This is a genomic window from Bifidobacterium psychraerophilum (genome assembly GCF_000741705.1).
Lineage (GTDB): Bacteria > Actinomycetota > Actinomycetes > Actinomycetales > Bifidobacteriaceae > Bombiscardovia > Bombiscardovia psychraerophila.
Map to the genome: position 1 here is coordinate 634177 of NZ_JGZI01000009.1, position 115343 is coordinate 749519.

Here is a 115343-nt window from a genome sequence, read left to right on the forward strand (position 1 = left end):
CAACGAAGGCCTGCTTGAGGAGACCCTCGCAGAGGATGATCTGAGCGAAGGCAACTGATCGCGGGATGCGGGTCTGAACACCCGCATATCCATTCCCGGCGTCACGTCGGTGGGCATGTCCCGCCGCGGGCGTCGTGGCTTTGTAAATATCAATGATCCGCGAACCGGCGCAGGAGCCGAGTAAGGTCCCCACCGCTTGGCGGATACGGCGCACTTGGTGCGCCGAAATCATATGGGGGTAAGAGGGGACATGCCAGAACGACGTCTCATTTCAGCAGAATCCGTAACTGAAGGTCATCCGGACAAGGTCTGTGACCAGATATCGGATGCCATCCTGGACGATATGCTCGCTCAGGATCCGCACTCCCATGTGGCCGTCGAGACTTCGGCCACAACCGGACAGTTCTTCGTCTTCGGTGAGGTCAGTTCACAGGGGTACACCGACATACAGCACAAGGTCCGTTCCGTGCTCCGCAATATCGGATACACCAGTTCGGACATCGGCTTGGATGCCGACTCATGCGGCGTGCTGGTGGCGCTGGGAGAGCAGAGCGCCGAGATTCGTCAGGGCGTCGACCGTCTTTCCAAGGAGGAGGAATCGGCCGCCACGCGCGAAGAGCGTTATGAATCCCAGGGTGCCGGCGATCAGGGCGTGATGTTCGGTTATGCCTGCGATGAGACCGACGTGCTGATGCCTCTGCCGATCTATCTGGCCCATCAGCTGGCGTACCGGCTGGCGCGGGTGCGCAAGGAAGGCATCGTCCCGCATCTTCGTCCGGACGGCAAGACCCAGGTGACCATCGAGTATGACGATGACAACCACCCACTGCGGGTGAACACGGTACTGGTCTCGACGCAGCATGACCCGGAAGTCGATCATGACTGGCTCAGCAATGAACTCCAGGAGCACGTGATCAAGCCGGTGCTCGACGAGGTATGCGGTGACGCCGTGGAGCATGAGGGATACCGTCTGCTGGTGAATCCGACGGGTTCGTTCATCCTCGGCGGTCCCGCGGCCGATGCGGGTTTGACCGGGCGTAAGATCATCGTCGATACCTATGGTGGTGCCGCGCATCATGGCGGCGGCGCCTTCTCGGGCAAGGATCCGAGCAAGGTCGACCGTTCGGCCGCCTACGCCGCACGGTGGGTTGCCAAGAACATCGTCGCCGCAGGATTGGCTCATCGTGTTGAGGTCCAGATCGCCTATGCCATCGGTGTCGCCGACCCCGTCAGCATCAACGTCGAGACATACGGCACCGAGAACGGTGTCAGCAACGAGCAGATCCAGAAAGCCGTCCGCACGGTATTCGACCTGCGTCCGGCAGCGATCATCGACGAGCTCGATCTCCTCAGGCCAATCTATTCGAAGACCGCGGCCTATGGTCACTTCGGCCGCACCGATCCCGATTTCACCTGGGAGCAGACTGATAAGGTTGAGGCATTGAAGGCTGCGGTCTGAGTCGCGATTCCTGACTGCGGCATCCGCTTTGCCGATGGCGAAGCGCACAGGATGCGTCGAATATCATGGCACCGTGCCCGTCAGGGCACGGTGAACGTGTTCCTGGGCACCGAAAACGGCGCTGAAGATACTGAAAGTAGATCATGATGAGCAGCTCGGATGCGCAGCAGCCGGCGCTTGACGGACTGGCGCCACCAAAGAGGCGCAAACGTACCTCGGCGACCCGGATTCCGGCGCAGCATGATCCGATCGCGCAGGTGGTGCTCGATGTGCAGGCCACCCATCTCGGCCGTACCTTCGATTACCTGATCCAGAGCAAGGACGACGAAGCCGTGCGGCCCGGCGTCCTGATCCGTGTCCGTTTCGCGGGACGTCTGATCAACGGCATCGTCTGGAACAGGGTCGCTTCCAGTGCCACGCCACGGTCATCCCTGCGATACATCGAGCGGGTGATGTCCCCGAACGCCCTCGTTTCCGAACAGATGCGCCAGGACATCACCGACATAGCCGATGCCTACGGCGGCACGCGGGCGAATATCCTTCGTCTTGCTGTACCCCCACGGGTCGCCCGCATCGACGACGAGCAGCGCCTCCTCATGATGCCGGGATCGCGAAGGGACACGACTGCGCTCAACGAGGTCACGCTCGCCTGGCATAGGCGGGAATCGGAACGTGTCGCCGCGTCCTATGAATCGGCAGGGGCGCTGAGCCAGGGGATTGCAGGCAATGCATTCTCCGCTTTCGTCCTCGACACACTTCCGGGGCCGCTCCAATGGGCGCACGATGCCGGCTGGCTGGTGTTGGAGGCTTTGCGCGCCGGGAAATCGGCCGTGCTGGTCCTGCCGGATGTCAGAACCCTGCATGAGATGGCGGAGGTCCTTGAATCCGCAGGCATGAGGGCCTTCGGGCCCGGTAAGGTCCATCAATCGGCATGGACCGGTGATTTCGTGTGTCTGGGCAGCTCGATGCCACCGGCCGAGCGGTACCGGTCGTATCTCGCCTTGGCCACTGGGCAGGTCCGCTGTGTGATCGGCACCCGGGCCGCGATGTACGCGCCGGTGGAAGGACCCGCGTTATTCGCCATCGTCGACGATGGTGTCTATCAGAACGCCGATGGGCATATGCCCTACGCCAATGCCCGGGGAGTGCAGCGGCTGCGCGCGATGAACCATCATGGCAGCTTCGTCGCGATCTCCTTCGCACGCAGTCCGGTGAGCCAGTGGGAAAGCGAGGTGTCCCGCAGCAACAGCTCCCCGGTCACCGGGCCGAGCCGCCCGATCAGGGGACTGCCCGCCGTGGTGAAAGACAGCACCCCGTGGATCAGGTGGCTGAATCGTGAGGAGCTGTCACGTCTGGCTGACCCCACCATCGGGGCGCGGGTGCCGCATACCGCCGTCAGTGTGCTCAACAAGGCACTGCAATTGGGGCCGGTGCTGCTTTCGGTGCCGCATGACGGGGTGACCCAGGTGCTCAGCTGTGCGAAATGCCACCGCAGGGCGCAGTGCCCGAGGTGCACCGGACCTTTGCAAGCCCGGTCCTCGGGGGCTCCACGATGCCTGTGGTGCGGGGCTTCGGCCGTCGACTGGCGGTGTTCCCATTGCTCGGCGGATCGCTTGCAGGTCATACGCGTGGGTGCCGCCGGTACCGCCGCCGAACTGCGGCAATTGTTCCGCCATGTTCCGCAGGTGATCTCCACACCGCATCAGCCCAGAGGCATCGTGGAGGAGATATCGGACAAGGCGCAGATCGTCATCGCCACCCCCGGTGCCGAACCGCATGTGCGCTCGGCCGTGGGCGACGGCCTACACGCCGGTTACCGCGCCGTCGCGATACTCGATGCGTGGACGGGACTGTACGCGCCTGGTATCGACGCCCGCATCGACACCTTGGATACATGGATGAGAACCGTGGCGCAATGCCTGCCGCGCAGCAAGGGAGGCCAGGCTTTGCTGATCGGCGAGGCCGACCCTGCCTGCGCCCAATCCCTGATGACATGGAATCCCGCCGTCCTGGCCGCCAAGGAGCTGCAGGACCGGTCGGAGACATGCATGCCTCCCATCGCCGCCTCGGCATGCCTGTGGGGTGGCAGGGAGGCCGTGATGCAGACCCTGCAGGAGATCGGCGTGCTCGGAGGTGATTACGCGCTCATCGAACATGACGGTGAGGCATTGCCCGCATTCCTTGGCCCCGTGCCGATACCCCAACCCAGAACCATCGGTGCGAGGCAACTCGAAGGCGCTGACGACCGGGTGCGTGTTCTGGTACGTGTCACCCCGGAGCATCGTGACGAGCTGGCGCGGCGTCTGCGGACGGCCATTGGCCGTCATATGGCCTCGCGGGACAGGCAGGAATTGCGATTCCAGATGGACCCGAAGAACCTGATCTGAGTCACGACTGCGTGACGGGGGCAGGACGCTTCACCTAGACTGTACGAATAGACTGTTCGCAGAGACGACGCAGGCGGATCATCGGGATGATCCGATGTGCAGACAATGGAAAGGGATGTTATGAAGGGCTGGCCCAATGAACCGGATATGGAGAACGATGTCATCATCGCCGAAGGCAATGCGGCATCGGCGGCGGGCAATCCGATCAGCGATGTGATCTTTGATTTCGGCAATGTGCTGGTGTACTGGGATCCGGCCGCCGTGATGATCAGCAGATATTCGGAGGAAAGCATCGAACGCTTTCTCGACAATGACATCTCGGGCTTCTATGACGCCAATGACCGTCTTGACGGAGGCGACAGTTGCGATGAGACCGTGGCGTGGCTGCGTGAGACCAGAGGCGACCACTGGGCGGACATGTTCCGCTTCTACTGCGACAACTTCGTCGATTCACAGACCGGCGTGGTGCCGGGCTCGCGCAAGTTGATCGAGGATCTCAAGGCCGTGGGCATCCATACATGGGGTCTGTCGAACTGGTCCGCGGAACTGTTCCCGATCGCCTGGGAACGCCATGAGATATTGCACTCCCTTGACGGCAAGGTCGTTTCGGGTCCCATCAAACTGCGCAAGCCCGGTGTGGAGATCTACCGCTACCTGCTCGATCGTTTCGGCATCGATCCGATCAAATCGGTGTTCATCGACGATAAGGCGATGAACATCGTCGGCGCCAATGAGGCGGGCATCCGAGGCATCCGCTTCACGGATCCGTACAAACTCAGGGCCCTGCTGATCGAATCGGGCATTGATATCCCGGCGGTGCAGTGAGCGCCGCCAGAGGAGCAGCATCCGTGGTGCCGGGCTTGCGATGATTCGCATCCCATGTGGAATAGTGTTTGGAGGGTTTGCAGACGATGAAGCTGTTATTCGCAGGAACACCGGATGTCGCGGTGCCGTCGCTACGTGCGCTGGCCGCCGATACCGAGCATTTCGAGGTCGTTGCCGTACTCACGCGTCCTGATGCGCCTCAGGGACGGGGTCGGCGTTTGATGCCCAGCCCGGTCAAGCAGGCGGCGATTGAACTGGGCATTCCGGTGATCGAGTCCGATCCGAAACAGCCCGGATTCGTCGATGAGCTTCGTGAGACGGGTGCGCAGATGGCGGCCGTTGTGGCCTACGGCAAGATTCTGAAGCAAGGTGTTCTGGATGCCTTGGAGCATGGTTGGTTCAACCTCCATTTCTCCCTGCTGCCTCAGTGGAGGGGGGCCGCGCCGGTGCAGCGCGCCATATGGTCCGGTGACACGCTGAGCGGTGCCACGGTGTTCCGCATCACCGCGGGCATGGACACCGGGCCGATCATCGCCCAATCCACGGTGGAGATCGGGATGCATGAGACGGCGGGGGAGTTGTTGGAACGTTTGGCGCAGGACGGTTCACAGCTGCTGCAGATGGCGTTGAGAACGGTTGTGGACGGCACGGCTCTGCCCATCGAGCAGCCACAAGGTGCCTATGAGCGTGCTGAGAAGATCACGGTTGCGGATGCCCATATCAGATTCGAGGCGCCCGCATTCGCCGTCGACCGTCAGATTCGTGCATGCACACCCGAGCCGGGGGCCTGGTGCGAGCTGGTCTCCTCACAGGATGCGGCGGGAATGACGCTGCACGTGCTGCAGGGGAGCATCGCCGATCAGAACGAGCCTCAGCTGCCCGAACAGTTGCCACCCGGTCATCTGGCGGTTTCCAAACAACATGTGTGGGTGGGGACGCTCACCGGGGCATACGAGTTGATCAGCGTGAAGCCACAGGGCAAGCGTGGCATGAAGGCGGCCGATTGGGCACGTGGGGCGCTTCTCGGCCCGGATGCGCGCTGCCGCTGACTCTCCCGCCGGGCAGGGTGGCACCCTGAATCGAAGACGGCAGGGCGGGAGAGGGCGCCCGGGAGCATCCCGGCAGCGTCACACGCCGGCCCTATCGAACAGGCGGTCGTGCTCGTCAATGATGGAGATCACCTGCATCAGGTCACGTTGCGTGATCGCATAGTGGGCGGCCTGCTGCACAGCGGGCTTGGCGCAGAAGGCTATGCCTATCCCCGCGGCTTCGATCATCGGGATATCGTTGGCGCCGTCGCCTATCGCCACGGTCCGCGACATCGCGACCCCGTCCTCCTCGGCCCATTGATGCAGGGATTCGAGCTTGGTGGACTTCGTCACCACGGTGCCGACGGTTTTGCCGGTCAAGGTGCCGTCGAGGATCTCCAGGCCATTGGCGAGACTGTGGTCGATGTGGGCCTCGGCCACCAGGCGGTTCACGAGTTCGCTGAAGCCTCCGGAAACGACCCCGACCTTCCATCCACGGCTGTGGGCGGTGTCGATCATGGCAAGGGCGCCTTTGGTGAAGTGAATCTTCGCGTAGACCTCATCCAACACGCTCGCGGGCATGCCTTCGAGCAGCCCGACGCGTTCGGCCAGAGCGGCTTTGAAATCCAGCTCACCGAGCATCGCACGCCGTGTGATCTGGGCTATGCACTCGCCTGATCCGGCGGCCTGGCCGAGCATATCAATGACTTCCTCGTCGATCAATGTGGAGTCGACATCCATTACCAGCAGTCTCTTGGACTCGTGCGAAGCTTGCAAATTTTCATCAGCCATGCCTTCGATTGTCTGAAATCGCTGGGACAATGGCCAACATGAATCCAGACGCACTAGTCCTGGCCGCGCCTGTCTGCACAACAGGTGAAACCGGCATCATCGGTGCAATGACCAATTGGCTGGTCGAATTAATGGAGCAGGCGGGCGGCATAGGGGTGGGCGCCGCCATAGCTCTCGAATCAATATTCCCTCCCATTCCCAGCGAGATCATCCTGCCGCTTGCCGGTTTTACGGCCGCACGCGGCAGACTCTCCCTGCTTGAGGCGATCATCTGGGCCACCATCGGTTCGATCGTCGGTGCCTGGGTGCTGTACGGCGTGTCACGCCTGATCGGTTTGGAGACGATCAACAGGATCGCAGACAAGATTCCAGGCACCAGTCGCCAGGACATCGAGAAGGCCGACCGCTGGTTCCAGCGTTACGGCACATGGTCCGTTCTCTTCGGGCGCATCATACCGATTGTCCGTTCACTGATATCGATTCCCGCAGGTTTGAACAAGATGGGCTTCCTACGGTTCACGGGGTGGACCCTGCTGGGATCCGCGGTGTGGAACAGCCTGCTGATCGGCCTTGGATATGTGCTGGGCGGGCAGTGGTGTTCGATTCTGGGCGTGCTGAGCATCTTCGAGAATATCGTCATGGTCGCTATCGCCCTTGGAATACTCCTGCTGATTGGGCGTTGGGTGCGTAATCTTGTTCAGGAGAAGCGAAATCCGAAACAGCCGGATGATGCGGCTGTCGATATGCGTGCTGAAGAGCACTCCGCCACGGAGTCCGTTATGGATGACGGCAGTGGTGTTGCGGCAACTCGTATTGATACGGTGCGGGAGGACGGCATCGCAGCGACGGAGCCGGCTGATCGGAATGAGCGGGCTGATCGAAGCGAGCGGTCGCAGGGACAAGACGATGGGAGCGGTAACGGTGGAAGAGACACGGGCGGTGCCTGAAAGCCAGCATGATGCCGGACAGCGCGAGGAGCTCCGGCATCTGCAACTGCTGCTTGATGGCAGTCGCGAGAAGAACCATGCGTTGGCGCAGGCACTGACCCGGGCCGGTCATGAGCTGGGCAAGGCGAAGGCGCAGCTCATGCAGCAGACACAGCCGCCGATGACCTTCGCCGTCTTCCTCAGCGTCGACGGCACCCACAGGGACGAGCACGGAGTGGAACACGCCAACGCCGAAGTGCTGTCCGGGAACCGTCGAATGATCGTCCCGGTTTCCTCCACGCTGAACGCCGACCATCTGAGGCGCGGCCAGACCGTGTTGCTCAACGAGAGTCTGGTTCTGGTGCGAAGCAGGGAGATGCCGGCAACGGGTTCGGTACGCACCGTCGAACGGCTGCTCGACGATGGCCGGCTCATCGTTTCGGATTCCTCCGGCAACTCCACAGTGGTGCTGTGCGCGCAGGATCTGGATGGCGCCTCGTTGAAGGCCGCGGACCGTGTCATCGTCGATGATTCCGGACGCGTCGCGGTGATGCCGCTCCCGGCCCAGGACGATACCGACCTGGTGCTTGAAGAGGCGCCCGACGTGACCTTTGCCGACATCGGTGGTCTTGATGAGCAGATAGGCCGGATCCGTGATGCGGTGCAGCTGCCCTTCCAGCACCGTGCCCTCTTCGAACGCTATAGTCTGCGGCCTCCGAAGGGGATATTGCTCTACGGCCCTCCGGGCAATGGCAAAACCATGATCGCCAAAGCCGTGGCCAACAGCCTCGCCGAAGGCAGCTCCCTGGGCTCCGGCGTATTCCTCTCGGTCAAAGGCCCCGAGCTGCTCAACAAGTTCGTGGGGGAGTCCGAACGGCTGATACGAGGCATCTTCAAACGGGCGCGCGAGAGGGCCTCCACCGGTGTGCCGGTGATCGTGTTCATCGACGAGATGGATTCGCTGCTGCGCACCAGGGGTTCAGGGGTGTCCTCCGATGTGGAGACGACGATCGTCCCTCAATTCCTGGCCGAGCTCGATGGGGTCGAATCTCTGGACAACGTGATGGTGATCGGTGCTTCGAACCGTGTGGACATGATCGATCCCGCGGTGCTCAGACCCGGTCGTCTCGATGTGAAGATCCGTGTGGATCGCCCCAATGCCCGGCAGGCCGCCGGTATCCTCCGGCACTATCTGACCGATGATCTCCCGCTCGGTGAGATGGAACGGGCCGATACCCTCGTCGAAGGGCTGGTCAGGAACATCTACGGTCGTGGCGAGGATCGCCGTGTATGCGATGTGTGCGACGACCAGGGGATATGGACGACGATCTTCTTCGGTGATCTGCTGTCCGGGGCCATGCTGAAGAACATTGTCGACCGTGCGAAGACGAAGGCTGTCAAGGCCTCGATTGTGCACGGAGCCGATATCGCCTTGGACGCGGCCTTGTTCAGGCAGGCCGTCGAGGACGAGTTCCTCGAAAGCTCCGACTCGGTGTGCGATGCCGATCCGAGCCAGTGGGCACGTATCACCGGCCTGGGAGAGGGCCGTGTGGTGAGGATCGTCCCCGCCGGCAGCCACGCTTCGCCGATGAATGGGGTGTCCGCGGAGGGCCGTGGCGATAGTAGCGTGGCAGGTGCGTCGTCATGAGTGTGCGCCGGGTGATGGGCACCGAAACCGAATACGCGGTTTCCGATGCCTCGGCATCCCGCTACGATCCCGTGGCCCTGTCCTTCGATGTGGTGCGAGGTGCCAGCCAGGAAGGCAGTGCGCATATCCGTTGGGATTACCGCCAGGAGGATCCGATCAACGATGCGCGGGGGAGCCGTCTAGACCGTGCCGCCGCACGCCCCGAGATGCTCACGGACGCCCCTCAGCTGCACATCACCAATGTGATGGCCCCGAACGGTGGGCGTATCTATGTGGATCATGCGCATCCCGAATATTCCTCTCCTGAAAGCACAGACCCCTTCCGCGCCGTCGCATACGACCTCGCCGGGGATGCGTTGATGCGCGCGGCCGCACGGAAGGCCTCCCGTCTGACGGGGAAAAAGATCGTATTGCACCGCAATAATGTGGATGGCAAAGGCGCCAGTTGGGGTACCCACGAAAGTTACAGAAACCTTCGTGCCGTGCCCTTCAGGACGGTCAGCGAGCTGATGACCATCCATTTCGTGAGCCGTCAGATCTACACGGGCTCAGGAAGGGTGGGCATCGGTGAGCGCAGCGAAGGTGCCGGATACCAGCTCAGCCAGCGGGCCGACTATATCCATACCGGCATCGGTCTGCAGACGACCTTCGACCGTCCCATCATCAACACCCGCGATGAATCCCATGATCGGGATGACTACCGCCGACTGCATGTCATCGTGGGGGATGCCAATCGCATGCAGGTGCCCCAGATACTGAAACTCGGCACGACGAGCATGCTCCTATGGCTTGCCGAGCAGTCCGAAGTGGCTAATTATGATCTGCGCTCCCTGCTGGATGAGCTTGAAGTTGCCGATCCGGTCTCCGCGCTGCACCAGGTATCCCACGATTGCTCCCTTCGTGAGACGCTGCCTATGAAGTCGGGTGCGAGACTGAGCGCTGTGCAGCTGCAACAGCGGCTGTATGAGGCCGTGGACCTGGTGGGTGCGAGGATCTATGGCACCGATGGGCAAGGTGCGGATGAGCAAGGTGTAGGCGGGCGCGGCACGGTCGCCTGGCCGGACGCTCCGACCCGCAGGATCATGGCGATGTGGAGATGCGCGCTCGCGGATGTCGCGCGCATCTCCACCAGCGACGAGGACGCACGCCTCGCATTGGTCGAGGAGGCTTCGAGGATCGAATGGCTCCGCAAGTGGCAGGTCCTGGAACAGCTCCGAAGGCGGTATCTGCGGGCTTCAGGGAGGAGTGGGAACGATGCCGGACCTTCCTCCTGGAGCGATCCGAGGTTACGTGCCTGCGATCTCTCGTGGGCTTCATTGCAGGAGGGGGCCTCGGTATACGATAAGCTGTCAGCCGGCAGTGCATGCCCCATAAGCGATGACTGCATCGCCAGGGCCTGCGATGAGGCCCCCGAGGACACCAGGGCCTGGTTGCGGGCGCAGTTGCTCTCCCGCTTCCCACAGGAGCTGGTGGCGATGTCCTGGAGCAGCATCACGGTTCGTGACGCCGATCCGGCGGAGGACCATGTGGATGGGGTGGGAGTCCTCTCGCACCAGGCTTCCGGGACTTCCACGGCTGTGCTGAGTGTGGGCATTCCGGATCCGCTGCGTTGTGGGAAGGCAGATGCCGAAGAGGCCCTGCGCGCCTCGCGGCATGCCGCCGATGTGCTGCGGTGCTGTGAATCGCGCTTACACGCGTAGAGCGCAAGCGCACATCACGTGTGATGAGTAGTATTTCAGAGGATGTTGAAGATGATAAGGAAAGAGAGGGAGTGAGTATGGAATTGCGTGAACTGACCACAAGGGTCGCGCAGGTGGCGATTCAAGCAGGTTCATACGCCTTGCAGGATCAGGTCAACCCTCATGATCTCAAGGCCCTGCACCCTCAACAGGAACGACAGTACACATCGGAGGTGGATGATCGCCTCCTGCGGTACTGCCGCGAGCGCATCGCGAAGATAGAGCCCTTCGACGGTTTCTGGGAGGATGAGGGCAGTGACCGCGAAATAGGCAAACGCTATTGGTGCGTCGGCCATATCGACGGTGTGATCAATTACGTCAGGAATATGGCTGAATGGTCGATTACCGTCTCCCTTTTCGAGATCGATGAGGAGGGCGAGGCGAATCCGATACTCGGCGTGGTCCATGCGCCCGCACTCGGAGCGACCTACCTGGCCGCGCAGGGCCAGGGTGCCATCCGCATCCGGCGCACCCCGAATGGCGAGAAGCGTGAGAAGGTCATGCCTTCCACCACCGCCTCACTTGAGGGCTCCGTGGTGAGCTTCGGCATGTCGTATTTCCCGAAGGAATCGAAGCGCGCCTTGCAGACGGCTGGCTCATTGGCCGGCAAACCCGCCGATATCAAGCGCATCGGTCCGACATCCTTGGATCTGTGCAAGGTCGCGGATGGCACCTACGATGCCTACTTCGAACCCACCCTGCATTCCTGGGACATACCGGCGGTATCGGCCGCGACGGTTGTGGTAACGGAGGCGCAAGGGCAGATCGAGCAGTGGAACGGCGATATCATCCATTGGGATCGCAACAATGACGTGGTCGCTTCGAACGGTCTGATAATCGATGATCTGAGACCATACTTGGTTTAGTTCGGGATTTGCCCCAGAATGGATGCATAGGGGTCGGTACCCGACCGTGCCGATGATATGCAACTCAGGCGACACTTCAATATAGGGGATGGTGCAATGCCACAGGAACAGGTGCGACGTAACGCACAGTCGCAGCAGCAGGACGAGACGCAGCAGCAGCGGAGCGACGACGCGCAGCAGCGGATGCAGACGCAGGACCTCGACGCGGTGCTTGACGACATCGAATCCACATTGGAAAGCAATGCCGAGGAGTATGTCAGCAGCTTCGTGCAGAAGGGCGGGCAGTGATGCCTCAATTGCGGGGCTCGCAGAGTTCCTCCAGGGCGGATGAATTCGTCGAGAACGTGCATGATCGCGGTTTCTCACGCATCTTCGGCATTGAAACCGAATACGGTGTGAGCGTCACGGAAAACGACAAGGCCATTGAAGCGGGTCAGGTGGCGATGATGATGTTCCAGCCTGTGGTGACCCGCTCACGTTCGACCAACACCTATCTGGGCAACGGTGCCAGACTGTATTTGGACGTGGGCTCGCATCCCGAATACGCCACGGCCGAATCGCGTACGCCGATGGGTGCCCTGGCACAGGATCTCGCAGGCGAACGCATCATGGGCAGACTCGCTGCTGACGCCCAACAGCGCCTGAGGGAACACTACGGTGACGGGACCAGGATCCATCTCTTCAAGAACAACACGGATTCCTCGGGCCATTCATTCGGATGCCATGAGAACTATCTGCTGAGGCGTTTTGTGTCCCTGCGCACGGTCGAACGCGAGTTGATCCCCTTTCTGGTGACCAGACAGCTGTTTTCCGGTGCAGGCATGATGGGCCCCGATGGCTTTGAGATGTCGCAACGTGCACGTTTCCTCGATGATGCCGTTTCCAGCGCCACCACCCGCTCGCGACCGATGGTCAACACCCGCGACGAGCCCCACGCCGATCCCGACCATTACCGTCGCCTGCATGTGATCGTCGGCGACTCGAACCGTTCCCAACTGGCCACATGGATGAAGCTGGCGACCACACATCTGGTGTTGTCGGTCATCGAGGAAAGCGTGTCCCTGGGGGAGCGCTCACCATTCGACTCCTGCATGCTGGCGGATCCCGGGCAGGCCATACGACAGGTGAGCGGGGACATCACGGGCAAGGCACCGATCATGCTTTCCGCCGACGTTCCGGTGCGTGAGCACAGCTGCGCCTTGGAGATCCAGCGCAGCTACCTGCATGCCGTGCAATCCTTTGTCGCGCGCCATACCTCCTCGATCGACGCCATTCTCCCCGACGCGGCCCAGGTCTTGGAACTGTGGGAAAACGCCCTGGACTCCATCGACAGAGGCAGATGGCGAGAGCTTTCCTCCTGGGTGGATTGGGCCGCCAAACTCAACCTCTTCGAGAGGATGCGCGCGCGCAATAATGGAGGCTCTCCGCAGCTGGAGGCACGCATCAGGCAGATCGATCTGGAATACCACGATATCGTCAACGGGGTGACCTATCCCTCGCTGATGAGTCATGGCGCCTTGCGCTCATTGCTGGGGGAGGATGCGATTCGCGAGGCCGTCAGCAATCCCCCCGCAGATACCCGGGCGGCTTTGCGCGGTGCCTTCGTGGACGCCGCATTGCGTAAGGATGTGCTCTGGGCATGCGACTGGACGCATGTCTCATTGGCGTCCGGTAACAGGCTTGAGGCCGAGCTTCTCGACCCATTCAACCCGGAGCCCACCGAAGAGTATCTCCGGGTGATGGCCGCGGTGTCGGAACCCAAACCCTCACAGAACTGGTGACTGCGCAGGACACTGCGCCATGGTCACGGACATAGCAAAGAACCCCGATTCACGCCTGTGTAACCGGGGTTCGATTCGCTCGAAGTGAGCAGAGCTGACTACTTGGTGACGGCCTTCTTCAGCAGTGAACCGGCAGTGATACGAACGCCGTAGCTTGCTGGAATCTTGATGGTCTCGCCGGTGCGTGGGTTGCGGCCGGTACGTGCGGCACGCTTCACGCGCTCTGCGGAGAACAGACCCGTGAGCTTGAGACCTTCGCCTGACTTCAGGGACTCAACAAAAACGTCCTGAAAAGCGTTGACGGCGGCTTCTGCTTGAGCCTTGGTCAGGTTTGACTTCTGAGCGATCTTCGAAACGAGATCAGACTTGTTGTATGCCATGAAGCATCCTTCTGTCGGGGGTCCCCTTCCTTGCCGGGAAACCCATCGGTCATGTCCGATACTAGCGCAGATTGCCTGAAACCGCTGTATTTATCAGGGTTTTCACGCCTTTTTTCGATATCTTGGGATTTTGTTCGCACAGTTTCACCATCGTGCTCATCGGAGCATGCCGAATCGTGGCCGTGCACGCTCAGACGAGGTTGTGGGCGTTGAGCCACTTCATCGCCAGGGCTCCGAGCGGGATCCTCAACCAATAGGTCGCCACCCTGAAGAGCAGCGTGGCTGAAAGCGCGACTGCGGTGGGGACTCCGAGGCTTGAGAAGCCGAAGGTCAGAGCCGCCTCCACAGCCCCCAGGCCGCCGGGTGTGGGCACGGCCGAGCCGAGGGTGTTGGCGAGCAGGAAGATGAATGTCGTCTCCAGCACATTCGTCGGGTATCCGAAGGCCTTGAGGGCGGCCCAAAAGCTGAGACCGAAGGCGAGACTCTGGAGCAGTGCGCCCAGAGCGCTGATGGCCAGTTGTTTCGGCTGCGTGAGCATGTCAAGCAGCTGACGTGCGTAGGAGGCGATAATCGGCAGCAGCTTGTCGATCAGCAGCTTACGAAGCGGTGCGATCGCCATCGCGACCGATGCGGCGATGGCGACCACACCGAGGACGATGGCCAGGGTGTTGGTCGGAATCATGCTGGAGAATGAGTTCCGGCCCGTGAAGATTCCGATGACGATCAGCAGGATGAAGGTGGTGAGGAACTGCACGGCGACCACGGCGCTCATGATCGCGGTGGCGATGGTGTTGCGATACCCGCTTTTGCGCAGGAACTGCAGATTGACGAATGCCGGGCCGACACCCGAAGGCATGGAGACGGCCGTGAAGCTTGCGGCCACCTGCGACATGAATATGCCGAGATAATTGCGTTTGTCGCTGTCCATGAAGGCGCCGAGGCTGATACCGCTGCCGATCCAGGCGAAGATGCCCGAGATGAAGCACAGCACCGCCATCCAGGGGTCGGCATGGGAGATCGCATAGATGATCTGCTGCAGGTTCAGCTGGGTGAGCACCACCACAACCGCCACGACGAGCAGCAGCAGCGCGACGAATGAGCGCAGGTTGAAGCGGGACAAGGTCACCGGTTCGATGGCGTCCGTCATCTCATCCGAAGCCAGTGAGCGCAGCTGGGTGCGCAGTTCCGCGAGCAGATGCTTATCCCATCCCGGCAAGGCCCTGGTCTGGGCGGGAACGGCGACTTTCTGCAGGAAGGGGATCAGTGCGATCAGGATATCGTCGCCCCACACCTCACGGGTGAGGGACATCGCGCGATCGATGCCCATGGTGCAGGCCAGCAATGTGAGCAGCTGGACCCGGTCAACCGATTCATTGGCGCTGGAACTGCCGAAATCACCGTTCTGCCACCCCGCGATGAACCAGTTGCGTTTGCCGTCCACCGCGATGGAGTCAGGGGTGATGCTGCGATTGGTGAAGCCACGGTCGATGGCCCTGTCCAGATAGCGGAGCAGATCCCTGGCCTCCTCATCGCTGAGTTTCGTCAGGTCGCGGGAGACCAAGGCGGCGTCGGATTCAAGCACGAGTATGGAGGATTCTCCGCTTTCCGCGACGCCATACGGTTTGACGGTGCTCAGTCCTATGTTGCGCAGCCCGAGCAGCATGGCGAAATGGTGTTGGGTGGTGTCCTTCACCGAGCGGTCCCGGCGCATGGCCACGCCCGAGAATTTCACCCATTGCCACAGTTGCATCAGATAGCCTGCGGTGTATTTCTGGGAGTCGAGCACCGAGACGGTGTAGGACTTGTTCTCCGAGCTGAGGACCTCATACAGGCGGGAGCCATCGACGAGGTCATCCTGGAGTGAGGGTGCCGTTCCGAATGGCGTGGCCGCACTCTGCATCTCCACGGCTTTGAGCGCTTTGACCGTGATGCCGATGGATTGCAAGGCCTGGACGATGGAGGAGCCCCACGCGCCCTTGTTCTGGGTGCCGGCGATGAAGCGGATGCCCAATCCCACGATCCGACCGATGAAGAAGGAGATCAGCACACCGCTGATCGCGTTGGCGGAAAGCGCCACGACGATGATGGCGGTGGCATAGAGGATATTCCATCCCCACTTCACGCTGGCCCTCATCCGCCGTGGACCGGCCGCGCTGAGAAAAGCACCGATGCCCGCATACAGATCGGGCAGTAAAGCCGCTCCGCTCAACACCACGGAGGGGCTCAGCGCGCTGATGATCGTGGCATTGCCGGAATGCACGATGAGGTTCGAGACGACCCATGTCGCCCCGTATCCGCAGAAAAGTGCGATCGAGGAAGTGATGGACTGAAGCCATTCACGGGTGATGAGCAGATGGAACAACACCGACAGTACGACCACAACGGTGGTGAACTGTTGCAGGAGCGCCGTAGGCACGTCATACAGCCAATCCAAGGCCTGGCTCGCCGTGTGCACATCGTATTCGATGCCCTGGGTGACGCCCCGGAGGTAGATGGCGATAAGGACGACGACGGCGATCGCCGCGATCGATCCGGCTATCCTCACCAGATCGCCCATATCGCGCACACGCTGCGGCGGGGTGTCGCTGATGTGCGATGGGCTTTCGGAAGCAAGCACATTCGTATGGTCCTGGTGCCGGATGCCCTCGTCCATAGTGTCGGACACCTCTGTTTCGCTCGGGATTCTCATCGTCGGGCGAAGTCTACCAGACCATTCGCAATGCCCGTATACGTTGCCGGGGTGAGCTCCCTCAACCGTTTCGCGGTTTCGGGATCATAGTTCAACGAGTCGATGAAGCGCTGCACATCGTCCTGACCGATGTGGTGGCCGCGCATCAGTTCCTTGACCTGCTCATACGGGTTATCCATGCCGGATTTCCCCAGCAGGGCCTCGGCGCGCATCGCCGTCTGAATGGGCTCTCCCAGAACCTCCCAGTTGCCGTCAAGCTCCTCTTCGATAAGCGTCTCATTGGGATGAATCGATTGCAGACCGCCGAGCAGATTGTTCAATGCGAGCACGCTGTATCCCAATGCCGAGCCGATGTTGCGCTGCGTGGTCGAATCGGTCAGATCGCGCTGCCATCGTGATTCCACCAGAGTGGCTGCGAGGGTGTCCAGCAGGGAGCAGGAGATTTCGAGGTTGGCCTCCGCGTTCTCGAAGCGAATCGGGTTCACCTTGTGGGGCATCGTGCTCGATCCTGTCGCGCCCTTCACCGCTTCCTGAGCGAAGACGCCTCGCGAGATGTACATCCAGACGTCCACGGCGAGGTTATGCAGGATGCGGTTCACATGGCCGATGGTGGAATAGAGTTCGGCCTGCCAATCATGCGATTCGATCTGTGTGGTGAGCGGGTTCCAGGTCAGTCCCATGCGCTTGCTGACGAATTCACGCGATACCGCGACCCAATCGACATCGGGATAGGCCGCGATATGTGCACCGAAGGTGCCTGTCGCACCGTTGATTTTGCCGAGATACTCCTGCCCCGTCACTTTCCTGAGCTGGCGGTTGAGACGGAACACGTATACGGCCAGTTCCTTGCCGAGCGTGGTCGGAGTGGCCGGCTGCCCATGCGTGAGGCTGAGCATCGCCAGATCGCGGTACTGCTCGGCCTTGGAGTCGAGCAGATCGACGATGGTCTGCACGCCCGGCGTCCAGACCTGCTCGACGGCGTTCTTGATGCACCGCGCATAGGAAAGATTGTTGATGTCCTCGCTGGTGCAGGCGAAGTGGACGAGCGGTTTCAGACGGGGGAGCTCGCTCTGCTCGCCGAGTTCCTCGGCCGCGCTGTCCAGGCGACGGTCGATGTAGTATTCGACGGCTTTGACGTCATGACGCGTTGTGGCTTCGATCTCGGCCAGTTCGGCGATGCCCTCCGCTCCGAAGTCCTCCGGGATGGCGCGCAGATAGTCGATCTCGGCCTGGGTGAAGGCCTTGACTCCATTGATGATCGGCGTGCGTGGGGCGGCTTCGTCACCGGTGCCGTTGAATCCGTTGGCGAGCAGTATCATCCACTCGACTTCAACCCTCATACGCTCCCTGTTCAGGGCGGCTTCGCTGAGGTATTCGACCAGGGGGGCGGTCTGAGAGTGGTATCGCCCATCAAGAGGGCTCAGTGCTATTGCTGGGCTGATATCAGTGATCTTCATGCCACAAAGACTACCCGTAGCCGTAAACGTGATGGCATGCACAGGAGGCTTTCATGTCGACATACGACCTTCGTAGTAGAGGCTTTCCTGCAGTCCGCCGCTGACGATCCGGGAGAAATGGGCGTCGTGCTCCTGCGCGTCGGCAGATCCGAGGTCCTGCGCGGATTGCCAGGCTGCACGTTGGTAGTTCATGCCGTGGGGGAGTTCCCTGGCGCTGCCGCTTCCTGAAACCGGTGCCGAGAGATAGCGCCCGGCACCGTTGGAGGCCGGTGCGCTGGTGACGGTGCCACGGATCGTCAGCCATGATCGGCGTGGGGGATTGGATGCCCCGTCGAGTGACGAGACCAGTTCGTCATCGATCTCCATGCTGGTGACCCAGGTGGAGGCGGGCACCGGGTGGTTGGCGATCGGTGAACCCGCCGTGATGATGTGGCTGATGCGGTAGGCCGTGCCGGATTGCGCCGCCAGGCTGGCCGCGATGATGCCGCCTTGCGAATGCCCCACCAGGGCGACCTGGTCGCCGGGCCTGATGCCTGCTTCGGACATCGCCTCGAGTACGAAGCGAGCGCTCGCCGCCCGCATGTGTACATCGCTGTCATCGCTCATCAATTCCACGTTCTGCGCCCAACCCAGGGGTGAATCGGCGTACGGCTGGGTGCCGGGTATCGTCACCACCCAGCTGTCGGCCCCTGCGTCGTCGTGGTAGCGCTGGACGGCGACCGTGGACTTCGCGAGGCCAAGTGCGTCGAGGTTGTGCAGGGCATCGTCGATGGAATGTGCCGCAGGAAGAGCCGGAGCCTGCGATTGGATCCTGCTGACATGCAGAGAGCTGCCCTGCACCAGCCTTCCGATGAATCCTGCCGGAGATGCCAGGCGACCGGCCGCCTGATTCGCTTCATCATCCCTTGGCGCTCCCTGCAGGATCGGGAATGCGGGCATGACCGCGATGCGTTGGGAGAGTCCGGCCACAAGGCCTTCATGCGCCCAAGCGGTGCTGCCCGAGGCGTATGCGATATTGAACCGTCCCTCTTTCGCCACTCCGTAAGCGGCCCCCATGGCCGCCAGGGAGAGCGCACCCGCCGCCGTGCCCACGGGCATCAGCGCCATTGAGCCGCGCACGGCACGGTTGATGAGCGCCATCGTCGAGGATTCGGCATCCGAATACAGCGCACGTGCCCGCCAGAGCAGACCGGCCAGAACGGAACAGCGGCTGGCCAGGGCTTTGGCCGACCGCTGCTGTGCGGTGCACATGTGAATCAGATGATGATGATCGAAACTGCTGTGGCCGTTGAGACTGTGGGTGCCCATGCTGAAATCCCGGCAGAAGGGCACACTCCTGCTCAGGGCTTCAATCTGGATCAGGGCCGCCGCATAGGTATCGGCGAGCGCGCCCAAGCGTAGGGCGGTCCGGTTCAGCGCACCGGCATGCCTCTCCATCGCGTCCAGATCGACGCGGCTGCGGTGCACATCGCCATACACCGACGCCATCACGCCCCACATCAGCGGGCTCCTTGGATCAGGCTCATCCTCAGCATCTCCCGGGATGACATCTCCAAGGCTCCCAGGAGGGCATCGATACCGGCCAGTTCGGCACGAAAGCATTCGGCGGCGGCGCCCTGCCAATCGAGCAGGCCCGCACGCACCAGCACCGACCGGCACTCCTGCACCGTGTCATCCGTATCCGCGGTGACTCTGGAAACGGTGCTCTGGCATTGTCTGACGACCGCATGGCATCTGCACCATGACGCATCCACACCCATATCCGGAAGCTGTGGAAGCGCACCGATGGCTGCCGGGGGAGCGAAGGCGAAGGCCGTCTGGGAGCTTGTACTGGTCATGCCGAATAGTTCAGCGCATACTGCTCATGGATGCCAGCCGGACGAGGTCTGTGGTCGAATGTCGGTACAGCACAGGCGATGCGAGCGTCACGGGGAGGGGCTTCACTCCAGGGAACGCCATCGAGGGGGTTTACCAGGGCTTGACGTTCTCGCTGGTGCTGGTATTGCTCGACGAGGAGGAGGCGCTCGGTGATGGGCTTTGGGTCTGCTGATTCTGCTTGAGCAGCTCCTGCACCTTTTCGCGTTCCTCATTGGAGAGGCCCGAGGTTTCCGAACTATTGCTTTTCTTGTCGCTTTCCGCCTGCGATCCGCTGCTGCCCTGCTGCGAGGATTCCTGCTGTTTAAGCGCCTTTTCGATCAGGGATGTGAGTTTTCTGGATGTGGCGGCGTTGCTTTCGATCGATGCTTTGGCCGAGGGCACCAGTAGGGCGTTGAATGCCAACGCATCGGCGAATTGGTTGTCGTTCTGTTGCTGCGAGGTCTTGAGCATGTCGAGATCGGCTGCGTCCTTGCCGGCGGCCTTGATGTTGCTTTCCAGGCTTTGCGTCGCCTGGTTGTAGGCGTTGACCGCCATGATGTTGCCTGCCGAGACTATGCCGACGGCAAGCACCACCGCGGCCACAACCATCAGCACGATGCGCAGCGCCAGAGGGGCTTTCGCCTGTTTGCGCGCATTCGGTGATGTGATGGTGCTGCGGCTCATAGCATCCTCCTTGAGTTCACGATCCATAGTGCCGCCTCCCACAGGAGCAGAACCGCCGTCACGATGGCGAAAGGCCAGACGATGGGGGCGCTCAGTGTCCGCTCCTTCGGTGTGATGGTCAGACGGTATTCTTTCGAGGCTTGGGAGGTGGCTCCGTTCGCCACGGTGGTTTTGGCATCGACGGCCATATACCTGCCGCTCATCTCGTCCGCTATGGCCTTGAGATTCTTCGGATCCATCTTGGAGATGCCGGGCTGCTTGGTCGTCGGATCGATGACCCATTGCTCGCTGGTGTTGGCACCGGTGGTGTCGGTGACCGGTATCTTCCCTCCGGCCGTGGAGCCGACACCGATTGTCGTCGCATCATCGACGTATTGACGCAGGGATGAGAAGGAGCGTCTGGTCGCGGTGCTGGTCTGCTCGCCATCGGAGATGTAGTACACGACGATGGCATCATCGGGATGTTGTTCCTGCGCCGCTTTCAGCTGGATCAGCAACTGGTCGAGTGGGGCATCCAGGTTGGATCCGGAAGAGGCGAATGTGGATTCGGTGCTGAGTGTCTGCGCCCAGTTGTCGATTGCGGTGCTGTCCGGGGTAAGGGGCACATCAAGCGTTCCGCTGGCGCCGAAGCGCAATCCGGCGAAGCTGGCATCGGGATAGAGGGCGGTGATGTCCTGGATGGCTTTGACGGCTGCGGCGCTGCGGGTGATGGTCGTATCCGAACCGTAGTGGGCATCCTTCACCGCCATTGAATCCGTCACGTCGACCGCTATGAAGACATCCGTCGCATTGACCGCTTTGCTGGTGGTCCTGGTGACGATACTCGGGGTGAGCACCATGATGGCCAGCAGCAGCGCTATCGAGGTCCTGCGCACGCAGGACCACACCGTGGCGTCGGATGATCCGCGTTGGCGCCTGTAGAGCACGATCCCCATGACCGCGGCCGCGACCAACGCCAGGCATACGATGCTCGATGCGATCCAGCCCAAGGCCGGGGAGAAGGTGAATGAATCCATCATCCCGCTCATCGTCTCAGCCTCCAAACCGTTATCAGATATCCGAGGAAGACCAGCGAGAGCCCAAGCACCCACCATCCCGGTGCGTCCAGCAGACTCGACTGCGAGGCCTGCTCTGAATTGCCGCCTCGACGGGTATCTATCTCCCTGACCAGCTCATCGATCGAAGCGCCGGAACGTTCGCTGAGGAAAACGCCGCCGTGCCCTTCGATCTGGGTCTGCATCTGCTTGGTGCTGGCGTCGTTGAGGCTGGCATCCGGTCCGGCGAAGATGCCGTCGACGCTGATCTGGGCGCTTTTGGTCAGTTCCAGCGCCTGTTGCAGTGAGTACTGGGGTGTTCCCGAAACGACGTTGTCGGTGGCGAGCACAATCGAGGAGCTTCTGCGCGTTGCCGTGGAGGTGCCGCTCTGCGAGCCGCTGCCGTAGCTGAATCCGGGAAGCATGGCCGCGCAGCTGACCAGTCCGTCACCGATCAGTGATGTCTGATCCTTGATGTTCTGGGTGCCGTCAAGCCAGTCGGAAATCTGCTGGTACTGCTTGTCGCTCATCTTGTCGATATCGTCCTGCGATTGAACGCCTCCAAGGATGTCCTTCGCCGAGGAAAGCTGCTTGGAGACCAGACTGTAATCGTCGGTCAGGGGGAACACGGTGCGTGAGGTGGAATTGAAGATGCTCAATGCTATGCGTTCGCCTTGGAATTTGGAGACCAGATCAAGGTATGTGGAGATGATCTCGCGGTCATAGGGGAGTGTGGATCCGGAGACGTCAAGGCACAGCACGATGTCCCTGCTGCTGGAGGTCTCATCCTGTGAGCTGACCGTGGAGGGCCTGCCCACCAGGGCCGTGACGAGCAGCAAGGCAAGGACCAGCAGGATGAAGGCCACACGTTTCAGTGTGTTCCACAGCTTGTAGCGGGCCGACACCTCTTCGGTCCGCAGATCACCTGCGATGTCCCAGGCGTAGGCATCCCGCGTCGGGTCCGCGGTGCGCGAGGAACGGCGCAGACGGAACCAGACGATGCCCAGTGCGAGCAGTGCGATGACGATCGCCGCGACGACGGCCCACGGCCAGCGCCATATCAGTAAAGCGTTCATACTCGGCGATCACCGTCCCCAACGGTCGATGAGATTGGACACCCATTCGGATGCCTCGGCAACGGTGGCCTCCCGTGCCTGGGTATTGAAGGCGGCGTCGGCGAATTCCGGCGGATACAGGGCCGCAATGGTCTGCCTGAGCAGATCAAGCCCACGCTGTTGCGTGTTGTACGCCTCCGTATGCAGATCAAGAAGCGTGTGCGAAGACATGTCCTTCCCTGTCGCGTTGGATGCGAAATCTCTGGATAGCTGCGCCAAGGACAGGAAAGCCTCGTCTTTGGTGATGGTTTTGCTCTCATATGCATCAACGATGTCGCGGACCTTGCTCCTCCAAGGGTCGGCGCGCGCTTCGCTGCTGTGCGAACTGACCGGTTTCGTTTCCTGTCTGCGGGGTCGCCCAAGCAGCACGGCCGTCACGATCAGCGCCGCCGCCACGCATACGCAGAGCGCCAGGACCATCCAGAAGACGGATGCGGGCTGCTGCGCCAGGGCTTTCAGTCCGCTGGTGTCAAGGGCAAGAACTGATGAGGATGTCATTGGGCGCCCCCGATGTTCAGTGTCTTCGGGCTGCGCAGCAGGTTTCTCGACGATCGCGTCAGGGTCGAGGAGACGATTCTGATGAATTCCGTGAACATCAGCTCGCTTGATGCGCAATGCAGCAGCGTGGATCCCGCATGGTCGAGCTCCAATCGCAGTGCGGTCGTGGCGAATTCACGGTGGTTCTCCACGGCTTTGGACATGTCGGGTTGTGCGAGGAAGGCCGGCATCCTCCGGCCGTCGCGTGCATTGACCACATGGCGGTAGCCGGACGGCCTGCTGAAGGGATTGATCGTGGCCACATCGACGACCACCACCGGGTGGCTCTGCGCGAGCTTCCTGATGGCATGCAGCTGTTTGTCACCCAAGGCCGTTTCATCGGTGGCAAGCACCACCAGTGCGTTGCGGTCCTGGATGGTGTTGGCGTAATCCAACAGGGCATCGATATGGCGGGCATTGTTCATCTGGCCCTGCAGTGCGTTGTCAAGGCGGTGCTCGAACTCCGTGAAGCCGCCGCTGAACTGCATCCTCGTTATGCTCGCGGCATCGGCGAGGACCAGGGAGATGTCATCCGAACGGCGCAGGCATAGGGATGCGAACATCGCCAGGGCATTGGCTGCCACGTCAATGGCCCTTTCGCCGCCCATGCAGCTGCCGCTCATCTCCCTGCCCACGTCGAGCAGCATCCACACGCGGCTGGTAGCCAGCCGTTCGCGTTGTGCGATCATCGGGCGTCCGGCGCGGGCGCTGCTCTTCCAGTCGATGAAGCGTGCCTCGTCACCCGATTCGTAGGCGCGTATGTCCATCGTGTCTCCGGTGCCGCCGGAACGGTGTGAAAGATGCTCTCCCTCAAGAACGCCGAGTGCCTTGCGCACGGTCGGCAGAGAGAGCTTGATCCCAAGGGCTTCGATTTTCCTGCGTACCGGGTCTGATGAAGCCTGAGCCGAACTCATGGTACGGGCACCGCCTGAAGCATCGAGTCGATGACCTGGTCGCTGGAGACATCATCAGCCAAGGCTTCGAAGGTCAGCAGAATACGGTGACGCAGCACCTCATGGGCGAAGAGCTTGACGTCCTCGGGGATCACATAGTCGCGCCCTGCGATCAGAGCATTGGCCTGGGCGATCCGCACCAGGGCGATCGAAGCTCGGGGGCTGGCGCCGAGACGGACCAGGCTCGCCAGTCCCTGGATCGGATGTTTGCCCGCCCCGCGGCTGGTCGCCACCAGATCCACCGCATACTCGACGATCGAATCGGAGATATGGACGCGGCGTGAAGCCTCACGGAGGAATTCGACATCCGCTATCGAAATCACATCCTCCTGTCCCAGCTGCTTGAGATCCGGTGTATCCGACCCGCGCTTCGCAAGCATGTGGAGCATGCGCTCCTCCTCTTCGGAGGTGGGGTATGTCATCTGGGCCTTCATCATGAAACGGTCCATCTGGGCTTCGGGGAGATTGTAGGTACCCTCCTCCTCGATCGGATTCTGGGTGGCGATGACCATGAAGGGCTTCGGCAGTGAGATGCGTTCGCCGCCTATGGTCGTGTTGCCTTCGGACATGGCTTCAAGCATGGCCGACTGGGTTTTGGCGTTGGAGCGGTTGATCTCGTCGAGCAGCACGAAATTGGCATGGATCGGACCGATGATGGTGGTGAATTTCTGCGCCGAGAAGTCGAAAACCTGGGTGCCCACCAGATCGGAGGGCATGAGATCGGGGGTGCACTGAACGCGCTTGAAGGTTCCGGACACCGAGGTGGCCAGGGTCTGCGCCGCCGTGGTTTTGGCGAGTCCCGGGACCGATTCGATGAGGATGTGGCCTGCGGCCACCAGCGTGACGATGAGTGAATCGCGCAGATTATCCTGACCTACGAGCGTGTGGGTGAAACGGGAGCGGATCCTGCCCACCAGCTCGCCGCTGCGGTTCAGGTCCTCCCTGCTCAGAGGGGTCTTCTGCCGTGATGCCGGTGACGGCAGCTTCGGCTGTGGGATGGTGTTCTGCGATTGCGCTGAGAATAAAGCCATGCACAACACTGTAACGGCAGTTTCTGACCGTCCAACGATTTCAGCTCTTAGTGGGCTGCGGGCAGGCTCCAATCAACGGCTTGCGCACCCATTGATTCCAAAGCCGCATTCGCCTTCGAGAATGGTTGTGATCCGAAGAAACCGTATCTGGCGGAGAGCGGGCTGGGATGGGGGGAGGCGATGATCGTGGCATGCGTCAGCAGTGGGGCCAGACTCTGCGCCTGACGTCCCCAGAGGATCGCCACCAGGGGTTTCGGATTCCCCTGCGCATCGGTACGGGCGTTGAGCGCACTGATCGCGGCATCCGTTATCTGCTCCCAGCCTTTGCCCCGATGACTTCCGGGCGCACCGACCCCGACCGTCAGACAGCGGTTGAGCAGCATCACGCCCTGCTTCGTCCACGGTGTCAGGTCGCCGTTGATCGGTGGCTGCACATGCTCATCGTCGATCAGTTCTTTGAAGATATTGCGCAGACTGCCTGGGAGTGGCCTGACGGCGGGGTCGACGCAGAAGCTCAGCCCCACCGGATGCCCAGGTGTCGGATAGGGATCCTGCCCTACGATGAGCACCTTTATCTGGTCGAATGGAATCGTGAAGGCACGCAGGATGTTGCCGCTTGCCGGGAGGTATTGGCGGCCTTGGGCGTGTTCCTCACGAAGGAATGAACCCATCGTATGGATATTGTCCTCGACGCCGCTCAGGGCCTGCGCCCAACCTGCTTCAACGAGTTCGGACAGTGCTTTGACATGCATGGTGCCATTGGTCTCGGTCATGGTGTCCACAGTAGTATGAGTGCAGGAATGAGGTTCCAATCCCCGCGTGCTCTTCGAGCCGCAGCCTGATGACCTGATAACCCATTACACTCATGGTGTAGCCGAATGAGGAGTCTTTGATGACACAAAAGCGCAGCGCGGGCGACGCACATGACACATATCCGTCCGATGAGTTCGATAATCCACCCGCAGGCCCGGTGGGCGTGCACAGGGGACCGCGTTCTCTGGCGGTAAGGGTGGTGCCCTACGTTGTGGTCCTGCTGGTGGCCGCCGTGCTCGGTCTGGCCGCATGGGGGATGTTTTCCGGGAACCTCAATAATCTCAGCCTGCCCTGGTCCTCCAACCAGAGCTCGCAGACGGCAAGCACCACGGCCTCCTCCACATCCTCATCGGCGAAGGCATCTGAATCATCATCGACGGCGTCGGCTTCGGACACGGCTTCGGCATCCTCCTCGGATGCCTCGGCCAGCACGTCGAGCGCATCCCCCTCGGCATCCGAATCAAGCTCCGCCACGCAGACGGTGAACAAGGCGACCAGCATCCGTGTGATCAACGGCACGGGCACCAGCGGTTATGCCGCACAGAAGCGGACGGTGCTCACCCAGGCGGGTTACACCAATGTGACTGCCAGCAATCCCTCCGGAAACCTGCCGACTTCGAGCGTCGTCTGGTATCAGAATGAAACGGATAAGGCCACGGCTGAGGATGTCGCGAGTTCCCTCGGCATCAGCACGGTCACGCAGGTCGCGAATATTTCCGCACCGGTCGTCGCGGTTTTGATGAATTAGTGTGTTTTTCGGCGTTTCATCCACAACTGCGCTTACAATGGTTAAGCCGACCGGTAAGAAGCGGTGAGTTTCGCCTCTGCCGTGAAGCGGCACATTTTCTAAGGAAGTAAGTTATGGCACAAGGCACTGTGAAATTCTTCAGCGCTGGCAAGGGTTATGGTTTCATCAACCCCGACGACGGTGGCGAGGATGTTTTCGTTCATTTCTCCGCTATCCAGTCAGATGGATTCAAATCTCTTGATGAGGGCGATAAGGTCGAGTACGAGGTAGAGCAGGGAGCCAAGGGTCTCCAGGCAACTAAGGTCTCCAAGATCTGAGATTCCTCGGGCATCGTCCTGATCAAGGCTTCGGGCATCGTCCGGGGCCTTTTTTCATGCCCGAAATGGCGTTTCAACGGTGATTCGTCCCAGGGATGGTGCATCGGGGTGGTGCATCGGGGTGGTGCATACGGATGGTGCATACGGTCGTGGGCATGACGGGTGCCTTCGGACTCGCTCTGGTGTTCGCAGCACGCGAAGTTGGCACTCTCAAACGCAGAGTGCTAACCTCGCTGTTAGCACTCATGGTACGAGAGTGATAATCAGGCAGCTGACGGCTCGGTTATTCTGTCGCCCGGGGTGGGTACTTAATACCTCAAGCAATTCTGGAGGAGACAATGGCAAAGATTATTGCTTATGACGAGACAGCTCGTCAGGGAATGCTCGCGGGTCTGGATAAGCTCGCGGACACCGTTAAGGTCACCCTTGGACCCAAGGGACGCAACGTGGTTCTGGACAAGAGCTACGGCGCACCGACCATCACCAACGATGGCGTGTCCATCGCCAAGGAAATCGACCTGGAGGATCCTTACGAGCGCATCGGTGCTGAGCTCGTCAAGGAAGTCGCCAAGAAGACCGATGATGTCGCAGGTGACGGAACCACAACCGCAACCGTTCTGGCACAGTCCCTCGTTCACGAAGGTCTGAAGAACGTAACCGCCGGTTCCAACCCGATCGCGCTTCGTCGCGGCATCGAGAAGGCTTCGGATGCCATCGTCAAGGAGCTCATCGCAGCTGCCAAGGACGTGGAGACCAAGGACCAGATCGCCGCTACCGCAACGATCTCAGCCGCTGACCCAGAGGTCGGCGAGAAGATCGCGGAAGCTCTCGACAAGGTCGGTCAGGACGGCGTTGTAACCGTCGAGGACAACAACCGCTTCGGTCTGGACCTGGAGTTCACCGAGGGCATGCGTTTCGACAAGGGATACATCGCCCCTTACTTCGTGACGAATGCCGATGAGCAGACCGCTGTTCTGGATGATCCTTACATCCTGCTCACCTCCGGCAAGCTTTCCAGCCAGCAGGACGTGGTGCACATCGCAGAGCTGGTCATGAAGACCAGCAAGCCGCTGCTGATCATCGCCGAGGATGTTGACGGAGAGGCTCTGCCTACCCTGATCCTCAACAAGATCCGTGGCACCTTCAACTCATGCGCGGTCAAGGCCCCGGGCTTTGGAGACCGTCGCAAGGCGATGCTGCAGGATATGGCGATTCTGACCGGTGCGCAGGTCGTATCCGATGAGCTCGGCCTCAAGCTCGAGTCCATCGATACCAGCGTGCTCGGTACCGCCAAGAAGGTCATCGTTTCCAAGGATGAGACCACCATCGTTTCCGGTGGCGGCTCCAAGGAAGAGGTTTCGGCACGCGTTTCGCAGATCCGCTCCGAGATCGAGAACACGGATTCGGATTACGACCGTGAGAAGCTGCAGGAGCGTCTGGCCAAGTTGGCTGGCGGCGTTGCGGTTATCAAGGTCGGCGCAGCCACCGAGGTCGAGGCCAAGGAGCGCAAGCACCGCATCGAGGATGCCGTTCGTAACGCGAAGGCCGCCATCGAGGAAGGCTTGCTGCCAGGAGGCGGTGTCGCTTTGATCCAGGCTTCCGCCAAGGCCGAGAAGACGGTCGCACTTGAGGGTGATGAATCCACCGGTGCCGCCATCGTCTTCCGCGCCATCGAGGCCCCGATCAAGCAGATTGCCGAGAACTCCGGTCTCTCGGGTGATGTCGTGATCGACAAGGTCCGTTCGCTTCCCGACGGTGAGGGCTTCAACGCCGCCACCAACGAGTATGTCGATCTGCTTGCCGCAGGCGTGGCTGACCCGGTGAAGGTCACCCGCTCAGCACTGCAGAACGCAGCTTCCATCGCGGGACTCTTCCTCACCACCGAGGCGGTCGTCGCGAACAAGCCGGAACCGCCGGCAGCGGCAGCTCCTGCAGCCCCTGACATGGGTTACTGATAGTCGGTAGCTCTCCGTTCAGAGGTCTTGGGTACGGTACCCGTATCACACCCCTATGAAACACAGTGCGGCACACCCCAGGTGTGCCGCACTGTTGTATGTCAGCTGTATATCAGCGCCACTCCTGCCGACTCCCTTCCCATATGCCCCGTGCCTGGGCCGGGATGTGGATTCCGGCATGAATATCGCTGTGAGAATAGAGCGTCACTGCGAGAACAGCATGGTCGCCTGGGTCTCCGCCTCCGTATAGATCGAGGAGGCTTGCGAGAGGGCCTGCTGGATGCTCTCCAGGGATTGCTCCATCTGCTGCTGCGCCACGCGCCAGCGCTCGGCCACCTGTGTGAACTGCGTTGCGGCGGCTCCGGTCCATAATCCTTCAAGTCCCTGCAAACTGGCGTACATGCCGTTGACGGCTTCGCGTATGGCAGCGATTGAATGGTTCACGGCTGCACTGGAACTCAGGATTCTTTCGGAATCAACTTGATAGCTTGACATCATGCTTCCTTTCCTCGCAAGGGGATGCCCCGAACTGCGCACGGCGGGCAACTGCGGTGGAACAACCGCTATGGTGGAGGGTATGATACGTCGGAACTCATCACACGCCCCATCGGCTGATGTGCACGAATATGCTGACGGGATGGATCTTGGAGGAGCAAGGTTGGGAACTGTTAATTCGACAGCATCACGGAGCGGGCAATCGAATGCCCTGAGGCCTGTCCGAGGTGCCAGGCATCTGCTGCTGATGGTGCTGGCCGCACTGCTGCTCATATGGCCGATGCTCGGGCCGCTGCAGGCGAGCGCCGATGAAAGCCCGTCGTCTTCGGCTTCGTCCTCGTCGTCCGCATCCCCATCGTCCTCGTCGTCCGCGAGTTCGAGTGCCGACACGGGCATCACGACCACTGACTCGATAACCGATACCCAAAACCTCTTGGGGTCCCAGGTCAGTTCGGTCAGTGATGCGATCGCGCAGACGAAAAGCGAAAGCGGTGTGACCGTACGCTTGCTGTATCTCTCGACCTTCTCGGCGGGTAACAGCCCGGAGAAGTGGACCAGCCAGGTGCTGGAATCAACCGATCCTCCGGCGAATACGGTGCTGCTGGCGGTGGCGTCCCAGGATGGCAATCTGGTGGTCGCGGTCTCCGCGAATTCCGAGGCCTGGCTTCAACAGCAATCAACCGTCGACGAGCTGTCGGCGGCCGCGCTCAAGCCCATAACCGAGGGGGACACCCCTGATTGGGCGGCTTCCGCGAAGGATATGATGTCCACCATCGTGCAGCTGCAGCAGACATCAACGACCAGCACGACCCAGCGTGTGGGAACGGTGGTCTTCGTCGTGGTGCTCATCGTGCTGCTGATCGCCGCCGCCGTGCTCTTCGTGATGCATCGACGTCGGAACAGGCGTAAGGCGGATGCCCGGAGGAAGGGCGAGAACCCGGATGCGCAGGAGGGTGCCCACAGCAGACGGGCCAGGCGTCGCGAACATCGGCGCCGAGGAACGCCGTCGCCGGATGACGGGGGAGAAGGCACCGGTCAATCCTCTGATGATGCCGCCTCGGATGATGACCATAAGCTCCCTGTCGCAGGCGACGGCGAGGAGAATGGCAGTGGAAGCGGTGCTGCAGATGACGGCGACGCTGGATCGGGTGATGAGACCAGCACCATAGGAGCCGACGCCATTCAGGACGCTCCGGTACGCAGAAGGGACCGCAACGCCCGCGGCAAACAGGCCTCCCGACGGGGGAAAAGAAGCTGGCATCTTCCCGGCAGAACGGGGGGAGAGGGAAATTCCAACAACAATTCAGATGATATTCAGGAAACCTCCAGTGATTCGGGTCAAGCTTAAATCATGAACAAGCCTATAGAAGCATCGATCGTTGTCGTAGATGATGAACCATCAATCAGGGAACTCCTGGTCGCGTCTTTGCATTTCGCCGGTTTCGAGGTGAATGCCGCCGCATCGGGGTCGCAGGCCATAGAGGTCATCGAAAAAGTGCAGCCGGATCTGATTGTGCTCGATGTCATGCTCCCTGATATCGATGGTTTCACGGTGACGCGACGCATCCGTCAGGAGGGCATCGATGCTCCGGTCCTGTTCCTCACCGCAAGGGACGATACGCAGGACAAGGTGATGGGACTCACCGTGGGCGGTGACGATTACGTGACCAAGCCATTCAGCCTTGAGGAGGTTGTGGCCAGAATCCGCGCCATTCTGCGCCGTACGCGCGAGCAGGTGGAGGATGATCCGATCATTCGCGTCGGGGACCTGGAGATCAACGAGGATTCCCATGATGTCTCCCGCGCAGGTCAGGCAATCGATCTGAGCCCGACCGAATACAAACTGCTGCGCTATCTGATGGACAACGAGGGACGTGTCCTCAGCAAGGCGCAGATACTCGACCATGTGTGGCAGTACGACTGGGGCGGGGATGCCGCGATTGTGGAATCATACATCTCCTATCTGCGCAAGAAGGTCGATGGCATCGAGACGCGTGACGACAACGGAGAAACACGAAAAGTCATTCCTCTGATCCAGACCAAGCGTGGCATAGGGTACATGATCCGGGAACCGAAGTCCGCATCGAGCGCATCGTGAACACTGCTCGGCGTGATTCCTCGGCGCAGTCCAGCCCTCAGGCGGAAACGCAACACCAGGACAGGAATCCGCATTGGTGGAAGCGCGTCAAGGCCCCTCTGATGAGGCAGCTCGATTCGGTCCCGTTGAGCACCAAACTGGTCGCGTCGATGCTGGTCGTGCTGGTGATGGGAACGGTGGGGATCACCTTCGCCATACGGTATCTGGTCGGCGGTTACCTGCTGGATAAAACCGATACGCAGTTGATGAGACAGGCGTCCCTGATCTTCAACAACATCCGCCAGCTCAGCCAGGAGGACAACGGCAAGGGAGGGGTCGGGCCGACCGATTACTTCCTGCAGATCCGTGATTCCAAATACCAGGTGATGACCACGGCTCTGACGCCCACCTTGTCGTCGGGTGTCACATCCTCTCCGGTCCTGCCTGCCTCCGGTTCGATGGGTTCGGTGCAGATCGGCCATCCCTTCACCACGACGGCCACGGTGAGCGTCACCCCGGGCCAGGCCCCGGCGGATAGCGCGACCTTGAAAATGGCGGAGTCGCCATGGCGGGTTGTGGCCCTGGAATGGGAGATACAGGGTCAGGCGGATGGACAGGAATCAAGCCACGGGGTGCTGTTCATCGGTCTGTCGCTCAGTGACCAGCTTGATACGACCGAAACCCTGACCAAATACAGCATCATCGTGGGCATAGGCATCGTGCTTATGGGGGCCGTACTGGCCATGCTCATCATCCAACGAACCTTGCGGCCCTTGAAACGAATCGAGAAAACAGCCGCGCAGATCGCCGCGGGGGATCTCTCGCAACGTATTCCCCCGGTACCTGATACCACCGAGGTGGGTTCCCTCTCCTCGTCCCTGAACGCGATGCTTGCGCGAATAGAGCAGAGCTTCGACGAGCAGACGGAAACCACCGAGAAGATGAAGCGTTTCGTTTCCGATGCCAGCCATGAGTTGCGGACACCCTTGGCCGCCATCCATGGGTATGCGGAGCTGTACAAGATGCAGCGCGACTATCCGGGCGCTCTGGAGCGGGCGGATGAGTCGATCCAGCATATCGAGTCTTCAAGCACACGTATGGCCGTGCTGGTGGAGGATCTGCTGTCGCTCGCACGCCTTGACGAAGGCAGGGGCATCGATGTGCATCAGGAGGTGAAGCTGAGTTCGGTCGTGAATGATGCCGTCGACGATCTGCATGCGCTTGACCCCGTCAGGAACATCGCATTCGGTACCTTGGCGGTTCGTGGGATACCGGCACAGGACAGCGTGACGGGATTGGCTGCGCTCAACCGGCAGGACAGCACCAAGGGTGTGCATCACACTCCCGCCATCGGGCAGTCCAAAACCGCACCGAGCTTCGCCTTCATAGCCGGTATGGTTCCGGAGGTCACGATTCCCGGTGATCCTTCCCGCCTGCGACAGGTGGTGACGAATATCGTCGGCAACATCCACCGCTACACCCCGACGGATTCACCCGTGCAGGTCGGCCTTGGGGTCATGCCCGCCTCGATCAGCACCGCGGCGCTCTCACGTCTGCCATCGAAGACCTCGTCCTTGGCCCGTTTCATCGAAGCTGCCGAAGTCGCCCAGGGCAATAGCACAGGCACCCGCTACGCCGTTGTCCAGTTCTCCGATCACGGGCCGGGGGTTTCCGAGGAATCCCTGTCCCAACTCTTCGAACGGTTCTATACCGCGGATCCTTCACGTGCCCGCGAAAAGGGCGGCACCGGCCTGGGGCTGGCCATCGCCCAGTCCGTGGTCAAAGCTCATCACGGCATGATCTGCGCGACCCAAACAGCGGGTGGCGGCCTCACCTTCACCGTGATCCTTCCTCTGGGCGCTCAGCACCCGGGTGGGGCACAGGCGGATGCCCAGCAGGCGGATGCGCAACACGCTGATTCCAAGCACGCTGATTCCATCCATACAGGGGACAAACAGAAGGGCGTCAGATCGAAGGACGCGAACAAGTCCCCGAAGTCCACCTCCGTAAAGTCAAGCGCTGTAAAGTCAACCGCAGCAAAGAGCACCGGTGTAGCAACTCCGGACGTCAGGACTGCGGGTGCTGCAAGCGCGGGTACAACGAGCACTGGTGCAACGAGTACCGGTGCAGCAACCGCAGACACCCAGGACCTCAGCCGAGAGAAGAGTCCGGAGCCTGCGTCCTCGGCCTCGGAGCCCTCTGATGATGCTGCGGCATCCAACACGCCGGACGTAGCGGATGCAGCGGATACATCGCCTGCTGTGACGGCAGCGGAGGGTGCTACAGCTGCCGAGAAGCAGCAGACGCATCCGGATGATGCTTCGAACCGGGGCGATGATACGCCGCAGTCCGAGGGATCGCCTGCCGATCACGCCGGCTCTTCGCAGCAGGAGGCCCCCCGGAATGGGGCACGGACGAAACAGCGTTTTCCGTGGTTCACCCCCAAGGATGGACGCATGCCGAGATGAGCGTCGGCTAGCGCTCGCTTTGCTCTCTGCGGCGGTGCATCTGCAAGGCCCGGCGATGATTGACCGAAAGCGCAATACATAGCGCTGCCTATTGCGCTAGACTTGGTATTTGGTTTATTGGACGCATGCACGTGAGGAACGTGTCTATTCGGATTGCAGAGAGGTGCAGATATGCCCAGCGGGAAAGTACGTTGGTTCGATGCCGCGAAAGGTTTCGGATTCATAACCGGTGATGACGGTGAGGATGTGTTCCTTCCCTCAAGCGCATTGCCTGCGGGCGTATCTACCTTGCGTAAGGGTGCCAAGGTGGAGTTCTCGGTGGCCGAGGGGCGCAAGGGCCCACAGGCGCTTGACCTGTCCCTGGTCGGGCCTCAACCCTCCGTTGTCAAGGCCACCAGGCCGAAAGCCGACGATATGGTGGCGATCGTCGAGGATCTGATCAAGCTGCTCGATTCCGCCGGCAACGGTTTGCGCAGACATCGGTATCCATCACCTGCGGATTCTCGCAAACTGGCCACGGTGCTGCGTGCAGTCGCCGATAATTTCGACGTTCAGGATTGATCATCCCTGCAAACGCAGGATGACCATTGCCATTGAAGGTGTGTGAGATGTCTCAGAAACAACACGATCCGCAGGAACTTGCCCGAGCTGTGGCGGTTCAGGTCGCGTCCGAAGCGGCAGAGGTCGGTGATTTCGTCACCGCCGTGGATGAGGGTGACCATGTCACCGATTTCCGCTTTGCCTCGCATGTGCCGGGATATGAGAACTGGCAGTGGTCGGTAACCTTGTATCACGATAGCGAGCTCGATTCATGGACGGTCGACGAATCCTCGCTGGTCCCCGCAGAGGGGGCTCTGCTGCCTCCTCAATGGGTGCCGTGGAAGGATCGGCTGCTTCCCGAGGACCTGTCCGTGACGGATGTGTTGGGAACGGATGCCGACGATCCGAGGATGGAGCCGGGACTCGCATCGCGGACGCTGGACAGGGCCGAGCATATCGTTTCGCATGATGAGGCAGGCGATGGTGCCGGGAGCGCCTCGGGTGACGGGGACGCATCACCAGCGGCATCCACAAGCGAAGATGTGGCTGAGGACGCAGGTGAGGACCCGGCTGAATTGGCTCAGAACGCGGATGACCTCGTTGACGCCGCCGTCGCCTTCCACCTGACCAGAGAGCATGTGATGTCCGTGCAGGGGAGGGCCGAGACGGCCAAGCGCTGGTATGAAGGGCAGCACGGTCCTAAATCGCTGTCCACCAAAACGGCGGACGGTCTCACCTGCGAGGAATGCGGTTTCATGATTCCCCTGCAAGGCGAGTTGGGGCGTTTCTTCGGTGTGTGCGCGAACAAGTGGAGTGCCGATGATGGCAAGGTCGTCGCCTTGGATCACGGATGCGGTGAGCATTCCGAGATCGAAGCGGCACCGGGCAGCAGTCTGTGGGTGCAGTCTGAACCGGCATACGATGATCTGCATATCGATGTGGTGCGTCATGCACGGAACGTGAAGTCCGAGGAGATCGCGACAGCCTCGAAGCCCTCGGATGCGGGCTCGGATGCCGAACTCCCCGAGGTCGAGATCCTTGAGAGCCTGGCAAACGACAAGAGCGCCGATGCCACTGTGGACACGGCCGGCAACACCGTTCAGGACATTGTTGTTGAGGACATTGTTGAGAACACTGTTGAGAACACTGTTGAGCACACGACTGAGAACACAGCTAAGAACAAGGCCAAGAAAGCGGCCAAGAACACAGCCAAGAACACGCCGGATAAGGCTGATGAATCCCCGGTCTCCACTGCTACGGTCGCCACTACCCATGCCGACCATGCCGACACTCATGCCGACGCCGAGCAGGAAGGCGCCACCCCTGGTGTGGGCGAGTCCTCGGCGCAGGCCGGAGCCGAGAACGTTGCGTTGCAGGGCGAGATCGAGCTCGGGGACGGCGAAGCGACAAAGCCCGTCAAGAAAAAGGCCAAGACCACGACCAGACGTCGACGCGTCAGCGCGGCGGAGGGGGATGCCAAGGAAACATCCTCACCGCGACGCAGGAAAAGCACGGCCAAACGTCAGACCGCCAAGAGCAGGACCGCCGCCGATCATGCGGTAGATCAGCATACGGCGGAACAGCATACGGCCGATAAGGATGCCCAAGCCGCCGAATAGTCGCCGCCACAATGTTCAACAAGGGCGTTGTTCAGCGGGCATCGTTCAGAAGGCACTGTTCGAAAAGGCACCGCTGAGACGGCAAGGTCCAGCAGGCAACACGTGGTGCACGATATGTGGTGCATAATGCCTGCTGCACAATGTTTTGCGGCCAATGTTCAATGGACGGTGTTCAGTAGACGGTGTTCAGTAGACATTGCTCAGTGGGCAGGGTTCAGCGGGCAATGTGTGAAGGATAACGCGTGATGGAAATGTGTGACACACCATGCGTGACGGATATCGCGTCGCGCATGGTGTGTCACAGGAGTGAAGGCTGAGTCCGCCGCAGGGCCTAGCGCACGATGCTCACGGTGCTGTCCGCGAGATTGATCAGCTGCTTGCTGACGGAGCCGAGGAAATGCGCGTCAAGCCCCGACAGACCACGTGAACCGACGATGACCCAACTGGCGTACTGGGACGCGTTGATGAGTCCTTTGGCAGGGGATGTGTGGAATGCGTGAGCGTGAAGCTCCACCGTCTCGGGAATGTCCGAACGTTCCAGAATCGAGTCGAGTGCGGCATCCGCGCTGTGCTGGCCCACGGCCAGAGGTGGTACGGCGTTCTCATAGCCGGGGATGGGACCAAGATCCTTGATCTGCCAGCAGTACAGGACATGCAGATCGGCATTGTGGATCGCGGCCTCGCGGGCGGCGAAGTCAAGCGCCTTCATCGAGAGTTCCGAACCGTCGACACCGACGACGATCGATTCGTTGCGCTTCCTCTGTGATGCATTCCTGTCCGGAATCCGGTGCTCAGGGGCGGTGGCCCCTTTGACGTTGAAGGCGGCTTCGATCTCATATTCGACCTGTTCCGCGTCATCCTCGGGGATTCTGACAACCGTGACCGGCACATCCGCATCCTCGGCAAGGGAGGACGAGGTGGATCCAAGGAACCACCGTGCGACCCGTCCCAGGGAACGGCGGCCGACGACGATCTGTTGCGCCGATTCACCGATCTGCAGCAGGGCGGACGGTCCTGAAGCCCTGACCGGGGTGAGTGTCAGCTTCTCACGGTCGAAGGGGATGTCCGCACAGGTCTTGTTCACCCAGCTGTCCAACACCTTGGTGATACCCGCCCGGACCCTGCGCCAATCGCCCTCGTCATGGGGTTCGGCACCCAGATCCCACGATTTGGTCCAGCCGAATACGGCGTTGACGCCCTGCCCTGTCAGCACCGATTCCTCCAAGGCCCAACGCAATGCGGCGAATGACTCCTCCGAGCCGTCGACACCGACCACAATGTCGGCATCGGAGGCGATGCCTGCGGTGTTGCGTCCCATATCGGCTTCCTGCTGCTGCGTCATCGCCATCACCCTCCTAAAATCATCATTACAGAACAGCATAACCTTGAATTTGCGTTCATAGCGCAATAGAAAGTGGGCTGTGAATAAACGTCACTGCAAATCTGTAGAGTGAGTGACAGTTTCAAAGGGAAGGACAAGCATGTTCGAACGGTTTACCGACCGTGCGCGGCGCGTCATCGTGCTCGCGCAGGAGGAGGCTCGCGCCCTTCAACACAATTACATCGGTACCGAGCACCTGTTGCTCGGTCTGATTCGTGAGGGTGAAGGGGTCGCCGCCAAGGCGCTTGCAGCCAAAGGCGTTGAGCTCGATGCCACACGCAAACAAGTCGAGGAAATGATCGGCAAAGGGAATGCCGCACCCAACGGGCATATTCCCTTCACCCCACATGCCAAGCAGGTGCTTGAGCTGAGCTTGCGCGAGGCGCTCCAGCTCGGACACAGCTACATCGGCACCGAGCACATCCTGCTCGGTCTGATCCGTGAAGGCGAGGGTGTCGGCACCCAGGTGCTGATCAAGATGGGTGTTGATCTGGGTGAGCTTCGCACATCCACCATCGACATGATTCGCGGCAGCCATGAAAGCACCGATGCCACCAAGGCCGATCTGGCCAACGCGGGCAGCGTGCAGAGCAAGCAGGGACAGACCGGTTCCGCGATTCTCGACCAGTTCGGACGCAACCTCACCCAGGAGGCGGCCGAAGGCAAACTCGATCCTGTGATCGGGCGAAGCAGCGAGATCGAGCGTGTGATGGTGGTGCTGTCACGACGCACGAAGAACAACCCGGTGCTGATCGGCGAACCGGGTGTGGGCAAGACCGCGGTGGTCGAAGGACTGGCGCAGAAGATCCATACCGGTGACGTTCCCGAGACGCTGAAGGGCAAGCAGGTCTATTCGCTTGATCTTGGCTCGATGGTTGCGGGTTCCCGCTACCGTGGCGATTTCGAGGAGCGCTTGAAGAAGGTCCTCAAAGAGATCAAAACGCGTGGGGACATCGTGCTCTTCATCGATGAGATCCACACCATCGTGGGTGCCGGTTCAGCGGACGGGGCACTCGGTGCATCCGATATGCTCAAGCCCATGCTGGCGCGAGGCGAGCTGCAGACCATCGGCGCGACCACGACCGAAGAGTACCGCAAGTACATCGAGAAGGATGCGGCGCTTGAGCGTCGTTTCCAGCCGATTCAGGTTCCCGAGCCGACCGTTGCCGAAACCATCGAGATACTCAAAGGCCTGCGTGACCGTTACGAGAACCACCATCATGTGACGATCACCGATGGCGCCCTGCAGTCCGCTGCGGAGCTCTCTTCGCGATACATCCAGGATCGCAACCTTCCCGACAAGGCCATCGACCTGATCGACGAGGCCGGCGCGCGTCTGCGCATCAAGCGGCTCACGGCACCCCCTGAGCTCAGGGAGCTGGACGGCAAGATCGCCAAGCTCAGTGAGCAGAAGGATGAGGCGATCAAGGACCAGGACTTCGAAAAGGCCGCCGAACTTCGCGACGACCAGGAGAAGCTGGAGGATGAGCGCAAGCAGAAGGAGCAGTCCTGGCGCGAAGGCGAGTCCGATGTACGCATGGTCGTGGATGAGGATGTCATCGCCGAGGTCATCTCGTCGAGCACCGGCATCCCGGTCTTCAAGCTGACCCAGGCTGAGTCCAAGAAGCTGCTGAACATGGAGAGCGAGCTGCACAAGCGCCTCATCGGACAGGACGAGGCGGTGTCCGCATTGTCCCGCTCGATCCGTCGTACGCGTGTCGGTCTCAAGGACCCGAAGCGTCCCGCAGGCTCCTTCATCTTCGCCGGACCCACCGGCGTGGGCAAGACCGAGCTCGCGAAGACCCTGGCGGCCTTCCTCTTCGATGACGAGGACGCCATGATTCGCGTCGACATGTCCGAATTCGCGGAGAAGTACGCGGCTTCGCGTCTCTTCGGTGCGCCTCCGGGGTACGTCGGCTACGAAGAGGGTGGCGAACTGACCGAGAAGGTCCGTCGCAAGCCATTCTCCGTCGTGCTGTTCGATGAGATCGAGAAGGCTCACCCCGATATCTTCAACACGCTGCTGCAGGTTTTGGATGAGGGTCACCTCACCGATGGGCAGGGACGCAAGGTGGACTTCAAGAACACCATCATCATCCTGACGACGAATCTTGGTACCAGGGATATCGCAAGGGCCGCCAACACCGGCTTCAACCTGGGGAACAACACCGAGACCAGCTATCAGAGGATGAAGGATCAGGTCACCAGCGAACTCAAGCAGCAGTTCCGTCCCGAGTTCCTGAACCGTCTTGACGACATCATCGTGTTCCAGCAGCTCAATGAGCAGCAGGTTCGCCAGATCGTCGATCTTGATGTCCAGCAGCTCAACGAGCGTCTCTTCGAACGGCATATGTCGCTTGAGCTCACCGAGAGCGCGAAGGATCTCCTCGCCCAGAAGGGCTTCGACCCGCTGCTGGGAGCACGTCCGCTGCGTCGTGTGATCCAACGCGACATCGAGGATGCGATCTCCGAGAAGATCCTGATGGGGGAGCTTGGCGATAACGAGCACGTTCAGGTCGATGCCGAAGGCGAAGGCATACTGGGCGAGTTCACCTTCGTCGGCAAGCCTTTCGAGCAGGATGCGGATGGCAACAAGCCCGAGCTGATCGGGGCCGCCGCAGGAACGTCCGCAGCTGTGGACTCCACCGCTGAAGGCACCACCGATGCCGGTACCGAAGCGGGAGAAGGCGCCGAGTAAGCCCGGAGCGTTACGAATACCCGAAACGGGCCACGGAATCATATTCCGTGGCCCGTTTTCCTTTGGACCCGCCCTACTTCATCGCAGCGGTGTCCTGGGGAAGAGCGTCCAGCCGCTGCCTCAGACGTCTGTCATACAGGCGGGTGGAGGGCACTGCGAACATCAGCAGAGCACAGCATATCGATCCGATGCCGGATATGACGAACATCCATTCCACGCCGATGGCATCGGCGATCGGGCCGACGAAGAGGAGACCCACCGGCCCGGCCAGGCCAGACAGTGACATGCATACGCCGAATACCCGCCCCAGTTCATCGGGTGGGAAGGATTGCTGGATCATGGCCATAGGCAGTGTGCTGGGGAAGGCGGTCGCCATGCCTGCGAATGAGTTGAGCACGATGAACAGGACGAAGCCCGTCATCGACGGGGGAAGCAGACCGCATATCGCGAAGGCGATGCCGAGAATGGCGATCGCCAGTATCGTCGGTCTCATGCGGTCCTTCCACGTCCCGAAAATACCGATGACGGCCCCGCCCGCAAGCGATCCGATCGACCACACCATCTCCACGATGCCCGCCTGGAACACCGTGCCTTTGAAGTACTGGAAGGTCATCAGAGGGTAGAGGCTCGCTGCGGGCATGAACATCAGGGTGAACAGGGAACTGATGATGAGCATCGACCACAGTCCGCGGGCGCTGGCGATGCGTTTGAATCCGAAGACGGCATCGGCGAAGACCTTGGGTTTTTCCGTTCTCCCACCCACATTCGAGGGAATGCTGATGAAGGCCAGTATGCCGACGCCGAGTGCGGCACCGATCACATCCACGAGAATCAGATAATTGATCGGGATGAAGGCATACAGCATCGCGCCGAGGGCGGGGGAGATGATCATCGTCGCCGACTGCACCATGCCGAGCTGTCCATTGATCTTCGTGATTTCGGTGCTGGGCACGATGGTCGGCAGAATCGATTGGATGGTCGGCATCTGGAAGGCCTGCGCCATCGAGCGTACAAGCAGGGAGACGAAGACCAGCCAGAGGGGGAATGTGGAATTCAGCGTCCCCACCACCGAGAGGATGATCGCGAATGCGGCCGCGATCAGATCAGGCACGATCAGCAGCGCTTTTTTGTTCCAACGGTCGACGAAGGTGCCGACGAAGGGGCTGAGCAGCACCATCGGCAGCATGGCGAGGAGTGTCGCATAACTGAGGATCGTCGCCGATCCGGATTCCTGGGTGAGATACCAGATGATCGCATATTGCACGATCATCGAGGTGATGCCGGTCATGAACTGGCTGAATAGAAAGAGGTAGCTGTTGCGTCGCCAATTGGACATCTGTTGAGGTGATGCCTGAGCCATAGGAAGCCTTTGTGATAGTTCGGTCTGGATCGGTGAGGAACACGGATCTCCGTAACTACTATCGCACAGCAATCATGCAGCGTCCGCATCAGCTTCCGGTGGAACGTCGTCGCCTGCTGCAGGCCGCTTCTCCCTGCCCCGAAAGGATTGACGAGGGGGTTCCGGAGGCCTTCTGCGAAGGGATGATACAATCGGGGTGCCTTGTATGTATGAAGATGTGAGCACCCATGACGTCCTTTCGGGCGTGGGCACCGCGGTCGAATCCCGTGATTCGAACGGTGTGGCATGCGCAGTGCAGCAGTGAGCGTTGACGCTCCCCGGTATTCTTCGACCCCCCCATTCATGTCGAGTGACGTTTTTCATACAAGGACAGACCATGAACGATTCAACCCAGCAAGCCGCGAATCATGCGCAGGACATCAACGACAACCGTGACAATTGGAACGACCGTGCAGCAGTGCATGCGCAAGGCGGATACGGCGATATCGATGGATTCATCGCGGATCCCGATGCCATCACCGACGTCACGCGTCGGGATATGGCGGTGCTGGCACCCCATCTGCCGAATCACAGCCTGCAGGGGCGGAAGCTGCTGCACCTGCAATGCCATATCGGTACGGACACACTCAGCTGGGCGAGGCTGGGGGCCCAGGAGGTGTGGGGCCTTGATTTCTCGCCCGCATCGCTGTCCTATGCCAGGGATATCGCCCGACGTGCGGGGAAGGACATCCACTTCGTCGAAAGCGATGCGCGCTATGCCGCAAGGGCCATGCCCTGGCAGCGCGGCGGCTTCGATGTGGTGGTGACCAGCGTGGGCACCATTACATGGCTGCCCGACCTCAAGGATTGGGCGCAATCCATCGCCGATCTGCTGGCGCCAGGTGGGGTCTTCATGATCAGGGACACCCATCCGCTGCTGTTCGCGCTCGATAATGCGGGCCTCAACATCATCCAGGATTATTTCAGCGGCACCGAGGTGTCCTATGAATCGGATTCCTCCTACACCGAAGGCTCGGAGGGCACGATCGCCCACAGTCACAACCACAACTGGGCTCACGATTTTGAGGACGTGACCGGGAATCTGCTGAATGCGGGGCTGGAAATAGCGGCGATAGGGGAACACGACGTCACGGATTGGCGTGCGCTGCCGATGCTTGAGTTCTCAGAGGATGATGAAGGCTGGCATATGCCCAAGGGGATGCCGAACATACCGCTGAACTTCTCGATTGTGGCAAGGAAGCGCTGACCCCGGGGCCTATCGATCGGATGCCAGGGGAGTTGCCGGGGATACACCGACCCCGGCAACTCAGGCGTGCTGTGAAGCCCTTTCGGCTGTGCTCTCCTCAAGATGCCCGTCCTGGATGGTGAGCACACGGTCGCATTCCTCCAGCAGGCGTTCGTCGTGGGTCACCATAACGACCGCGGTGCCTTCCCGCCGAGAGGCGCGCGAGAAGATATCCGCGACCCCCATGGCCCGTGAGGTGTCAAGGCTCGCCGTGGGCTCATCCGCAAGAATGACGGCGGGACGGCCGAACAGTGCGACGCATATCGCGGCACGCTGCTTCTCGCCACCCGACAGCTCATCCGGATATTTGCGTCTGAGCTTCTCGATATCCAGATCCTGCATCAGGCTTGTGGCGCGTCGCGCATCGAAACTCTGATGCGCATAGGAGGACCGGAGCCTGAGTTGCTCCTCAAGCGTCAGGAAGGGGACCAGATTCGATGATTGCAACACGAATCCTACGGTGTCGAAACGAAGCCGTGCGAGCTCCTTTCCGGACATATGAGAGTATTCCCTGCCGTCCAGGCTCACGGAGCCACCGCTCGGTTTCTGCAAACCGCCCATGATGGTCAGCAGGGTGGATTTACCGGAGCCGCTCGGGCCCACGACCGCGACGAACTCCCCGGAGTGGATGGTGCAGGTGGTGGGTGCCAGGGCATGCACCGTGGTGTCCCCGTCCGGGTAATCCTTGTACACTTCGTTGAACTCGAGCACTGCCTTTGGGGTCTGCGTGTTGTTGGTATTCGCTGATGTCATGACAAAGCCTCGATAGCGTCTATGGATGAAACCGCGCGTGCGGAGAAGGCTGCGCCGATCAGGCTGAACAGCACCAGCACGCCGGAAATGATCGCGAACCAGTACGGACTCACGGTTATCGGAACGGTCACCGGCATCACGGCGATGGTCAGCAGCGCCAGCAGCAGTCCTATCAGTGTTCCCAGAACCGAAAGGATCAGGGTCTGGGCGAGGATCGAACGGGATATGAACGCGTTCGAATACCCCTGCGCCTTGAGCACCCCGAAGAGATGCCGCTTGTGCATGGTCAGGATATAGATGAATATGCCCACGACCAGAGCGGATACGCCCACTAGGAAGCCGATCATCAGGGAGAAGGTGAGGACCTGGGCCTGATAGCCGGGAATGTTGTTGATGAAGGCGTCTATGTCGAGCGAGACCATGCCATCGGGAAGGGATATCTTCTTGGAGGCGTCCCTGACGACCAATCCGCTGGCCACAACGGTCTGATCCGAATCCGCCGCGCTCGCGGACTGGCCGGATTGCTGCTGCCCGTTGGACGAAGCCTCGGAAGCCGACGTCATCGACGCATACGCGGAGGGCAGTGTGAAGGTGCCGTTGCGTACATAGATCACGGGTTCGGTGTTGTATTCCGCGGTTCTGGTGAAACCGACGATGGTGTAGGTGTATCCGGCTCTGCCGACGCTGACGTGCTGTCCGAGTTGCACGCCGTCCTTCGTCGAGAGGCTTTCACTGGCGACAGCCTCCTTGTCATTATCGGCGGCCCGCCCACTGACCAGTTCCGGGACCAGGGTTGATGATGATCTCACGCCGAGCAGGACGGTGTTGAAACCTTCGCCGCTGGCCTTCCCCGCCTTCTTGATTTTCGTCACGGCCTGCAGCACGCTGACTGGCTCGATGGCCTTGTCGCCCGAGGCCGCGCTGTCTTCGCTGTCGGCGCTGCTGCCGAGTATCGCAGACTCTTCGCCTTTGGTGACCGATGACGAGACGAGATTGCCGTTGGCATCATCGGAAAGCAGTATCCGTGAGGCGTCCCAGGCATCGACCGAGGTTCTGTTAGCCTGGGCCAGGCCATAGGACAGAGCGGTCAAAAAGAACGACAGATAACCGACGAGTATGATAACCGCCATGATCAGGGCGTAACGCCCCTTGGAATGACGTATTTCCTTCCATGCGAGCTGCATGCATCCCCTTCTTCCCCGACTACCGACGTACCCGAGGGTGGACGCCCCTGTGGGGAGCGCTCATGCACCTCCGGATTTCAGGGCCGACGACGGTCTTTCGGGCCGACGGACCAGCGTCCATGTCTGGAACAACAATACGCAGCGTCAGACATGCGCCTGCGCATCATCGCCCTCAGAGTAGGAAATGCGATAAACAGCACAGTATGCGGCGATTAGATCAGCAGCAGTGCGAACAGGTAGCAGAGGACCGGTATGGCAAAGTACGCATCCCATCTGCTCATGCGGAGCAGCCGGAAATGCGTGCGATGCGCACCGCCTTCATAACAGCGGGCATCCAAGGCCAGACCCAGATTGTCGGCGTGACGCAGCGTGCCCGCGAACACCGGGACGATGATCGCCGTGGCGGCGCGCATGCGTTGCATGGGGCTGCCGCTTTCGATGCTGCCCCCTCGTGCCGCCTGGGCATCCATCACCGAGGATGCCTCCTTGGTCAGTATCGGTATGAAGCGCAAGGCCAGCGACATCACCAGGGATATCTCATGGGTGTGCATGCCCAGCGAACGCAAGGGTCGAAGCAATGATTCGAAGGCATCGGTCATCTGCGTCGGGGTGGTGGTCTGGAGCACGACCGCGCCCAGGATGATCACGAAGGCGAATCGGCAGCTATAGAGCACGGCGCTCCACAAGCCACCGCTGCTCAGGGTGAACGGTCCCCACGAGAACAGCACGGTGCCGCTATGGACCACGAAGAGATTCAGAATTCCCATGATCACGAACATCATCAGGAATACGCGTACCGAGCGGAGGATGCGCAGCGGGGGGATTCTCGAAGCGAGGGTCACGGCGAGGGTCATCACCGCGCCAAGTGCGAGCTGCGCCGGAGAGGTGATGAAGAAGGCGGTCAGCATCATGGCGAGTGTGCCGAGCATTTTGGCGCGCGGGTCCAAACGCGTCATCAGGGATTGCCTGATCACGTTCCGCTGCTGTTCCGGCCGGGCTTCCGCCAGGACCGGGGCCTGTCCCTCGGGCTCCTTCGGGGTCTGGTCGCCAGGCGCCGATCCCTGCCGCACCTCCATGCGGTCCTGGTATTGCCGCAGCACGGATGCGGATTCACCGAAAGCGATCACCCTGCCTTCCTCAAGCATCAGCGTCCGTTTCGCCAGGGAACGGGCATCCTGCATGGAGTGGGTGGTCATGATCACCGTCACCCCCTGCCTGCTGAGCGTCGAGATGAGGGTGGTCATGCGTGACCGGGCGCCGCTGTCCAGGCTGGCGGTGGGTTCATCCATCACCAGCACGTCGGGGGTGCAGGCGATCACCCCGGCGATGGCGGCCAGACGCTGTTGCCCGCCGGAGAGATCGAAGGGTGAGCGTTCGGCCAGAGCCTCGATACCGAGTACATGGAGGGCCTGATCGACCCTCCTGCGCACGTCGGCGGGGGAGTAGCCGAGGTTCTTCGGGCCATAGGACACATCCTCACGCACGGTTTCCGCGAAGAGCTGCCGTTCCGGATGCTGCATCACATAGCCCACCCTGCGCCGCAGGGAGGAGAGGGTCTTGCGTTTCGCCATCCTCCCATCGTCGGCCACGCGGATACCGCAGATGTCGATATATCCCTGACTGGTGCCGGCAAGGGCGCAGAGCATTCTCGACAAGGTGGATTTGCCGGAACCGTTATGCCCGACGATGGCGATCACCTCGCCACGGTGGGCGTCAAAGGAGACCTGGTGCAAGGCGTCGTGGTCTCCATCCGCGAAACGGTAGGAGACGTCACGGACGCTGATAACGGGTTCCTCGGTGACGCCCGCGGTCCAACTCATCGATGCCGGGCCGGTCTGCTCGGACTCTGGGTCATGTGCCCCTGCGGCCGTGGGCTGTCGCGTCGAGAGCTCCTCGGGGCTGCCATCCGCGACGATACGCCCGTGTTCGAGCATGATGACGCGGGTGGCCTTGCTCAGGTCGCTCGTCGAATGGGTGATATGCACGATGGTCGTGCCACGTGCCGAGAGGGCGTCAAGCGTCTCCAACACATCCCGACGACCCTCGCTGTCCAGCATGGCTTCGGGTTCATCGAGCACCAGCATGCTCGGATGCATCGCCAGGGCTCCTGCGATCGCCACACGTTGCTGCTGTCCGCCGGACATGCGCGTGGGGTCTCGTTTGGCCGAGGACTGCATCGACACATGTTCCAAGGACTCGGTCACGCGGGTGATGATCTCCTGCCGCGGCACGGCCAGATTCTCCGGGCCGAAGGCCACATCATCCTGCGTGACCGTGGTGACGATCTGGTCATCCGGGTTTTGAAACACCATGCCGATATGGTGCCGCGCATGCCGATATGCCTCGGCGTGCACGGTCCCGTTGTCGAACACCGTGGATCCCAAGAGCACGACATGTCCTTCATCGGGGCTGACGAAGCCCGCGATGATCCGTGCCAGCGTGGATTTCCCGGAGCCGTTCGATCCGATGACGCATATGCGTTCGCCCTGATGGATATTCAGGTCGATGCCTTCCAAAGCCCACGATGAACCTCGGTCATAGCTGAAGGAGACATCATGCAGGCTCACCATGCGATCCTGCATGTGTTGCTCCACATTCATCACCGCTTGCCTCAGCGATGGACGAGCATGGAGATCGGCTTGTATATCAGGAAGGTGACGATGCCGTGGATGGCCAATTTCAGCAGGTTGAATGGCAGAAGAATCGGCAGGATCATCGTGGCGACCTGTGCGACCGACATATTCGCGTACAGAGGCGTGATGATGAGATTACCGAGCAGCGCCACGGCAAGCGCGCACACCGAACCCACGATGATGCCGAGCAAAGCCCCTTTGCGTGTGTGCACACGCTTGTAGACCAGCGAGGCGGGAACGCTGAGTGAGAGTGCGACGGCCACGGCCATCAGGGTGCCATAGGGATCGGTGAACAGGTGGGGGACCCAGGACAGCACGCTGACGATCACGGCCGCCATCGGTCCGAAGGCGAATCCCGAAATCAGCGAGACGATGCCTGAGGGGTCGTATTTCAAATAGGGTGCCGCCGGGAATACCGGTAATTCGATGAAACTGGCCACAATCGCCAGTGAGACGAATAATGCGTAAATGGCGATCCGTCTGGTCGACCAGCGTCCTTCTTCGATATCGCTGGTTGAATGTGAATCTCTGTTATGCGGTGCAGAAGACTGCGATCCGTGTGAGGGCATGCTCATGTAGAGCCTCGTTTCTTTCATCCGGACTGTAACCGTTGGCCTCGGATTCTCACCGGATCAGCCGCTTGCGCGGGTCGCGGGCTTCGACATCAACCGTTTTCTTGTCGGCTGCATCGTTACCGCCAGTAAGGAGTTGCACCTTCCCTGAAACTAACGGGACTAATTTAGCACACACTGTCCATAACAGCGCGGGTGGCGGTTATCGTCATGCTCAGGGGAGAAGGCGCGGGCACGCTTTCCTCGCAGCCACGCCGGGCGCCGGATCGTCGTGCCATCCGACGGCCGTGGGCATCGGCGGCCGATGCGTGCAACAATAGAATGCATGGATAAAGTCGCAATTGTTGTGGTTACCTATCGCAGGCAGGAACTGCTCGGCACCCTCTTCGAATCGATTCTCAAACTCACCAGGGCCCCGTGGAGAGTAGTGGTCGTTGATAACGAGCACGCTGAACGGACCGAAGGGATGGTCCGCGAATTCGAGGAGAAGGTCACCAGGCAGTGGGGCAGGACGATACCTGATCTGGGCGGTGGGGACAGCCGGGTGGTGTATGCGCCGCAGAGCGACAACCTGGGTGGTGCCGGAGGCTTCTCCGCCGGGGTCAAACGCGCATACGACCTGGGTGCGCAGTGGTTCTGGGTTATGGATGACGATGTTGCGGTGGAGCCCGAAGGTCTTGAACGTCTGGGCAAATGGACGGACGGGCACGAGGTGGTGCAAGGCGCACGTCTGGATTATGATGGCGGGCCCTTCTACTGGCAGTACCGTTTCATCACTTCCATGGGTATTCCCGATCCCATCGCACCCGCCGCCTTCGGGCAGGCCGGTTACCGTGTGATGAACACGATGTGCTTCGAGGGGGGACTGTTCTCCCGGCGCATCGTCGAGAGCATAGGTCTGCCTGACCCACGTTTCTTCATCTACTGGGATGACACGATGTACGGCTATCTCGCCAGCAAGGTGACCACGCCGATCGTGGTCCCCGATGTGGTGATGCGTCGGACCCGGGAGATCGGCAACTGGGATATAGCGGGTGTGCGTCAACTGAACTCAACATCGGATATGAACCGGTACCACATCATGCGCAACCGTGGCTATATGGCCCGCTACTTCATGCACCACGGCGATTATCGTCCCTTCCTCTTCGCTTTGGGAACGGCCGCCACATTCGCCAAGGAATTCATCAGGCTGCTCGCCGTGGACCGAGGCAGCTTCAGATCGGGGATCGGCAGACTCGTCAAAGGATGGTGGGATTCACGCCGTCTGCTTCATGACCCCGAGTGGAAGCCGATGCCTCCGCTCAAATAGCACTGTTTGGTAAGCACTGTTTGGTAGGCACTGTGTGGGGTGCACCGTCTGGGAAGCACTGTCTTGGTGCACTGAGTACGGAGCGCTCCGGGGGAGCATGGCGCTCCGCATTCTAGGCGCGTATGAACGGTGCCCCCTCGCCCCACTGCCATGTGCCGCCGCCTGCGCCGATCTGGAAATGCAGCTTCGCAATGCCGAGGTCATTGAACAGATGGTCGCCCGTCGCCTCAGGCGCGAAGCCCGCCCTGACCTCGCCGGATTGCGGATCGTATGAGAATCGAATGGGCTGGCGGTTCATGGCCGATGGGGCTTTCAACGCAGCCCGAACGCCTTTGATCAGGTAGTCCGGAGCCGAATCAAGCTCATCCGGGGTCATGCCCGGGATCGCCTCCTCGACGCTGATCGAGTCCCGGTGATCGCGTTGTGCGGCGCTGAGCGACTCGAAAGCCGAGCTCAGATGCCGCATATGCTCCTGAGGATTGCCGATGGTGATGCCAAGATACAATTCCTCGTCATCATCGATGGAGCAGTGGGCGGCAGCGGCCGTGGCATCCCAACTGCCCGCCACCCATCCGGTGCCCAATCCATACAGCGTTGCGGCGAGGACGATCCGCTCGGCATAGAAGCCGGCGCGTTCCTTGCCTTCTGATGAGTGCTTGGGCCCCACGACGGCGATGAAATTCCTCGCATTCGTGAAATGTCCCGAAGCGTTCGCCTGTGCGAATACATCCGGGCAGTCCCGGATGAGCTGCAGGTGCAGGCCGGAGAGCGTGTTGACCGCTTCGATCGTGGTCGAGAGCTGCCTGGCCTGATCCTCCGCTATGGCTTCGGGGTCATATGCCCGTGTGGTGGTCCGTATGTCAATCGCGTCATTGAGCTGAGTATGTTCTGCCATGACCCTATTATTATGCTTGCATCAAGAAAATGCACTCCCGTGTCGCGATTCGGCATGACATATGGGATGAGGTAGGGATATGATGCATGCGTACCGGTCCGAATGTTCGTTCTTTCGGTGGGGTGCGCACGGGCACGAAAGATTCCAGTAACAAGGAGATCAAGGATGATTGAGACAGCGCAGGCATTTGGCATTGACATCGGTGGTTCTGGCATTAAGGGCGCACCCGTTGACCTGAACATCGGCGACTTTGCGGAACCGCGTTTGAAGATTCTGACCCCCGAGGAATCCACTCCCGAGGCCGTCGGGGCCATCACCAAGCAGATGCTTGAGCATTTCGAGGTCCCCGAGGACGTACCTGTCGGCATCGCCTTCCCGGCACCGATCAAACCGGGCAAGCCTTTGGATTTCATGGCCAATCTCGACAAGTCCTGGCTTGGCGTCGATGTGCAGGAGGCTTTCAGCCAGGCCTGCGGTCGTCCGGTCAAAGTGGTGAACGACGCTGATGCGGCAGGTCTTGCCGAAGTCCAGTTCGGCGCGGCCAAAGGCGAGAAGGGCCTTGTCATCGCTACGACGCTGGGCACCGGCATCGGCTCCGCCATCATCTATGACGGTGTGCTGATTCCGAACAGCGAACTCGGGCACCTGACGCTCAAGGATCAGGACGCCGAGAAATACGCGGCGGCTTCCGTGCGTGAGCAGAAGAACCTGGGATACAAGAAGTGGGCCGGACGGCTCACGAAATACTATGGCATGGTGGAAACCTATCTCAATCCCGATCTCTTCGTGGTCGGAGGCGGTGTAAGCCGCATGAGCGAGAAGTTCCTGCCGTTGATCGACATCAAAACCCCGATCGTCCCGGCGAAGCTGCGCAATCAGGCGGGTATCGTCGGCGCGGCGTACTTCGCCAGCATCCATAAGGACTGAGCGCGCTACCGCTGATTGAGGCCTTCCCTTATGGAGGGAATCAGCTGAATCGTTATGGCACATCACCTCGTGTATGGATCCCATTCCGGATGATCCGGGATCCCTTCCAGAGGTGGTGTGCCTTTTTGGTATATTGCAAGATGTCGTCTAGGGCGGTCTTTCGGCATCGCGTCATCATGATGCGGGGGGTCGAGGGCATGCATGGGAATTGGTGAATACGAATATGCGCTTCTCCACACGAACGGTTCCTGACGAGCCCAATGCCATCGCCGTCGCCGAGGGCATCGCCCTGCGCGCCGGTGCGAGCCTGCGTAAACTCAATGATTCGAATCCGACCCATCATGGTCTTGGTCCGAAGATGCTGGGGCATGGCTATGATGCCGACCCCCGCGGGCCACGAGATGCCCGTGAGACACTTGCCTCCTTCCTCAGCACCCGGGGGCGGCACGTCGGGGAGAACAGGGCCCTGCCGGGTGCCCCAAGCCACCGGGGGACAGCCGTTTCCGGAGAGCTGATGGAGTCTTCGGCACCTGAGGTGTCTCCCGAGCGGATCTATGTGCTCAGCTCAACATCACAGGCCTACTCGTGGCTGATGAAGCTGCTCTGTGATGCCGGGGATGCGGTGCTGGTGCCGAAACCCGGATACCCCTTGATCGAATCCATCGCACGTCTGGAATGCGTGGATGCGTTGAGCTACCCCCTGCACTATGACGGTTCGTGGACCATCGACACCGCAGCCATCCGTGAGGCGCTGCGCCGGGATACGCAGGGACATATCAGGGCCTTGGTGCTCATCAACCCGAATAATCCCACAGCCTCGTATGTGGGTGCCCATGAGCGTGACACGATTCTTTCCCTATGCAAGGAATATGATGTGGCCCTGATCGCCGACGAGGTGTTTTTCGATTATGCATTCGATGATGATTCCGATCGGCCCGGGCACGAGGGTGAGGGGAGTGCCACGCGTCGCGAATCGTCCACGGTCGCGGGAGAGGGGCCGCAGCACCGACGTTTTGCCGGAGAATCATCCGTATTGACCTTCGCCCTTGACGGTTTCTCGAAGCTCCTCGCCGCCCCGCATGCCAAAGTCGGCTGGATACAGGTCTCCGGGCCGGAGGATGAGGTGCGCCAGGCGTTGCGGCGTCTGGACGCGATCGCCGACGACTACCTGCCGATGAGCTCCATCATCGCTGATGCGATACCGGCGCTGATCGCGCTTGCCGATACGCAGCTTGCGCATGTGCGCAGTCGTGTGTCGACGAACCTGGCTGTGCTGCGCCGCCTGCTCGACCAGGACGAGAATGGGCTGGTGAGTCTGTTGCGGGCTGAGGGCGGTTGGAATGTGCTGCTGAGATTCCCCGCGGTGATCGATGAGAATGATCTGGTGCTCGGATTGATCCACGATCATGGCGTGAGCGCGCAGCCCGGCTATTTCTTCGATATGGAGTCCAACGGGTATCTGGCGCTGTCCTTATTGCCTGAAGGCGAGGAATTCGAGCGCAACGTCAGGGATGTGCTCGCAGAGGTCCAGACGCTGATCGATCGCTGAGGGCAGGAGCAACAGCCGGACTTTCCCCGCGCGCTGCCGCGGGCATCGGCTGACGCCGTGGCACGGCATGACTCCCCAGGCTTTCGATGAGCCTCAGAATGCGGCGAACCACGTATGGATATTCACCAGTGCGTCCGGATTGTTCTTGGCGGTGATCGCGGCACCTGCCAGCAGGGTGATCGCCAGTCCGGCCAAGGCCAGAACCGTGATCGCTCCCATCGCCAGGCCCCTGGAACGGCCGGCCCAATCCGGCCTGGTATCCGCCTGCAGATTCGCGGCCATGGCATGCGTCGAGGGATTCGGCGCGCCACTGCGCTCCGCGATGGCCGCTATAACGATCACCGCGCACAATGAGAGCAGCCAGCCGAAATCGGCCATATAACGCCAGACGAATCCGCCGAGGTAGGCGTCGAATACCGCCATCACCAGGCCGAGCAGCAGCAGCGACCAGGCGATGCCGAACACCCGCCGTGAGCGCAGGAAACGGCGGACGAGAGGCAGCGCGGCAATGACGATAAGCGCCGGGCACAGCATCAGCAGACCGCCGACCCCGCTTTCGGTGTATTGCCAGTGGGGCAGTGGCGCAGGTGCGTATGAGATCCAGGGGAACAGCCTGGTGAAGCTCAGAGGCTGCCCCAGATAGTAGCCGACGATGTACGGGATGTTGTCGATCGGCGTCTGGTACTGCCGCAGGTTGACGACGGTGACCTGATACTGGTTGCCGAAATTCAGGAAGGAACCGAAACGCCAGTAATTGTAGGCAAGGGCCGGCATCATGGCCGCTGCTGCAGGAAGCGTGGCGGCGGCGAAGGCTTTCAGCAACGAACGCCGTGCCACGCTGCGCCGCCGGGCGTCCTGCACTTGGCCATCGACTTCTCCAAGCCCACCCTGCTTGACGGGGCGCTTCCTTGCCTGACCGATAAGCGCCACCAGCTCGTCCCAGAAGATGGGCAGTGCCAGCAGGCAGGTGAGCACGAAGGCCGGGCGGCAGGCGAGATTCGCTCCAAGGCACAGCGAACCCAATGCGATGCGGGGGAGGGACAGCCTGCTTTCGATCTCGCCGCGCTTATCGGCGCGCATATCAGTGCATCGCCACATGCGCCACGCCGCGTCGTGACTGTCCCTGACCTGCCGGGCACCAAGCCAGAGCCACAGTCCCAGGGCGCTTAAGGCCAGCGAGGCGGCCAGTGGAATGGTGTAGAAGGTGCCGGTATTCCACAGATAGCCGAGATTCGATCCTGTGAAACACACGATTGCGCCGATCACCACAACCGCCAGCGGGACGGCCGTGAAATGCCTGTTGATGATTCGTATCACCAACAGCAGCAGCATGACGCTTGCCGCCAGGAGCAGCAGCATGCTTGCGGCCTGCGCGGGAAGCATCAGTCCGCCATCCACCCAGAGCGAGGTGATCGCCTGGTATGGCAGGAACAGCGCCACTGCCGGCAACACGCCGAAGTATGAGTACCAGTGGCCTTCATAGAGCACATAATCCCAGTAGATGGGCTGCGTTCCATGATCCAGCAGGCTCTGCCGCGTCGCTATATCCAGAGGATCCTTGCTGAGCAGCAACTGGTCCGGAACTTTGAGATCAAGCCAGGGTCTGCCATGCAGCAAGGCGTCGGCCACATGCCCGTACTGGTTGAAGTCGTAGGTGTATCCGTTGTCGTTATGGAATATCTGCTGTTGCGGCCATACGATGACGCTGATGATCGTGGTGACGGCCACCAGGATGAAGGGGATCAGCAGTGAGGACAGCAGCAGGCGCTGTTTGCCGTCGCCGGTGTCCAGGCGGGTGCGCCACAGCCATGAGTGGGGCAGGAAAGCCAGAACCAGCAATGCGATCAGGCACATGGCCGCAATGCGCAGCGCATCGAAGTGCCAGGGGACCCGGGGATTGACGGAAAAGCCATCGACCCTGACGACCGTGCCGGTGGGCTCCTGGATCCACAGACGAAGGGAGTCGGTTCTGCCGCCCGCATCAGGATTCCTCAGATAGGCGCTCATCGGCACATCGGTTGAAACGCTGCTGTTGCTTCCCGCAGCCCATGCCTCCTCACCGTTCCCGGTGGAGGAGAGTGCATCCAATCTGACGTCGGTGCTGTTATCGGGGGTGGTCGTGATCTCCGCCAATGAGGTGGAGCTTCCACTGCCTGCCGCAGCGTCGTTCGTGCTGATGTGGATGAAACCGACCCGCGCATCCACTCCACTCATCTGTATATAAGCCTTGCTCGGCTCCACCACGCTCAGCAGGCCGTTCCGCTCACGTTTGAGTCCGTCTCCGATGGTCACCGAGGCATTGGAGGAGGCCTGTTCTCCTAGGTAGTGCAGCGACGACCAGTGGGGCAGATTGAAGGCGACCGCCTCCATAAGAACAATCAGGATCAGGGCCACGGCGCATCGCCATTTATGATGCGGCAGTGGCTTGGCGGGGCGGGGAGCGATCACCACATCATTCTATACATCCGTGCCCCAGCCGCCACCTGAAAGCCGTGCCGGGCCCGTCCCGCAGCGCTGCGGCGCGCTTTTTCTCAGGGCTTTATGTCGGGCTGGATTGGGAGAATACCTCTATGTCTCGCAGCCGAAGAACCCCATTGAACGTGAAAAAGCAAGGACGACGATTAGCTGCACAGCTGCGTCGGATGCTTGGTCTGGACGGTATGGTCGACCGTCTGGACCAATCCCGTGATGCCTTCGAGTCGGTGCTGCGGTCCCTGTCCGAACGGGTGACGTCCGAACACGGGCAGACGGGGAGCGTCGCCTCCGGTGACTCCCGTCCCGACCAGGGTGATGCCGGTATTGACGATGGTTTCGTGCTCAAGGAGTTGCAGAAGAACTCGCGACGCATCCCCATGCTGGTCAAGCGCAGGGTCTTCAAGGACTTCCCGGGTGTTCCGGGCAAACTCGCCATCGGCTGGGTGCAGTTCCCGGAATTCAAGGGCACGGGATTCGCGCTGGGGGTCTTCCCGGACAAGGACCATTTCGCGCAGATCGCCGTCGCGGATGATCGGGGCAGGGTCTTCGTCGGCACCGAAGCCGCGATGGACACCCAGGACATGCTGCCGCGTTTCCTGCTGAGCAAGGAAAACGTGGTGCAGATTCCATATGGGCGGCGTTTCGGCATCGATGATCCGAATCCCGAAATCGTCGATGCCGCCCAGGGAGGCGTGGCGGGGCGTGATTCCTCCGGAAGACTCACCTGGTTGGCATCGTGGTTGAAATGCGACAACAGGTACACGCTTGAGCAGATGCGTGCGCCCTTGCCCGACGAATTCCGCTTCGACCTTGAATACCGCGATGCGGTGACCATCGCTTTCTTCAGCACCTATATGATCCCGCAGATACAGGGTTTCCTGGTCGGATTCGGTTCCGGCAACATCTTCCGCAGGCTCAATCGGGAGGCTCCGATCGGTGCGATACGCCGCAGCGTCGGGGACACCACCAACGCCAAGGCCCAGGGCCTTCGCGCTTCCGGTTTGGAAGAGCATTTCAGCGACATCATGCGCGAGGCAGGAGCTTTGGATCCCGTTCCCGGACTGGAAGCGGTGCATGGTGCGGAGGCTCTTCACCTGTACACATCCTCGTTCTCGGGAAGCTATTTCTTCTCATGGGATTCGGGGCTGGAGTTTTCCGCGGCGCTGCGTTCATTGAAGATCGAGGGCAACCTCAACCGTTTCGCCGCAACCGGTGCATGGCTTGAGCGCAATGCCCGCTTTGGCGTATTCCCGACAGAGGACACGGTGACGCGTGCCGAGGCCTCGCAGATCGATTTCGCTCTGCTGAACAACCCGGCGCTGTCCGCGATGCCTCTTGACGAGCAGTTGCCCAGGAACTTCGATCCGGTTCATGATGACGGGAAGCATGCGGCATTCATGCTGGTCGAGCTGGCCCAGGAGGCGGCGGGCCAAAGCAGCGAGCATTTCCCCGACCCCACCCAGAACGCGCGGGACCACGAGGAGTCCACGCTGTCCGCCGATGCCGGTGGCTCCGAGTGGGTGTATCGGCAAACGATGTCTTCCCTGCTGCGCAGGCTGAGGCTTCCATACCGATTCGATGTGGAGATGCGCTCCAATCTTGAAGGCGGTGATGTGGCGCTCGCATTCACCACCGCAGGCGTGACGATGATGCCGAACAGTCGCTTCGACGAGCGCCGGAACGCTTGGGTTGAGCTGGACGACGCGCAGAAGGCCCGAATGAGCGCCGATTACAACCTCAGAGTGGGCCTGATGATGGCCGCCCTGGCGTTCGGGGCCGACAGGAAGGTCCAACGGGTCTCGCTGCATATCGATTCGATAGGTCTTGAGGAGGCGGTGGCCGAGCAGGATTCCGCCATCACGCAGATGATGAGCCAGGCCTTGGCGGCATTCGAACGCATCCGAATGGGACGGGTATCCCCGACGGGGTCGAAGGCGGACCCGAAGGATGGCGATGTCCACGGTGATCCGGCCCATGCGTCGCAGCAGTCCTCAGGTGGACGTGACGACGATTCGGTGAACAGCACCTTCCAGAATCTGATGCAGGATGTCGATTTCGACGAGATGACCTTCGCGGTTCCCGGCGAGGAGGACAGCGCCCAAGCGGACGACGACGGCGAGGACTCCGGGGTCTCCATCACCGGCGTGCAGGATGTCTTCGATGACATCTCCGGCGATGGCTCCGGAGCCGCCGGGGCACAGGACGGGGATCAGGAGGATCCCCTCAGCGCGCTGCATCGCAACCCGACCGTTCGCAATATGGCCGCCGTGACCTTCGAACGCAGCGCATTTCTCAGCATGCTCGGAGAGCAGGGCCTCGACGATCCCAAGGCATTCTTCCATAGCTTCGGCGCGGTGATGGATGTGGACGGCAAGGGTGGTCTCAAACCGGTCAGCGCGGATTTCGACTTGCGTGACAACGTCTTCTCTCCACATGCCTCACAGGAGGAACCCGAGCTCGCGGATAAGGAGCTCTCGGGTCGGGTCGCACAGGTCCTGGGTGCGAAGAACGCCAACGGGCTGTCGATTCAGCGCGTCGATCTCCTGCAGCGTTCGGTGAACGATTTCCACCAGCTTTCGATGAATACGGATATGCCGTCCGTGCGTAAGGCGCAGGAGGCCATGCAGATCGTCACCGCGATCGATGATCCCGAACTGACCGAGCTCGCACCCGAAGTGACCAGTGCATTGATCGACGGCAGGGACACCCCGGATTTCAAGTTCACGCTTGCCGACGAACTTGACAATGAGAGGGTCAAGGCCAGGGATCTGCTGTTCTCGGGTCAGACCGAGCAGGCTTTGCAGACCGCGCAGGCCGCGGTACGGCAGATGGACGCGAAGTATGCGCTGGGTAATGGCATTCCTCGGTATTTCAACTCCTATGCGGAACGCGTGGTCTATAACCGCCTCTTCGCCACCCCGGGTGAATCGACGGTGCTGATTCCCGACAACCTGTTCTACGCGCATATGGAACTCGCTGATGTGCTGGCGCAGATCAAGGGGGCGCAGGAATCGCTGCCGCATCTCAATGCGATGGTCTCCTATGCTCCCGCATACCCGCTCTCCCACTTGAAGCTGGCCGTGCAGCTCGCACGGAACGAGGATTGGGATTCCGCACGGGCAGCCACGCTCAATGCCCTGCGCGTGGCCCTCGATCGTGACGACGCCTCCTTCGCGTATTACCGCTTCGCGTACGCCGCATGGATGCGTGATGAATTCGATATCGCCGCCGCCGCATATCTGATGAGTGAGCACATCAGTTCCGGGCAGATACCGGCTTTGCAGGCCGAACTCCAGGAGTTGACGGCACGCGCGCAGTCGCAATGCGTACCGGTTCCGCAGACGGTTGAGGATGCCCAGAGGGTGTTGCAGCACTATGATCTGCCGGTGTGGCCGCATACCGAGGTGGCCTCGATCGTGCGGCAGGCCGCACGGGTCTGTGTGGATCAGGGTATGTTCGTTCCCGCACGGACGCTTTCGGTGGCGGCCGCAAGGATGAATGACGATGAAAACGGAGGTATCGACGTGGTGCAGGCGCAATTCCTGAGGACTCTCAATGCCTGAGGCGACAGTGGATTCGAGTGTGTCAGCCGAACAGCCTGAACTGTTGGGCGATCAGGAGGGGAAGAGCATATCGACCTCCTCATCCCGCAGTGGTGAATCGGCGGATGCTTCGGCGCCTGCGGTGGGCAGCGAAGCATGGATCGACTCGATGCAGGCCACCGATGCGGATGCGCTCGCTCTGGCGGCGGTGCCGATCAGCACGATGAGCACGGAGCTGGCGACCAGACTCTGGACCAAGTTGGCCGCCTGGGTCGAGTCCGACCAGATCGCATACTACCTGGATGACGCCCCCGTCTCCTCCGACGCCGCCTATGATGCGCGCATGCGCTGCCTGCAGGAGCTGGAACGTGTGTTCCCGCTTCTCGACACCCCGCAATCACCGACGCATCGCGTGGGAGGCACCTTCTCCAACGACTTCGCATCGGTGCGTCATCCCACGCGGATGATGAGCCTTGATGATGTGTTCAGCATCGAGGAGCTGAAGGAATGGTACGAGGGTGTGCGCCGCGATCTGGATTGGCCTTCGGGCAAATCCCTGCCGATGACCTGCGAGGTGAAAATCGATGGTCTGGCCCTCAATCTGATCTACCGTGACGGCGTACTCGAACAGGGGCTGACCAGAGGCGATGGCGTCACCGGTGAGGACATCACGCTCAATGTGCGTACCATCGGCACTATTCCGCGTGAACTCGGCGGTCCGAAGAACGATGTGCCCAGCATGGTCGAAGTACGTGGCGAGGTGTTCATGCGCCTTGACGACTTCGCAGCCCTGAATGAGCAGCAGACACAGATGGGCAAGCCGCCCTTCGCCAACCCACGCAATGCCGCAGCGGGATCGTTGCGGCAGAAGAACCCGAATATCACCGCCTCACGGCATCTGAGCTTCTATGCGCACGGCATAGGGACCCTGCGTTGGGGGAGCGGAAGCTCCCACCAGGGGCATGACCAGGTCAACGATCAGTCCGAGGCATACAATCTCTACGAGCAGTGGGGAGTGCCGGTCTCCCCGCACAACCGCGAGGTCGGTTCATTCGATGACATTCTCCGGATGATCGAATACTACGGCGAGCATCGTGGCGACATCGAGCACGCCTTGGACGGCATCGTGGTGAAGGTCGATGATCTGGCCCTGCAACGCAGGCTCGGAGCGACATCACGTGCGCCGCGCTGGGCGATCGCATACAAGTATCCGCCCGAAGAGGTCAACACCGAGTTGCTGGACATCGCCGTGCAGGTGGGGCGAACCGGACGTGTGACCCCGGTGGCGATTCTGAAACCCGTCTATGTGGCCGGTTCAACGGTTTCCAGGACGACACTGCATAACCCTTCGGAGGTGAAGCGCAAAGGCATCCTGATCGGTGACACGGTTGTGGTGCGTAAGGCCGGGGATGTGATTCCGGAACTGGTCGGTCCCGTTTCCGAACGTCGGGAGGGACGCGAGGATCAGCTGCACGAATTCGTCATGCCACGGAACTGCCCGAGTTGCGGTGCCGTGCTCGCCCCCGCCAAGGAGGGCGATGTCGACGTCCGATGCCCGAATGTGGAATCCTGCCCGGCGCAGCTGACCGAAAGGGTCATTCATATCGCATCGCGGAAGGCCCTCGACATCGAGCATCTGGGTGAGCAGAGCGCGATAGCCCTGACCAATCCGGAGGAGAACCGGCCCGATTCCCTGGATGTATATGCGCCTGACATCCATGAGGTGCTTGTCGCACCAGGGGAGGAGCCCGAACCCTATGTTCCCCCCGAGCATCTGCATCTGCCGGAGGTCCAGCGTCCCGTCCTGTCCAGTGAGGCCGGACTCTTTGCGCTGAAGGCCGAGGAGCTGACCGATGTGCGGGTGTGGAGGGAGGCGCCGATCGTCGAGGTCACCGAGCAGCAGGGCGATGGCAGGAGCCGCAAGCAGCGGCGCAAGGTCGGCAGCAGCGGTCTGTGGTACCAGACCTACGCCTTCTCGAATCTGCATAGCGTCGAATCGGATGAGGGCTCTCGGCTGACGCGTGTGCCGTCCAAGAACACGCTGCGCATGCTGGAAGAGATCGACCATGCCAGGCATGCGGATCTGTGGCGGGTGCTGGTGGCGCTTTCCATCCGTCATCTCGGTCCCACCTCTTCACGGATGATCGCTTCGCGTTTCCGCTCGCTGGATGCCCTGGCCGAGGCCGGGGTCGAGAAGCTTTCGGAACTGGATGGTGTCGGCGGCGAAATCGCCGAGTCGATCGTCGCGTGGTTCGATGCCGCCAAGCAAAGCGGCGACTGGCGTGGTGCGATTCTTGACGCGTGGAAGCAGGCGGGTGTCGGCATGAACGTGGAGGAGCACGTCCAGAAGCAGACATTGTCGGGTATGACCGTGGTGGTTACCGGAAGTCTAGAGGACTTCTCCCGGGATTCCGCCAAGGAGGCGATTATCGAACGTGGTGGGAAGGCATCGGGTTCGGTCAGCAAGAAAACGGACTATGTGGTGGTGGGGGAGAACGCCGGGTCGAAGGCCGCCAAAGCCGAGAGTCTTGGCGTCCCGATGCTGAACGAGGCCCAATTCCATCGGCTGCTCGAGACCGGTTCCCCTGAGGAGGCCTAAGTCCGCGCGGGTTCGGCCTCGGGATGTCCGCCGGAGAAGGTCTGGCGCGGTCCCGCTCCGGCCTGCCGGCAGGGTCCGTCCCCGCGCTCTGTGCCTGATGCGCTGGTGTGGGCGGTGTAGGAGGATCGGGTAGACGGATCGGTGAGTTTTCACCGGCTCTGCACACCTTCTATCGGTGGCGGCATTAGGGTGGTTGTGGCGGCGGTGGATATATATGGTGATGGTGGATGCCCGGATGTGAATGTGTAGATGTGAATGTGTGGACGTGGATGTGTAGATGTGAATGCGCAGATACGGACGCGGGGATGTGAATGAGGAGATGAGTCAAGGATGAGCATGACCGAGGTGCACGCTGGCGAAGAGGCTGCTTCGCAAAGCATCGAGCAGCATCTGTATCAACGTCTGAGCAAGGTCATCGATCCCGAGCTCGGCCGTTCGATAACCGATATGGGTATGATCGTCTCCATCGAGGCGGTCCCGAGGGCGGGGGCCTCCGGGGATGCCACGGATGCATACGATGTCGTGGTGCAGGTGGAGCTGACCGTGGAGGGATGCCCCCTCTCCGAGACCATCACCAACCAGATCAAAGGTGCCGTGTTCTCCTACCCGGATGCGAAGCTGACGCCGCATATCGAGGTCTCCTCGATGAGCAAGGAGAAGCTCTCCAATCTGGTGGAAGGTCTGAAAGAGGCCCGACGCGCGAATCCCTTCACCAAAAAAGGCGTGAAGACCAGGATATTCGCCATCGCCTCCGGTAAGGGCGGTGTCGGCAAATCATCGGTGACAGCCAATCTGGCCGTGACCTTCGCCTCGATGGGTTACGACACGGCCGCCATCGATGCCGATATCTACGGATTCTCACTGCCCTCGATCTTCGGCGTGCACACCCAGCCCACGAATCTCAACGGTATGCTGATGCCGGTCACTGCCTGGGGCGTCAAGCTGATGTCGATCGGCATGTTCACCGGCGCTGATCGCGCGATACTCTGGCGTGGCCCACGCCTGCAGCGTTCGCTTGAACAGTTCCTCTCGGATGTCTGGTGGGGGGACCCCGATGTGCTGCTGCTGGATCTCGCGCCGGGAACCGGCGATATGGCGATTTCCATAGCCCAGACGCTTCCCAACGCCGAATTGGTGGTGGTCACCACGCCGCAGCCCTCGGCTTCGGATGTGGCCGTACGCTCAGGCCTGGTCGCCTTGCAGGTGCCGATGACCGTGCGCGGGGTCGTCGAGAACATGAGCTGGTTCGATCATCAGGGTGAGCGGCTACGGATCTTCGGTGAGGGCGGGGGAGAACGTGTCTCCCAACGCTTGACGAATGCCCTGCACTACGATGTGCCACTGCTTTCCCAACTGCCCTTGCAGACCGATATGCGCACGACAGCGGAATCGGGCCGTCCCGCAGTGCTGAACGAGGATGGGGCTTTGGACAGTTCCGAACTGGCGCAGTCATTCAAAAAACTCGCAACGACCCTGATGTCGTAGGATGCTGCAGAGTGCAGCAGAGTCAGGGGATTCCACGATCCGCTTGTGGATGGTGAGGGTCGTTGCCGCCGCACGGTGTTGCAACACAGTGGTGGTGAAACACAGTGGTGGTGAAGCACGGTGCTGTTGTAACACAGTGCTGCTGTAACCTGGTTCTGCTGTAACCAGGTTCTGCTGTACCATGGTGTTCCTGAAACACCGTCGTATTGCGATATTGTGGTGTTACGATACGCTGGTATCAGAACTGAAGCACATGAGGTTCCCCCACATGCCAAGGGAGCTGCACACAAGGGGTTTTCTTACGATTTCACGATGACTGACGAGGTGGCGCACGGCCGATGAAGGCCGGAGCGTGCCCGGGCATGCCATTATTCGTGGAATCGATATCACACCGTATGTCATATGGCAGGCAAGCTGTGCCCTGCTTGCTGTCGTGACACCGGTACCTGCACGAAAGGGCTGCCGGAGGGCATTCCATCCTCGTCCTAGGAACACATCAATCAACGTCATTGATATGTGAATCGAGGAAGCATGTCTCAGCAAACAGTACTGACACTCAATAATCTCACCGTAACCCAGATCGGCACATCGAACACCCTGTTCGAGAATGTGAATGCGACCTTCCCGCAGGGATGGACCGCCGTGCTGGGGGACAACGGCATCGGCAAGACCACACTGATCCGGGTCGTCATGGGCGATGTACTCCCATACCGTGGCACGATAGCGCCGTCACCGGGGAAGCTGGTATTCGGGTATTGCCCCCAGGATAATGCGGTGCGGCCACGGAACATCGAAGATTTCGCCTCCGACTGGTCACCGACGGCGATCGGCATCAGGGACGATCTGGGCATAGACGAGTCGTGGCTCTGGCGTTTCGAATCCCTCTCAGGTGGGGAGCAGAAACGCGTCCAACTGGCCTGCGCACTGGCGTTGGAGCCGGATGTGCTGATCTTTGACGAACCGAGCAACCACGTGGACGAGGTGACTGCTCAGGCGATAGCCACCGCGATGCGTGGTTTCCAGGGGATTGGGATCCTGATCTCGCATGATGTGGCTCTGATCGATGCGACGGTGCGGCAATGTCTGTTCATGGAGCGAAAGCATCTGCATGGACGTAACGAAACGGTGCTGACGATGAGAAGGGGCAATTACACCCAGGCGGCGGCGCAGGCCCGCCTTGAGGGGGATGCGGCCGTGGAGGAGTTGAAGCAGGCCAGGCGTACCGCAGCCAGACTGGATGCCGCGAAAGCGCATCGCGTGTATGAAGCCGCACAATCGGATGCCAAACGTCGCGGTGACAGGATCGACAGAAAGGATCATGACGCGCTCGCCAAACGTCGCTTCGCCATCGTCACAGGGAAGGACGCGCGGGCCGGTGCCGCCAGTGCACGCATCGACCATCAGGTGAGGTCGGCGCATGAGCAGATGGAGGGCGTGGCGACCCCCAGCAAACGCTACGACGGCGATATATGGCTGGACGCCGAAGCGAGCCACCGCAAGGAGCTGCTTCGTCTTGAGGAGGGGCTGCTGCCGTATGCGGGGACGGGTCACGATGAGGCCCCGCTTGCGGATGCGCGCGGTCTGCTCATCCCCACACTGAGCGTTGGCCCGCATGACCATATCGGTATCTCGGGTCCGAACGGGACGGGGAAAAGCACGCTGTACCGTGCTCTGCTCGCATGCGTCGCCGAACAGCAGACACCGGTGCGGGTGCTGTCCATCAGCCAGATAAGCGGTCGGAGGGAATCGGACCTCGCCGTGGCGGCACTCCATGACATGCCTTCACAGCAGCGTGCATCCGTGTTGGGCGCCATGGCCCAGTTGAATGCCGACCCGGACAGGGTGTTGACGGGTGCCTCGCCCTCACCCGGTGAGCTGCGAAAACTGCTGCTTTGCCTGGGAGCCAGGGATCATCCCGAGCTGATCATGATGGATGAACCCACCAACCATCTCGATCTGCATTCGAAGCAGGCCTTGGGCAAGGCACTGGCCTCCTTCCCGGGCGCGGTCATCGTGATATCGCACGATGCGTACTTCCTGGACCTCGTGGCCACGATCCGGTGGAAGCTCGATTGGAGCGAATGCGGTGCCACACTGGATCTGGGGTGAACTTGCTGCGGAGGGGGCGAAAGCTATGGCAGGGCCGGATCCACGGCTTTCACCGTGGCCCTGTGACGGAGGACCAGCGCGAAGGAGTAGACGGCCAAGGAAAGCCATATGACGCAGAAGGCGATCAGCATCGTATGGTTGATGGCCTCATGCAGGAAGAGGATCGCCGACAGGAATTGCAGGGTCGGGTTGATGTATTGCACGAATCCCACGGTGAGATATTGGGAATGCTGCACACCATAGGCGAAGGTGATAAGCGGTATCGCGGTCACGATTCCGGCACCCATCAGCAGTGCGATGATGCCGGGCTGCTGATGGGCCACCCCGAATCCGGGCTGCCATATCAGCCACAGCAGCGCCAGAGGGGTGACCACCGCCGTCTCGAAGGTGATGGATTGCAGTGAGTCGAGAGGCACCACCCGCTTCAGCAGGCCGTATCCGCAGAAGGTCAGCGCCATGACCAACCCGAGCCAGGGGACGCCGCCGCTGCCCACGATGAAAATGCTCACCCCAAGGGCGGCCAGCGCTATGGAAATCCAACCGAAGGCGTTGGTGCGTTCCCGCAGTACGATGATCGCGATGAGCATGTTCATCACCGGCATCAGGAAGTACGAGGCCGATGCCTCCAGGGTTTTGCCCACACTCACCAGAATGATGTAGAGCAGCCAGTTCGCGCTGATGAGCAGGGCCGCGATGACGGCCAGCAGGAAGAGCGTCTTGTTCTTCCACAGTCGCGCGCAGGCGGCGAAGAAGTGACGATGCCGGCGTAACAGTGCCAGCAGTATCAGCATCGTCACCATAGTGGTGATGATCCGGTAGGCGAGTACCGTGTTGGATGCGACGCTTCGCAACGCGTCCCAGTAGATGGGGAGCAGACCCCATGCGACGCTGGATATGGTTATCGCGAGGAGACCGCGAGGTGTCTGTGTGACAGGTGGGGCCGTAGGCATAGCCGCCATAATACTGACATCATGTAAGCGACACTTTTCCGCCAGCACATCGTGATGTCCAGAGTGGGTGCCGGGCGGCGCAGGTCATCCGCGTCGCCCGCAAGCGGCGTGCCTTGGGTGCACCGCGATGGGAACTGATCAGAGCCCGGAGGGTGTCTGCCCGGCTTGTACCGCCTGCAGGGCGCTGTGGATGTCGGTGTCTCCGTCATGGAAATTCAGTGTGGCGCCGATGGTGTTCGGAGCGTGCACCGTTGCGACGAGCACCGCCGCCACATTGCCACGGGATGTTGAAGGCGTCGCCGCGCTCTTCCTGACGGCATCGATGGTGATCCGGCCACTGGGGCTTTCCAGTGTCAGCGCGCTGGGGCCGAGGATGGTCCAATCAAGCCCGGAGGCGCGCAGATAGCGATCAGCCTCGGCCTTCGACTGCGCATAGGCGAACATGGAACTCTCGGGTCCGAAGACCTCGGGATGGTCGGCATCATAATAGGAAACCGTGATGTAGCGTTTCACCCCGGCGAGTGCGGCGGCATCGATGCAACGTTTCGCCGCATCGCGGTCGACGGCGTAGGTGCGCGAACTGTCACCGCCGCCCGCACCGGCCGACCAGATGATCACATCACTGCCGGAGAAGGCCTTGGCGAGTTCCTCGGTGGATGCATCTTCGATATCGAGCACGAGGGCATGCGCACCGTCTGCCTCAACATCCTCGACCTGTTTGCGGTCGCGGATGATGGACGTGACCGAATCACCCTCCGCCGTGAACATCGGGCTTGCCAGCAATGCGACTTTGCCGTGGCCGCCGATAATCGTGATATGTACCAAAACGCCCTCCCTATGATGATGGTCGTGAATCGACTCGGATGCGATCAAGGACCCCTGTCACCAGAATAGATAAGGGCATTGCCCGTGCAGCATAATCAAGCGTGCCTGAATGTGGAGGACTTCCGGGCGATCTTCTGTCATCTTCCTTCGCTCATACCTCGTATCGGACCGGAAGCATCGGGACCAAACCGTTCTGCTGACTCATGCCGGCGGCGTGATCGATGAATATGCCGGTAACGCCGCCACATGCGGTAACTCCCGGTCGCGCCGTCCGGCTACCGCGCTGCCTGTTCGGGAATCACCGTATAAAAGGGGTCACCCTGCACTGATGGTGAAGGTGCCGATGTCCGTTGTCAACGGACGAGGTTGTGTATGACAAGCCAGCGTTGACGCCAAAATGCTCATTACTATCAAAGGGTGTAAGGAGGCACGGCAATGGCGTCAGATGCAAAAAAATCACTCATCAATTACCTGATGAACAGACGGGATTTTGTTTCGGGTTCAGAACTTTCTGATGCTCTGAATGTATCTACCAAAACCGTTTCACGAATTGTCAAAGATGTGAACCGCGAATCCCTTGATGGATCGGTTATCGATTCTCGCCGAGGTCGTGGCTACCGCTTGAATTGGCAGAATTATTTTGATCGCAAGGATGAGTCGTCAGCAACCACGAATGTTGCTGTACTGAGTTCGGTTGAGCGACGTGATGAAGTCATCAAGCGTCTCCTGATCACCGCGCCTCAGCGCTATCGTTTGCATGAGGTGTGGGGAAAATACTTCATCAGTGAATCCGCGATTTCCGGTGATTTGAAAGCTCTCCGACGTATGGCCGGCAACTTCCATCTCGAGCTGTACAGATCGAATGACTTTATCTGGATCGATGGCAGTGAGAGCAATATTCGCAAAGCCATCGCCGATCTCTTGGTGTCCGACGATGTGATCGTCAGCAGCCAGTCCATGCAACCGGATCTGTATGTGCAGAAGCGTGATGCGGCTTTCGTCTCACACCAACTGGAACTCGTGGAGGAACTGATACATAGCGAGATCCCTTACCCATACAGTGTGAATCTTTACACGCATCTGTACATCCTCATCGAGCGTTTCCGCAATGCCAAAGTGCACATTGATGATGGCGAAGACATCTGTGACAACGACATGATGAAGCGCCATGAAGATCTTGCGGAGGTGTGCGGTCGGGTTATCCGCAACCTCAACGAGTATCTCAACACCACGCTGCCGGAAGCGGAAATATACTACTTGTATCAATACCTGACTTCATCAAGGATCAACAGCACCCAACTGGATGCCAGTGAAATCCCTGAGCGTGTGCTGTCGGTTACGCGGTTCCTCATTGACGCGGTGGCTGAGCATCCCGAATACCAAGACATCAACAAACACGATCTTCTGCTGACGCTGTCGAAGCATATGAAGCCGCTGTTGAATCGTCTTGCCAACCACATCAGGGTGATCAATAACCTGCTTCAACAGATCAAACTCGAATATCCTCAACTCTTCCAGAGTGTTCGATCGGCGACCCAGCAGCTGGTCGATGAGTATCGGCTCAATCCCATTGGTGATGAGGAAGTTGGCTTCATCACTGTGTACTTTGCCCAGGCAATGGAAAACGTGAGGACTCCGGTCAACATCATCCTGGTGTGCACAACAGGTTTGGGAACCGCCCAGCTGCTGCAAGCGAAGATTACCAAACGATTTTCAGAATTCAACATCGTCGCCACCGTCGCGGCACGCAATCTCAACGGCGAAATAGCGAAGCACCCTGAAGTTCACCTGGTCGTATCCACAATTCGTTTACCGCATGACATCAAGGTTCCCACCTTATTGGTCAGCGCAATGCTGACTGTTGAGGACCGCGAACGCATGGAGCTTGAAGCCAGCCGCATCAGGCATAAGGAGGTGGTCTTATGAGACGACTGCTGCTTTGGGAGCCAAACTGGCAGGTCCACGATAAGGCCGCTCTGCTGTCAAGGGTGTCTCAGTACCTGCTTGACGAGAGGATGATCGTGGACTCCGATGCGATAACCTGGGCACTGACTACGCGTGAGGACCTCGGTAACGATCTGGTTGCACCCAATGTCGCCATTCCCCATGCTCAGCATGCGGCGGTCGAACACGCTGTCATGCTCATGGTGAAGCTGAGGCATCCCCTCCTGGATTGGTGCCCTGGTGCCGATGTGGATCGCTACGTTTTTTCCCTGATTCCTACGACTCCATCTGCACGCGATGCGGGTGAGTTGAAAGAGTTCTACACCGATATTGCCGATGATCAGGTGATGGATCGATTGAGCTTGGGTGATCAGAGGGAAATACGAACAATATTCGCGAGTAGAAGGAAAACAACAGTGGAACCGTTATCTCTTAATGCCGTTCTCGATAGGAACACTATCCTGACCAAGGTCGAAGCTGAGAGAAAAGACGAGGTCATAGCAACTCTGTCACAACGCTTGTATGAGCAAGGCTATATTTCCTCGGTTGACGAGTTTGTACAAGCCGTGAATCAGCGTGAACGCGAAGGTGCCACGGGTATCGGTCAACATGTTGCGATTCCTCACGGCCGCAGCGAAACGGTTACTCGTAACGGTGTCGCCATTGCGATCCTCGATCATGAAATCGAATGGGAATCTCTTGACGATACCGGGGCGAAAGTGGTCGTGCTGTTAACGGTTGGCGCAGGGGGACAGGGTTCTCAGGACCATTTGAAAATGCTTTCCTTATTCGCTCGCAAACTGGGCAAGAACGAGGTGATCGAAGGTCTGCTGAAGGCCAATACCATCGACGACGTGATCGCCACGTTTAGCGATTGAATTCTTCATATTACAAACAAGGAGCAACACGATGAACATTGTTGGAGTCAGTGCATGCACTGTGGGAATTGCACACACATATATGGCACAGCAGAAGCTGGAAGATGCCGCAAAAGCGGTGAACGATCAGGTAAAAATCGAGACCCAAGGCACTATAGGCATCGAAAATGAGTTGACTGAGCAGGACATCAATGGCGCAGACATCGTGATTCTGGCAGTCGATGTGAAAATAGCAGGCGAAGAACGTTTTGACGGGAAAAAGGTCGTCAAGGTTTCCACGGCCACGGCTATCAAATCGCCGAACAAACTTATCGCGAAGCTCCATGAACTAGCGAAGCAGTAGGGGTGGAGACTCAGTATGCAATGAGTCTCCGTCAATGGTAACGATCAACAACATCAATGATGACAAGGACGTCAGAAATGAAATTATTTTGGAAAAGAGCTAATTTTAAGGGGCATCTCCTTACGGCCATTTCGTATATGATCCCCATAGTCTGCGGTGCGGGATTCATTATCGCAATCGGTATGGCCTTCGGCGGTAAAAGCCAAGATGCCCTGGTGATGGGTAAATTCGACTTCTTCCAAGCACTGGCAACGCTGGGCGGCAAAGCGCTCGGCATGCTGCCTGTGATAATCGCCACCGGCATCGCTTTCTCGATCGCCGGTAAACCAGGCATCGCACCTGGCTTCGTCACGGGTCTTGCAGCGGTATCGATCAGCGCCGGATTCATTGGCGGCATAGTAGGCGGTTACATCGCAGGTTGGTTCGCTTTCGCGGTATTGCGCTACTTCAAAGTACCCCAATGGGCGAAGGGTCTGATGCCTACGCTCATCGTGCCGTTCCTGGCCTCGATAGGCAGCGGTTTGATTATGGTGTACATCATCGGCACGCCGGTTTCTTGGTTCACCGATTGGCTTACCTCCTTATTGAACAGCATGAATGGCGCCTCCAATTTGATCTTCGGAGGCGTGCTGGGAACCTTGAGCATTGTCGATTTCGGAGGCCCTATTAATAAAACGGTATTTGCCTTTGCTCTGACCTTGCAGGCGCAGGGGATTAACGGGCCCGTTACCGCTCTGCAACTGACCAATACCGCCACACCGATCGGTTTCGGTTTTGCATTCCTGGTTGCAAAACTCATTCGCAAGAATATCTATACCCATGAGGAGGTTGAGACCTTGAAGTCGGCAGTGCCGATGGGTGTGGTCAACATCGTTGAAGGTTCCATCCCGATAGTGATGAACGATCTCGTGCGCGGTGTTGTCGCGGCTGGTCTTGGAGGTATGTGCGAAGGCGCTTTGCTGATGTCCCTGACAGGAGGAGAAGGGGCAACGGTCCCCTTCGGCGGATTCCTGATGTTGCCGACCATGGGCTCGAACTGGTGGGTCGGTGTATTGGCTATTGCGGTCAACATAGTCGTGACAGGCACCGTTTACGCACTGATCAAAAAAGACATACCCGCGGATGAGTTGAGTGCATCGGGCAGTGTGGCCGTTGAAGAGCAAGAGCTTGATTTTGATGACGTTCAAGTTATGTGATCACGAAAGGTAATAATTACGATAATGTCAAGGAAAATTCAACTTTCTCCGTCTTTGATGACGATGGATTTGGACCAATTCAAAGAACAGATCACCTTCCTCAACGATAAAGTGAACTCTTATCATATCGATATCATGGACGGTCATTTCGTCCCTAATATCACTCTCTCACCATGGTTCGTTGAACAGGTGCGCAAGATATCCGACGTTCCCATGTCCGCGCACATGATGGTCACGGATGCGCCGTTTTGGGTCAAACAGCTGATTGATGTCAACTGTGATGAGATATGTTTCCCATCCGAGGTGGCCAATGGGGTGGCTTTCAGCATGATTGACGAGATTCACCACGCCGGTCTGAAGGCGGGTGCGGTGCTCAACCCTGAGACCAGCATAGACACCATAATGCCTTACATCGATTTGCTCGACAAAGTGACCATTATGACCATTGATCCTGGTTTCGCCGGACAGCGGTTTTTGCAGAGCTGTTTGCGGAAAATAACCCAGTTGCGAGAATTGAGAGAGGAACAGGGCTATACATATCAGATCGAGATGGATGGCTCCACGAATCTGAAACACTGGAAGATGATTTCGGATGCGAACCCGGATATTTATGTCATAGGGCGAAGCGGTCTATTCGGTCTCACGGACAACATTGAAGATTCCTGGAAGCAGATGCTGCAGGAGTATGAGAGTTCCACGGGCTTCCGCTTCGATAATGGTTTGTAGACCGATGTAGCGTCTCGGACGTAGAGGATCAGCAGAGAAGACCCCTTGCCAGTACAGTGCGTGGCATCACAACATAGGAATCTCATCAGGGCTTGGTTTTCAGTAGTATTCCCAGGCTTATCGATGCTTTTTGTGATGCCCCTAGGCGGCTGTTTCACCGCAACGGCGGCCACATGCATCATCCACCGAAGTCTTTGAGGCTCGATCTGTATTGGCAACGGTATATCTCTCAGTTCAAGAAAGAACGATTATGGCTAAAACATTCAATTTCACTGTTACCGATCCTGCGGGGATTCATGCCCGTCCGGCAGGGCAATTAGTGAGCAAAGCACAGGAATATGAGTCTGCCGTCACACTCAACGCATCGGATAGATCCGTTGACGCCAAAGGAATTCTGAGTGTGATGGGTCTGGGTGCGCAACAAGGCGATGTTATCGAGGTCTCGGTATCGGGATCCGATGAAGAGGCGGCTGCCGCTGCGTTGCAACAGTTCTTCAAGGAGTCCATGTGATGAAGAGTTTCCAAGGTGTTGGTGTATCCGCGGGAATCGCCATAGGACCGGTCCAAGTGCTGCATACGGCGAACGAAGCGGTTATTCGCAGGGTGGTTGAGGACCCTCAGGCGGAGGTGGAGCGTTTTCGTGCCGCCCAAACTACGGCAATCCAGCAGTTAGGTGTTATTCGTGACAGCACCGCGGCCAAGCTGGGGGAGGGCAAGGCAGAGCTGTTCGATACGCACCGACTGATGCTTCGGGATCCTGAATACGTCAGCAGTATCGAAGATCTCATCATGTCCAGCTCTGTGAATGCTGAATTCGCGGTGAATAGCACTATGGAACAATTCGCGGCGATGTTCGAGGCTATGGATAATTCCTACATGCAAGCTCGCGCCAGCGACATCAGAGATGTTTCGCAGCGAGTAATCGATATTCTCGGCAACCGCGACGGTAATGACAGCACCGTACAGGGATCCGGTCATATTGTTGCTGCCGAAGATCTTGCACCCAGTGAAACAGTGCAATTGGATCGTTCCGCGGTATTGGGATTCGTTACCGAGCAGGGATCGTCGAATTCACATACGGCGATACTCGCGCGGACGATGGGACTGCCTGTGGTAATCGGTGTGCATAAGGGATTTGAATCGTCCGACACCGGGGAAATGATGGTGGTAGACGGCTCAACAGGCACTGTGATCATCGATCCGGATGATGCCACTCTCCAGCAGTATCGCGAGAAGCAGTCGGGCTTTGAAGAACATGTGCGACTGCTGCAGAAACTTAAGGGACAAGCCACAAGAACCAGCACAGGTCAGACGGTACGACTCTATGCGAACATAGGTCGTCCTTCGGATGTTACTGCCGTACTGGCCAACGACGGCGAGGGTATCGGACTGTTCCGCAGTGAGTTTTTGTATCTTGAGAGTGCCGATTTCCCCACGGAGGAATACCAGTTCGAAGCGTATCGTGAGGTTGCCCAGAAGATGGGTGACCGGCTCGTGGTGATCCGCACCCTGGATATAGGCGCTGATAAACAGGCCGACTACTTCGGACTCGAGCATGAGGACAACCCCGCGTTGGGGTACCGGGCAATTCGCATCTGTCTGACGCAACCAGAGATATTCAAGGTGCAGTTAAGGGCCTTGTTAAGAGCATCGGCATATGGGAATATCGCCGTGATGTTCCCGATGATAACCTCCGTGTCGGAGGTGCGCGAGGCCAAAGGCATACTATCCCAAGTGAAGTCGGAGCTGCGTGCCGCGCATGTTCGGTTCAATGAGGACATCGCTGTCGGCATCATGATCGAGACGCCCGCATCCGTTATCATGGCCGACGAACTTGCCGCTGAAGTGGATTTCTTCTCAATCGGCACTAATGATCTGACGCAATACACACTGGCTTGTGATAGGCAGAACCCCAACCTGGGTAGGTTCGCGGATCCCCATTCGCCGGCGGTATTACGAATGATCGATATGACGGTCAAGGCCGCGCATGATCATGGTATCTGGTGTGGCATTTGTGGCGAACTCGGAGCGGATGTAGCTCTTACGGACACGTTCCTCGATATGGGAATTGATGAGTTGTCCGTGTCGCCTAAAAGCATTTTGCCATTGCGGGAGGCCATCAGAAAGCGTTGATACTGGGTGTGCGTGCCGGTGTCGGCGATTGTGGTGATTCTCATTCCGGCATCGTTGATGCGGCGGCAGCGCGTTCATGAACAGCAATAAGCCTTCCCTGCGAGATTCGCGGGGAAGGCTTATTGATATCCGGTGATGCCTTAATGGCACCGTGTTGAGACCATCAGTGCATCAGCGGAACTGCATATCTGAAACTCAGATGTGGAAGTAGAGCTCGTACTCGAGTGGCGTCGGGGCGAGGCGGGCCTCGTCGATTTCGCCGTGCTTGAGCTCAAGCCAGGTCTCGATGAGATCGTCGGTGAAGACGTCGCCGGCCGTCAGGAAGTCGTGATCGGCTTCGAGGGCATTCAGGGCCTCGGTCAGTGAGCCTGGGACCTGTGCGATCTGGTCATGCTCTTCGGGAGGAAGCTCGTAGAGATCCTTGTCGACTGGTTCCGGTGGCTCGATGTGGTTCAGGATGCCGTCCAGGCCGGCCATCAGCTGAGCGGAGAAGGCCAGGAAGGGGTTCGAGCTTGGATCCGGTGCGCGGAACTCGATGCGCTTCGCCGCTGGTGAGGTACCTGCGAGCGGGATGCGGATAGCCGCCGAACGGTTACGGGCCGAGTAGACGAGGTTGACTGGGGCTTCGTAGCCGGGAACCAGACGATGGTATGAATTCATCGAGGGGTTGGTGAAGGCGAGGACTGAAGGAGCGTGCTTGATCAATCCGCCGACATACCAGCGTGCGATATCGGAGAGGCCGCCGTATCCTCTCTCGTCGTAGAACAGGGGCTTGCCGTCTTTCCAGAGGGACTGGTGGCAATGCATGCCGGTGCCGTTGTCTCCTGCGATCGGCTTCGGCATGAAGGTGGCCGCCTTGCCTGCGAGGGCTGCGGTCTCATGCACGATGTACTTGTACTTCATCAGATCGTCGCCTGCATGCTGCAGGGTGTTGAAGCGGTAGTTGATCTCCTGCTGTCCGGCGCCTGCAACCTCATGGTGCGAACGCTCGAGGATCAGGCCGACCTGCTGCAGGTTGGCGACCATGTCGTCGCGCAGATCCTGGTTGTGGTCGATTGGCGGCACTGGGAAGTAGCCGCGCTTCACGCGGTTCTTGAACCCGATGTTCGGTGTGCCGTCATCCTCGATGTCGGTTCCTGAATTCCAGGGAGCCTCAATCGAATCGACTTCGTAGAAGGAACGGCTCATGCTGTTCTCATAACGCACCTTGTCGAAGATGAAGAACTCGGCTTCGGGTGCGAAGGAGGCGGTGTCCGCGATGCCGGTGGACTTGAGGTACGCCTCGGCCTTGGCGGCAACCTGGCGGGGATCGCGTGAGTAAGGCTCATCGGTGAGTGGGTCCACGATGGAGAAGGCCACGTTGAGAGTCTTGTGCTTGCGGAAAGGATCGATGAATGCAGTGCTCACATCAGGCACCAGCTTCATATCGGATTCGTTGATGGCCTGGAATCCCTGGACCGATGATCCGTCGAAAGGCATGCCTTCGTCGAATGCATTGTCGAGGAACTCATTTGTTGGCACCGTGAAGTGCTGCTGCACGCCGATGAGATCCGTGAAACGGATGGAAACGTATTCCACGCCCTCCGTGTTGATAAGAGCCTCGGCATCGGCCTTTGTTTTCAGTTCAGTCACTGAACTGCTCCTTTCATGAGAACTTACGAATTCCAAGTCTAGAAGAGTGCGTTTCCCATACGCGCCCGGTAGGTTACGAGGATGTTTCGTCACATCACAACTCCCAGAATACCGGGGGAGCCTGAAACCACTATGTGGACGCACCGGGAGTAAGCGGTGCGTCCACATGGATCAATATGGGCCTGTGCCGAGAGCACAGGTGGTATAGGCGGTATATACAGGCGACGGTGGATGCCCGAGGTGTGATACCGGCTCGTCGTCGGATGATCACACCAAAGGCTGTCCGGCTGCTCAGCGTCCTCGCATCGCGCGCCTGTTGACACGCATCTTCGTGGGGTCCACTCCCTTGGGAACGCCGACGCCTGATTGCTGCTGCAAGGTGCGCAGGCGATCGTTGAGCTGTTCGAGTTCGTATTTGGTCAGCTTGATCTTCTTGCGCATCACGGTGCGTTGCAGATTGGAGAGCGCGACCTGCTGCTCGCCTTTGCCCACACTGATCTTATGGACGGGAATCGCCGATCCGCGTGTGATCCTATGGATTTTGGTCTCTTCGCGTTCCATTGCTTTGAGCACGCGGGAGTAATCGCCCTCACCGACCAGGTAGACACCGGCACGACCGGTTCCACGCCATACGGCGTCCTTGGTCTTCATGTCGATCCACACGGGTTCCTGCGGGAAGTTGAAACCGCCCTTGGTGATGTTGTTGAGAACCGCACCTGTGGCTCCGGGACGGCCTTCCATACGGCGGTAGCCGACCCTGTCCGAACGCTTGGTCAGGGTGATGGTGGCGAGCAGCAGCCCGCACATGATGCCCGTCAGGACGACCATGATCCATGTGAACCATCCGGCCTTGATCAGCAGGCCTATGATGACGGCCACCAGCACCGGTGCCAGAACGGCCAGGACCAGCAGCCACGGCAGTAGTTTGTCTTCCTTTGCAGTGAAGGAATAGATCTGTTTGATCTGGGAAAGCGTGCCCTGTGATTTCTTCGTCTTCTTGGACTGAGCCTTGTCAGCGTTCTCTGCCATACCACCCTCACTTAAGTTGCATTACTGGAAAGACAGTCTACCAAGAGACACAAGGAAGCGCTTCCCGTCGGTGATGCCCGTCCGCACCCTCCTCATGAATACCGGCGTAGGCCCTTCATGGAAGGGAGGGCCTACGCCGGATGGGATTCGCGGCGGCCGATGCTAACGCACGTGCAAAGGCCGCTCGTCGGCTTTGAGCAGGCTCTCGCCGAAGGCCTCGCTGAAGGTCGGATGCGGATGGATGAGCCGTGCGGCGTCGGCCAAGGGGACGCGGTTGCCCACCAGTTGCTCCGCCTCGGCGATCATCTCGCTGGCGTGGGGACCGATGATCTGGGCGCCGAGCACCACCGGGGTATCGGGATCGGATTCATCACAGCCGGTGACCACGGACAGTGAGCCTCCCTGACCGGTCATCAGCACCCTGGCGTTGGACATCATCGGGTAGGCGGTTTCCTTGACGCTGACCAGGGTGTCATCCTCCTGTGCCGCATCAAGCGTCATGCCCACCGCCGCGGCTTCGGGCGTTGAGAACACGATCTGCGGCACGGTGTTGTCGTCGACTCCTCGTGGTTCGAGACCCGCTATGGCCTCGGCAACGGTGATGCCCTGCTCGAAGGCCCTGTGGGCCAGTTGGTGGCCGGGGGTGATGTCGCCGACGGCCCAGACATGCTCGACGCTGCTTTGCCCCAGTTCATCGGTTTTCACCAGTCCATGCCCGTCCAGGTCGATGCCTGCATCCGCGAACCACTGCGCGTCGGTCGCGGCCTGCCTGCCGATGGCCACCAGCACCACATCGGCCTCGACCTGCTGCTCATCATCATGCTCGTCCTTGTAATGCACGGTGGCTCCGAGGTTGTCGCCGGTGTCGATGCCTGTGCATGAGGCATGGGTGATGAGATTGATGCCGCTGCGTTTCAATTCACGTCCCAGCGTGACGCCTGCGCGTTTGCTCCATCCTGAGATCACGCGGTCCTTGCGGGCGAGCAGTGTGACCTTGCATCCCGCGGTGTTCCACAGGCTTGCGAATTCCAGTGCGATCGCGCCCGATCCGATGATGACCGCGCTGTCGGGGAAGGTGTCCAAGGTCAGGGCGTGATCCGAATCAAGGATGACGTCGGAGAAGGGGATATCGGGCAGCGGTCGGGGCCGTGATCCGGTCGCGATGATGATATCGGTGGCCTTGATGGTCTGCGTCGAGTCATCGTTTTGCACCGTCAGCTCGCCGGTGCCGCTGATGCTGGCCTGCCCGTGGATGACATCCACCTTCCGGTGCTTCAGCAGAGCCGCAAGCCCCTCGGTCATGGTGCTGACCATCCGTTCGCGGTGATCACGCAACTCGCCGAAATCTATGCCTTGGAATTCGAGTTTGATGCCGGTGCTCTGTGCATGCTTGGCCTCATTGATCGTGCCGACGGAGGTGATCAGAGCCTTGGTCGGGATGCATCCGCGATTCAGGCAGGTGCCGCCTACCACGGCATCGCGTTCGATGATGACGACGTGCTTACCGAGCTCACTAGCCCGCAACGCTGCGGAATACCCGCCGGGACCGGCTCCGATGACGGCGATGTCATATTGGAGCCGGTCGTGTTCGGCTGTCTCGGTTGTATCAGTGCTGTTCTGCGTATCTTCATGTGCTTCGCTCATGCGTCCCCCTGACGATGCGTGCTGTTGCCTGTGTTCGAAGCCGTGTCAACGCATCAACATCAACGCATCAGTGTCAACGCATTAACGAAGGATGATGTGAAGCAACGACCCTACTTCGGCCAGTTTCCCCTCTTTGGGGTGCGAGGGCGAGGCATTCGCCACCGGCGCAACTGCAGGGCGCGGGACCATGCGTAGGTCGCGGAGCGCGAACCCTTGGCGACGGCGCGTTCACCGTACTTCTCGGTGAGTTTGACCTTGAGCTTCCTCCACATGAAGGCGATATCGATCACGGCCGCGATGAGATAGGCGTACATCAGGATCAGCAGCGGCATGGAGAGCTGCGGGTAGAAGGCCGTCACGGCCATCGAACCCAGCAGGATCACGAAGGCGACCGGGATGAAGAACTCGGCGAGGTTCCAACGCGCATCGATGTAGTCGCGGATGTACACACGCCAGGGAAGCTTCTCGGCAGCCGGCATATGCTTCACGTCGCCGCTGCGCATCGCATCGTATTCCTCGTTCTGCTTTTCGCGCAGCTTGTTGCGCTCGACCTTGCGGCTCGCCTTGCGGTCCTTTGGAACGATCGGCCTGAGGTTCTGGGCCTCGACCTGCCTGCGCTTCGGTGTCGGGCGTCCTTTCCCTGTTGAATCTTCATCGTCTTCAGCTATCGGGATCTGCGCCTCGGCGTCTTCGGCGGCGTTGCGTTTCAATGGGTTCCATGTCATGCGAACAGGTTACGGTGACGCCTAGACGCATAAGGCCTCGCAGGCCCGTTACAACAAGAGTGTTGGGAGATGGATATGACCACATTGACTAGTGATGACATTCGCGATCGCGTGCAGGGGGATTGGCAGCGCATCGTCACGCTGCTCGCCGACAAGGTGGCTTGCGCTTCCGTTTCGGCGCAGGGCATCACCGGTGAGCATATGAAGCGTTCCGCAGGCTTCGTCGAGCAGGAGTTCAAGGCGCTGGGCATCGATGCCCATGTCGTCCAGTCGCACAACCCGGATGGGACCCCGGGGGCCTACGAGGTGGTCGGATCACGCATCGTCGATCCCGCCGCACCGACCGTGCTGCTTTATGCGCATCACGACGTGCAGCCTGTTCCCGACGCGGGCGATTGGGACACCGATCCCTTCGTGGCGGTGGAGAAGGACGGACGTCTGTATGGTCGTGGATCCGCCGATGACGGCGGTGGCATCGCCATCCATTCGGGTGCGCTGAAGGCCCTGGGTGATGATCTTGGCGTGAATATCAAGATCTTCATCGAAGGCGAGGAGGAGATGGGCTCACCAAGCTTCATTCCATTCATCGAGCAGCATCAGGATGAGTTCGCGGCCGATGTGATCATCGTCGCGGATTCGGGCAACTGGTCGGCTGATGTGCCGAGCCTGACCACCTCCCTGCGCGGGAACACGACGCTTGATGTGAGCTTGAGGGTTCTTGGCCATCCGGTGCATTCCGGGCAATTCGGCGGCCCGATCCTCGATGCGAATACGCTTGCGGCCATGCTGATCTCCAGCATGTATGACGAATCGGGCGAACTCGTGGTACCCGGCATCACGGCTGAGGAGCCGGTCGGCGGATTGCAGCGCGACCTGGATGAGGAGACCTTGAGAAACGATGCCGCAACGGTGCAGGGACTGCGCTTCGCGGGAACGGGCTCCCTGGCTTCACGGCTCTGGACGAAGCCGAGCCTGACCGTCATAGGCTTCGATGCCCACCCCGTCGAAGGTTCCTTCAATGTGCTCGCCGATGCGGCGACCTTCAGGCTCTCCCTGCGCACGGCCCCCTCGCAGCGTCCCGAAGAGGCACAGCGTGCGCTCGCGGCATTCCTGACCGAACATGCGCCTTTCGGTGCGCAGGTGACGGTCACGCCTCTGGACAACGGCATGGGCTGGGCGATGGATCCGAACGCCAAAGCCGTGAAGACCGCCGAGGAGGCCATGAGCGAGGCATTCAGCACGGATGTGGTCAACAAGGGCGAGGGTGGATCGATCCCCTTCATCCCGGAACTGCAGCGCATCTTCCCTGAAGCGCAGGTGCTGGTGACCGGCCCCGAGGATCCGAAGTCCAACGCCCATAGCCCGAATGAGTCGATTTCACTCTCGGGGCTGCGCAACAACGTGATCACCGAGGCCCTGCTGCTTGACCGGCTGGCAAACGAGTGATGACGACAGCGCAGTGACGAGAGCTGTCACATTCCGGCGCGCGGCGGGCGCCATACCCCTGTTGTTGAAGGCGGGTATGGCGCCCGCAGTCGTATGCCCGCGATGGTCGGGATTGTGAGATTCATCGCAGGCGGATGGTGATGCGCGGATGCGCATTGTATTTGGTCAGGGGCTTGGCTAGTATCGCTGGTGACACGGGGGCTGCATGCGTGAGCGTGCGGCTGAGATGAGGCGAAGCCTCAACCGAACGAACGTATACCGGGTAATGCCGGCGCACGGATGTCGCTCTTTTCCCGTGCCTTGAATTGCACCATCATGCGCAAGATGCGCATGGATATGAAAGGCACAGCATCATGACTTCAACAACAACTTCGGCACGGCCCGTTCTGCGGTGGCGCGTGGTGGATATCGCGGTGGCTTCGGTGATCGGCGTCGCCAGCTCATTGATCTATTGGCTCGTCGCACTGATCTCGACCGGTCCTTGGAATTTCCTGGAGGCGATCATTCCGGGCTTCGGAGGCGTCTTCAACGGTCTGTGGCTTTTCGCCGGACCTCTGGCCGCGGTGATCGTGCGTAAACCGGGTGCCGCCATCTATGCCGAGGTGGTCGCCGCCGTACTCGAAGCCCTGATGGGTAATATCTGGGGCGGCGGTGCGACCTTCGTGATCGGTCTGGTGCAGGGTGTGATGGCGGAACTCATATTCGTCATCCTGATGTATCGCAAGTGGAATCCCTCGACCCTGGTGCTTTCGGGTGCGTTGTCGGGATTGGGCTGCTGGGGGTACTCCTTCTTCACGAATCTGCAGGCCATCGACTGGGGCGGTTCATACGGCATCATCTATCTGCTCACCACACTGGTCTCCGGGGCCGTGATCGCGGGCATACTGATGTGGTACCTCTACATCGCCATCGCCAAAACCGGTGCCTTGGATCATTTCGCTTCAGGACGCGAGGTGCGTGGAATAGCGGATTGATACCATTCGGAACCACAGATCGGATCGTTCAAGCATGAAGGCAACAGTGTCGGACATCGACTCGTCGCAGGACGCTTCTCAAGCAGGAAGCGCACGCGCCGCGGTCCCGGGCGTTCGTACCTCGGATGGCGGGGCGTCCTCCCTGACATTCGACCATTGGGGATACAAACACGCCTCACGCCGTCATTTCGCCGTCCGTGATCTTTCCCTGCACATCGAGCAGGGCGAGCGGGTGCTGCTCCTTGGGGCTTCGGGAATCGGCAAATCGACGATCCTTGAGGGCGCTGCCGGGTTGATCGGCAGCCAGGTGGATGCCATCCCGGCCGCCGATGGCGCGCAGGACGTGACCGCCGCCGTTTCCGACGCCGACGGAGGCCTGACCGAAGGACGGGTGCTGGTCGGTGACGATCCGGTTCAGGAACGTATCGGCAGCGTCGGCCTGGTGCTCCAGGATCCGGATGCGCAGGCCATTTTCCAACGTCTGGGCGATAACGTCGCCTTCGGCCCCGAAAACCTGGACGTCCCCAGAGATGAGATCTGGCAGCGGACACGCGAGAGCCTGTCTTCGGTCGGCATGGGGGAGTTGAAACTGGAGCATTCGGTGCTGCACCTCAGCGGTGGTCAGATGCAGCGTGCGGCATTGGCCGGGGCGCTGGCGATGCGTCCGGGTGTGCTGCTGCTTGACGAGCCCACCGCCAACCTCGATCCGGACGGCGTCCATCAGATCGTGAAGGCGGTTCGCGATGTCGTGGACCGGCGAAACTGCACGATGCTTCTGGTCGAGCATCATGCCGAACCGTGGATAGACATGATCGACCGCGTTGTGGTGCTGGGACTCGAATCCGAGAACAACGCGCATTCGGATATCGTGAACGACTCCGATCATGACGATATGGACCGAAGTGCCTTCCGCAAAACCGTGGTGGTGGCCGATGGGACACCGGAGGAGATCTTCACCGATCACGGGCTGGATTTCGCGCAGCTCGGCATCTGGGTCCCTGAACGCTACCGCCGTCCGGAGGATGCGATCACGGCCATCAGCACCCCTGACGAACCTGATTACCCGGCTTCGCAGGGCGAGGGCGAGCCCCTGCTCCGTGCACACGACCTTTCGATCGGGCGTGAGGGCACGGCGATCGCCGAGCATATCGATCTGGATTTCAGGCCGGGACAGATCACCGCGCTGGTCGGGCCCAACGGGGTGGGGAAGTCCACGCTGTCGCTCACACTCGCCGGCCTGCTCAAAGCCGTGAAGGGCGAGGTCATTGCCGAGGCCAAGCTGGCGGATGGGCTTGTTCAGTCGGATCCGTACACCTGGAAATCCAGTGATCTGGCATCCCGCATCTCCTACGTGTTCCAGAATCCGGAACACCAATTCGCCAAAGGAACGGTGATGGAGGAGATGCTGCTCGCTCCCCAGCGGAGCGGCATGCCTCCCCAGGAGGCGCAGCAGCGGGCGGATGATCTGCTTGAACGTTTCAATCTCAAACGCTATGCGAGGGTCAATCCCTATACGCTTTCGGGTGGTGAGAAGCGCAGGCTGACCGTCGCCGCCGCGCTCGCGGCCGCCCCGCGTGTGCTGCTGCTGGATGAGCCGACATTCGGCCAGGACAGACGCACCTGGATGCAGATCGTCCGGCTGATTCACTCGTTGCGATCAGACGGGGTCAGCATCATCGTGATCACCCATGACCGTGATCTGGTCACCGCGCTTGATGCCCGTGTGGTCGAGCTGGCACCGCAGGGAAGTGTCACTTCCTGGGATGCCGGCTCGCAGGGGAGCCGTGATATGGCGCATATTCCCGTCAGTCCGATGGATATGCGTGATGAGACCGTGCCTCCCTCAAGCCGCTCGCCCTTCCTGGCGTCACTGAATCCGGCCTTCCGCGTGATAGGCGCCCTTGTGGCCACGCTGCCTATGCTGGTGAGTCTGGATTGGGTGTCCGCCACGGTTTCACTTGTTCTCGAAGTGCTGCTGTTCATGATCGCGGGCTTCACCCCCTGGCGCCTGGTGCGTTCCACATGGCCTTTGTTCATCGGGGCACCCGGCTCGGCTCTGGCGGTGGTGCTGTATGGCAAAAGCGGTGGCGACACCATATGGCAGTGGGGTCTGATCCATGTGACCGACCGCTCGGTTGATCTGGCCGTGGCCACCTTCCTGAGGATCCTCGCCATCGGCATTCCTGCGATCATCGCCGTCCTCGGCATTGACGCCACCGATCTTGCCGACTCCTTCAGCCAGGTGCTGCACCTGCCGGATCGCTTCGTCTACGGCGGTTTGGCGGGAATGCGCCTGTTCACGGTGTTGCAGGATGATTGGGGGGCGCTCACCGCTTCGCGCAGGTCGCGTGGCCTGGGCGACGACAACGCGATACGGACCTTCTTCCCGCAGGCTTTCGCTTTGCTGGTGCTGTCGATACGGCGTTCGACCACACTCGCCACCGCGATGCAGGCCAGAGGCTTCGGGGGAGCGGGGCCGAGAAGCCATGCGCGTCTTTCCGTGTTCGGGGCCAGGGATTACACCTATATGGTGATTTGCCTGAGTGTGCCGATCATCGCCTTGGTATCCGCCGGAGTCCTCGGTACCTTCACCTTCTTCGGCGGCTGATGCCCGTGCAGTCAGGGCTGGTCGGCAAAGTCGGCTGACCTGAATTCCCTCCGAACAGCACGAAGGCCCGGCAGACCATCAGTCTGCCGGGCCTTCGTCATCCCGTACGCCTGAAGCGTGCGGTGCCCTTCCCCCAAAGGAAGCGCGCGAATGTTAACGCGCGAGTGTGGTGTTCAGATTACGTACCTCGTCGAAACGAGCGGCGGCGTCCTCCCAATTGACGACGTTCCACCATGCCTTGACGTAATCAGGACGGACGTTCAGGTAATCGAGATAGTAGGCATGCTCCCAGAGATCGAGCAGTACCAGCGGGAATACGGTGACCGGCAGATTGCCCTGGTGATCGTACATCTGCAGGGTAACCAGCTTCTCACCCAGTGAATCCCAGGCGAGCACGGCCCATCCCGAACCCTGGATGCCTGCGCACATGGATGCGAAATAGGTCTTGAAGCCTTCGAAGGAACCGAACTGGTCATCGATGGCGGCCCTGAGCTCACCCTCCGGCTCCTGGCCGTTGGAAGGTGCGAGGTTCTTCCAGAAAATCGTGTGGTTCTTGTGTCCTGCGAGGTTGAAGGCAAGATTCTTCTCATACAGATTGGAATTCTCGACCTTGCCTGACTCCGCCGCATCATGGATCTGCTCCAACGCCTTGTTGGCACCTGTGACATAGGTCTGATGATGCTTGTCATGGTGGAGTTCCATGATCTTACCCGAGATGAACGGCTCCAGCGCCGAGTAATCATAAGGAAGTTCTGGCAAAGTATATTCGGGCATTTCGCGCCTCCTGATCGTCTTGCGGGTAGTTTCCCGCCTATCTGAATCTATGCTGTCTTGTTGCTGCTCTTCCTGAGCCGGACCGTTTCGGCTCATACCCCAAGCCTAGTAGCGTTGCGGGGCCTGGGCGCCAAAATTGCGCTGAAAGAATGAGTGACCTAAGCCACAATTCGCTCAACGGCTGATGACGACCGGGCCCCGCGACGCTACTCGGATCAGGCGTGGTGCTTGGGTGTCGCGGCCTTCTTCTTGGCTGCGGGACGCCTGCGCAGAGGCGCGAGTTGGAACACCTCATCGGAACGCTGGGCGACCTCGGGGCTGTGCGTGACGATGATGACGCATTTGTTGTGGTCATGGGCGAGATTGCGGAAGATGTCCATGATGTCGTTCTGCGTGCTCAGATCGAGATTGCCGGTCGGTTCGTCGGCGACGATGACCTCGGGATCGTAGCTCAACGCCCGTGCGATGGCCACACGCTGCTGCTCGCCACCTGAAAGATGCAGGATGCGCTCATTCGCGTATTCCGCAGGAAGGTGCACCTCGCTGAGCAGTTCCTCGGCGATCTTCTTCTTGGGGGCGTCGAAGGTCTTGCCCGAGGCGTCCATCGAGAGCACGATGTTCTCGCTGACGGTGAGCGCCGGGAGCAGATTGAAGCTCTGGAAGATCACGCCGATATCGTGGCTGCGGAAATCGTAGCGATTCTGCTTGGCCAGATCCTTCCCCTGATACAGCACCTGTCCGTCCGTGGGGGAGGCGAGTCCTGAGATCAGGGAGAGCAGCGTCGTCTTTCCTGCGCCCGACGGTCCTGTGATGGCGTAGACGGCACCGCTGCGGAATGCGTAGCTGATGTCGTGAAGCACCTTCTTGCCGCCTTTGGTGTAGGCGTATGAGACCTGCTTCAATTCCAGGGTCACGGGCTGCTGCGGTGCCGCATCCTTGCCCTGTGCCTCTTCTTGTGTGTTCGCGGTATCTGTGGTTACCGAACTCATGTTCCTATCCTTGCTGTGCTGATGAGTGTGCTGTGCTGATGAGTGTGCTGTGCTGATGAGTGTGCTGCAGTGCCGGATGAATCAGGCCGATGCCCGACGATTCACCGGGATCGCGATGGCTATGAGCGATCGGCGAGGATCTGCAGCGGTTCGTATCTCATGACGAATATCACCCCGACCAGTGCCGAAAGCAGTGTCAAGCCGAGTCCTATCAGTATGAGTTGCCCGACCATCGAGAGGCTGACCGTCGAATTGACCGAAGAGACGTAATCAACAGCCTGGGCGCCGAACTGCCCTCCGCCGTTACCTTGGGTCGGGGCAGCCGCCTGGGTCCCTGAGCCCGTTCCTGAGCCTGAGCTGCTGGAACTTGAGCTTGAACCGCTTGAGGTGCCCGGACCTGCCGCACCTCGTCCGAACTGCGCCTGCTGGCTGCTCGTCTCGCTTTCCTGCTGCGCGACCTGGCTGGCAAGAAGCTGATTCGATACGGGCACCGAGGTGGCTGCGCCGGCGACGGCTCCTATACCGAGTCCGATCATCGTGACGATCAGCAGCTCGATCGCGAACTGCGCCGCCACCTTCGATTTCTTCACACCCATGGCGGTGAGCACACCGACCTCGTATTTACGTTCCCTGACGTTGAAGAGGCTGAGCACGATCAGAACGACGGCTCCCACACCGAGGACTATCAGCAGCAGTGTGAGTGCGAACTGGGAGAGGTTGTTCAGAGGGATCAGGCTGGATTCGTACTCCTCGACGTCGGCCGAGGAAACGGTGTAGTCGCTGCTCAGACCGGCCTTCTTGGCCTGTGTCTTGAAGCTCTTGAATGAGCTCTCGTCGTTGAACACATAGGTGTAGCTGATCTGTGCCGCCGCGCTCGATGTGCTGTTGCCCGACGAATCCGTTGTGGTCACCTTGCTTGAGGCGTCAAGTCCGAGCGCCTTGAGTGTGGAAACCGAGGTGTAGATCGCGTTGGCCGCATCATTCGCGGTGGAACCGCCGCCGGGGCCACCCGTGGAGGTGCTTGACTCGGTGGTGTTCTTGTAGATGCCGACGACCTTGAGGCTGTAGGTCTTGCTGGAATCGGTGGCGCTCGCGACCGTGATGGTGCTGCCGACCTTGAGGTTGTTGAAGTCGGCAAGCGACTTGGAGATGATGACCTGCTTGTCGGAGGATGTGGTGTAGTCGAACACCTCGCCGGAGGTCATGGTGAAGCTGCCGTTCGAAGCGTTCTTGACGGCTTCATCGGAAGAGAAGCCGACGAGCTGGAAGTCCCCGGAGCTTGTGGTGCTCTCCATACCGCCACCCATGCCGCCCCCTGGCTGCTGGGCATTCGAGTCGGAGGAGCCTGAGCTTGAACTGGAGCTTGAGCTTGAACTGGATGTGGTTGAGACCGGCTGGAAGGAGTCCGTTTCGGCCAGCGAGGTGGTTTCGGTGTAGTACGACGAGGAGACTGAGCTCAGCTTCGCGTATTTCTGATAGTCGCTCAGCGAGAGTTCCTTGTCGCTGAGGGCCTCGCGTATTGCGCTGAAGTCGGGTTGGCTGCCGCTGCTCGACGAGCTGCTGGTGCTGGAAGCATTGATCAGCTTGCTTCTGTCGACGCTTATCTGCCCTGTAACGCTCGTGTTTTCAAGGCCCGTTTCTCTAGCCGTATTCGCCGACTGTCGTATGGAAAGACCAATTGTGGCGGCTGCTGCGATGATCGCCACGATGATGGCGATGAGTATGTTGCGCCCTTTGTTGCGTATAACACTTTTCCAAGCATTCTTGAACACGAACATTGCAATCCTTAATCGTTTGTGTGAAGTGGACGGGTCAACATGCCTGAGGTACATCGCCCCGTAATGCACATACAAGCGCACGGATGTGGCAGAGTACTGAGTCGGCTCTGCGTTTTTTCTGCGGTATTTCTGTGAATGCGCTGTGAACAGAGCGGTGGCGTGCATGACGGAGGGCATGCCGGGGCACGGCGAATGGCATGGCGGCGGACACCGATGTGTTGCGTCCCGCCCGCCCGGCAGCGCTGCGTGGGCCTGTCTGCCTATAGAGTTGAGGCATGCCCATTCATTCAGGAATCATTGACAACCCCAAGGCCGACCGCATCCGCAAGGTCAGCGACCTCTCCTCCCGTAAACGCCGCGAGGAGTACGGTCGCTTCTGCATCGAAGGTCCCCAGGCCGTAAGGGAGGCCATCGCCTACAGGCCCGAGATCATCGGCGATCTGTTCGTGGAGGTGCGCGCGGGAGGACAGGCACAGGGGGAACAGGCACAGGGGGAGCAGGCGCAGACGGAACAGGCGCGCCCCCTTTCGACGGTTGTGGAAAGGCTTGAGGCGGATTCCCAGGCATACGACATCTATGTGCACCATGTGACCTCGCGGGTCATGCAACGCATCAGCACCGACAGCCAGGGCATTGTCGCCGTCGCCGATCTGGCGGCCATGAGGGTCGATGCCGAGGATGTGCCTCTCGCCGAAGGTGCGACGGTCGCGGCGTTCTGGCAGATCAGGGATCCCGGCAATGCGGGGACCGTGATCAGGGCTGCGGATGCCGCAGGCTGCGACGCCGTGGTGTTCGTCGACGATTGCGTCGATGTCCTGAATCCTAAAGTGGTGCGTTCAAGCGTCGGCTCCCTGTTCCATATTCCCGTGCTCACCATGAGCACCAGGGAATTCATGCAATGGACGAAGAGCATCCATGCGAAGGTGGTCGCCGCCGATGTCTATGGACTGGAAGGGCGTCCGGCCATGCCCCTGCCCGAATACATCCAGCAGGGCGAGCTCGATGGCGTGCAGCCCCACGCCTTCCTCTTCGGCAACGAGGCCCGCGGTCTTCCCGAATCGATACTCAAACAGGTCGACCGTAGCGTGTGCATACCGATGTATGGCAAGGCCGAATCGCTGAATCTCGCCACCAGTGCTGCGATATTATTGCACACTGTGGCTATGTCGAGTCATATTGAAAGAATTTGAAGTCGGTAAACGCTGGAAAAAGGCTGTTTCGGAGCTCTCCGGGGACAGATGAAGGAAGGTCCAAGTTGGCAAATGATGTGACATTCGACGCCGAAGCTGTATCTGCGGAAGTCGCGATCGGCATCAGTAAAATTCAGGAGGCCTCGGATCTGCAGGAGCTCAAATCCTTGAGGTCGCAGTATGCAGGTTCGGATTCCGCGATGACGCAGGCGAGCAAGGCCATCGGATCCCTTCCCAAGGACCAGAAGAAGGAAGCCGGCAAGGTGATGGGTGGGCTGCGTGCCGACTTCGGTCGCGCCCTGTCCCTGAAGGAGCATGAGCTGAGTGAGGCCGCCGAGGCGCAGGCTTTGGCGGAGGAGACGGTGGATATGACGCTGCCCGTCAACCGCCGCCCCTTGGGCGCCCGTCATCCTTTGGCGAAGCTGCTTGAGGATGTCGAGGATTTCTTCGTCTCGATGGGTTGGCAGATCGCCCAGGGGCCCGAAGTGGAAGCCGAATGGTATGACTTCGACGCGTTGAACTTCGGCCCGGACCATCCTGCCAGGCAGATGCAGGACACCTTCTACGTCAAGGGCAACCAGGCCAAGGATGCGGCCGGCTTCGTGGGATCCAACATGGTGATGCGCACGCACACCTCTCCGGTCCAGGCGAGGTCGCTGCTGCAGCGCGGCGTTCCGCTGTATGTGGCATGCCCGGGACGCGTGTTCCGAACCGATGAGCTTGATGCCACGCATACACCCGTGTTCCATCAGTGCGAGGCCATAGCGGTCGATAAGCATCTGACGATGGCTGATCTCAAGGGCGTGCTCGACAAACTCGCGGTCGCCATGTTCGGCGAAGGCGCGAAAACACGTCTGCGTCCTTCGTACTTCCCATTCACCGAGCCGAGTGCGGAAATGGATCTCTGGTTCCCCGACAAGAAGGGTGGACCCGGTTGGATCGAATGGGGCGGCTGCGGGATGGTGAATCCCAATGTGCTCAGATCGGCGGGGATCGATCCGGACCTATACTCCGGTTTCGCCTTTGGGGTCGGCATGGAACGTACGCTGCTGCTTCGTCATGACATCAACGACATGCATGACTTGGTCGAGGGCGATGTGCGGTTCAGCGAACAGTTTGTGATGGGGGAGTGATTAGACCATGCCTATGGTTGATATTGATTGGCTGTCGGACCACGTCAAGCTTGCGGAGGATCTGAGCTACGAGCAGCTTGCCGCCGATCTGGTGCGAGTCGGACTCGAAGAGGAGATGATCCACCGTTCCTCGGTGACCGGGCCGATCGTCGTCGGATACGTCGTGGATGCGACACCCGAACCGCAGAAGAACGGCAAGACCATCAACTGGTGCCATGTGGATGTCGGCGATGCATTCAACGACAAGGACAAGCAGGGCAATCCGGTGCCGCGCGGCATCGTGTGCGGCGCCCCGAATATGGCGGCTGGCGAAAAGGTCGTGGTGACGCTTCCCGGAGCCGTGCTGCCCGGTGATTTCCGCATCGAACCGCGTAAGACCTATGGCCATGTCTCCGATGGCATGTGCGCGTCCGAACGCGAACTGGGCATAGGGGACAGCCATGACGGCATCATCCTGCTGCGCGAGCATGGTTTCAGCGAGGACGAGTACGAGGCCCTGAAGCCCGGTGATGACGCCATCGCCCTGCTGCACCTGAACAATCCGATTCTGGAGATCAACATCACCCCGGATCGCGGATACGCCTTCTCGTACCGTGGCATCGCCCGTGAATACCACAATTCCACCGGCGCCGCTTTCACCGATCCGGTGAAGCAGCTGAACCGGGTGGTTCCTGACATCGCCGCTGCCGAAGTGGATCCCTCGTACCAGCCTGATGTGGAGGTTGAGATCGAGGACGACAATCCGATCCATGATGTCGTCGGCTGTGACCGTTACTACGCCAGGGCCATCCATCATGTCGACACCGAGGCTCGCACGCCGAATGTGGTACGCAGACGGCTGATCCGTGCCGGTATGCGTCCGATCTCATTGCCGGTGGATGTGACCAACTATGTGATGCTCGACCTCGGGCAGCCGCTGCACGCCTATGATCTGGATAAAATCGCACCTCCGATCGTGGTGCGCCGCGCCCATGAGGGCGAGGAGCTGCTTACGCTCGACGGGCGCAAGCATGAACTGAGCCCCGAGGACCTGCTCATCACGGATTCGCCGAATGGCGAGCGTTCCTCAAGGATTCTCGGCCTGGCCGGCGTTATGGGCGGCATGTACGGCGAGGTCACCGCGGAGACCAAGAACATACTCATCGAGGCCGCACACTTCGACCCGATCTCCATCGCCCGTTCCGCACGCAGGCACAAGATCCCTTCGGAGGCCTCGCGCAGGTTCGAACGTGGCGTGGACACGAAGCTTCAGCCCGCCGCGGTACAGGAGGCTGTGGAGATGCTCACCCGCTACGGTTCGGGTGAGGCCTCGCATGAGCCCAAGGATCTTGACAACACGGTCAAGCCCAGGGACATCCACTTCAAGGCCAGTGAGGTCAAGCGCCTTGCGGGTCTTGACTGCGAGCTCAACCGGATCTCCGAGATACTCGCGGACATCGGTTGCAGGCTCGGTGGTGGCGGCAACGGTGAGTTCACCGTCGCACCGCCAACGTGGAGGCCCGATCTTACTCAGGCCTGCGATTTGGTCGAGGAGGTCGCGCGACTGGTCGGCTATGACAACATACCGGTGGTCGTGCCTTCGGCCCCTGTTCTGGGCACCAGTGGTTTGGATGCCACGCAGCGCAGGCAGCGCTGGGTGGCGAATACCCTGGCGGAATACGGTCTGGTGGAGACCCTCAGCTATCCCTTCGTGGGTGATGAGGACTTCAAGGCCTTCGGAGTCGATGCGGAGCGGATCAAACATTCAAGCGTCGAGTTGGAGAACCCGCTGGCGGGGGACAGGCCCTATCTGCGCAGATCGCTGCTGATGACGCTCGCCCTGACCGTGCAGCGCAACATCAGAAGAGGCTTGCAGAACGTCGGCATCTATGAGGTCGGACGCGTGTTCCTGTGGGATGAGCAGGCGCCTGCGATACCCGCCCTCCCCGGTGGTGTGCGTCCTTCGGACGATGAGCTGGCCGCACTGGATGCCGGTTTGCCCGAGCAGCCGACCCATGTCGCCGGAATCCTGACCGGTGATGCCGAGGACGCGGGTTGGCTCTCCGAGAAGCGCCCCGTCGATTGGAGCGATGCGGTCGAGGTCCTGCACCGAATATCAGACCGTTTGGGTGCGCAGTTGCGTCTCAATCAGGCCGATCCCGACGAGATCGGGCCCTCCTGGCATCCGGGAAGAAGCGCGCAGATCCTGCTTTCTGACGGCAGTGTTGTGGGCACGGTCGGTGAATTCCATCCCAAGGTGAATGCCGCTCTTGGGCTTCCCGCACACAGTGCGGCCTTTGAGCTTGATTTCACGGCGGTGTCCTCCTCGTTGGAGGATGCGCCCGTGCAGGCCAAGCCCATATCCGCATTTCCCCCGGTCCATCAGGATCTGGCGTTTACGGTTCCCCGCTCGGTGACGGCGCAGCAGCTGCAGGATGTGATAGCTCAGGCCGCCGGTGACGACTTGGAATCGATCCGTCTCTTCGATGTGTTCACCGGAGCGCAGCTCGGCGAGGACGTGAAGTCCCTGGCCTTCGCCGTCACATTCCGCTCACCAGTGAAAACCCTTGGTGCGGAGGACAGCGAGCATCTGCGTGGTGTAATTGTGGAACAAGCGGCACAATTGGGAGCACAACTCAGAGCCTGAAAGCCCGCAACGGAGGAGGCAACTACGAACAGCAACGAGAACAACGAGGGTAATGGACGTATCCCGGGCGAAGATCCGCGTCGGGACGCGTCGCCCTCGGATGCCGGGGCCGTTCGCAATGCCCCCGATCCCCAACGGGCCTCCGACCCGGCACGTCCGGAGTATGGCCAGCGCGTATCGCCGCAGTATGGTGCGATGAAGAGCCAGTACCCCGGTTGGAATCCCTATGTGTATGGTGAGCCCGAAGTGGAGAGTCCGAAGACGGATCAGCCACAGGGCGCTCCGACCGCCGCAACGGCATTCAACCGGGGGCAGGCCGGTGCACGGCCCGCGAACGGTCAGGGCATGCAGGGACGGCAGGGCCAACCGCAGATAACCGGCGGCAAGGGTCAGCCGCGCATGCTCAACGGCGTGAACCTTGACGACCCCAATCAGAACCCGGTGTATGGCCGCTGGGACCCCTACGCCATCGTCGCCTTCATCATGACCTTCCTGACGCTTCCGGTGCTGCCCGCCATTCTCGGTGGCATCGCGATCTACCGCACGACGGTCTTCCATATGAAGGGCCGTGGTCTTGCCATCGCCGCAGTGGTCATCGCGGTCATCGAGCTCATCATGATGGTGGTTATGGTGATGATGGGCATAACGACGAATGATCTGCTTTCCATGATGGCGAGCTGGGCCACATCCACTGGCACGGGTTCTTCGATCTCGGCCTGAACCCGACTTGGCCTTGCGTGCGCCGAGGCGTGCGCTGCACAGTGTCGCTGAGCTGCGCAATACGAAGCCCGCGACACGCTTATGCATAATTATGCACAATCATGCATAAAGAGTATGCTCAATGATGTCTTGATATGTCGGACATCGATTTGGAGCATGACCATGACGCAATTCTCAGTTGCCGTTGCCGGTGCAACAGGCTACGCGGGCGGTGAGGCGCTCAGGATTCTTGCTGCCCACCCTGACTTCACAGTGACCTGTGTGACCGGTCATTCCTCGATAGGCGACAGACTCGCGAAGCATATGCCGCATATCCCGCAGCTTGGTGATCTCATCGTCGAGGACACCACACCCGAGGTGCTCAACGGGCATGATGTCATCATCCTGGCTTTGCCGCATGGTGCTTCAGGCGCCCTGGCGAGCCAACTCGATCCCGATGCGGTCGTTGTGGACCTGGGGGCCGACCATCGTTTGGAGCAGCAGCAGGCCTGGGACGAATACTACGGCGGCCGCTTCTATCAGCACTGGACCTATGGCATGCCCGAACTCATCGTCGGGAAGGACGCCGAGGGCGCATATGTGCGGCAGCGTGAATCCCTCGTCGGCGCGAAGAGAATAGCGGGCCCCGGCTGCAATGTGACCGCAGTCACCCTGGCCATGCAACCCGCCTTGGTCGCGGGACTCGTCGATGCGCAGGAGATCGTCGCCAATCTGGTCGTGGGATATTCCGGAGCCGGGAAAAGCCTGAAGCGGACGAATCTTCTCGCCGCGGAGGCCCTGGGATCCGCTACACCCTATGGGGTCGGCGGAACGCATCGCCATATTCCCGAGATCCTGCAGAATCTTGGCCATGCCTCCCATGCGGGCGGTAAGGACGAGAACATCCTGCTGTCCTTCACGCCGATCCTCGCCCCGATGTCGAGGGGCATCCTCGCCAGCGTCTCGGCACCGCTGAACGACAAGGCGATGGATATGGACGAGGACGGGATCCGGGAGATCTGGAAACAGGCCTATGCAGGGCAGGATTTCATCCAGGTGCTGCCCTCGGGAGTGCTTCCTGCGACCGCCAATGTGATCGGCTCCAACGCCGCCCACCTCCAGGTCGCCATCGACCGCAAGGCCCGACGACTCCTGGCCTTCGCGGCCATCGACAATCTCAACCGAGGTACGGCAGGACAGGCCGTGCAGTCCTTGAACATCGCGATGAACATACCTGAAATGAACGGGTTGACAATGATAGGAGTAGCGCCATGAGCGTCACATATGCACAGGGATTCGCCGCAGCCGGGGTACCGGCCGGAATCTCATCGATCGCAGGGAAGAAAGACCTGGCCGTGGTCACCAACCAGGGTCCTCTTGATGTGGCGGCCGGCGTGTTCACTTCGAACCGCTTCTGCGCGGCACCTGTCCAGTGGTCACGCGGAGCGGTGGCGGATGGTCATCTGAAGGCCGTGGTGGTCAATTCGGGTGGGGCCAATGCCTGCACCGGCCAGGCGGGATACGATCAGTCCGCCCGGACCGCGGCCGCGATGGCCTCGAAACTCGGTGTGGATGCCGAGCAGGTCGCCGTCGCCTCGACCGGTCTCATCGGGGAGTTGCTTCCCCTGGACAACGTCCTGCAGGGCGTCGATCACGCCTTCGGACAGCTCGCCGAGAGCGAGGAGGCCGGAAGCGATGCCTCACACGCGATCATGACCACCGACACCAATCCCAAAACCGTCACACTCGACGGATCGGGATACCACATGGGCGGCATGGTCAAGGGCTCAGGAATGATCGCCCCGCAGCTGGCCACGATGATCTGCGTCATCACCACCGACGCGGTCATCAGCAGCGAACAGGCGCAGCAGTCCCTGCGTGAGGCCACCGGCACGAGCTTCGATCGCATTGATGTGGATGGCTGCATGTCGACCAACGACACCGTGCTGCTTCTGGCATCCGGTGCCTCGGGTGTTGAGGCCGATGCCAAGGAGTTCACATCCCTGCTCAGCCAGGCATGCGCTTCGCTGGCCCGCCAGATCGTGGGCGATGGGGAAGGCTCCTCCCATGATGTGAATGTGACCGTCGAGGGTGCCATCTCGGAAGAGGCGGCCTTGACCTGCGCCCGTGCGATCGCGGGATCCAATCTGCTCAAATGCGCCATCGCGGGCAACGATCCCAACTGGGGCAGGGTCGTGTCCTCCCTCGGCACGGTTCCCGAGTCCGTGGCCCCGTACGACCCGAATGAGGTGACCGTCGATATCAACGGTGTGAGGGTGTGCGACGGCGGCAAGCCGGGCGAGTCACGCTCACTGGTCACAATGGAGGAACGGGAGGTCACCATTACGGTGAACCTGCATGCGGGGAGTGCGCAGGGGACCATATGGACGGATGATCTCACCGTGGATTACGTGCATATCAATTCGGACTACGAATCCTGATCGCAACCGTACAATCATTCGGTAAGTCGAGACAATCGGAAATAGGTGAATGCAATGACTCCAGTAAAGGGACCGGGTTTCCACTTCGATGTGCACACCGATCTTCGCGCTGACCAGAAGGCGGAGGTGCTGATCGAGGCGCTTCCTTGGCTTGAGGAATTCTCGGGACAGCGTGTGGTCATCAAGTACGGTGGCAACGCGATGGTCGACGACCACCTCAAGCGATGCTTCGCAGAAGATATGGTGTTCTTGCGCCAGGTGGGGCTTCACCCCGTTGTGGTGCATGGGGGAGGACCGCAGATATCAAGCATGCTGAAGGCCCTCGGCATCAAATCCGAGTTCCGTGGCGGATTGCGTGTGACCACACCCGAGGCGATGGATGTGGTGCGTATGGTGCTCACCGGCAAGGTCTCCCGTGAACTCGTCGGACTGATCAATGCGCACGGGCCCTATGCCGTCGGGCTTTCCGGCGAGGACGGGGCATTGTTCTCCGCCATGCAGCGCAAACCGATCATCGACGGCAAGGCCACGGATATCGGTCTGGTCGGCGACGTGGTCAGCGTTGACGCCTCCGCGGTGGAGGACATCATCAATGCGGGCAGGATCCCCGTGGTGTCCTCGGTGGCACCGAATGAGGATGACGCCACCCAGGTGCTGAACGTCAACGCCGATTCGGCGGCGGCCGCGCTCGCCGCCGCGCTCGGTGCCCGCAAATTCCTGATACTGACCGATGTTGATGGGCTGTATGCGGATTGGCCCGACAAGAATTCGCTGATAGGGCGGATCGGCGTGGAGAATCTGCGGGATATGCTGCCCGATCTGGAAACAGGCATGCGCCCCAAGATGGAGGCATGTGTGCGAGCATTGGATGGTGGCGTGGAACAGTCGCACATCATCGATGGCCGCAAGCCGCATTCCTTGCTCAACGAGATCTTTACAACCGCCGGAATCGGCACGATGGTGGTGCCCGAGGATGGCATCGAAATGAGGAGTTCGTATGAAATCGCTTGAAGAGGTCGGGTCTGAGGGGAATCACTGGCTCGGCGAATACCAGGATGTGCACATGCACGTCTTCGGAAAGCCGCTGCGCGTTCTCGATCATGGCAAGGGCGCCCATGTCTGGGATGTCGACGGCAATGAATACCTGGACTTCCTGGGTGGCATAGCGGTCAATTCACTCGGCTATGCGCATCCGAAATGGGTTGCGGCGGTGGCCGAGCAGGCCGGGAAGATGGCCCATATCAGCAACTACTTCGCCAGCGAGGCGCAGATCTCCCTTGCGCGGATGCTGATCGACAAGGCCGGCGCGCCGGAGGGCTCCCATGTCTATTTCGGCAACTCGGGTGCCGAAGGCAACGAGGCCGCGCTGAAACTGGCCAAACTCTACGGACGTACCCTGCCGGGGGCCACGCCCCATCTCGGCGGCAAGGATGCCCGCATCATCGCATTGACGCATGGTTTCCACGGCAGGACCCTGGGTGCCCTGAGCGCCACATGGAAGCCTGCGATCAGGGAACCCTTCGCACCCTTGGTGCCGAATATCGAATTCGCCGAGTCGGGGGACATCGAAGCCATGCGCGAGGCCTTCCGCAGGACGGGCCAAGGCAAATACGGCAAGGGCCCGGTCGCCGCGGTGATCATGGAGCTGATCCAGGGCGAGGCCGGGGTCAGGGCAATGAATCCGGAATACGTTCAGGGCGTGCGCGCACTGTGCGATGAGTACGGGGCCTTGCTGATCTTCGATGAGGTGCAGACCGGCATCGGACGCACCGGCGCATGGTTCGCTTTCCAGCGCGAGGATCTGAGCGGTGGCGTGATCCCCGATGCGGTGACCTTCGCCAAAGGCGTGGCCGGAGGCTTCCCGATGGGTGGTCTGATCGCATTCGGAGAGTCGCTCAGCGCACTGTTCACACCGGGTTCGCACGGCTCCACCTTCGCGGGCAATCCTTTGGCTGCGGCCGCGGGTGTGGCCACACTGACCGCGATCGAGGACGAGCACCTGATTGATAACGCCGAGGAGAGGGGTGCGCAGCTGCGCGATGCCCTCTCGAATAGCGGCAACCCGCTGTTCGTGTCCGCACGGGGCCGCGGTCTGCTCGATGCCGTCGAGCTCTCGCATCCCTGCGCGCACGCCGCCGTGGATTGGGCCCTGGAACGAGGCCTGATCGTGAACGCGGTCGCGCCGGACGCACTCAGATTCGCCCCGCCGCTGGTGGTCAGCTCGCAGGACATCGAAACAGGCGTCGGCATCCTGTCCGGGATGCCTGATGATTTGAAGGATGACTAGACACAGCTCGACATGTCTCCTCGGGTGCAGGCCCGGGACAGTCGGGATGAAACACGTGGAAGTTGAGAAGAACAATAAGGAGAAGAGATGACCGGTCAACTCAGGCACATGCTCAGGGATGATGACGTCTCGCATGACGAACAGCTTGAAATATTGGAGCTGGGCATGCGTTTCCGCGAGAACCGTCTGTTCTCGCGCCCCTTCGAAGGGCCGCAGGCCGTTGCCGTGCTCTTCGACAAGCCCAGCACCAGAACGCGTTCGAGTTTTTCGATCGGTGTGGCCGAACTCGGCGGGTACCCCCTGATCATCGACAAGGGCGGCTCCCAGCTCGGACGCGGCGAACCCGTTGCGGACACCGCCAGGGTGCTGACCCGTATGACCTCGGCGATCGTCTGGAGGACCTTCGGGCAGGAACGCGTCGAGGAGATGGCACGCTACGCCACGGTGCCGGTCGTCAATGCGCTGACCGACCAATTCCACCCCTGCCAGGTGCTGGCCGACTTCCTGACCATCGCCCAGCATCGGGGCGGTGTATCCGAGCTCGCAGGCAAGACGATCGCCTATCTGGGCGACAGCGCCAACAATATGGCGAATTCCTACCTGCTCGCCGGAGCCACCGCAGGCATGCATGTACGCATTGCAGGCCCATACGGCTATCTGCCCGATCCTGCGATCGTCGCGGATGCGGAGGCCATCGCCAAGAGCAACGGTGGTTCCATACTGGTCACCACCGATGCGGAGGAGGCGGTCCGCTCGGCCGATTGCATCTTCACCGACACCTGGGTCTCGATGGGTGAGGAAAGCCAGTACGCCACACGGTCCAAGCCCTTCTGGAAGTATCAGGTCAATGACCACCTGATGGGTCTGGCTGCCAAGGATGCGCTGTTCCAGCACTGCCTGCCGGCGTATCGCGGCAAGGAGGTCACCTCCACGGTGATCGACGGCCCGCAATCGGTCGTCTGGGATGAGGCGGAGAACCGTCTGCACGCGCAGAAGGCGCTGCTGACCTGGCTGATCGCCCAGCAGCGTGAAGACCCCTCGCTGCTGCACGCAGGCGAGTGATCCCACCGGTGGCCGAAGCCACCAGGCACAGGAACGGAATACGGGAATGCAAGGAGGTGCAACGATGAGCGCGGAGGATCAGATGCCGCTGCAACGTCCCACAACGAGGACGGCACGGCAGAGCGCGATTCAGGAAGTGCTGTCACAATACGTGATCACCTCTCAGCAGCAACTGGCGGCGGTGCTGGCATCCCAGCGCATTGAGGTCACACAGGCCACACTGAGCAGGGATCTGGACGAGATGCATGCGATGAAGGTGCGCAATGCGGACGGTGGCATCTCCTACACGGTGCCCGGACTGCAGGACGGTCCGGCGCTCGGCGCCCTTCCGGAAAGCGAGGAAAGCGTGCCGCTGAGGGCGGAGATGAGCAAGGTGGAACAGCATATGTCCCGCGTGCTCTCCGGCCTGGTGACCTCGGTCGCCTCGGCGCAGAACCTGGTGATCGTGCACACCCCCTCAGGGGCGGCGCAGTACGTGGCCAGTGTGCTCGACCGTCAGCCGATCCCCGGCATCCTGGGCACGATTGCGGGCGATGACACGGTTATGGCCATCACCAGCGACAGCGACACCGCCGTGCAGAAGGCCTCCTGGCTGCTGGCGCTCGCCTCGGGCGGGGAATCGCCCCGCAGCAACAGAACTCAACACGAATCCGCACAGGATGACGACCCACTCGACTGAGTCTGCATCTTTTGCAACACTTGAACCATAATGAAGAAAGGGCAGCAATGACCAACAAGAATCGCATCGTTCTGGCGTACTCAGGAGGTCTTGATACCTCAGTCGCCATCCCGTATCTCAAGGATCAGACCGGCAAGGACATCGTCGCCGTTTCCCTTGACGTCGGCCAGGGTGGAGAGCGTCTCGAAACGATCAAGGAGCGCGCTCTGGCCTGCGGTGCCGTCGAATCCTACATTGTGGACGCCCGCGACGAATTCGCCAATGAATACTGCATGCCTGCACTGCAGGCGAACGCCATGTACGAGGGTGTGTATCCCTTGGTCTCGGCCATCTCACGCCCGCTGATCACCAAGCACCTGGTCCGTGCCGCCCACCAGTTCGGGGCGGACACCATCGCCCACGGCTGCACCGGCAAGGGCAACGATCAGGTCCGCTTCGAGGTGTCGATCATGTCCATCGATCCGACGCTCAAGGCCATCAGCCCGATCCGTGACCTTGGTCTGATGCGCGATGTCGAAATCGCCTACGCCAAGGAGCACAAGCTGCCGATCGAGCAGACCGAGAAAAGCCCGTATTCCATCGACCAGAACGTCTGGGGCAGGGCCATCGAAACTGGGTATCTTGAGGATCCGTGGAACGGCCCGACCAAGGACGTCTACTCCTACACCGACGATCCGGCATTCCCGCCGGTCGAGGATGAAGTGGTCATCGAGTTCAGGAAGGGTATTCCCGTCAAGATCGACGGGCATGAGGTCACCCCTCTGCAGGCCATCGAGGAGATGAACCGCCGTGCGGGTGCGCAGGGCATCGGACGCATCGATCTGATCGAAGACCGTCTGGTCGGCATCAAGTCGAGGGAGCTGTATGAAGCACCTGGTGCGATCGCACTGATCACCGCCCACGACGAGCTGGAGAACTGCTGCCTCGAACGCGAACAGCACCGCATCAAGCGCGATATCGACAAGCGCTGGGGCGAGCTGGTCTATGACGCACAGTGGTATTCACCGGCTGTGAAGTCATTGACGGCATTCATCAAGGACACCCAGGAATACGTCTCCGGTGAAGTGCGGATGGTGCTGCATGGAGGCCGCGCGGTGGTCACCGGTCGCCGTTCCGATTCCTCGCTCTACGATTACAGCCTGGCGACCTATGAATCCGGCGATTCCTTCGATCAGAAGGCATCCAACGGCTTCATCGAGATCTACGGCCTGCCGAGCAAGGTGGCCGCGGCGCGCGACGTCCGTTTCGGTAACGCCGTCGAGGTCCCGCAGGGCGAAGTCAAGTAGTTTCCGGTATTCCGGCAGCCACCGGTGTTGGAATGGCTCCCGGTCTCGACCGGGCGCAAGATGGGGTGCTGCCGCCGCCACTGTGCGGCAGCACGATGCAAGCATGATGAGGAGTGATCCATGACCGAGCAATCACAGCATGATGAAGGCAGGCTTGCGCTTTGGGGTGGACGTTTCACCTCGGGACCTTCCGCCGAACTGGCGTTGCTGAGCAAATCGACGCAATTCGATTGGCGTCTGGCGGATGACGACATCGCCGGATCACGCGCCCATGCGCGTGCGCTCGGTCGTGCAGGGCTCCTCAGCGGTGGTGAGCTGGAGGATATGGAGTCCGCGCTTGACGAGTTGCAACGTCAGGTCGATGACGGCAGCTTCCAGCCGCAGGAATCCGATGAGGACGAGGCGACCGCCTTGGAACGCGGCCTGCTGGCCATCGCGGGGGATGAGCTCGGCGGCAAGCTGCGCGCAGGACGTTCCCGCAACGACCAGATCGCGGCGCTTATCCGTATGTGGCTGCGTCGTCATTCCCGGGTGGTGGCTTCGTTGCTGCTCGATCTCGTGTCGGCCCTGATCCAGCAGGCCCAGGCTGCCGGGGATGCGGTGATGCCGGGACGCACCCATATGCAGCATGCCCAGCCCGTTCTGCTCGCGCACCAGTTGATGGCACATGCCTGGCCCTTGTTGCGGGATGTGCAGCGTCTGGTCGATTGGGACAAGCGCGCCGATGCGAGCCCCTATGGTTCGGGGGCCTTGGCGGGGAATACGCTCGGTCTGGATCCCGAGGCGGTCGCGAAGGAATTGGGATTCTCCAAGGTGAGCGATAATTCCATAGACGGCACGGCCGCAAGGGATATCGTTGCGGAGTTCGCCTTCGTGGCGGCGATGGCCGGCGTCGATATCTCGCGGCTCAGCGAGGAGATCATCATCTGGAACACCCAGGAGTTCGCCTTCGTGCGCTTGGATGACGCCTATTCCACAGGCTCATCGATTATGCCGCAGAAGAAGAACCCGGACATCGCCGAGTTGGCCCGTGGCAAGGCCGGTCGCCTGATAGGCGATCTGACTGGTCTGCTCGCCACGCTCAAAGGCCTGCCGACAGCCTATGCGCGTGATCTGCAGGAGGACAAGGAAGCGGTCTTCGACCAGGTCGATACCTTGGAAGTGCTGCTTCCCGCCTTCAGTGGCATGGTGGCGACGATGAGCTTCGATCATGAGCGTCTGGCGGCCGAAGCCCCGACAGGCTTCGCCCTGGCGACGGATATCGCCGAGTGGCTGGTGAAGCAGGGCGTTCCCTTCCGTCATGCGCATGAGCTTTCCGGAGCGTGCGTGAAGCTCGCCGAAGGCCGCGATCAGGAGCTTTGGGATTTACGTGATGACGACTTCGCGGATATCTTCAAGGATTTCCTGCCCGCCGAACAGGCCGCCGATGTGCGCGCGGTGCTTTCGGCACAAGGTTCCGCGGATTCGCGCAATGGCCAGGGCGGCACCGCCCCGGAGCGTGTGAGGGAGCAGATCGCGGCCGCTCAGGAACAGCTCCGTGAACTCGTCTCCTTCGCCGCATCGACAAGCGATGGCAGCGCATACAAGAATTTCCACTGATCGGAGAGTGCCATGACCGATGCCGTACCGCAGGCGAATACGCGCAGTGTTCCGGCCAAGCCGGCATCCATACGCCTGGATGACGAAATCACGCGTGCCGGTCAGCATCGCAGCATGCGCAGGGCCGACCGTGAGGTCTTCGATCCCGCGCAGATACGGGAGATACTGGATGCTTGCGACATCGTCCGTATCGCCTACCAGGACGCCGAGGGCCTGAGTATCGTCCCGGTCAATTTCGGCTACGTCTACGTGCCGCAGCCGTCAGCGGCACCCGCTTCGGACGCCGCTTCGGATTCGGCTTCGGAGCCTGCTTCGGATTCGACGCCGGCGCAGGCGGGTCTGACCCTCTTCATGCATTCGGCCCTGCATGGCCGCAAGATCGACGCGATCCGTGCGGCGGGCAACGCCCTTGATGTCGCCTTCGAAATGGAATGCGACTGCGAGCTGATCGAGGGACGCACGGCCTGCAATTGGAGTGAATCATTCACCTCGATCATCGGCACCGGCAAGGCCAGTGTCGTCGAGGATCCGGCCCGGGCGGGCGAGGGACTCGCCGCTCTGATGGGCAAACAGGCCCATATGCCGAACATCCATTTCACCGAGCGGCAGCTCGCCACGGTCACCGTATGGCAGGTGGAGGCCGACTATTTCACCGCCAAACACCACCCCAAGCCCGCACCGCGCCATCACATGTGATAAGCGCGCAGCAGGCAAGGGTATTGCCGCGATAATCGTACTCATATTCCGGCATCGTGCGCGGCGATCAGAATATCTCCTGACCCGTCAACGCTTCCGGCTTGTCGAAAGTGCTTTCCATCCGCGCATATCGTTGTGACTGGCTGCTGGAGACAATGCCATCCAGCAATTCCAACAGATGCGTGGCGAGGGTTGCAGAGGCGCGATGAGGCCGGTGCTCCTCAATGGCCTTCGCCATCTCGGCAACGCCGATGCCTCTGGAATCCTCCGCGTAGCGGTGGTGGACAGGCAATATCGGGTCCTGATCACCGGCTGTGCCGATGCTGCCGAGGTCGGTGACCCCCTGGGTGAAGATCACATTGCCCCCGAACTGATTCGGGTCAGGCAGTTGCAGAAGGCCTTTGGTGCCCTGTATCGAGATATACGGTCTGTCCGGGAAGGCGCTGTCGCCGTTGAAGGTCACGGAGCCCAACACGCCACTGCGCATCCTGATCGCCGCCGCCATCACGTTCTCGTTTTCAATCGTGTAGCTGTCCTCGTGTGGTGGGGCGGTTTCGAATTGGTATCTGCGCACAGGCCTGTTCGTCTGGCTGAATCCGCACACTTCGGCCGCGGGACCGAGGATGGAGAATAACGCCGTCAAGGCGTAGATGCCATAGTCGTAGCCGATTCCCCCTCCGGGCTGCCGAATGAAAGCCAGGGTTTCGTACAGTAGTTCCAGTCCTCGGTTGAGCATCACGGAGAAGCCCGTCACCTCGCCGATCATGCCGTTCTCGACCGCAGCCACCGCGGTCTGCACCCCGGAACCGAGAAAGGTGTCGGGGGCGGATCCCAGCCTCAGACCTTTCTCCTCGGAGAGGAGCACCAGTTCTTTCGCCTGGGGGTAGTTGTCGGTGAGGGATTTCTCCGTATACACGTGTTTCCCTGATTCCAAGGCTCGTTTGATGATTTGGTAGTGGACCGGCGTTGGTGTCAGATTGACGATGATGTCAATCGTGGGATCGGCGAACATCTCATCCATCGTCATGGCCCTGATGTTGAACTGTTCGGCCTTTGCCCTGACGTGGTCGGCGTTGCGGGCCGTGCATCCCACCACATCCAAATTATGGAAGCGCTTGATCATATTCGAAATGAAGATGTCGCTGATTGATCCAACACCAACCACACCCACTCTGCTACGCGTCATTGCTGTCTCCTGCCTTGTCTGGGGAGGATGCCCGATGTGAAGCGGCTGGCGAGCCATCCGATCCGCAAGAAAGCGACTGATGCTCATCCACGGATGCGTTGAACGGATTCCCGCATCCGCGTGTGATCCCCATCGATCAGTCCGTTGCTGTCTTTTCTGGCAGTCTACCTGCTGATGGTGTGGGTTGAAAGTCGCCGCAGAAGGATGGAAGATGAGCCGTTGGAACGAACTTCCGCCATCGGTGTGGGGCGCTTATCCATCCGGGCGCCATGTGTCTGTGTCTCCTGTCAGACTTAAGTGGCGAAAATGGTGCTTATTGACCATCGTTTGATAACAGGAAAGGGTACGGCAACAGCGATATGTCTCAGGTGAGAAATTTCAGGGAAGCGGGTTTTGCATCCGTCCTTGATGAGCTCGAATGGCGAGGACTGATCGCGCAATCCACCGATAGGCAGGAATTGCGCACAACACTCGAAAGCGGGCCAACCACCTATTATTGCGGTTTCGACCCTACGGCACCCTCCCTGCACATCGGCAATCTGGTGCAGCTTCTGGTGATGCGTCACCTGCAGGCGGCCGGTCATCGTCCCCTGGCCCTGGTCGGTGGCACCACCGGTCTTATCGGCGATCCGCGCCAGTCCGGCGAACGCAAACTGAATCCGAAGGATGTGGTCGAAGGCTGGGTCAAACAGCTGAAAACCCAGATAGGCCGATTCCTCGATACGGAGGGCGACAACGCACTGCGTTTCGTCAACAACTACGACTGGACCTCGACGATGTCCGTCATCGATTTCCTGCGCGATGTCGGCAAGAATTTCCGTGTGGGCACGATGCTCAGCAAGGAGACCGTGGCCAAGCGACTCAGCTCCGATGAGGGCATCTCATTCGCCGAGTTCAGCTACCAGGTGCTCCAGGGCAATGACTATCTCCACCTCTTCGACGAGTATGGCTGCAAGCTGCAGATCGGAGGCAACGACCAGTGGGGCAATCTGACTTCCGGTCTTGATCTGATCCGCAAGGTGCGCGGGGCCACCGTCAATGTGATGACCAGCCCGCTCATCACCGATGCCCAGGGAAAGAAGTTCGGCAAGTCTGAGGGCGGCGCGATCTGGCTCGACCCGACGATGCTGAGCCCGTACCGTTTCTACCAGTTCTGGTTCAACCAGCCTGACGACCAGGTCGTCAAACTCCTGAAGTACTTCACCTTCCTGCCGAAGGATCGCATCGGGGAGCTTGAGCGGCTGGTGTCGGATGAACCTGGTGCCAGGCAGGCGCAGCGTGTGCTGGCCTGGGAGGTGACCAGCTTCGTTCACGGGGAGCAGGCGGCGCAGCAGGCGATCGACGCCTCATCCTCGCTCTTCGGCAGAGGCGGGGATATCAAAGAGGTTGACGAAGCGATGCTTGAAGGCGCTTTGGACGGCCTGAAGATAAGCGCCGAGGATGGGAGCAAGGAATTCGCCCATGCGCATAACGGCGACCGTATTGTGGATGCGGCTGTTGCCGCTGGTCTGTTCCGTTCCGTTTCGGAGGCGCGCAAGACCATCGCATCGGGTGGCGTGTACCTGAACAACCAGCGCGTGGAGGACGGCGAAGCCGTGCTCGGGGAAGACGATTTTCTTCACGGGAGATTTGCACTGATACGTCGAGGCAAGAAGGCCCTCGGCGCGATTGAGCGTTCCTGAAGGACGCAAGGTCCAGGATGCTGGGCCATGACGTATGCCATACGATGACATACGAGGATTAATGAGGATAAGGATAGATATGGCAGACGAAGGCAGCTCCGAGTCACGCGGCGGACAATCCCGCTCGCACGGTAACCGCTCACAGGGAGGGTATTCCCGGGGCAATGCCCACAGGTCTTCCGGGGAGCACAGGTCTTCCGGAGAACGCAGATCTTCAGGCGGATACAGGGCTTCGGGTGACAAGCGTGGCTCGTCATCATCCTACAAAGGCAAGCGTTCGAGCTTCCACTCCGATGGCGCGGAACGCCGTTCGCAGCGTGACGGCTCCAAGTCCTATGGATCATCCGAAGGACGTGGGGACAGAAGGGACTATCAGCGTCGCGACAGCAATGACAGGCGTTCGGATGGTCAGCGTCGTGGCTCCTCTTCGAGCCGTGAAGGATATCGTCCACGTCGTGATGCCGAGAACCGCGGTGGTGAGCACCGCAGCTACCAGCGTCGTGATGGCGACCAGCGATCGGGTAACCGCAGTTTCTCGGACCGCAGGTCCGGCGAACGCAGCTTCGGTGGCAACCGTTCCGAGGGCCAGCGTTCAGGGGCGCGCAGGGATGGCGACAGGCGCGGGCAGAGCCGTGAGGGGTATCGTCCCCGTCGCGATTTCGACAAGCGTGATGGCGAGGGGCGTGGCGGTGAGCATCGTTCCTACGGACAGCGTGGCAACGATCGTCGTTCGGACGGTGCGCGTGGAGGACAAGGCCGTGAAGGGTACCGTCCTCGCCGTGATTTCGGCAAGCGCGACTTCGAGAAGAGGGATTCCGACCGTGGATTCCGCGGTCGTGGCGACGACGAGCATCGCAGCCAGCGCAGCAGAAGCGGCGAGGGTGGCAGCGGATACCGCGGTAATGGATACCGTGGTGGCGATGAGCGTCGTGGCGGTTTCAGGCATGATGACGAGCGCAGGGGTGCTTCGCAGCACGGTGGCGGTCAGCACGGCGGATACCGTCGTGGTGGCGATGACCATCGTGGCGCCGGCGACCATCGCGATCGCGCTCCACGCGACTCGGCCCGCAGGTATGACGATCATCGTGGCGGCGATCGCAACAACGGCCCACGCCGTGATGCGGGGCAGGGCCATGGCGGCTATCGCGGTCATGACGAGCATCAGAGCCATGAGCGCGTTTCCGGCGATAACGCCCAGCGTCTTGATAAGCCACGTCGCAACTCCGATGGCACGATATCCTTCCCATCTCAGAATCCGTATACCGACAGGCGTCCCGATGAGCCCAAAATGCCCAAGGGCATGGATTGGACGATGCTCTCCAAGGAGGAGAAGGAGCGTCTGCGCGGCCTGAGCAAGGAGCATGCCGAGAACGTCGGCCTGCATATGCTCGCCGCATACGCGATCGAGGAGGACGAGCCCGAATTGGCGCTCGAACACGCGAAGTGGATCGCCAGGCAGGCTTCCCGCATCGATCTCGCGCGTGAGACCTTGGCCTTCATCGCGTACCGTCAGGGTGACTACAAGCTTGCGCTGCGTGAGTTCCGTACCGCATACCGCATGAACGGCTACCTTGATTACCTGCCCTTCATCGCGGACTGCGAGCGTGGACTGGGCAACCCCCGCAAGGCCATCGATGTGGCCTCATCGGAGGAGTCGAAGCAGCTGCTCGGGGATTCCAAGGCGGAGATGTTCCTGGTCTATGCAGGGGCCTTGGGTGATTTGGGGCTGTGGGACAAGGCCATCGAAACGGTGCACACGCTTTCCCTCGCCAAGGGGCTTTCCGGCGGATACCGCATGCGTGCCGTCCAGGCCGAACAGAACTTCCTTGAGCAGAACGGCCGGAGCGAGGAGGCGCTGGCGCTTGAGCCACTGCTGGAGAAGCTCGAAGCCCAGTATGCCGATGAGGACGATGAGGAAAGCTCGCAGGATGTGGCCGTCGACTACGATCTGGAAAAGCTCTCCGACCGGGAGATGGAACAGATCGGCATCGAGGTCGAGGATGATGGACCGAGGAACAGGGCATGAGCCGTTACCTGCTTGGTACCGAGGGGCCGCTCGCATCAGGGTATTCCCTGTCGCTGTTGGATCTTGACGGTGTGGTGTACCGGGGCAAGAACCCGATCGAGCACGCCGCTCAGGGCATAGCGGCATCCGAGCGACTCGGCATGCGTGCCTCATACACGACGAACAACCCCTCCCGTTTCCCCAGCACGGTGGCGGAGCAACTGCGGGGTTTCGGCCTGAAGCTGGGTGACGATCAGATCATCACCTCGGCGATTGTCGCCGCCAGAATGTTGGCGGGCAGGCTTGAGCGCGGTTCGAAGGTTTTGATCGTCGGGGCGGAGCATCTGCGCGACGAGGTCCGCAAGGCGGGCTTCGAGGTCGTTGACAACGCCGACAAGCATCCGGACGCGGTTCTGCAATCCTGGCATGCCGATCTGACCTTCAATGAGCTGGCACAGGCCGCCTACGCCATCGAGGGCGGTGCGGAGTATTACGTGACGAACAGGGATCTGACGATTCCTCGCGAGCAGGGCATCGCACCGGGCAATGGCGCTTTGCAGCTCGCCGTCATCGCGGCCACAGGCAAGGAGCCGGTGTCCTCGGCCGGGAAACCGGAATCCGCGATGTATGACGAGGCACGTGTGCTCTTCTCCAGAGATGAGCATATCGTGCCGGTCGCGAAGTCCCTGCCGGTCGGCGATCGCCTGGATACCGATATCGAGGCCGCGAACCGTGGGGGATACGATTCCCTCGTGGTGCTTACCGGCGTCGCCGATCCCAGGCAGATCATGCTGGCCCCGGCGATTCAGCGTCCCACCTTCATAGCCTATGATCTGCGCGGTCTGAACACCGTGCATCCCCAGCCCGTACGTCTTGATGACGGTTCATGGCAGTGCCGTGGCTTCCGGGCCTCGCTGGAAGGCACCGTGGTGCGGCTGCGCACACTCGCATCAGTGCAGGATTCAAACGTGCAGGATTCAGGCGTGCAGCAGGATTCCTCATCACCGGTCGACGGGATCGACGATGGTCTGGATGCCCTGCGCGCTGCGTGCTGTGCGGCATGGGAGGCGGCCGACTCCGGTATCGACCCGCAGTCCTTGACCCTGCCGACGGATCTGCTGGACAGCTAGGCGAGGCGGGCAAGGTGACAGAGTACAGCGCAGCAGGCCAATCGGAGGGCGAAGTCCACGCCGAGACCCCCGCCGCTTCGGATGCGACGCCGAAGGGCCCTCAAGGACGGGCCGAGGACGTGTTCCCGGAACTCAAGGGCGTCGTGGAACAGGATTTCGATGGGCAGATATCCGTGTTCACATCGGTGCTGAAGACCTTGGAGCATGATCTTGACCAGCGCAGGAGCTGAAGGGCGCATATCCGCCGGGGGACGAGACTCCGAGCATGCCGGCGCAGCCCGGTCCGGCACCCGCGATGCCGATGCATCGGCGCATGACGTCAGGCGGCTCGACGCGGCGATCGTGCTGCGCGGGCTTGCGGATTCACGGAGCAGGGCCCAGCGCCTGATCAAGGCGGATGCCGTCCGTGTCAATGACGTCATCGCGAGGAAGGCATCCCAGCCGGTGCTCGACGCAGACACCATCACCCTTGACAAAGGCGACGACTACGCCTCTCGTGGGGCATACAAATTGCTGGGGGCTTTGGAGCATTTCATGCCCTTGGGGCTGCCATCGCCGGCGGGCAGGAACTGTCTGGATATTGGTGCCTCCACCGGAGGCTTCACCGATGTGCTGCTCAGAAACGGGGCGCGTTCGGTCGTCGCACTGGACGTCGGTCACGGACAGCTCATCGAGCGTCTGCGACGTGATCCCCGCGTCATCGCCATCGAGGGCATGAATATCAGGGATGTGGACCGATCCCGGCTGCCCTTCGCGCCTGATTACGTGGTCTCCGACGTCTCATTCATCTCCTTGACCTACGTCATACCGGTGATCGCCGCGATATCGAGCGGGGACACGCACTGCGTGCTGCTGGTCAAACCCCAGTTCGAGGTGGGCCGCGAGCAGTTGGGGAGGCATGGCATCGTCACCGATGAGTCGAATCGGCTGCAATCCGTCGAGCATGTGCGTCAATGTGCACAGGACCACGGTTTCACGGTGGAGGGATGCATACCATCCCCGATTGTGGGCACGCACGGCAATGTCGAGTTCCTGCTCTGGCTGCATCGAAGCCTCTGAACGCTTCCATCATCCGCGTACCAGTGCTGGTGTACAGCCCTGATTTCTTTCACGCACCCCGTTCCCGGACTGTTTTCGATTAGGATTGATGACGGCGACTGCTCTGTAGGCATATGCTCGTTTCGGCGGGTTGCCGTGGGGAGGGCCATCCAGTCAGGAAGGAAGCAACAGTATGAGCCAGCGAAGCGCGGTGGTGGTTACACACAGCCGCTTACGCACAGGCGGGACGGTTGTTCGCGAGGCTGTGGAGCAGCTGCGTCAGTCAGGTTTTTCCGTTTCGATCATCGATAATCTTGAGGCGCCCGAATTCGGTATGCCGTCACCGATTGTTGATGAGGACACCGAAATCGTCGTGGTGCTCGGGGGAGACGGCACCATTCTGCGCGCCGCGGAACTGGTCAAATGCACCAATGTTCCGATTCTGGGCGTCAATCTGGGCCATGTGGGCTTTCTGGCCGAATTCGAAAGCTTCCAGATGAGCGAGGCGATGGGGAAGATCGCCGCTCATGATTACTCGATCGATTCCAGGATGATCGCGCATATCGATGTGTGGCTTCCCGGAGCTGATAAGCCGATCAGCGATTGGGCGCTGAACGATGTGACCCTGGAACGTTCCGACCGGGGCAAGATGGTGGAGGTCAGCATCCGCGTGGATGATGTTGAAATGAGCTCCTTCAGCTGCGACGGGGTGATCGTGGCGACGCCGACCGGATCGACCGCCTACGCCTTCTCGGCCGGCGGACCGATCATCTGGCCCGATGTGAAGGCCCTGCAGCTCGTTCCCTTGGCGGCTCACGCACTGTTCGCCAGACCGCTGATCATCGGCTCGGATTCCAAGTTCTCGCTTGACATTCTGGATGAGTCGACGTCCGATGGCTGGATCTGCTGCGATGGGCGCAGACAGCTCGGCCTGCCGCGTGGCACGCATATCGAGGTGAGGGAGTCGCACGATACCCTGCGTCTTGCAAGACTGTCGGGAGTGCCCTTCACCAGTCGTCTGGTCACGAAATTCGATCTGCCCGTGGTGGGATGGCGCGAACACCGCTATCGCAAGGGCGGTCAGGACAACGGCGCCCAGCACGGTGGGCGTTGGCAGGATGGACGGCAACAGGGCTTGCAGCAGCAGGGCGATCAGCAGTAGACCTGCGGTCAGCAGGCCATCTGCCAGTAAAGAAGGTAATCAATGCTTGACGAACTGGAAATTCGCAATCTAGGGCCGATCCGTCATGCTGTTTTGGCAACGGGCGCGGGCATGACGGCGATCACCGGCGAGACCGGTGCCGGAAAGTCGATGCTGCTGGATGCCCTGCGTCTGGTCTCGGGTGCGGCGGTGCAGTCGGGCAGGGCATCCTCCGCCGCCCAGCAGGATATCTGGGCCCAGGCGGTCTTCGCCGTACAGGAGGATTCCGCGGCGTATGCGCTCGCCAAGGATGCGGGCACCACCGATGAAGACGGCGAACTGTATCTGACCAGGTCCATCCCGGCGCACGGGCGTTCGAGGGCATTGCTCAACGGCCACACGGTGCCGAGGGCCGTGCTGAAGGACATCTCGGAACAGATGGTCACCATTCACGGGCAGTCCGATCAGATGCGCATGGCATCCGCAGCCAGACAGCGGGAGTTCCTCGACCGCTTCGCCGAAGATGGCGAAGAACTCGCACGCTACACCCAGGCGTGGGATGCGCTGCGTGCCATCGACGGCAAACTGAAGGCGCTTGACGGCGAGCAGGCCGCCACCAGGGCCCAGGCCACCTACCTGCGTGAATCCATCGAACGCATCGATGCGGTGGAACCGCATGCAGGCGAGGATGAGGAGCTGAAGTCCCGGCGTGACCGCATCGAGAACGCCGCGGCGATTGCGCACGGCGTGGCATCCGCCTTGACCGCCTTGGATCCCTCCCAGATGGATGTCGACGCCCAGCATCCCGGCGCCTTGTCGCTGATCGATGATGCGGCGCGCTCGCTGGAGGACATCAACATCCGTGAGGTGTTCGGAGAATCGGCCCAAACACTGAAATCCCTGAGCCAGGAGATCAGCGATGTGGTGTTCACGCTCAGCGGCCAGATCGACGAGGAGGACAGCGCCGCAGACCTCGATACCATCAATGGGCGTATCCACGAGCTGGATGAGCTGACGAAACGGTGGGGTCCGAGCCTCAGTGATGTTCTGGCGTGGCGCGACAAGGCCGAGAACGACATGCAGGATATGGACGCCTCGCCTGAACGTCTGGCATCGTTGCGGGCTGAACGCGACGACCTGTACCGACGGGCCCTGACGGCTGCGGATGCGCTCAGCCACGCCAGGCAGGAGGCTGCCGGGCGCTTGGGACGGCACGTCGGCGAAGAGCTGGGTGCGCTCGCGATGCGGGGCTCGAAACTGGATGTCGTGGTCTCTTCGAGGCATCGGGGCGCAGGGGAGTCCGAAGGGATTCTCGACGCTCACGGCTGTGACGATATCGAGTTCCTGTTCACCGCATTCCCCGGATCCCCGCGCCTGCCGATGGGGAAAAGCGCTTCGGGCGGCGAGTTGAGTCGTCTGATGCTTGCTTTGGAATTGGTCGCCGCCGATCGCAGCACCACCGGCCATGAGGGGGCATCGAATGATGGGGTGTTCATCTTCGATGAGGTCGATGCGGGCGTAGGAGGCAAGGCCGCCGTGGAATTGGGCAGGCGTCTCGCACTGCTGGCGAAGAGCGCCCAGGTGATTGTGGTCACGCATCTGCCGCAGGTGGCTTCGTGGGCGGATACGCAGTTCGTGGTGTCGAAAGGCATGTCTGCGGCGGGCGACGCCGGAAGCGACTCCGATGCCGGTGCAGCTGCCGATGAGGGTGATCAGGTCCAGGGCATCGAAACCATAGTCGAAGAGGTCCAGGGTGTGGAACGTGAACGTGAGATCGCCCGTATGCTGGCTGGCAGCGAATCCGAGACCTCGCTACGCCATGCCAGGGAACTGCTGCAGTCCAGCCACATCCCAAGGGCATGACCGGGATGCGGCGTCCCGGATCGGACGGTGCGCAATCCTTCCGCTCCGCAGAGCCGCGTATGCTCGTCGTCTCCGCCGATGCGATGACGTTTGCTTGTCGTGATTCGGCGGTAGCGTCGTAACGATTCTTGTTACAGGGGAACTCAGACGAGTTGAGAAAGGTGACGGATGCGCGGCATCCGAACCTGACCCTTAGAACCTGTTGGTTAACACCAGCGTAGGGAGGAACACCAATGAGTACATTAACGCCAGTCCTGTCGATTGCCGGTTCCGATTGTTCCGGTGGTGCGGGTATTCAGGCGGATATCAAGGCCATGAGCGCGAACGGCGTGTTCGCCATGTCGGTCATCACCTCCGTGGTTGCGGAGAACACCGCCCGGGTCATCTCGGTGCTCGATGTGGATGCGGGCATCATCGCCGATCAGATCGATGCCGTCTTCGAGGATATTCCACCGAAAGCCGTCAAGGTCGGCATGCTCGACAGCCCCGAGATCATGAAGGTCGTTGCCGATAAGCTGGATCAGTACCAGGCGAGGAACATCGTGATCGATCCGGTGATGTACGCGAAGAACGGGGCTCCTCTGATGGACCCGGCGTGCATCGGATGGCTGATCGAAACCGTCATTCCTCACGCCGACGTGTTGACGCCCAACATCCCCGAAGCCGAACGTATAGCGGGCATCTCCATCACCGATATGGATTCGCAGCGGGAGGCGGCCCGTCAGATCCAGGCGATGGGTTGCGCGAGTGTGCTGGTCAAAGGCGGACATGCCACCGGTGATGCGACCGATGTGCTCTTCGACGGCGAGCAATTCTACGAGTTCACCGCGCCACGCATCCACACCAAGAACACGCATGGCACCGGATGTACCTATTCCTCTGCGATCGCGTCGAATCTCGCCCTGGGCTTGCCCTTCCACAAAGCCATTGAGCGAGCGAAGCAGTACGTTACGATGGCAATCATGCACTCCCTGGAACTGGGCAAAGGCAACGGCCCGACGAATCATTTCTGGGACCTGTATGCCCACGGACTCGAAGGCTTCAAGGAGAACGAGTGAAGGAACAACTCAACAAGGGCAAAGGCGTCATCTTCGACCTTGACGGCACCTTGCTCGATTCGATGGGTGTCTGGGATGATTTGGATGCCGAGTCCTTGGCGAAGCGGGGCATTGAGATCCCCGATGATTTCGGATCCACGGTAGCCTCGATGCAGTTCCGTGATATTGCCGTGTACACCATCAAACGTTTCGGGCTGACCGACACGCCGGAAGAGCTGATGCAGGAGTGGAACGATATGGCGGCCAAAGCCTATGCCACCACGGTCCGCTTGAAAGCCCACGCGTCGGAGTACCTGCAGTATCTCTTCGAATCGGGGGCCACACTCGCGGTCGCCACCACCCTGCCTCCCGAACTGCGTAATCCCGCATTGGAGCATGCGGGCATCACGGACTATTTCAATGTGATCTGCAGCGTCGATGATGCGGGCGGCAAAGGCAAGGAACATCCTGACGTGTATCTGCATGCTGCGGAACGCCTGGGGGTCGCGCCGGAGCATTGCACGGTGTTCGAGGATCTGCTGGTCGGCATCACCACGGCGAAAAGCATCGGCATGCACCCTTGGGCCATGTTCGACGCCTCATCGGAGCAGCAGTGGCAGGATATTTCGGTCCTGGCCGAGGGTGCGATCCGTGATTTCTCCGATGCCCCACGCGAACTCCGCTGAAGCGGGCTCTTCATACCGGCTCTCCTTGTGGAGCCACTCCGTCGAACCTTCGATAACCGAGGAGTATTCATCATGACAGAAAACAGCACAGCAGGAGAGCGGATGTCCTTCGACCGTCTCAGCAGGGCGGTCAGCACGCCGATCGCCCGAAGATTCTATGAGGTCGCCAAGGACGTATGGCAGCAGGGCTACGAACAGCCCTTCGTCCAGGAGCTGGGAAAGGGGACCCTCAGCAAGGAGCGCTTCACCTTCTACATGCTTCAGGACTATCTCTACCTCAACGACTACGCCAAGGTACATGCGCTCG

Annotated in this window: 91 protein-coding genes, 2 pseudogenes and 2 riboswitches (2 of these 95 only partly in view); of the genes and pseudogenes, 61 read left to right on the top strand and 32 right to left on the bottom strand. The window is 60.4% G+C overall.

Features of this window, described 5'->3' with window-relative positions; all coding sequences use genetic code 11:
- From rpoZ to fmt, 5 genes are all read left to right on the top strand, one after another.
- Positions 1 to 58, top strand: partial view of a DNA-directed RNA polymerase subunit omega gene (gene rpoZ / locus BPSY_RS06650; protein WP_033496656.1) — the 3' portion only. Its footprint begins 227 nt before the window's first position; the window shows 58 of its 285 coding nt (coding positions 228–285); its start codon lies off the left edge, out of view; the stop codon is at positions 56 to 58.
- A 192-nt stretch (positions 59 to 250) separates the two neighbouring features.
- Positions 251 to 1459, top strand: coding sequence for a methionine adenosyltransferase (gene metK / locus BPSY_RS06655; RefSeq protein WP_033496655.1), 1209 nt, complete (start codon positions 251 to 253; stop codon positions 1457 to 1459).
- Between the two features lie 146 nt (positions 1460 to 1605).
- Positions 1606 to 3846 (top strand): primosomal protein N', encoded by a 2241-nt coding sequence (locus tag BPSY_RS06660; protein ID WP_033496769.1) that lies wholly within the window; start codon positions 1606 to 1608, stop codon positions 3844 to 3846.
- Positions 3847 to 3966: 120 nt separating this feature from the next.
- A complete protein-coding gene (locus BPSY_RS06665) occupies positions 3967 to 4671 on the top strand; it encodes an HAD family hydrolase (protein ID WP_033496768.1) in 705 nt (234 codons plus the stop codon).
- A gap of 86 nt (positions 4672 to 4757) precedes the next feature.
- Positions 4758 to 5720, top strand: a complete 963-nt coding sequence (gene fmt, locus BPSY_RS06670) for a methionyl-tRNA formyltransferase (RefSeq protein WP_033496767.1) — start codon at positions 4758 to 4760, stop codon at positions 5718 to 5720.
- A gap of 78 nt (positions 5721 to 5798) precedes the next feature.
- On the opposite strand, the gene serB is transcribed toward fmt, so the two are convergent.
- Complete coding sequence (gene serB, locus BPSY_RS06675) at positions 5799 to 6491, bottom strand: phosphoserine phosphatase SerB (RefSeq protein ID WP_033496654.1); 693 nt, start codon at positions 6489 to 6491, stop codon at positions 5799 to 5801.
- Positions 6492 to 6529: 38 nt separating this feature from the next.
- Here serB and BPSY_RS06680 point away from each other — a divergent pair.
- From BPSY_RS06680 to BPSY_RS06705, 6 genes and pseudogenes are all read left to right on the top strand, one after another.
- A pseudogene (locus BPSY_RS06680) lies at positions 6530 to 7130 on the top strand (DedA family protein); the annotation flags it as partial.
- 267 nt (positions 7131 to 7397) lie between these two features.
- The gene (arc, locus tag BPSY_RS06685) at positions 7398 to 9065 is read left to right on the top strand and encodes a proteasome ATPase (protein WP_081884302.1); all 1668 of its coding nucleotides are present in this window, start codon (positions 7398 to 7400) and stop codon (positions 9063 to 9065) included.
- A complete protein-coding gene (dop, locus tag BPSY_RS06690) occupies positions 9062 to 10765 on the top strand; it encodes a depupylase/deamidase Dop (RefSeq protein WP_033496653.1) in 1704 nt (567 codons plus the stop codon). Before arc ends, dop begins: the two co-directional genes overlap by 4 nt.
- A gap of 77 nt (positions 10766 to 10842) precedes the next feature.
- Positions 10843 to 11670 (top strand): inositol monophosphatase family protein, encoded by an 828-nt coding sequence (locus tag BPSY_RS06695; RefSeq protein ID WP_033496652.1) that lies wholly within the window; start codon positions 10843 to 10845, stop codon positions 11668 to 11670.
- Positions 11671 to 11766: 96 nt separating this feature from the next.
- On the top strand, positions 11767 to 11958 hold the full coding sequence (locus BPSY_RS06700) for a ubiquitin-like protein Pup (protein WP_033496651.1): 192 nt from the start codon (positions 11767 to 11769) through the stop codon (positions 11956 to 11958).
- The gene (locus BPSY_RS06705; protein ID WP_033496650.1) at positions 11958 to 13451 is read left to right on the top strand and encodes a proteasome accessory factor PafA2 family protein; all 1494 of its coding nucleotides are present in this window, start codon (positions 11958 to 11960) and stop codon (positions 13449 to 13451) included. Before BPSY_RS06700 ends, BPSY_RS06705 begins: the two co-directional genes overlap by 1 nt.
- A 98-nt stretch (positions 13452 to 13549) precedes the next feature.
- On the opposite strand, the gene BPSY_RS06710 is transcribed toward BPSY_RS06705, so the two are convergent.
- The 12 genes from BPSY_RS06710 to BPSY_RS06765 form a co-directional block, all read right to left on the bottom strand.
- The gene (locus BPSY_RS06710) at positions 13550 to 13831 is read right to left on the bottom strand and encodes an HU family DNA-binding protein (RefSeq protein WP_033496649.1); all 282 of its coding nucleotides are present in this window, start codon (positions 13829 to 13831) and stop codon (positions 13550 to 13552) included.
- A 190-nt stretch (positions 13832 to 14021) separates the two neighbouring features.
- Positions 14022 to 16484 carry a lysylphosphatidylglycerol synthase transmembrane domain-containing protein gene (locus BPSY_RS06715; protein WP_051921780.1) on the bottom strand — a complete coding sequence of 821 codons (2463 nt, stop codon included), beginning with the start codon at positions 16482 to 16484 and terminating at the stop codon, positions 14022 to 14024.
- A 32-nt stretch (positions 16485 to 16516) separates the two neighbouring features.
- Positions 16517 to 17977, bottom strand: coding sequence for an adenylosuccinate lyase (purB, locus tag BPSY_RS06720; RefSeq protein WP_033496648.1), 1461 nt, complete (start codon positions 17975 to 17977; stop codon positions 16517 to 16519).
- Between the two features lie 51 nt (positions 17978 to 18028).
- Positions 18029 to 19477: a PGAP1-like alpha/beta domain-containing protein gene (locus BPSY_RS06725; RefSeq protein WP_051921781.1), complete on the bottom strand. Its 1449-nt coding sequence runs from the start codon at positions 19475 to 19477 to the stop codon at positions 18029 to 18031.
- Positions 19477 to 19815 carry a hypothetical protein gene (locus BPSY_RS06730; RefSeq protein WP_033496647.1) on the bottom strand — a complete coding sequence of 113 codons (339 nt, stop codon included), beginning with the start codon at positions 19813 to 19815 and terminating at the stop codon, positions 19477 to 19479. Before BPSY_RS06730 ends, BPSY_RS06725 begins: the two co-directional genes overlap by 1 nt.
- A gap of 130 nt (positions 19816 to 19945) precedes the next feature.
- Complete coding sequence (locus BPSY_RS06735; RefSeq protein WP_033496646.1) at positions 19946 to 20518, bottom strand: DUF6466 family protein; 573 nt, start codon at positions 20516 to 20518, stop codon at positions 19946 to 19948.
- On the bottom strand, positions 20515 to 21534 hold the full coding sequence (locus tag BPSY_RS06740; protein WP_033496759.1) for a vWA domain-containing protein: 1020 nt from the start codon (positions 21532 to 21534) through the stop codon (positions 20515 to 20517). The genes BPSY_RS06735 and BPSY_RS06740 overlap by 4 nt, the downstream gene beginning before the upstream one ends.
- 8 nt (positions 21535 to 21542) lie before the next feature.
- A complete protein-coding gene (locus BPSY_RS06745) occupies positions 21543 to 22628 on the bottom strand; it encodes a VWA domain-containing protein (RefSeq protein WP_033496645.1) in 1086 nt (361 codons plus the stop codon).
- A 9-nt stretch (positions 22629 to 22637) separates the two neighbouring features.
- Entirely contained in the window at positions 22638 to 23165 is a 528-nt protein-coding gene (locus BPSY_RS06750; RefSeq protein ID WP_033496644.1) for a hypothetical protein, read from the bottom strand.
- Positions 23162 to 24118: a DUF58 domain-containing protein gene (locus tag BPSY_RS06755; RefSeq protein WP_033496643.1), complete on the bottom strand. Its 957-nt coding sequence runs from the start codon at positions 24116 to 24118 to the stop codon at positions 23162 to 23164. The genes BPSY_RS06750 and BPSY_RS06755 overlap by 4 nt, the downstream gene beginning before the upstream one ends.
- Positions 24115 to 25188 carry an AAA family ATPase gene (locus BPSY_RS06760; protein ID WP_033496642.1) on the bottom strand — a complete coding sequence of 358 codons (1074 nt, stop codon included), beginning with the start codon at positions 25186 to 25188 and terminating at the stop codon, positions 24115 to 24117. The genes BPSY_RS06755 and BPSY_RS06760 overlap by 4 nt, the downstream gene beginning before the upstream one ends.
- A 47-nt stretch (positions 25189 to 25235) precedes the next feature.
- Positions 25236 to 25961, bottom strand: coding sequence for a uracil-DNA glycosylase (locus BPSY_RS06765; RefSeq protein ID WP_033496641.1), 726 nt, complete (start codon positions 25959 to 25961; stop codon positions 25236 to 25238).
- A 119-nt stretch (positions 25962 to 26080) separates the two neighbouring features.
- Here BPSY_RS06765 and BPSY_RS06770 point away from each other — a divergent pair, with 119 nt between their 5' ends.
- The 3 genes from BPSY_RS06770 (at position 26081) to groL (ending at position 29021) form a co-directional block, all read left to right on the top strand.
- Positions 26081 to 26749: a LytR C-terminal domain-containing protein gene (locus BPSY_RS06770; RefSeq protein ID WP_033496640.1), complete on the top strand. Its 669-nt coding sequence runs from the start codon at positions 26081 to 26083 to the stop codon at positions 26747 to 26749.
- Between the two features lie 113 nt (positions 26750 to 26862).
- Positions 26863 to 27066: a cold-shock protein gene (locus tag BPSY_RS06775; RefSeq protein WP_033496639.1), complete on the top strand. Its 204-nt coding sequence runs from the start codon at positions 26863 to 26865 to the stop codon at positions 27064 to 27066.
- A 338-nt stretch (positions 27067 to 27404) separates the two neighbouring features.
- Positions 27405 to 29021 carry a chaperonin GroEL gene (gene groL / locus BPSY_RS06780; RefSeq protein WP_033496637.1) on the top strand — a complete coding sequence of 539 codons (1617 nt, stop codon included), beginning with the start codon at positions 27405 to 27407 and terminating at the stop codon, positions 29019 to 29021.
- Between the two features lie 204 nt (positions 29022 to 29225).
- Here the strand turns inward: groL and BPSY_RS06785 are convergent, their stop codons facing one another.
- A complete protein-coding gene (locus BPSY_RS06785) occupies positions 29226 to 29516 on the bottom strand; it encodes a WXG100 family type VII secretion target (protein WP_033496636.1) in 291 nt (96 codons plus the stop codon).
- Between the two features lie 163 nt (positions 29517 to 29679).
- Here BPSY_RS06785 and BPSY_RS11095 point away from each other — a divergent pair, with 163 nt between their 5' ends.
- The 5 genes and pseudogenes from BPSY_RS11095 (at position 29680) to BPSY_RS11100 (ending at position 36220) form a co-directional block, all read left to right on the top strand.
- Entirely contained in the window at positions 29680 to 30864 is a 1185-nt protein-coding gene (locus tag BPSY_RS11095) for a TPM domain-containing protein (RefSeq protein WP_152596815.1), read from the top strand.
- A 3-nt stretch (positions 30865 to 30867) separates the two neighbouring features.
- A complete protein-coding gene (locus tag BPSY_RS06795) occupies positions 30868 to 31614 on the top strand; it encodes a response regulator transcription factor (protein ID WP_033496635.1) in 747 nt (248 codons plus the stop codon).
- 101 nt (positions 31615 to 31715) lie between these two features.
- Positions 31716 to 33515 (top strand): annotated as a pseudogene (locus BPSY_RS06800) (sensor histidine kinase); the annotation flags it as partial.
- A 717-nt stretch (positions 33516 to 34232) separates the two neighbouring features.
- The gene (locus tag BPSY_RS06805) at positions 34233 to 34622 is read left to right on the top strand and encodes a cold-shock protein (protein ID WP_033496633.1); all 390 of its coding nucleotides are present in this window, start codon (positions 34233 to 34235) and stop codon (positions 34620 to 34622) included.
- A 47-nt stretch (positions 34623 to 34669) separates the two neighbouring features.
- Positions 34670 to 36220, top strand: a complete 1551-nt coding sequence (locus tag BPSY_RS11100; RefSeq protein ID WP_051921783.1) for a DUF3027 domain-containing protein — start codon at positions 34670 to 34672, stop codon at positions 36218 to 36220.
- Between the two features lie 331 nt (positions 36221 to 36551).
- Here BPSY_RS11100 and BPSY_RS06815 read toward each other — a convergent pair whose 3' ends face one another.
- Entirely contained in the window at positions 36552 to 37562 is a 1011-nt protein-coding gene (locus BPSY_RS06815) for a universal stress protein (RefSeq protein WP_051921819.1), read from the bottom strand.
- A gap of 139 nt (positions 37563 to 37701) precedes the next feature.
- Here BPSY_RS06815 and BPSY_RS06820 point away from each other — a divergent pair, with 139 nt between their 5' ends.
- Positions 37702 to 40299, top strand: a complete 2598-nt coding sequence (locus BPSY_RS06820) for an ATP-dependent Clp protease ATP-binding subunit (RefSeq protein ID WP_033496632.1) — start codon at positions 37702 to 37704, stop codon at positions 40297 to 40299.
- A gap of 73 nt (positions 40300 to 40372) precedes the next feature.
- Here the strand turns inward: BPSY_RS06820 and BPSY_RS06825 are convergent, their stop codons facing one another.
- Positions 40373 to 41659 carry an MFS transporter gene (locus tag BPSY_RS06825; protein WP_081884304.1) on the bottom strand — a complete coding sequence of 429 codons (1287 nt, stop codon included), beginning with the start codon at positions 41657 to 41659 and terminating at the stop codon, positions 40373 to 40375.
- A 376-nt stretch (positions 41660 to 42035) separates the two neighbouring features.
- On the opposite strand from BPSY_RS06825, the gene BPSY_RS06830 reads away from it, so the two are divergent.
- Entirely contained in the window at positions 42036 to 42905 is an 870-nt protein-coding gene (locus tag BPSY_RS06830; protein WP_033496628.1) for a class I SAM-dependent methyltransferase, read from the top strand.
- A gap of 60 nt (positions 42906 to 42965) precedes the next feature.
- On the opposite strand, the gene BPSY_RS06835 is transcribed toward BPSY_RS06830, so the two are convergent.
- From BPSY_RS06835 to BPSY_RS06850, 4 genes are all read right to left on the bottom strand, one after another.
- The gene (locus BPSY_RS06835; protein ID WP_051921784.1) at positions 42966 to 43697 is read right to left on the bottom strand and encodes an ABC transporter ATP-binding protein; all 732 of its coding nucleotides are present in this window, start codon (positions 43695 to 43697) and stop codon (positions 42966 to 42968) included.
- Positions 43694 to 44881, bottom strand: coding sequence for an ABC transporter permease (locus BPSY_RS06840; RefSeq protein ID WP_033496626.1), 1188 nt, complete (start codon positions 44879 to 44881; stop codon positions 43694 to 43696). The genes BPSY_RS06835 and BPSY_RS06840 overlap by 4 nt, the downstream gene beginning before the upstream one ends.
- A 212-nt stretch (positions 44882 to 45093) precedes the next feature.
- On the bottom strand, positions 45094 to 47463 hold the full coding sequence (locus BPSY_RS06845; protein WP_033496748.1) for an energy-coupling factor transporter ATPase: 2370 nt from the start codon (positions 47461 to 47463) through the stop codon (positions 45094 to 45096).
- Positions 47464 to 47492: 29 nt separating this feature from the next.
- Positions 47493 to 48110, bottom strand: coding sequence for an ECF transporter S component (locus BPSY_RS06850; protein WP_033496625.1), 618 nt, complete (start codon positions 48108 to 48110; stop codon positions 47493 to 47495).
- Positions 48095 to 48245, bottom strand: a riboswitch (FMN riboswitch). (Overlaps the previous gene by 16 nt.)
- Before the next feature lie 166 nt (positions 48246 to 48411).
- Here BPSY_RS06850 and BPSY_RS06855 point away from each other — a divergent pair.
- The gene (locus BPSY_RS06855) at positions 48412 to 49395 is read left to right on the top strand and encodes a glycosyltransferase family 2 protein (protein ID WP_338010511.1); all 984 of its coding nucleotides are present in this window, start codon (positions 48412 to 48414) and stop codon (positions 49393 to 49395) included.
- A gap of 112 nt (positions 49396 to 49507) precedes the next feature.
- Here BPSY_RS06855 and BPSY_RS06860 read toward each other — a convergent pair whose 3' ends face one another.
- Positions 49508 to 50290, bottom strand: coding sequence for a nitroreductase family protein (locus BPSY_RS06860; RefSeq protein ID WP_033496621.1), 783 nt, complete (start codon positions 50288 to 50290; stop codon positions 49508 to 49510).
- A gap of 165 nt (positions 50291 to 50455) precedes the next feature.
- Between BPSY_RS06860 and ppgK the strand changes: the two genes are divergently transcribed.
- Entirely contained in the window at positions 50456 to 51217 is a 762-nt protein-coding gene (gene ppgK / locus BPSY_RS06865) for a polyphosphate--glucose phosphotransferase (RefSeq protein ID WP_033496619.1), read from the top strand.
- Positions 51218 to 51440: 223 nt separating this feature from the next.
- The gene (locus tag BPSY_RS06870; RefSeq protein WP_033496617.1) at positions 51441 to 52766 is read left to right on the top strand and encodes a pyridoxal phosphate-dependent aminotransferase; all 1326 of its coding nucleotides are present in this window, start codon (positions 51441 to 51443) and stop codon (positions 52764 to 52766) included.
- 93 nt (positions 52767 to 52859) lie between these two features.
- Here the strand turns inward: BPSY_RS06870 and BPSY_RS06875 are convergent, their stop codons facing one another.
- Positions 52860 to 55217 carry a hypothetical protein gene (locus BPSY_RS06875; protein WP_052118890.1) on the bottom strand — a complete coding sequence of 786 codons (2358 nt, stop codon included), beginning with the start codon at positions 55215 to 55217 and terminating at the stop codon, positions 52860 to 52862.
- A 209-nt stretch (positions 55218 to 55426) separates the two neighbouring features.
- On the opposite strand from BPSY_RS06875, the gene BPSY_RS06880 reads away from it, so the two are divergent.
- From BPSY_RS06880 to BPSY_RS06895, 4 genes are all read left to right on the top strand, one after another.
- The gene (locus BPSY_RS06880; RefSeq protein ID WP_415926602.1) at positions 55427 to 58804 is read left to right on the top strand and encodes a tetratricopeptide repeat protein; all 3378 of its coding nucleotides are present in this window, start codon (positions 55427 to 55429) and stop codon (positions 58802 to 58804) included.
- Entirely contained in the window at positions 58797 to 61382 is a 2586-nt protein-coding gene (gene ligA, locus BPSY_RS06885; RefSeq protein WP_081884306.1) for an NAD-dependent DNA ligase LigA, read from the top strand. Before BPSY_RS06880 ends, ligA begins: the two co-directional genes overlap by 8 nt.
- Positions 61383 to 61718: 336 nt before the next feature.
- The gene (locus BPSY_RS06890; protein WP_033496742.1) at positions 61719 to 62867 is read left to right on the top strand and encodes an Mrp/NBP35 family ATP-binding protein; all 1149 of its coding nucleotides are present in this window, start codon (positions 61719 to 61721) and stop codon (positions 62865 to 62867) included.
- 531 nt (positions 62868 to 63398) lie between these two features.
- The gene (locus BPSY_RS06895; protein WP_051921786.1) at positions 63399 to 64976 is read left to right on the top strand and encodes an ATP-binding cassette domain-containing protein; all 1578 of its coding nucleotides are present in this window, start codon (positions 63399 to 63401) and stop codon (positions 64974 to 64976) included.
- A 23-nt stretch (positions 64977 to 64999) separates the two neighbouring features.
- Here the strand turns inward: BPSY_RS06895 and rarD are convergent, their stop codons facing one another.
- Together rarD and BPSY_RS06905 are read right to left on the bottom strand one after the other, a co-directional pair.
- Positions 65000 to 65926, bottom strand: a complete 927-nt coding sequence (gene rarD, locus BPSY_RS06900) for an EamA family transporter RarD (protein ID WP_052118889.1) — start codon at positions 65924 to 65926, stop codon at positions 65000 to 65002.
- A gap of 138 nt (positions 65927 to 66064) precedes the next feature.
- Entirely contained in the window at positions 66065 to 66751 is a 687-nt protein-coding gene (locus BPSY_RS06905; RefSeq protein WP_033496614.1) for an SDR family oxidoreductase, read from the bottom strand.
- 435 nt (positions 66752 to 67186) lie between these two features.
- Here BPSY_RS06905 and BPSY_RS06910 point away from each other — a divergent pair, with 435 nt between their 5' ends.
- The 7 genes from BPSY_RS06910 to ptsP all read left to right on the top strand — a co-directional run bounded on the left by BPSY_RS06910 (position 67187) and on the right by ptsP (position 73971).
- A complete protein-coding gene (locus tag BPSY_RS06910; RefSeq protein WP_033496612.1) occupies positions 67187 to 68677 on the top strand; it encodes a BglG family transcription antiterminator in 1491 nt (496 codons plus the stop codon).
- Positions 68674 to 69573 (top strand): PTS sugar transporter subunit IIA, encoded by a 900-nt coding sequence (locus BPSY_RS11945; RefSeq protein WP_081884307.1) that lies wholly within the window; start codon positions 68674 to 68676, stop codon positions 69571 to 69573. Before BPSY_RS06910 ends, BPSY_RS11945 begins: the two co-directional genes overlap by 4 nt.
- A gap of 31 nt (positions 69574 to 69604) precedes the next feature.
- Positions 69605 to 69916 carry a PTS fructose transporter subunit IIB gene (locus BPSY_RS06920; protein WP_033496611.1) on the top strand — a complete coding sequence of 104 codons (312 nt, stop codon included), beginning with the start codon at positions 69605 to 69607 and terminating at the stop codon, positions 69914 to 69916.
- Positions 69917 to 69993: 77 nt separating this feature from the next.
- Positions 69994 to 71112, top strand: a complete 1119-nt coding sequence (locus tag BPSY_RS06925; RefSeq protein ID WP_033496609.1) for a PTS fructose transporter subunit IIC — start codon at positions 69994 to 69996, stop codon at positions 71110 to 71112.
- A 24-nt stretch (positions 71113 to 71136) separates the two neighbouring features.
- Positions 71137 to 71838, top strand: coding sequence for a D-allulose 6-phosphate 3-epimerase (alsE, locus tag BPSY_RS06930; protein WP_033496607.1), 702 nt, complete (start codon positions 71137 to 71139; stop codon positions 71836 to 71838).
- A gap of 250 nt (positions 71839 to 72088) precedes the next feature.
- Positions 72089 to 72349, top strand: a complete 261-nt coding sequence (locus BPSY_RS06935; RefSeq protein ID WP_033496605.1) for an HPr family phosphocarrier protein — start codon at positions 72089 to 72091, stop codon at positions 72347 to 72349.
- Positions 72349 to 73971, top strand: coding sequence for a phosphoenolpyruvate--protein phosphotransferase (ptsP, locus tag BPSY_RS06940; RefSeq protein WP_033496603.1), 1623 nt, complete (start codon positions 72349 to 72351; stop codon positions 73969 to 73971). Before BPSY_RS06935 ends, ptsP begins: the two co-directional genes overlap by 1 nt.
- A gap of 195 nt (positions 73972 to 74166) precedes the next feature.
- On the opposite strand, the gene glnA is transcribed toward ptsP, so the two are convergent.
- The 4 genes from glnA to BPSY_RS06960 all read right to left on the bottom strand — a co-directional run bounded on the left by glnA (position 74167) and on the right by BPSY_RS06960 (position 79001).
- Complete coding sequence (glnA, locus tag BPSY_RS06945) at positions 74167 to 75603, bottom strand: type I glutamate--ammonia ligase (RefSeq protein WP_033496601.1); 1437 nt, start codon at positions 75601 to 75603, stop codon at positions 74167 to 74169.
- Between the two features lie 291 nt (positions 75604 to 75894).
- Positions 75895 to 76632 (bottom strand): DUF4191 domain-containing protein, encoded by a 738-nt coding sequence (locus tag BPSY_RS06950; protein WP_033496599.1) that lies wholly within the window; start codon positions 76630 to 76632, stop codon positions 75895 to 75897.
- Positions 76633 to 76794: 162 nt separating this feature from the next.
- Entirely contained in the window at positions 76795 to 78276 is a 1482-nt protein-coding gene (lpdA, locus tag BPSY_RS06955; protein WP_081884308.1) for a dihydrolipoyl dehydrogenase, read from the bottom strand.
- A gap of 110 nt (positions 78277 to 78386) precedes the next feature.
- Positions 78387 to 79001 carry a DUF3043 domain-containing protein gene (locus tag BPSY_RS06960; protein WP_033496597.1) on the bottom strand — a complete coding sequence of 205 codons (615 nt, stop codon included), beginning with the start codon at positions 78999 to 79001 and terminating at the stop codon, positions 78387 to 78389.
- A gap of 75 nt (positions 79002 to 79076) precedes the next feature.
- On the opposite strand from BPSY_RS06960, the gene BPSY_RS06965 reads away from it, so the two are divergent.
- The 3 genes from BPSY_RS06965 (at position 79077) to BPSY_RS06975 (ending at position 84029) form a co-directional block, all read left to right on the top strand.
- Positions 79077 to 80447 (top strand): dipeptidase, encoded by a 1371-nt coding sequence (locus BPSY_RS06965; protein WP_033496734.1) that lies wholly within the window; start codon positions 79077 to 79079, stop codon positions 80445 to 80447.
- A 353-nt stretch (positions 80448 to 80800) separates the two neighbouring features.
- Entirely contained in the window at positions 80801 to 81421 is a 621-nt protein-coding gene (locus tag BPSY_RS06970; RefSeq protein ID WP_033496595.1) for an ECF transporter S component, read from the top strand.
- Between the two features lie 34 nt (positions 81422 to 81455).
- Positions 81456 to 84029 carry an ATP-binding cassette domain-containing protein gene (locus BPSY_RS06975; RefSeq protein ID WP_081884309.1) on the top strand — a complete coding sequence of 858 codons (2574 nt, stop codon included), beginning with the start codon at positions 81456 to 81458 and terminating at the stop codon, positions 84027 to 84029.
- Between the two features lie 153 nt (positions 84030 to 84182).
- Here BPSY_RS06975 and BPSY_RS06980 read toward each other — a convergent pair whose 3' ends face one another.
- The 3 genes from BPSY_RS06980 to BPSY_RS06990 form a co-directional block, all read right to left on the bottom strand.
- Positions 84183 to 84788: a superoxide dismutase gene (locus BPSY_RS06980; RefSeq protein ID WP_274518464.1), complete on the bottom strand. Its 606-nt coding sequence runs from the start codon at positions 84786 to 84788 to the stop codon at positions 84183 to 84185.
- Between the two features lie 230 nt (positions 84789 to 85018).
- On the bottom strand, positions 85019 to 85792 hold the full coding sequence (locus BPSY_RS06985) for an ABC transporter ATP-binding protein (RefSeq protein ID WP_081884310.1): 774 nt from the start codon (positions 85790 to 85792) through the stop codon (positions 85019 to 85021).
- A gap of 119 nt (positions 85793 to 85911) precedes the next feature.
- On the bottom strand, positions 85912 to 87570 hold the full coding sequence (locus tag BPSY_RS06990) for an ABC transporter permease (protein WP_033496592.1): 1659 nt from the start codon (positions 87568 to 87570) through the stop codon (positions 85912 to 85914).
- Positions 87571 to 87845: 275 nt separating this feature from the next.
- Between BPSY_RS06990 and BPSY_RS06995 the strand changes: the two genes are divergently transcribed.
- The 13 genes from BPSY_RS06995 (at position 87846) to BPSY_RS07055 (ending at position 103268) form a co-directional block, all read left to right on the top strand.
- Positions 87846 to 88760, top strand: coding sequence for a TrmH family RNA methyltransferase (locus tag BPSY_RS06995; protein ID WP_033496590.1), 915 nt, complete (start codon positions 87846 to 87848; stop codon positions 88758 to 88760).
- Positions 88761 to 88837: 77 nt separating this feature from the next.
- Complete coding sequence (gene pheS, locus BPSY_RS07000) at positions 88838 to 89893, top strand: phenylalanine--tRNA ligase subunit alpha (protein WP_193346436.1); 1056 nt, start codon at positions 88838 to 88840, stop codon at positions 89891 to 89893.
- Positions 89894 to 89900: 7 nt separating this feature from the next.
- Positions 89901 to 92519, top strand: coding sequence for a phenylalanine--tRNA ligase subunit beta (pheT, locus tag BPSY_RS07005; protein WP_033496587.1), 2619 nt, complete (start codon positions 89901 to 89903; stop codon positions 92517 to 92519).
- 195 nt (positions 92520 to 92714) lie between these two features.
- Positions 92715 to 93239 (top strand): hypothetical protein, encoded by a 525-nt coding sequence (locus tag BPSY_RS07010; RefSeq protein WP_051921788.1) that lies wholly within the window; start codon positions 92715 to 92717, stop codon positions 93237 to 93239.
- Positions 93240 to 93401: 162 nt separating this feature from the next.
- Entirely contained in the window at positions 93402 to 94493 is a 1092-nt protein-coding gene (gene argC / locus BPSY_RS07015) for an N-acetyl-gamma-glutamyl-phosphate reductase (RefSeq protein ID WP_033496728.1), read from the top strand.
- Entirely contained in the window at positions 94490 to 95659 is a 1170-nt protein-coding gene (gene argJ, locus BPSY_RS07020) for a bifunctional glutamate N-acetyltransferase/amino-acid acetyltransferase ArgJ (protein WP_033496585.1), read from the top strand. The genes argC and argJ overlap by 4 nt, the downstream gene beginning before the upstream one ends.
- Positions 95660 to 95713: 54 nt before the next feature.
- On the top strand, positions 95714 to 96670 hold the full coding sequence (argB, locus tag BPSY_RS07025; protein ID WP_033496583.1) for an acetylglutamate kinase: 957 nt from the start codon (positions 95714 to 95716) through the stop codon (positions 96668 to 96670).
- Complete coding sequence (locus BPSY_RS07030) at positions 96657 to 97946, top strand: acetylornithine transaminase (RefSeq protein ID WP_033496581.1); 1290 nt, start codon at positions 96657 to 96659, stop codon at positions 97944 to 97946. Before argB ends, BPSY_RS07030 begins: the two co-directional genes overlap by 14 nt.
- A gap of 87 nt (positions 97947 to 98033) precedes the next feature.
- Complete coding sequence (gene argF, locus BPSY_RS07035) at positions 98034 to 99008, top strand: ornithine carbamoyltransferase (protein ID WP_033496579.1); 975 nt, start codon at positions 98034 to 98036, stop codon at positions 99006 to 99008.
- A gap of 64 nt (positions 99009 to 99072) precedes the next feature.
- A complete protein-coding gene (locus BPSY_RS07040) occupies positions 99073 to 99687 on the top strand; it encodes an arginine repressor (RefSeq protein ID WP_051921821.1) in 615 nt (204 codons plus the stop codon).
- Positions 99688 to 99734: 47 nt separating this feature from the next.
- Entirely contained in the window at positions 99735 to 100973 is a 1239-nt protein-coding gene (locus tag BPSY_RS07045; RefSeq protein WP_033496577.1) for an argininosuccinate synthase, read from the top strand.
- Positions 100974 to 101093: 120 nt separating this feature from the next.
- Positions 101094 to 102572 (top strand): argininosuccinate lyase, encoded by a 1479-nt coding sequence (gene argH / locus BPSY_RS07050; RefSeq protein WP_033496575.1) that lies wholly within the window; start codon positions 101094 to 101096, stop codon positions 102570 to 102572.
- Positions 102573 to 102584: 12 nt separating this feature from the next.
- Complete coding sequence (locus tag BPSY_RS07055; protein ID WP_051921789.1) at positions 102585 to 103268, top strand: pyridoxamine 5'-phosphate oxidase family protein; 684 nt, start codon at positions 102585 to 102587, stop codon at positions 103266 to 103268.
- Positions 103269 to 103335: 67 nt separating this feature from the next.
- Here BPSY_RS07055 and BPSY_RS07060 read toward each other — a convergent pair whose 3' ends face one another.
- Positions 103336 to 104454, bottom strand: a complete 1119-nt coding sequence (locus tag BPSY_RS07060; protein WP_051921790.1) for a Gfo/Idh/MocA family protein — start codon at positions 104452 to 104454, stop codon at positions 103336 to 103338.
- Positions 104455 to 104813: 359 nt separating this feature from the next.
- Between BPSY_RS07060 and tyrS the strand changes: the two genes are divergently transcribed.
- The 10 genes from tyrS to tenA all read left to right on the top strand — a co-directional run.
- A complete protein-coding gene (gene tyrS / locus BPSY_RS07065) occupies positions 104814 to 106136 on the top strand; it encodes a tyrosine--tRNA ligase (RefSeq protein ID WP_033496574.1) in 1323 nt (440 codons plus the stop codon).
- A 79-nt stretch (positions 106137 to 106215) separates the two neighbouring features.
- Positions 106216 to 108162 (top strand): hypothetical protein, encoded by a 1947-nt coding sequence (locus BPSY_RS07070; RefSeq protein WP_051921791.1) that lies wholly within the window; start codon positions 106216 to 106218, stop codon positions 108160 to 108162.
- A complete protein-coding gene (locus BPSY_RS07075; protein ID WP_033496572.1) occupies positions 108159 to 109271 on the top strand; it encodes an HAD-IIA family hydrolase in 1113 nt (370 codons plus the stop codon). Before BPSY_RS07070 ends, BPSY_RS07075 begins: the two co-directional genes overlap by 4 nt.
- 14 nt (positions 109272 to 109285) lie before the next feature.
- Positions 109286 to 109501 carry a hypothetical protein gene (locus BPSY_RS07080; protein WP_033496571.1) on the top strand — a complete coding sequence of 72 codons (216 nt, stop codon included), beginning with the start codon at positions 109286 to 109288 and terminating at the stop codon, positions 109499 to 109501.
- On the top strand, positions 109482 to 110330 hold the full coding sequence (locus BPSY_RS07085) for a TlyA family RNA methyltransferase (RefSeq protein WP_274518465.1): 849 nt from the start codon (positions 109482 to 109484) through the stop codon (positions 110328 to 110330). Before BPSY_RS07080 ends, BPSY_RS07085 begins: the two co-directional genes overlap by 20 nt.
- Before the next feature lie 172 nt (positions 110331 to 110502).
- Positions 110503 to 111471 carry an NAD kinase gene (locus BPSY_RS07090; protein ID WP_033496569.1) on the top strand — a complete coding sequence of 323 codons (969 nt, stop codon included), beginning with the start codon at positions 110503 to 110505 and terminating at the stop codon, positions 111469 to 111471.
- 42 nt (positions 111472 to 111513) lie between these two features.
- Complete coding sequence (recN, locus tag BPSY_RS07095; protein ID WP_033496566.1) at positions 111514 to 113313, top strand: DNA repair protein RecN; 1800 nt, start codon at positions 111514 to 111516, stop codon at positions 113311 to 113313.
- 125 nt (positions 113314 to 113438) lie between these two features.
- A riboswitch (TPP riboswitch) is annotated at positions 113439 to 113554 on the top strand.
- Positions 113547 to 114371, top strand: coding sequence for a bifunctional hydroxymethylpyrimidine kinase/phosphomethylpyrimidine kinase (gene thiD, locus BPSY_RS07100; protein WP_033496564.1), 825 nt, complete (start codon positions 113547 to 113549; stop codon positions 114369 to 114371). It overlaps the preceding riboswitch by 8 nt.
- Positions 114368 to 115036: an HAD family hydrolase gene (locus BPSY_RS07105; protein ID WP_033496562.1), complete on the top strand. Its 669-nt coding sequence runs from the start codon at positions 114368 to 114370 to the stop codon at positions 115034 to 115036. The genes thiD and BPSY_RS07105 overlap by 4 nt, the downstream gene beginning before the upstream one ends.
- A 72-nt stretch (positions 115037 to 115108) precedes the next feature.
- Positions 115109 to 115343, top strand: the 5' end (the start) of a protein-coding gene (tenA, locus tag BPSY_RS07110) for a thiaminase II (RefSeq protein ID WP_051921792.1). The gene runs 527 nt beyond the window's last position; only the first 235 of its 762 coding nucleotides appear in the window; the start codon lies at positions 115109 to 115111; the stop codon falls past the right edge of the window.

Coding starts and splice junctions, on each gene's coding strand:
- metK (WP_033496655.1), top strand. CDS start 251: ATGCCAGAACGACGTCTCATTTCAGCAGAATCCGTAACTGAAGGTCAT.
- BPSY_RS06660 (WP_033496769.1), top strand. CDS start 1,606: ATGAGCAGCTCGGATGCGCAGCAGCCGGCGCTTGACGGACTGGCGCCA.
- BPSY_RS06665 (WP_033496768.1), top strand. CDS start 3,967: ATGAAGGGCTGGCCCAATGAACCGGATATGGAGAACGATGTCATCATC.
- fmt (WP_033496767.1), top strand. CDS start 4,758: ATGAAGCTGTTATTCGCAGGAACACCGGATGTCGCGGTGCCGTCGCTA.
- serB (WP_033496654.1), bottom strand. CDS start 6,491: ATGGCTGATGAAAATTTGCAAGCTTCGCACGAGTCCAAGAGACTGCTG.
- arc (WP_081884302.1), top strand. CDS start 7,398: ATGGGAGCGGTAACGGTGGAAGAGACACGGGCGGTGCCTGAAAGCCAG.
- dop (WP_033496653.1), top strand. CDS start 9,062: ATGAGTGTGCGCCGGGTGATGGGCACCGAAACCGAATACGCGGTTTCC.
- BPSY_RS06695 (WP_033496652.1), top strand. CDS start 10,843: ATGGAATTGCGTGAACTGACCACAAGGGTCGCGCAGGTGGCGATTCAA.
- BPSY_RS06700 (WP_033496651.1), top strand. CDS start 11,767: ATGCCACAGGAACAGGTGCGACGTAACGCACAGTCGCAGCAGCAGGAC.
- BPSY_RS06705 (WP_033496650.1), top strand. CDS start 11,958: ATGCCTCAATTGCGGGGCTCGCAGAGTTCCTCCAGGGCGGATGAATTC.
- BPSY_RS06710 (WP_033496649.1), bottom strand. CDS start 13,831: ATGGCATACAACAAGTCTGATCTCGTTTCGAAGATCGCTCAGAAGTCA.
- BPSY_RS06715 (WP_051921780.1), bottom strand. CDS start 16,484: ATGGACGAGGGCATCCGGCACCAGGACCATACGAATGTGCTTGCTTCC.
- purB (WP_033496648.1), bottom strand. CDS start 17,977: ATGAAGATCACTGATATCAGCCCAGCAATAGCACTGAGCCCTCTTGAT.
- BPSY_RS06725 (WP_051921781.1), bottom strand. CDS start 19,477: ATGTGGGGCGTGATGGCGTCGGTGTATGGCGATGTGCACCGCAGCCGC.
- BPSY_RS06730 (WP_033496647.1), bottom strand. CDS start 19,815: ATGACCAGTACAAGCTCCCAGACGGCCTTCGCCTTCGCTCCCCCGGCA.
- BPSY_RS06735 (WP_033496646.1), bottom strand. CDS start 20,518: ATGAGCCGCAGCACCATCACATCACCGAATGCGCGCAAACAGGCGAAA.
- BPSY_RS06740 (WP_033496759.1), bottom strand. CDS start 21,534: ATGGATTCATTCACCTTCTCCCCGGCCTTGGGCTGGATCGCATCGAGC.
- BPSY_RS06745 (WP_033496645.1), bottom strand. CDS start 22,628: ATGAACGCTTTACTGATATGGCGCTGGCCGTGGGCCGTCGTCGCGGCG.
- BPSY_RS06750 (WP_033496644.1), bottom strand. CDS start 23,165: ATGACATCCTCATCAGTTCTTGCCCTTGACACCAGCGGACTGAAAGCC.
- BPSY_RS06755 (WP_033496643.1), bottom strand. CDS start 24,118: ATGAGTTCGGCTCAGGCTTCATCAGACCCGGTACGCAGGAAAATCGAA.
- BPSY_RS06760 (WP_033496642.1), bottom strand. CDS start 25,188: ATGGCTTTATTCTCAGCGCAATCGCAGAACACCATCCCACAGCCGAAG.
- BPSY_RS06765 (WP_033496641.1), bottom strand. CDS start 25,961: ATGACCGAGACCAATGGCACCATGCATGTCAAAGCACTGTCCGAACTC.
- BPSY_RS06770 (WP_033496640.1), top strand. CDS start 26,081: ATGACACAAAAGCGCAGCGCGGGCGACGCACATGACACATATCCGTCC.
- BPSY_RS06775 (WP_033496639.1), top strand. CDS start 26,863: ATGGCACAAGGCACTGTGAAATTCTTCAGCGCTGGCAAGGGTTATGGT.
- groL (WP_033496637.1), top strand. CDS start 27,405: ATGGCAAAGATTATTGCTTATGACGAGACAGCTCGTCAGGGAATGCTC.
- BPSY_RS06785 (WP_033496636.1), bottom strand. CDS start 29,516: ATGTCAAGCTATCAAGTTGATTCCGAAAGAATCCTGAGTTCCAGTGCA.
- BPSY_RS06795 (WP_033496635.1), top strand. CDS start 30,868: ATGAACAAGCCTATAGAAGCATCGATCGTTGTCGTAGATGATGAACCA.
- BPSY_RS06805 (WP_033496633.1), top strand. CDS start 34,233: ATGCCCAGCGGGAAAGTACGTTGGTTCGATGCCGCGAAAGGTTTCGGA.
- BPSY_RS11100 (WP_051921783.1), top strand. CDS start 34,670: ATGTCTCAGAAACAACACGATCCGCAGGAACTTGCCCGAGCTGTGGCG.
- BPSY_RS06815 (WP_051921819.1), bottom strand. CDS start 37,562: ATGACGCAGCAGCAGGAAGCCGATATGGGACGCAACACCGCAGGCATC.
- BPSY_RS06820 (WP_033496632.1), top strand. CDS start 37,702: ATGTTCGAACGGTTTACCGACCGTGCGCGGCGCGTCATCGTGCTCGCG.
- BPSY_RS06825 (WP_081884304.1), bottom strand. CDS start 41,659: ATGGCTCAGGCATCACCTCAACAGATGTCCAATTGGCGACGCAACAGC.
- BPSY_RS06830 (WP_033496628.1), top strand. CDS start 42,036: ATGAACGATTCAACCCAGCAAGCCGCGAATCATGCGCAGGACATCAAC.
- BPSY_RS06835 (WP_051921784.1), bottom strand. CDS start 43,697: ATGACATCAGCGAATACCAACAACACGCAGACCCCAAAGGCAGTGCTC.
- BPSY_RS06840 (WP_033496626.1), bottom strand. CDS start 44,881: ATGCAGCTCGCATGGAAGGAAATACGTCATTCCAAGGGGCGTTACGCC.
- BPSY_RS06845 (WP_033496748.1), bottom strand. CDS start 47,463: ATGCAGGATCGCATGGTGAGCCTGCATGATGTCTCCTTCAGCTATGAC.
- BPSY_RS06850 (WP_033496625.1), bottom strand. CDS start 48,110: ATGAAAGAAACGAGGCTCTACATGAGCATGCCCTCACACGGATCGCAG.
- BPSY_RS06855 (WP_338010511.1), top strand. CDS start 48,412: ATGGATAAAGTCGCAATTGTTGTGGTTACCTATCGCAGGCAGGAACTG.
- BPSY_RS06860 (WP_033496621.1), bottom strand. CDS start 50,290: ATGGCAGAACATACTCAGCTCAATGACGCGATTGACATACGGACCACC.
- ppgK (WP_033496619.1), top strand. CDS start 50,456: ATGATTGAGACAGCGCAGGCATTTGGCATTGACATCGGTGGTTCTGGC.
- BPSY_RS06870 (WP_033496617.1), top strand. CDS start 51,441: ATGCGCTTCTCCACACGAACGGTTCCTGACGAGCCCAATGCCATCGCC.
- BPSY_RS06880 (WP_415926602.1), top strand. CDS start 55,427: ATGGTCGACCGTCTGGACCAATCCCGTGATGCCTTCGAGTCGGTGCTG.
- ligA (WP_081884306.1), top strand. CDS start 58,797: ATGCCTGAGGCGACAGTGGATTCGAGTGTGTCAGCCGAACAGCCTGAA.
- BPSY_RS06890 (WP_033496742.1), top strand. CDS start 61,719: ATGACCGAGGTGCACGCTGGCGAAGAGGCTGCTTCGCAAAGCATCGAG.
- BPSY_RS06895 (WP_051921786.1), top strand. CDS start 63,399: ATGTCTCAGCAAACAGTACTGACACTCAATAATCTCACCGTAACCCAG.
- rarD (WP_052118889.1), bottom strand. CDS start 65,926: ATGCCTACGGCCCCACCTGTCACACAGACACCTCGCGGTCTCCTCGCG.
- BPSY_RS06910 (WP_033496612.1), top strand. CDS start 67,187: ATGGCGTCAGATGCAAAAAAATCACTCATCAATTACCTGATGAACAGA.
- BPSY_RS11945 (WP_081884307.1), top strand. CDS start 68,674: ATGAGACGACTGCTGCTTTGGGAGCCAAACTGGCAGGTCCACGATAAG.
- BPSY_RS06920 (WP_033496611.1), top strand. CDS start 69,605: ATGAACATTGTTGGAGTCAGTGCATGCACTGTGGGAATTGCACACACA.
- BPSY_RS06925 (WP_033496609.1), top strand. CDS start 69,994: ATGAAATTATTTTGGAAAAGAGCTAATTTTAAGGGGCATCTCCTTACG.
- alsE (WP_033496607.1), top strand. CDS start 71,137: ATGTCAAGGAAAATTCAACTTTCTCCGTCTTTGATGACGATGGATTTG.
- BPSY_RS06935 (WP_033496605.1), top strand. CDS start 72,089: ATGGCTAAAACATTCAATTTCACTGTTACCGATCCTGCGGGGATTCAT.
- ptsP (WP_033496603.1), top strand. CDS start 72,349: ATGAAGAGTTTCCAAGGTGTTGGTGTATCCGCGGGAATCGCCATAGGA.
- BPSY_RS06950 (WP_033496599.1), bottom strand. CDS start 76,632: ATGGCAGAGAACGCTGACAAGGCTCAGTCCAAGAAGACGAAGAAATCA.
- lpdA (WP_081884308.1), bottom strand. CDS start 78,276: ATGAGCGAAGCACATGAAGATACGCAGAACAGCACTGATACAACCGAG.
- BPSY_RS06960 (WP_033496597.1), bottom strand. CDS start 79,001: ATGACATGGAACCCATTGAAACGCAACGCCGCCGAAGACGCCGAGGCG.
- BPSY_RS06965 (WP_033496734.1), top strand. CDS start 79,077: ATGACCACATTGACTAGTGATGACATTCGCGATCGCGTGCAGGGGGAT.
- BPSY_RS06970 (WP_033496595.1), top strand. CDS start 80,801: ATGACTTCAACAACAACTTCGGCACGGCCCGTTCTGCGGTGGCGCGTG.
- BPSY_RS06975 (WP_081884309.1), top strand. CDS start 81,456: ATGAAGGCAACAGTGTCGGACATCGACTCGTCGCAGGACGCTTCTCAA.
- BPSY_RS06985 (WP_081884310.1), bottom strand. CDS start 85,792: ATGAGTTCGGTAACCACAGATACCGCGAACACACAAGAAGAGGCACAG.
- BPSY_RS06990 (WP_033496592.1), bottom strand. CDS start 87,570: ATGTTCGTGTTCAAGAATGCTTGGAAAAGTGTTATACGCAACAAAGGG.
- BPSY_RS06995 (WP_033496590.1), top strand. CDS start 87,846: ATGCCCATTCATTCAGGAATCATTGACAACCCCAAGGCCGACCGCATC.
- pheT (WP_033496587.1), top strand. CDS start 89,901: ATGCCTATGGTTGATATTGATTGGCTGTCGGACCACGTCAAGCTTGCG.
- BPSY_RS07010 (WP_051921788.1), top strand. CDS start 92,715: ATGAAGAGCCAGTACCCCGGTTGGAATCCCTATGTGTATGGTGAGCCC.
- argC (WP_033496728.1), top strand. CDS start 93,402: ATGACGCAATTCTCAGTTGCCGTTGCCGGTGCAACAGGCTACGCGGGC.
- argJ (WP_033496585.1), top strand. CDS start 94,490: ATGAGCGTCACATATGCACAGGGATTCGCCGCAGCCGGGGTACCGGCC.
- argB (WP_033496583.1), top strand. CDS start 95,714: ATGACTCCAGTAAAGGGACCGGGTTTCCACTTCGATGTGCACACCGAT.
- BPSY_RS07030 (WP_033496581.1), top strand. CDS start 96,657: ATGAAATCGCTTGAAGAGGTCGGGTCTGAGGGGAATCACTGGCTCGGC.
- argF (WP_033496579.1), top strand. CDS start 98,034: ATGACCGGTCAACTCAGGCACATGCTCAGGGATGATGACGTCTCGCAT.
- BPSY_RS07040 (WP_051921821.1), top strand. CDS start 99,073: ATGAGCGCGGAGGATCAGATGCCGCTGCAACGTCCCACAACGAGGACG.
- BPSY_RS07045 (WP_033496577.1), top strand. CDS start 99,735: ATGACCAACAAGAATCGCATCGTTCTGGCGTACTCAGGAGGTCTTGAT.
- argH (WP_033496575.1), top strand. CDS start 101,094: ATGACCGAGCAATCACAGCATGATGAAGGCAGGCTTGCGCTTTGGGGT.
- BPSY_RS07055 (WP_051921789.1), top strand. CDS start 102,585: ATGACCGATGCCGTACCGCAGGCGAATACGCGCAGTGTTCCGGCCAAG.
- BPSY_RS07060 (WP_051921790.1), bottom strand. CDS start 104,454: ATGACGCGTAGCAGAGTGGGTGTGGTTGGTGTTGGATCAATCAGCGAC.
- tyrS (WP_033496574.1), top strand. CDS start 104,814: ATGTCTCAGGTGAGAAATTTCAGGGAAGCGGGTTTTGCATCCGTCCTT.
- BPSY_RS07070 (WP_051921791.1), top strand. CDS start 106,216: ATGGCAGACGAAGGCAGCTCCGAGTCACGCGGCGGACAATCCCGCTCG.
- BPSY_RS07075 (WP_033496572.1), top strand. CDS start 108,159: ATGAGCCGTTACCTGCTTGGTACCGAGGGGCCGCTCGCATCAGGGTAT.
- BPSY_RS07090 (WP_033496569.1), top strand. CDS start 110,503: ATGAGCCAGCGAAGCGCGGTGGTGGTTACACACAGCCGCTTACGCACA.
- recN (WP_033496566.1), top strand. CDS start 111,514: ATGCTTGACGAACTGGAAATTCGCAATCTAGGGCCGATCCGTCATGCT.
- thiD (WP_033496564.1), top strand. CDS start 113,547: ATGAGTACATTAACGCCAGTCCTGTCGATTGCCGGTTCCGATTGTTCC.